General features: G+C 63.6%; 93 protein-coding genes, 2 tRNA genes and 1 pseudogene. 59 read left to right on the top strand and 37 right to left on the bottom strand.

Annotated features, from left to right (window positions below; all coding sequences use genetic code 11):
* Nucleotides 1-113 precede the first annotated feature (113 nt).
* Nucleotides 114-1,286, bottom strand: coding sequence for a lytic murein transglycosylase B (mltB, locus tag NCR38_RS09805; RefSeq protein WP_086961420.1), 1,173 nt, complete (start codon nucleotides 1,284-1,286; stop codon nucleotides 114-116).
* A 318-nt stretch (nucleotides 1,287-1,604) separates the two neighbouring features.
* Here mltB and NCR38_RS09800 point away from each other — a divergent pair, with 318 nt between their 5' ends.
* Nucleotides 1,605-2,528, top strand: a complete 924-nt coding sequence (locus NCR38_RS09800) for a histone deacetylase family protein (RefSeq protein ID WP_250476923.1) — start codon at nucleotides 1,605-1,607, stop codon at nucleotides 2,526-2,528.
* On the opposite strand, the gene NCR38_RS09795 is transcribed toward NCR38_RS09800, so the two are convergent.
* Entirely contained in the window at nucleotides 2,525-3,409 is an 885-nt protein-coding gene (locus NCR38_RS09795; protein WP_250476922.1) for an alpha/beta hydrolase, read from the bottom strand. The two genes, NCR38_RS09800 and NCR38_RS09795, sit on opposite strands and share 4 nt — an antisense overlap.
* 167 nt (nucleotides 3,410-3,576) lie before the next feature.
* Here NCR38_RS09795 and NCR38_RS09790 point away from each other — a divergent pair, with 167 nt between their 5' ends.
* The 6 genes from NCR38_RS09790 to NCR38_RS09765 all read left to right on the top strand — a co-directional run bounded on the left by NCR38_RS09790 (nucleotide 3,577) and on the right by NCR38_RS09765 (nucleotide 9,847).
* Nucleotides 3,577-4,611: a methionine ABC transporter ATP-binding protein gene (locus tag NCR38_RS09790; protein WP_061120485.1), complete on the top strand. Its 1,035-nt coding sequence runs from the start codon at nucleotides 3,577-3,579 to the stop codon at nucleotides 4,609-4,611.
* Nucleotides 4,601-5,254 (top strand): methionine ABC transporter permease, encoded by a 654-nt coding sequence (locus tag NCR38_RS09785; protein ID WP_061120486.1) that lies wholly within the window; start codon nucleotides 4,601-4,603, stop codon nucleotides 5,252-5,254. Before NCR38_RS09790 ends, NCR38_RS09785 begins: the two co-directional genes overlap by 11 nt.
* 15 nt (nucleotides 5,255-5,269) lie before the next feature.
* Nucleotides 5,270-6,064 carry a MetQ/NlpA family ABC transporter substrate-binding protein gene (locus NCR38_RS09780; protein ID WP_250476921.1) on the top strand — a complete coding sequence of 265 codons (795 nt, stop codon included), beginning with the start codon at nucleotides 5,270-5,272 and terminating at the stop codon, nucleotides 6,062-6,064.
* A 175-nt stretch (nucleotides 6,065-6,239) separates the two neighbouring features.
* Nucleotides 6,240-6,989 (top strand): electron transfer flavoprotein subunit beta/FixA family protein, encoded by a 750-nt coding sequence (locus NCR38_RS09775; RefSeq protein ID WP_061120488.1) that lies wholly within the window; start codon nucleotides 6,240-6,242, stop codon nucleotides 6,987-6,989.
* Between the two features lie 22 nt (nucleotides 6,990-7,011).
* The gene (locus NCR38_RS09770; RefSeq protein ID WP_061120489.1) at nucleotides 7,012-7,947 is read left to right on the top strand and encodes an electron transfer flavoprotein subunit alpha/FixB family protein; all 936 of its coding nucleotides are present in this window, start codon (nucleotides 7,012-7,014) and stop codon (nucleotides 7,945-7,947) included.
* Nucleotides 7,948-8,056: 109 nt separating this feature from the next.
* On the top strand, nucleotides 8,057-9,847 hold the full coding sequence (locus NCR38_RS09765; protein WP_250476920.1) for an acyl-CoA dehydrogenase: 1,791 nt from the start codon (nucleotides 8,057-8,059) through the stop codon (nucleotides 9,845-9,847).
* 60 nt (nucleotides 9,848-9,907) lie between these two features.
* On the opposite strand, the gene NCR38_RS09760 is transcribed toward NCR38_RS09765, so the two are convergent.
* Entirely contained in the window at nucleotides 9,908-11,200 is a 1,293-nt protein-coding gene (locus NCR38_RS09760; protein ID WP_250476919.1) for a D-amino acid dehydrogenase, read from the bottom strand.
* Between the two features lie 151 nt (nucleotides 11,201-11,351).
* Between NCR38_RS09760 and NCR38_RS09755 the strand changes: the two genes are divergently transcribed.
* Together NCR38_RS09755 and NCR38_RS09750 are read left to right on the top strand one after the other, a co-directional pair.
* Nucleotides 11,352-11,840, top strand: coding sequence for an Lrp/AsnC ligand binding domain-containing protein (locus tag NCR38_RS09755; RefSeq protein WP_061120555.1), 489 nt, complete (start codon nucleotides 11,352-11,354; stop codon nucleotides 11,838-11,840).
* Between the two features lie 67 nt (nucleotides 11,841-11,907).
* Nucleotides 11,908-13,035 (top strand): PA0069 family radical SAM protein, encoded by a 1,128-nt coding sequence (locus tag NCR38_RS09750; RefSeq protein ID WP_061120556.1) that lies wholly within the window; start codon nucleotides 11,908-11,910, stop codon nucleotides 13,033-13,035.
* A gap of 4 nt (nucleotides 13,036-13,039) precedes the next feature.
* Here NCR38_RS09750 and NCR38_RS09745 read toward each other — a convergent pair whose 3' ends face one another.
* Nucleotides 13,040-13,543: a hypothetical protein gene (locus NCR38_RS09745; RefSeq protein ID WP_250476918.1), complete on the bottom strand. Its 504-nt coding sequence runs from the start codon at nucleotides 13,541-13,543 to the stop codon at nucleotides 13,040-13,042.
* A gap of 239 nt (nucleotides 13,544-13,782) precedes the next feature.
* Here NCR38_RS09745 and rpsP point away from each other — a divergent pair, with 239 nt between their 5' ends.
* From rpsP to NCR38_RS09715, 6 genes are all read left to right on the top strand, one after another.
* The gene (gene rpsP / locus NCR38_RS09740; RefSeq protein WP_008342343.1) at nucleotides 13,783-14,037 is read left to right on the top strand and encodes a 30S ribosomal protein S16; all 255 of its coding nucleotides are present in this window, start codon (nucleotides 13,783-13,785) and stop codon (nucleotides 14,035-14,037) included.
* 54 nt (nucleotides 14,038-14,091) lie between these two features.
* Nucleotides 14,092-14,814 (top strand): ribosome maturation factor RimM, encoded by a 723-nt coding sequence (gene rimM, locus NCR38_RS09735; protein WP_250476917.1) that lies wholly within the window; start codon nucleotides 14,092-14,094, stop codon nucleotides 14,812-14,814.
* Between the two features lie 25 nt (nucleotides 14,815-14,839).
* A complete protein-coding gene (gene trmD, locus NCR38_RS09730) occupies nucleotides 14,840-15,610 on the top strand; it encodes a tRNA (guanosine(37)-N1)-methyltransferase TrmD (protein WP_250476916.1) in 771 nt (256 codons plus the stop codon).
* Nucleotides 15,611-15,741: 131 nt separating this feature from the next.
* Nucleotides 15,742-16,131 (top strand): 50S ribosomal protein L19, encoded by a 390-nt coding sequence (gene rplS / locus NCR38_RS09725; protein ID WP_061120495.1) that lies wholly within the window; start codon nucleotides 15,742-15,744, stop codon nucleotides 16,129-16,131.
* A gap of 145 nt (nucleotides 16,132-16,276) precedes the next feature.
* On the top strand, nucleotides 16,277-16,936 hold the full coding sequence (locus NCR38_RS09720; RefSeq protein WP_250476915.1) for a CoA pyrophosphatase: 660 nt from the start codon (nucleotides 16,277-16,279) through the stop codon (nucleotides 16,934-16,936).
* A 120-nt stretch (nucleotides 16,937-17,056) separates the two neighbouring features.
* Complete coding sequence (locus NCR38_RS09715) at nucleotides 17,057-17,995, top strand: CobD/CbiB family protein (protein ID WP_250476914.1); 939 nt, start codon at nucleotides 17,057-17,059, stop codon at nucleotides 17,993-17,995.
* A gap of 6 nt (nucleotides 17,996-18,001) precedes the next feature.
* On the opposite strand, the gene NCR38_RS09710 is transcribed toward NCR38_RS09715, so the two are convergent.
* The 3 genes from NCR38_RS09710 to NCR38_RS09700 are packed head-to-tail and all read right to left on the bottom strand — an operon-like array spanning nucleotide 18,002 to nucleotide 20,513.
* Nucleotides 18,002-18,325, bottom strand: coding sequence for a DUF2007 domain-containing protein (locus tag NCR38_RS09710; RefSeq protein WP_061120498.1), 324 nt, complete (start codon nucleotides 18,323-18,325; stop codon nucleotides 18,002-18,004).
* Complete coding sequence (gene rsgA / locus NCR38_RS09705) at nucleotides 18,322-19,248, bottom strand: ribosome small subunit-dependent GTPase A (protein ID WP_250476913.1); 927 nt, start codon at nucleotides 19,246-19,248, stop codon at nucleotides 18,322-18,324. Before rsgA ends, NCR38_RS09710 begins: the two co-directional genes overlap by 4 nt.
* The gene (locus NCR38_RS09700; protein WP_061120500.1) at nucleotides 19,245-20,513 is read right to left on the bottom strand and encodes a M48 family metallopeptidase; all 1,269 of its coding nucleotides are present in this window, start codon (nucleotides 20,511-20,513) and stop codon (nucleotides 19,245-19,247) included. The genes rsgA and NCR38_RS09700 overlap by 4 nt, the downstream gene beginning before the upstream one ends.
* Nucleotides 20,514-20,645: 132 nt before the next feature.
* On the opposite strand from NCR38_RS09700, the gene orn reads away from it, so the two are divergent.
* Complete coding sequence (gene orn, locus NCR38_RS09695) at nucleotides 20,646-21,254, top strand: oligoribonuclease (protein WP_061120557.1); 609 nt, start codon at nucleotides 20,646-20,648, stop codon at nucleotides 21,252-21,254.
* Here the strand turns inward: orn and mog are convergent.
* Entirely contained in the window at nucleotides 21,251-21,886 is a 636-nt protein-coding gene (gene mog, locus NCR38_RS09690) for a molybdopterin adenylyltransferase (protein ID WP_250476912.1), read from the bottom strand. The genes orn and mog overlap by 4 nt on opposite strands.
* Nucleotides 21,855-22,466 (bottom strand): ribosome biogenesis factor YjgA, encoded by a 612-nt coding sequence (gene yjgA, locus NCR38_RS09685; RefSeq protein ID WP_061120502.1) that lies wholly within the window; start codon nucleotides 22,464-22,466, stop codon nucleotides 21,855-21,857. Before yjgA ends, mog begins: the two co-directional genes overlap by 32 nt.
* Nucleotides 22,467-22,680: 214 nt before the next feature.
* Here yjgA and pmbA point away from each other — a divergent pair, with 214 nt between their 5' ends.
* Nucleotides 22,681-24,051 carry a metalloprotease PmbA gene (gene pmbA, locus NCR38_RS09680; RefSeq protein WP_061120503.1) on the top strand — a complete coding sequence of 457 codons (1,371 nt, stop codon included), beginning with the start codon at nucleotides 22,681-22,683 and terminating at the stop codon, nucleotides 24,049-24,051.
* A gap of 50 nt (nucleotides 24,052-24,101) precedes the next feature.
* Here pmbA and NCR38_RS09675 read toward each other — a convergent pair whose 3' ends face one another.
* Together NCR38_RS09675 and NCR38_RS09670 are read right to left on the bottom strand one after the other, a co-directional pair.
* The gene (locus NCR38_RS09675) at nucleotides 24,102-24,599 is read right to left on the bottom strand and encodes a dihydrofolate reductase (protein WP_061120504.1); all 498 of its coding nucleotides are present in this window, start codon (nucleotides 24,597-24,599) and stop codon (nucleotides 24,102-24,104) included.
* A gap of 99 nt (nucleotides 24,600-24,698) precedes the next feature.
* Nucleotides 24,699-24,896, bottom strand: coding sequence for a hypothetical protein (locus NCR38_RS09670; RefSeq protein WP_061120558.1), 198 nt, complete (start codon nucleotides 24,894-24,896; stop codon nucleotides 24,699-24,701).
* Between the two features lie 656 nt (nucleotides 24,897-25,552).
* Here NCR38_RS09670 and NCR38_RS09665 point away from each other — a divergent pair.
* Both NCR38_RS09665 and NCR38_RS09660 read left to right on the top strand, forming a co-directional pair.
* Entirely contained in the window at nucleotides 25,553-26,932 is a 1,380-nt protein-coding gene (locus NCR38_RS09665; RefSeq protein WP_250476911.1) for a sigma-54 dependent transcriptional regulator, read from the top strand.
* Nucleotides 26,933-27,084: 152 nt separating this feature from the next.
* Nucleotides 27,085-28,056: a thymidylate synthase gene (locus NCR38_RS09660; protein WP_061120505.1), complete on the top strand. Its 972-nt coding sequence runs from the start codon at nucleotides 27,085-27,087 to the stop codon at nucleotides 28,054-28,056.
* Between the two features lie 177 nt (nucleotides 28,057-28,233).
* On the opposite strand, the gene NCR38_RS09655 is transcribed toward NCR38_RS09660, so the two are convergent.
* Nucleotides 28,234-28,983 (bottom strand): helix-turn-helix transcriptional regulator, encoded by a 750-nt coding sequence (locus NCR38_RS09655; RefSeq protein ID WP_250476910.1) that lies wholly within the window; start codon nucleotides 28,981-28,983, stop codon nucleotides 28,234-28,236.
* Nucleotides 28,984-29,127: 144 nt separating this feature from the next.
* On the opposite strand from NCR38_RS09655, the gene NCR38_RS09650 reads away from it, so the two are divergent.
* Entirely contained in the window at nucleotides 29,128-29,268 is a 141-nt protein-coding gene (locus tag NCR38_RS09650; protein ID WP_250476909.1) for a hypothetical protein, read from the top strand.
* A 51-nt stretch (nucleotides 29,269-29,319) separates the two neighbouring features.
* A complete protein-coding gene (locus NCR38_RS09645) occupies nucleotides 29,320-29,841 on the top strand; it encodes an acyl-CoA thioesterase (RefSeq protein WP_061120508.1) in 522 nt (173 codons plus the stop codon).
* Between the two features lie 30 nt (nucleotides 29,842-29,871).
* On the opposite strand, the gene fumC is transcribed toward NCR38_RS09645, so the two are convergent.
* From fumC to NCR38_RS09625, 4 genes are all read right to left on the bottom strand, one after another.
* Nucleotides 29,872-31,278, bottom strand: coding sequence for a class II fumarate hydratase (fumC, locus tag NCR38_RS09640; protein WP_250476908.1), 1,407 nt, complete (start codon nucleotides 31,276-31,278; stop codon nucleotides 29,872-29,874).
* A gap of 25 nt (nucleotides 31,279-31,303) precedes the next feature.
* Nucleotides 31,304-32,902, bottom strand: a complete 1,599-nt coding sequence (locus NCR38_RS09635; protein WP_250476907.1) for a phospholipase D family protein — start codon at nucleotides 32,900-32,902, stop codon at nucleotides 31,304-31,306.
* A gap of 416 nt (nucleotides 32,903-33,318) precedes the next feature.
* Nucleotides 33,319-34,767 (bottom strand): MATE family efflux transporter, encoded by a 1,449-nt coding sequence (locus NCR38_RS09630; protein WP_250476906.1) that lies wholly within the window; start codon nucleotides 34,765-34,767, stop codon nucleotides 33,319-33,321.
* A 251-nt stretch (nucleotides 34,768-35,018) separates the two neighbouring features.
* Entirely contained in the window at nucleotides 35,019-35,240 is a 222-nt protein-coding gene (locus NCR38_RS09625) for an RNA-binding S4 domain-containing protein (RefSeq protein WP_061120511.1), read from the bottom strand.
* Between the two features lie 294 nt (nucleotides 35,241-35,534).
* On the opposite strand from NCR38_RS09625, the gene NCR38_RS09620 reads away from it, so the two are divergent.
* From NCR38_RS09620 to NCR38_RS09610, 3 genes are all read left to right on the top strand, one after another.
* Nucleotides 35,535-35,993, top strand: coding sequence for a hypothetical protein (locus NCR38_RS09620; RefSeq protein WP_250476905.1), 459 nt, complete (start codon nucleotides 35,535-35,537; stop codon nucleotides 35,991-35,993).
* Between the two features lie 60 nt (nucleotides 35,994-36,053).
* Complete coding sequence (locus NCR38_RS09615; protein WP_061120513.1) at nucleotides 36,054-36,311, top strand: hypothetical protein; 258 nt, start codon at nucleotides 36,054-36,056, stop codon at nucleotides 36,309-36,311.
* 150 nt (nucleotides 36,312-36,461) lie between these two features.
* Nucleotides 36,462-38,585 (top strand): ATP-dependent helicase, encoded by a 2,124-nt coding sequence (locus NCR38_RS09610; RefSeq protein WP_409241426.1) that lies wholly within the window; start codon nucleotides 36,462-36,464, stop codon nucleotides 38,583-38,585.
* A gap of 12 nt (nucleotides 38,586-38,597) precedes the next feature.
* On the opposite strand, the gene NCR38_RS09605 is transcribed toward NCR38_RS09610, so the two are convergent.
* The 6 genes from NCR38_RS09605 to NCR38_RS09580 form a co-directional block, all read right to left on the bottom strand.
* Nucleotides 38,598-39,362, bottom strand: a complete 765-nt coding sequence (locus NCR38_RS09605) for a DUF4088 family protein (RefSeq protein ID WP_061120515.1) — start codon at nucleotides 39,360-39,362, stop codon at nucleotides 38,598-38,600.
* A 177-nt stretch (nucleotides 39,363-39,539) separates the two neighbouring features.
* A complete protein-coding gene (locus NCR38_RS09600; RefSeq protein ID WP_250476903.1) occupies nucleotides 39,540-39,863 on the bottom strand; it encodes an AzlD domain-containing protein in 324 nt (107 codons plus the stop codon).
* Nucleotides 39,860-40,549 (bottom strand): AzlC family ABC transporter permease, encoded by a 690-nt coding sequence (locus NCR38_RS09595; RefSeq protein WP_250476925.1) that lies wholly within the window; start codon nucleotides 40,547-40,549, stop codon nucleotides 39,860-39,862. The genes NCR38_RS09600 and NCR38_RS09595 overlap by 4 nt, the downstream gene beginning before the upstream one ends.
* Nucleotides 40,550-40,720: 171 nt before the next feature.
* The gene (locus tag NCR38_RS09590; RefSeq protein ID WP_250476902.1) at nucleotides 40,721-41,542 is read right to left on the bottom strand and encodes an AraC family transcriptional regulator; all 822 of its coding nucleotides are present in this window, start codon (nucleotides 41,540-41,542) and stop codon (nucleotides 40,721-40,723) included.
* A gap of 74 nt (nucleotides 41,543-41,616) precedes the next feature.
* Complete coding sequence (locus NCR38_RS09585; RefSeq protein ID WP_250476901.1) at nucleotides 41,617-42,093, bottom strand: CreA family protein; 477 nt, start codon at nucleotides 42,091-42,093, stop codon at nucleotides 41,617-41,619.
* Between the two features lie 299 nt (nucleotides 42,094-42,392).
* Nucleotides 42,393-43,136, bottom strand: a complete 744-nt coding sequence (locus tag NCR38_RS09580) for a FadR/GntR family transcriptional regulator (RefSeq protein WP_250476900.1) — start codon at nucleotides 43,134-43,136, stop codon at nucleotides 42,393-42,395.
* A gap of 124 nt (nucleotides 43,137-43,260) precedes the next feature.
* Between NCR38_RS09580 and NCR38_RS09575 the strand changes: the two genes are divergently transcribed.
* The 3 genes from NCR38_RS09575 to NCR38_RS09565 are packed head-to-tail and all read left to right on the top strand — an operon-like array spanning nucleotide 43,261 to nucleotide 45,970.
* Entirely contained in the window at nucleotides 43,261-44,004 is a 744-nt protein-coding gene (locus NCR38_RS09575) for a (Fe-S)-binding protein (protein ID WP_250476899.1), read from the top strand.
* Nucleotides 44,001-45,392, top strand: coding sequence for a lactate utilization protein B (locus NCR38_RS09570; RefSeq protein ID WP_250476898.1), 1,392 nt, complete (start codon nucleotides 44,001-44,003; stop codon nucleotides 45,390-45,392). Before NCR38_RS09575 ends, NCR38_RS09570 begins: the two co-directional genes overlap by 4 nt.
* Nucleotides 45,389-45,970 (top strand): LUD domain-containing protein, encoded by a 582-nt coding sequence (locus NCR38_RS09565; RefSeq protein WP_061120522.1) that lies wholly within the window; start codon nucleotides 45,389-45,391, stop codon nucleotides 45,968-45,970. Before NCR38_RS09570 ends, NCR38_RS09565 begins: the two co-directional genes overlap by 4 nt.
* Before the next feature lie 4 nt (nucleotides 45,971-45,974).
* Here the strand turns inward: NCR38_RS09565 and NCR38_RS09560 are convergent.
* From NCR38_RS09560 to fdxA, 4 genes and pseudogenes are all read right to left on the bottom strand, one after another.
* Nucleotides 45,975-46,473, bottom strand: a pseudogene (locus NCR38_RS09560) (hypothetical protein).
* 130 nt (nucleotides 46,474-46,603) lie between these two features.
* Nucleotides 46,604-46,679 (bottom strand) — tRNA-Asn (locus NCR38_RS09555).
* Between the two features lie 79 nt (nucleotides 46,680-46,758).
* Nucleotides 46,759-46,834: transfer RNA gene (locus NCR38_RS09550), tRNA-Asn, on the bottom strand.
* 116 nt (nucleotides 46,835-46,950) lie between these two features.
* On the bottom strand, nucleotides 46,951-47,274 hold the full coding sequence (fdxA, locus tag NCR38_RS09545) for a ferredoxin FdxA (protein ID WP_061120523.1): 324 nt from the start codon (nucleotides 47,272-47,274) through the stop codon (nucleotides 46,951-46,953).
* Between the two features lie 288 nt (nucleotides 47,275-47,562).
* On the opposite strand from fdxA, the gene pncB reads away from it, so the two are divergent.
* The 5 genes from pncB to NCR38_RS09520 all read left to right on the top strand — a co-directional run bounded on the left by pncB (nucleotide 47,563) and on the right by NCR38_RS09520 (nucleotide 53,413).
* Complete coding sequence (gene pncB / locus NCR38_RS09540) at nucleotides 47,563-48,753, top strand: nicotinate phosphoribosyltransferase (RefSeq protein ID WP_250476924.1); 1,191 nt, start codon at nucleotides 47,563-47,565, stop codon at nucleotides 48,751-48,753.
* A gap of 136 nt (nucleotides 48,754-48,889) precedes the next feature.
* Nucleotides 48,890-49,561, top strand: a complete 672-nt coding sequence (locus NCR38_RS09535) for a lactate utilization protein C (RefSeq protein WP_061120525.1) — start codon at nucleotides 48,890-48,892, stop codon at nucleotides 49,559-49,561.
* Nucleotides 49,562-49,565: 4 nt separating this feature from the next.
* On the top strand, nucleotides 49,566-50,978 hold the full coding sequence (locus NCR38_RS09530) for a sodium:proton antiporter (protein ID WP_061120526.1): 1,413 nt from the start codon (nucleotides 49,566-49,568) through the stop codon (nucleotides 50,976-50,978).
* A 9-nt stretch (nucleotides 50,979-50,987) separates the two neighbouring features.
* The gene (locus NCR38_RS09525) at nucleotides 50,988-51,968 is read left to right on the top strand and encodes a D-glycerate dehydrogenase (RefSeq protein ID WP_250476897.1); all 981 of its coding nucleotides are present in this window, start codon (nucleotides 50,988-50,990) and stop codon (nucleotides 51,966-51,968) included.
* Nucleotides 51,965-53,413, top strand: coding sequence for a DNA recombination protein RmuC (locus tag NCR38_RS09520; protein ID WP_061120528.1), 1,449 nt, complete (start codon nucleotides 51,965-51,967; stop codon nucleotides 53,411-53,413). The genes NCR38_RS09525 and NCR38_RS09520 overlap by 4 nt, the downstream gene beginning before the upstream one ends.
* 1 nt (nucleotide 53,414) lies before the next feature.
* Here NCR38_RS09520 and NCR38_RS09515 read toward each other — a convergent pair whose 3' ends face one another.
* From NCR38_RS09515 to NCR38_RS09490, 6 genes are all read right to left on the bottom strand, one after another.
* Nucleotides 53,415-53,834 (bottom strand): GNAT family N-acetyltransferase, encoded by a 420-nt coding sequence (locus NCR38_RS09515; protein ID WP_061120561.1) that lies wholly within the window; start codon nucleotides 53,832-53,834, stop codon nucleotides 53,415-53,417.
* 68 nt (nucleotides 53,835-53,902) lie between these two features.
* A complete protein-coding gene (locus NCR38_RS09510; RefSeq protein WP_008342276.1) occupies nucleotides 53,903-54,178 on the bottom strand; it encodes a hypothetical protein in 276 nt (91 codons plus the stop codon).
* A gap of 64 nt (nucleotides 54,179-54,242) precedes the next feature.
* Nucleotides 54,243-55,547, bottom strand: a complete 1,305-nt coding sequence (gene glp, locus NCR38_RS09505; RefSeq protein ID WP_250476896.1) for a gephyrin-like molybdotransferase Glp — start codon at nucleotides 55,545-55,547, stop codon at nucleotides 54,243-54,245.
* Between the two features lie 101 nt (nucleotides 55,548-55,648).
* A complete protein-coding gene (gene mobA, locus NCR38_RS09500) occupies nucleotides 55,649-56,269 on the bottom strand; it encodes a molybdenum cofactor guanylyltransferase MobA (protein WP_250476895.1) in 621 nt (206 codons plus the stop codon).
* A gap of 13 nt (nucleotides 56,270-56,282) precedes the next feature.
* Nucleotides 56,283-57,389, bottom strand: a complete 1,107-nt coding sequence (gene moaA, locus NCR38_RS09495; RefSeq protein ID WP_250476894.1) for a GTP 3',8-cyclase MoaA — start codon at nucleotides 57,387-57,389, stop codon at nucleotides 56,283-56,285.
* 212 nt (nucleotides 57,390-57,601) lie between these two features.
* The gene (locus tag NCR38_RS09490) at nucleotides 57,602-60,895 is read right to left on the bottom strand and encodes an Rne/Rng family ribonuclease (protein WP_250476893.1); all 3,294 of its coding nucleotides are present in this window, start codon (nucleotides 60,893-60,895) and stop codon (nucleotides 57,602-57,604) included.
* 387 nt (nucleotides 60,896-61,282) lie between these two features.
* Between NCR38_RS09490 and NCR38_RS09485 the strand changes: the two genes are divergently transcribed.
* From NCR38_RS09485 to NCR38_RS09465, 5 genes are read left to right on the top strand one after another with little or no spacing between them, the layout of a single operon-like run.
* Entirely contained in the window at nucleotides 61,283-61,795 is a 513-nt protein-coding gene (locus NCR38_RS09485) for a hypothetical protein (RefSeq protein WP_143756391.1), read from the top strand.
* Complete coding sequence (locus NCR38_RS09480; protein WP_250476892.1) at nucleotides 61,788-62,786, top strand: RluA family pseudouridine synthase; 999 nt, start codon at nucleotides 61,788-61,790, stop codon at nucleotides 62,784-62,786. Before NCR38_RS09485 ends, NCR38_RS09480 begins: the two co-directional genes overlap by 8 nt.
* Complete coding sequence (locus NCR38_RS09475) at nucleotides 62,787-63,446, top strand: HAD-IA family hydrolase (protein WP_061120532.1); 660 nt, start codon at nucleotides 62,787-62,789, stop codon at nucleotides 63,444-63,446. It abuts the gene before it with no gap.
* Complete coding sequence (locus NCR38_RS09470) at nucleotides 63,443-63,829, top strand: Rieske 2Fe-2S domain-containing protein (RefSeq protein WP_061120533.1); 387 nt, start codon at nucleotides 63,443-63,445, stop codon at nucleotides 63,827-63,829. The genes NCR38_RS09475 and NCR38_RS09470 overlap by 4 nt, the downstream gene beginning before the upstream one ends.
* Nucleotides 63,830-63,855: 26 nt before the next feature.
* Entirely contained in the window at nucleotides 63,856-64,818 is a 963-nt protein-coding gene (locus tag NCR38_RS09465) for a S49 family peptidase (protein ID WP_250476891.1), read from the top strand.
* Here NCR38_RS09465 and NCR38_RS09460 read toward each other — a convergent pair whose 3' ends face one another.
* On the bottom strand, nucleotides 64,819-65,538 hold the full coding sequence (locus NCR38_RS09460; RefSeq protein ID WP_061120535.1) for an SAM-dependent methyltransferase: 720 nt from the start codon (nucleotides 65,536-65,538) through the stop codon (nucleotides 64,819-64,821). It abuts the gene before it with no gap.
* On the bottom strand, nucleotides 65,535-66,155 hold the full coding sequence (locus NCR38_RS09455; protein WP_250476890.1) for a Maf-like protein: 621 nt from the start codon (nucleotides 66,153-66,155) through the stop codon (nucleotides 65,535-65,537). The genes NCR38_RS09460 and NCR38_RS09455 overlap by 4 nt, the downstream gene beginning before the upstream one ends.
* Before the next feature lie 353 nt (nucleotides 66,156-66,508).
* Between NCR38_RS09455 and NCR38_RS09450 the strand changes: the two genes are divergently transcribed.
* The 22 genes from NCR38_RS09450 to nagZ all read left to right on the top strand — a co-directional run bounded on the left by NCR38_RS09450 (nucleotide 66,509) and on the right by nagZ (nucleotide 86,449).
* Nucleotides 66,509-67,132, top strand: a complete 624-nt coding sequence (locus NCR38_RS09450; RefSeq protein ID WP_250476889.1) for a DUF177 domain-containing protein — start codon at nucleotides 66,509-66,511, stop codon at nucleotides 67,130-67,132.
* A gap of 119 nt (nucleotides 67,133-67,251) precedes the next feature.
* Nucleotides 67,252-67,431 carry a 50S ribosomal protein L32 gene (gene rpmF, locus NCR38_RS09445; protein ID WP_035501683.1) on the top strand — a complete coding sequence of 60 codons (180 nt, stop codon included), beginning with the start codon at nucleotides 67,252-67,254 and terminating at the stop codon, nucleotides 67,429-67,431.
* A 138-nt stretch (nucleotides 67,432-67,569) separates the two neighbouring features.
* On the top strand, nucleotides 67,570-68,742 hold the full coding sequence (plsX, locus tag NCR38_RS09440) for a phosphate acyltransferase PlsX (RefSeq protein WP_250476888.1): 1,173 nt from the start codon (nucleotides 67,570-67,572) through the stop codon (nucleotides 68,740-68,742).
* Entirely contained in the window at nucleotides 68,742-69,731 is a 990-nt protein-coding gene (locus NCR38_RS09435) for a beta-ketoacyl-ACP synthase III (RefSeq protein WP_061120539.1), read from the top strand. Before plsX ends, NCR38_RS09435 begins: the two co-directional genes overlap by 1 nt.
* A 131-nt stretch (nucleotides 69,732-69,862) precedes the next feature.
* Nucleotides 69,863-70,795, top strand: coding sequence for an ACP S-malonyltransferase (fabD, locus tag NCR38_RS09430; RefSeq protein WP_061120564.1), 933 nt, complete (start codon nucleotides 69,863-69,865; stop codon nucleotides 70,793-70,795).
* Between the two features lie 11 nt (nucleotides 70,796-70,806).
* Nucleotides 70,807-71,547 (top strand): 3-oxoacyl-ACP reductase FabG, encoded by a 741-nt coding sequence (gene fabG / locus NCR38_RS09425; protein ID WP_061120540.1) that lies wholly within the window; start codon nucleotides 70,807-70,809, stop codon nucleotides 71,545-71,547.
* 248 nt (nucleotides 71,548-71,795) lie between these two features.
* Nucleotides 71,796-72,035 (top strand): acyl carrier protein, encoded by a 240-nt coding sequence (acpP, locus tag NCR38_RS09420; RefSeq protein ID WP_004197638.1) that lies wholly within the window; start codon nucleotides 71,796-71,798, stop codon nucleotides 72,033-72,035.
* 142 nt (nucleotides 72,036-72,177) lie between these two features.
* Nucleotides 72,178-73,416 (top strand): beta-ketoacyl-ACP synthase II, encoded by a 1,239-nt coding sequence (fabF, locus tag NCR38_RS09415; protein WP_061120541.1) that lies wholly within the window; start codon nucleotides 72,178-72,180, stop codon nucleotides 73,414-73,416.
* A 31-nt stretch (nucleotides 73,417-73,447) separates the two neighbouring features.
* Entirely contained in the window at nucleotides 73,448-73,915 is a 468-nt protein-coding gene (locus NCR38_RS09410; RefSeq protein WP_250476887.1) for a protein YgfX, read from the top strand.
* Between the two features lie 95 nt (nucleotides 73,916-74,010).
* Nucleotides 74,011-74,610 carry an RNA polymerase sigma factor RpoE gene (gene rpoE / locus NCR38_RS09405; RefSeq protein WP_035501673.1) on the top strand — a complete coding sequence of 200 codons (600 nt, stop codon included), beginning with the start codon at nucleotides 74,011-74,013 and terminating at the stop codon, nucleotides 74,608-74,610.
* A gap of 81 nt (nucleotides 74,611-74,691) precedes the next feature.
* Nucleotides 74,692-75,315 carry a sigma-E factor negative regulatory protein gene (locus tag NCR38_RS09400; RefSeq protein WP_250476886.1) on the top strand — a complete coding sequence of 208 codons (624 nt, stop codon included), beginning with the start codon at nucleotides 74,692-74,694 and terminating at the stop codon, nucleotides 75,313-75,315.
* Between the two features lie 4 nt (nucleotides 75,316-75,319).
* Complete coding sequence (locus NCR38_RS09395) at nucleotides 75,320-76,363, top strand: MucB/RseB C-terminal domain-containing protein (protein ID WP_250476885.1); 1,044 nt, start codon at nucleotides 75,320-75,322, stop codon at nucleotides 76,361-76,363.
* A 20-nt stretch (nucleotides 76,364-76,383) separates the two neighbouring features.
* Nucleotides 76,384-77,919, top strand: a complete 1,536-nt coding sequence (locus tag NCR38_RS09390) for a DegQ family serine endoprotease (RefSeq protein ID WP_250476884.1) — start codon at nucleotides 76,384-76,386, stop codon at nucleotides 77,917-77,919.
* 4 nt (nucleotides 77,920-77,923) lie between these two features.
* Nucleotides 77,924-78,184: a glutaredoxin family protein gene (locus NCR38_RS09385; RefSeq protein ID WP_061120544.1), complete on the top strand. Its 261-nt coding sequence runs from the start codon at nucleotides 77,924-77,926 to the stop codon at nucleotides 78,182-78,184.
* A 134-nt stretch (nucleotides 78,185-78,318) separates the two neighbouring features.
* Nucleotides 78,319-80,109: a translation elongation factor 4 gene (gene lepA, locus NCR38_RS09380; RefSeq protein ID WP_250476883.1), complete on the top strand. Its 1,791-nt coding sequence runs from the start codon at nucleotides 78,319-78,321 to the stop codon at nucleotides 80,107-80,109.
* A 45-nt stretch (nucleotides 80,110-80,154) separates the two neighbouring features.
* The gene (lepB, locus tag NCR38_RS09375) at nucleotides 80,155-81,048 is read left to right on the top strand and encodes a signal peptidase I (protein ID WP_250476882.1); all 894 of its coding nucleotides are present in this window, start codon (nucleotides 80,155-80,157) and stop codon (nucleotides 81,046-81,048) included.
* Nucleotides 81,049-81,211: 163 nt separating this feature from the next.
* Nucleotides 81,212-82,336: a ribonuclease III gene (gene rnc, locus NCR38_RS09370; protein ID WP_086961426.1), complete on the top strand. Its 1,125-nt coding sequence runs from the start codon at nucleotides 81,212-81,214 to the stop codon at nucleotides 82,334-82,336.
* Between the two features lie 59 nt (nucleotides 82,337-82,395).
* The gene (gene era, locus NCR38_RS09365) at nucleotides 82,396-83,295 is read left to right on the top strand and encodes a GTPase Era (protein ID WP_061120547.1); all 900 of its coding nucleotides are present in this window, start codon (nucleotides 82,396-82,398) and stop codon (nucleotides 83,293-83,295) included.
* Between the two features lie 3 nt (nucleotides 83,296-83,298).
* Complete coding sequence (recO, locus tag NCR38_RS09360) at nucleotides 83,299-84,195, top strand: DNA repair protein RecO (RefSeq protein ID WP_061120548.1); 897 nt, start codon at nucleotides 83,299-83,301, stop codon at nucleotides 84,193-84,195.
* The gene (gene pdxJ / locus NCR38_RS09355; RefSeq protein WP_061120549.1) at nucleotides 84,192-84,965 is read left to right on the top strand and encodes a pyridoxine 5'-phosphate synthase; all 774 of its coding nucleotides are present in this window, start codon (nucleotides 84,192-84,194) and stop codon (nucleotides 84,963-84,965) included. Before recO ends, pdxJ begins: the two co-directional genes overlap by 4 nt.
* Before the next feature lie 11 nt (nucleotides 84,966-84,976).
* Entirely contained in the window at nucleotides 84,977-85,381 is a 405-nt protein-coding gene (acpS, locus tag NCR38_RS09350; protein ID WP_061120550.1) for a holo-ACP synthase, read from the top strand.
* A gap of 39 nt (nucleotides 85,382-85,420) precedes the next feature.
* Nucleotides 85,421-86,449, top strand: coding sequence for a beta-N-acetylhexosaminidase (nagZ, locus tag NCR38_RS09345; protein ID WP_250476881.1), 1,029 nt, complete (start codon nucleotides 85,421-85,423; stop codon nucleotides 86,447-86,449).
* 54 nt (nucleotides 86,450-86,503) lie between these two features.
* Here nagZ and NCR38_RS09340 read toward each other — a convergent pair whose 3' ends face one another.
* From NCR38_RS09340 to NCR38_RS09330, 3 genes are all read right to left on the bottom strand, one after another.
* A complete protein-coding gene (locus NCR38_RS09340; protein ID WP_061120552.1) occupies nucleotides 86,504-87,898 on the bottom strand; it encodes a sigma-54 dependent transcriptional regulator in 1,395 nt (464 codons plus the stop codon).
* Between the two features lie 157 nt (nucleotides 87,899-88,055).
* Nucleotides 88,056-88,406 carry a BON domain-containing protein gene (locus tag NCR38_RS09335; RefSeq protein WP_061120553.1) on the bottom strand — a complete coding sequence of 117 codons (351 nt, stop codon included), beginning with the start codon at nucleotides 88,404-88,406 and terminating at the stop codon, nucleotides 88,056-88,058.
* Between the two features lie 99 nt (nucleotides 88,407-88,505).
* Nucleotides 88,506-88,712 (bottom strand): hypothetical protein (locus NCR38_RS09330; RefSeq protein WP_250476880.1); only part of this gene is annotated, 207 nt, incomplete at its 5' end.

The raw sequence follows: 88,712 nt of genomic DNA, 5'->3' as shown, positions 1-88,712 counted from the left end.
TAAATTGCGCGCTGTGCTTGCTCATAAAAAACACCCCAAGTCGTTGGACGGTTGTCCAACTTTTGGGGTGCAGTTCACTTGCCGGGGTTTTGTTTTTCAGCGCGGACAGGACGTCACTGCGGGTTCGTACCCGTATCGCCCGCCATCATGCGCGCCTTTACCGCCTCGCCCAGTTGATACACCGCGAGCGCGTAGAAGAAGCTGCGGTTGTAACGCGTGAGCACGTAGAAGTTTTTCAGTCCGAGCGTGTATTCGGTCGCGCGGCCGGGCGTGGGCAGATCGACCACGGTGAGCGGCGTCGGCGCTTCAGCCTCGATGTTGAGTCGCGGCTCGTCGAGCAGCATGCCGGCCTTCGTCAGTTGCGCGAGCGACCACTTCGGCTCCGGCGAACCATCGGCGGCGGCCTGCGCGATGCCCTGACTGCCGACGTCGCCGGCGATACGCCACACGACCGGCCGCCCCGGCTCCCAGCCGTTTTGCTTCAGATAATTCGCCACGCTGCCGATGGCATCCGCCGGACTCGTGCGCAGATCGATACGGCGGTTGCCGTCGTAATCGACCGCGTATTGCACGATGCTGCTCGGCAGGAACTGCGGAATGCCGATCGCGCCGGTGTACGAACCGAGCACGGTCGTCGGATCGATCTGCGAATCGCGCGTCCATACGAGCAGGTCTTCCAGATTCTTGCGGAAGGTCGCCATGCGCTCGGTGCGGTTCGGCGTGTTCGGATAATCGAAAGTGAGCGTGGTCAGCGCGTCGAGCGCGCGGAAGTTGCCCATGTATTTCCCATAGATCGTCTCCACGCCGATGATCCCGACGATCACCTCAGGCGGCACGCCGAATTGCTCCGCGGCGCGCTGCAACGTCGCCTGATTCGCACGCCAGAATTTCACACCCGCATTGATGCGCACCGGCTCGATGAAACGCCCCTGATACGCGCGCCAGTTTTTGGCTTGCGGCGTCGGGGACGGCAGGACCAGCTTCGCCGCCGTCGCCGAATAACTCACGCGGGAGAACAGGTCATGCAGCGCCGACGAATCGAAGTCGTAGCGCGCGACCATGTCGTTGATGAACGCATCGACATTCGGATTGTTCGCGTAACGCTGCGGCACGATCTCTTCTTCGAACACCTGCCCTTGCGGCGTCGCGGCCTGCGGCTGCTGCGACTGCGCAAAGGCACTGTTGCCGGAGAGAAAGCCGAGCGCGCAGACGAGGGAAGCAATGAGTGCGCGCTTTGCCGGCGTGAACGAAGCCGTGAAGTCGAACGGAGCAAACTGGAAAGTCATAGTGTGCGTGGTTGGGGGCGGTAGGGGCGATGCCTGATGCGCGAGCGGCCAGAACGTCTGTGAGGGTGAATCCATGCGAAACGCTCTGCAACGATTCTTAACGGAACGCAACGGCCTGCAACATGCTGCGCGCAAGCGCTCGCCCGGCAAGGCGTCGGGGCAGTATAACCGACGCTTCGCGCCCGGACTGCCCGTATGCCCGGGCGACGGCGGACGCGCCAAACGGTGTGGTAACTTAACGTCAAATGCGCGGCACGTGGTCGCGTATGACGAAAAAACACGAGACAAGAGCCGACGAAAGCGGCATTGCGAGACATCATGGCCACCGGCTTCTACTCCCACCCCGACTGCCTCCGGCACGACAACGGCCAATGGCATCCCGAATGTCCGGCGCGGTTGCAGGCGATCGAGGATCAACTGATCGCGAGCCGGATCGATTCGCTCATCGAGCGCGAGGAAGCGCCGCTCGCCGAGGAAACCGAACTCGCACGCGTGCACACGCAGGCGCACATCGACTACATCAAGAGCCGCACGCCGGAGTCGGGGAGAAGCGAACTCGATCCGGATACGTCGATGTGCCCCGAGTCCTATCGTGCCGCGTTGCGCGCTGCGGGCGCGGCGATCGCGGCCACCGATGCCGTAATCGAAGGACGTTACGACAACGCGTTCTGCAGCGTGCGCCCGCCGGGCCATCACGCGGAGCCCGCGCGCGCGATGGGCTTCTGCCTCTTCAACAACGTCGCGGTCGCCGCGCGTCATGCGCTCGAAGTGCACGGACTGCAGCGGGTCGCGATCGTCGATTTCGACGTGCATCACGGCAACGGCACCGAGGCCGCGTTCAGCGGCGACTCGCGCGTGCTCATGTGCAGCTTCTTCCAGCACCCGTTCTATCCGTTCAGCGGCGCCGATAATCACGCGCCGAACATGGTCAACGTGCCGCTGCCCGCGCGCACGAAGGGCATGGAGGTGCGTGAAGTCGTCGACCTGTTGTGGCTGCCGCGGCTCGAGGATTTCAAGCCGCAGATGATCTTCTTCTCCGCCGGCTTCGACGCGCATCGCGAAGACGACATGGGCAACATGGGTCTTGTCGAGGACGATTACGCGTGGATCACCGAGCAGATTCGCGCGGTGGCGAAGCGTCACGCGCAGGGGCGCATCGTGAGCTGTCTCGAAGGCGGCTACAACCTGTCGGCGCTCGGACGCAGCGTCGTCGCGCATCTGCGAGTACTCGCGGAAATCTAGCCGGGTGCGTGCGTGCGCGCGTAGTCGGCGCGCACCAGAATCCAGTCGATGAGCTCGCGGATCACGCGCTCGCGGTCGAGATCGTTGAGCGTTTCGTGGGCGCTGCCTTGGTGGATCGCGAGCGTGCTGTCCGTCGATCCCGCGTTCGCTTCGAATTCGCGGCTGCCGGCAGGATCGCAGATCGCGTCGGCGCTGCCGTGGAAGACGAGAAGCGGCAGTGTGATGTCGCGGCGTTTCGTCGCCAGGCGCTCCATCGCGGCGAGAATCTGCGCGGCGGTGCGCGCCGGGACCGCGCCGTGAAGCACGAGCGGATCGCGCTTGTACGCTTCGACGACGCCCGGCGCACGCGAAAGCAGCGCCGGGTCAATGCTGAACGCGGCAAGGCGCGGCGCCACGGTCCCGACGATGCGGGACAATTTCGCCCTCCAGCGAGGCGTGCCTGCGCCAATCTTCAATGCCGGACTCGACAGAATCAATCCGGCCAGTTTTCTCTCCCGCGCGCGTTCTGCGGCATAGAGCGCCGCGACCGTGCCGCCCATGCTGTGGCCCATCAGAAAAAGGGGCGTGGCGACGGGCGGCGTCGCGGCGCACGCTTCGAGCAACACGTCGGCATCGCGCAGATAGTCAGTGAATACGCGCACCCACGCCCGATCGCCTGACGACTTCCCATGCCCACGCAGATCGATTGCGATCAGTTCGATGCCCGCCGCGTTCAACGCGATCGCGAGCGCGTCGTAGCGTCCCGCGTGCTCGCCGAGGCCGTGAACGAGCGCGACGCGCGCCCTGAGTTCGACCTCCGGCGCGGGCTGCCAGCGATGCAGGAACAGTTCCACGCCGTTGCGCGTCGTGACGGCGCTCGTCGAATAAACGTTCCGGGACATGGGCTGTAAATATCTCCGCGTTATTAGCCGATCTGAAATCATTATTAAACAGAATGTAACGCGTCCGGTAAAATCTCGGGCGACTACACAGCTACGAGTACGAACAGGCGGCGGCCGGCGGCGCGGGTGCGTTTCACCCGGCGAGCCTTCCGCCGTTTGCATTTTTCATGATCGAAATACGCAATCTCTCGCAACGCTTCGCGGGGCCCCGGGGCTGGGTCGAAGCGCTGCACAACGTCAATCTGACGATTCCCGCCGGCGAAGTGTTCGGCATCATCGGGCGCAGCGGCGCGGGCAAGAGCACGCTGGTGCGCACCATCAATCTGCTGACGCGGCCGAGCGAAGGCAACGTGATCGTCGACGGACGCGATCTCACGACGCTCGGCAAGGACGATCTGCGTGCGGCGCGCCGCGATATCGGCATGATTTTTCAGCACTTCAATTTGCTGAGCTCGCGCACGGTGTACGACAACGTCGCGTTGCCGCTCGAGCTTGCCGGCAAGAAGCGCGCGGAGATCGAGGCGGCCGTTTTGCCGCTGCTCGATCTCGTCGGCCTCACGACGCACAAGGACAAATACCCCGCGCAGATCAGCGGCGGGCAGAAGCAGCGCGTGGGCATCGCGCGGGCGCTCGCGAGCAAGCCGCAAGTGCTGCTGTCGGACGAAGCCACGTCCGCGCTCGATCCGGAAACCACGCGCGCGATTCTCGATCTGCTGCGCAAGATCAATCGCGAGCTGGGTCTCACGATCGTGCTCATCACGCATCAGATGGAAGTGATCAAGCAGGTGTGCGATCGCGTCGCGGTGCTCGACGCGGGCCGCGTGGTGGAAGAAGGCAAGGTCGTCGATGTCTTCATGCAGCCGCACCACGAAGTCACGCGCGCGCTGATCGGCGATGTAATCGCGCACGAGTTGCCGCCCGCGTTGAAGGCGCGCGTCATCGAACGTCTTAAGACGGGTAGCGGCCATTTGCTGCGGCTCGCGTTCACCGGCTCGGGCGTCGATCAGCCGATTCTCTCGGAAACGATCCGCCGCTACGAGCTCGATTTCAACATCCTGCACGGCCAGATCGATGAGATTCAGGGGCAGGCGTTCGGCTCGCTCGCGGTGCTCGCGGGCGGCCAGCCGGTGAAGATCGCGGAGGCGATCGAGTATTTGCGTTCTCAAGGTGTCGTCGTGGAGGAGTTGTCCCATGTTGAGTGAAATGTTCGACATGTTCGTGCAGTCGTTCTGGGAAACGCTGATCATGGTCGGCATCTCGGGACTCGTGGGCGCGGCCGTTGGCCTGCCGCTCGGCGTGCTGCTCTATCTGACCGATCGCGATGGCGTGTTGCAGAACATCGGCGTGAATCGCGTGCTCGGCGGCGTCGTCAATGCGGTGCGCTCGACGCCCTTCATCATCCTGCTCGTTGCGGTGATTCCGTTCACGCGCCTCGTCGTCGGCTCGTCGATCGGCACCGCGGCCGCTGTCGTGCCGTTGACCATCGCCGCTGCGCCATTCATCGCACGGCTCGTCGAGACCGCGCTGCGCGAAGTGGATCGCGGTCTCATCGAAGCCGCCCAGGCGATGGGTGCGACCACCCGCCAGATCGTCTTCAAGGTGCTGTTGCCGGAGTCGCTGCCGGGTGTCGTCGCGGGGCTCACCATCACGTTCGTGTCGCTCGTCGGCTATTCGGCGATGGCGGGCGCGATCGGCGGCGGGGGTCTCGGCGATCTCGGCATCCGCTACGGCTATCAGCGCTTCCTGCCCGAAGTGATGATCACCGTCGTCGTTATCCTCATCGTGTTCGTGCAACTCGTGCAATCGTTCGGCGACTGGCTCGTTCGCCGTCTCAGCCATAAATAATCACTCAAGAAAATCATGCAACGTCGATTCGTTTTGAAGTTCGCCGCCGCGCTTCTGGGCGCAACGCTGTTCAACGGTGTCGCGCACGCCGAGGACGCCATCAAGATGGGCGTGACCGGCGGCCCGCACGCGCAGATCATGGACGTGGTGAAGCAGGTCGCCGCGAAGAACGGGCTCAAGATCACCGTCGTCGAATTCTCCGACTACGTGCAGCCGAACGCCGCGCTCGCCGCCGGCGACCTCGATGCGAACAGCTATCAGCATCTGCCGTATCTCGACGCGCAGGTGAAGGATCGCGGCTACAAGCTCATCAGGGTCGCCGATACCGTGACGTTCCCGATGGGCATCTACTCGAAGAAGCTGAAATCGCTGCCGGCGCTCGGCAATGGCGCGCGCATCGCGGTGCCGAACGATCCGACCAACGGCGGGCGTGCATTGTTGCTGCTGCAGAAGCAAGGCCTGATCAAGCTGCGCGCGGACGCAGGCCTGAAGGCGACGCCGCTCGATATCGTCGAGAATCCGAAGAAGCTGAAGATCGTCGAACTCGACGCGGCTCAGATTCCGCGCTCGCTCGACGACGTCGACGCCGCCGCCATCAACACGAATTTCGCGATGGAAGCCGGGCTGAAGCCGAAGTCGGACGCGATCGCCATCGAAGATTCGCATGGGCCGTACGTGAACATCATCGCGATCCGCGCGGCCGACAAGGACAAGCCGTGGGTCGCCAAGCTGATCGCCGCTTATCATTCGCCGGAGGTGAAGCAGTTCGTTGAAGGCAAGTACGCAGGGGCGGTAATCACGGCCTGGTAATCGTTTTCATGGCGATCTTCGGGTTTTTGTGGATAGAAATAGAACGATCGTTCGATAAAATTCAGCCCATACCTATTGCATGACGACTCAACCCACCCGATTCCGCGGGGGCTAGCCAGCGCGTCGCTCGTATAATGACGCTGGGTTGACGTAATCGTAACTTTGGAGCGTGTGCATGAAAATTCTGGTGCCAGTCAAGCGCGTGGTCGACTACAACGTGAAGGTCCGGGTGAAGTCGGATAACACGGGCGTCGATATCGCCAACGTGAAGATGTCGATGAACCCCTTCGACGAGATCGCCGTTGAGGAAGCGGTGCGTCTGAAGGAAGCGGGTGTCGCGACGGAAGTGATCGCCGTATCGTGCGGCGTGACGCAGTGTCAGGAGACGCTGCGTACGGCGCTGGCCATCGGCGCGGATCGCGCGATTCTCGTCGAATCCGCTGATGAACTGCAGCCGCTGGCGGTGGCGAAGATCCTGAAGGCGCTGGTCGATCAGGAGAAGCCCGAGCTCGTCATTCTCGGCAAGCAGGCAATCGATGACGATTCAAACCAGACCGGTCAGATGCTGGCCGCGCTCGCGGGTCTGCCGCAGGCGACGTTCGCATCGAAAGTCGTAGTCGCGGATGGCAAGGCAACGGTGTCGCGTGAAGTCGATGGCGGTGCTGAGACGCTTTCGCTGAAGCTGCCCGCTGTAGTCACGACCGATCTGCGTCTGAACGAGCCGCGCTATGTGACGCTGCCGAACATCATGAAGGCGAAGAAGAAGCCGCTGACGACGGTGAAGCCCGCTGATCTGGGCGTCGATGTCGCGCCGCGTCTGAAGACGCTGAAGGTCGTCGAGCCGCCCAAGCGCAGCGCAGGCATCACGGTGCCCGACGTGAAGACGCTGGTCGAGAAGCTCAAGACCGAAGCCAAGGTGCTTTGATCGACACACACGCGGAGAAAACATGACGATTCTGGTAATTGCGGAACACGATAACGCGTCGATCAAGGCAGCGACGCTGAACACCGTTGCGGCGGCGGCGAAGATTGGCGGCGATGTGCATGTGCTGGTTGCAGGCTCGAATGCGCAAGGCGCGGCGGATGCAGCGGCAAAGATCGCGGGCGTCAGCAAAGTGCTGCTCGCCGATGCGCCTCAACTCGCCGAAGGCCTGGCAGAAAACGTCGAAGCGACGGTGCTGAATATCGCGAAGGACTATTCGCACATTCTGGCGCCCGCGACGGCTTACGGTAAGAACATCGCGCCGCGCATCGCTGCGCATCTGGATGTCGCGCAAATCAGCGATATCACCGCGGTCGATAGCGCCGACACCTTCGAGCGTCCGATCTATGCGGGCAATGCGATTGCAACGGTGCAATCGGGCGATCCGATCAAGGTGATCACGGTGCGCGCGACGGGTTTCGATCCGGTCGCGGCAGAAGGCGGCAATGCCGCGGTTGAAAAGATCGAAGCCGCAGCCGATGCGGGCATCTCGCAGTTCGTGAGCCGCGAAGTGACGAAGCTCGACCGTCCGGAACTGACGAGCGCGCACATCATCGTGTCGGGCGGACGTGGTCTGGGCAGCGGCGAGAACTACACGAAGACGCTGGAGCCGCTCGCCGACAAGCTCAACGCGGCGCTGGGCGCATCGCGCGCGGCCGTCGATGCTGGCTATGTGCCGAACGACTATCAAGTGGGCCAGACCGGCAAGATCGTCGCGCCGCAACTGTATGTGGCCGTCGGCATCTCGGGCGCGATTCAGCATCTCGCGGGCATGAAGGACTCGAAGGTCATCGTTGCGATCAACAAAGACCCCGAAGCGCCGATCTTCAGCGTGGCCGACTACGGTCTCGTCGGCGATCTGTTTTCGGTCGTGCCGGAACTGGTGAAAGAGCTCGGCTAAACCGCGCCGTGTGAGTCGAACACTCGCCACAGAGAAAAAGAAAGGGCGCGACAAAACGTTGCGCCCTTTTTTTCGCACCGAAGTATTTGTAAAAAAAGGAGACAAGACGATGAGCTACAGCGCCCCGGTCAAGGACATGCTGTTCGTCATGAAGGAACTGGCGGGTATAGACAGCATCGCCGCGCTGCCTGGTCACGAGGACGCGGGCTTCGACACGGCACAGGCCGTCGTCGAGGAAGCCGCGCGTTTTTGCAGCGAAGTCCTCGCGCCGCTGAACGTCGCCGGTGACCGCACGCCGAGCGCATGGGCGAACGGCGAAGTCACGACGACGCCCGGCTTCAAGGGCGCGTTCCGTCAGTTCGCGGAAGGCGGCTGGCAAGGTGTCGTCCATCCGGCGGAGTTCGGGGGCCAGGGCTTGCCGAAGCTCATCGCGACGCCGTGCATCGAGGCGCTCAACTCGGCCAATCTCTCCTTCGCGCTCTGTCCGCTGCTCACCGACGGCGCGATCGAAGCGGTCCTCACGGCAGGCAGCGACGAACAGAAGGCGCGCTTCCTGCCGAAGTTCATCTCCGGCGAATGGACCGGCACGATGAACCTCACGGAGCCGCAAGCGGGCTCCGATCTCGCGCTCGTGCGCACGCGCGCCGAGCCGCAGGGCGACGGCACGTACAAGGTCTTCGGCACGAAGATCTTCATAACTTACGGCGAGCACGATATGGCGAAGAACATCGTGCACCTCGTGCTCGCGCGCACGCCCGACGCGCCCGAAGGCGTGAAAGGCATTTCGCTCTTTCTCGTGCCGAAATTTCTCGTCAACGACGACGGCTCGCTCGGCGCGCGCAACGACGTGCATTGCGTGTCGATCGAACACAAGCTCGGCATCAAGGCCAGCCCGACCGCCGTGCTGCAATACGGCGATCACGGCGGCGCGACCGGCTATCTGATCGGCGACGAGAATCGCGGTCTCGAATACATGTTCATCATGATGAACGCGGCGCGTTTCGCCGTCGGCATGCAAGGCGTCGCGATCGCCGAGCGCGCGTATCAGCAGGCGGTCGCGTACGCGAAAGAGCGGGTGCAGAGCCGTCCCGTCGATGGCAGCGCGAAGGAGTCCGTGACGATCATCCATCATCCCGATGTGCGCCGCATGCTCTCGACCATGCGCGCCTACACCGAAGGCGCCCGGGCGCTCGCGTATGTCGCGGCGGCGCATAGCGATCTCGCGCACGGTTACACCGACGACGACGCGAAGAAGAGCCACCAGGCGATCTACGAATATCTCGTGCCGATTGTGAAGGGCTTCAGTACGGAGATGTCCGTCGAGGTCGCGAGCCTCGGCGTGCAGGTGCACGGCGGCATGGGCTTCATCGAGGAGACGGGCGCGGCGCAGCATTATCGCGATGCGCGCATCCTGCCGATCTATGAAGGCACGACGGCGATTCAGGCGAACGATCTCGTCGGCCGCAAGACCGTGCGCGACGGCGGCGCGACGGCGCAGGCGCTGCTCGCGCAGATCGATCAGACCATCGCGGCGCTCGCCGAGCTGGACGGACAGCCGTTCAGGTCGATGCATCGGCATTTGAGCGCGGGAAGTCTGTCGCTCGCGCGCGCAATCGAGTTCATCATCGCAAAGTTCAAGAGCGATCCGAATGCCGTCTTCGCGGGCAGCGTGCCGTATCTGCGGCTCGCGGGCATCGTGCTGGCGGGATGGCAGATGGCGCGAGCGATGCTCGTCGCTCATGCGAAGCGCGCGGAGGACGAGCGTTTCCATGGCGCGAAGATCGCGACGGCGGAATTCTTCGCCGAGCACATTCTGTCGCTCGCGCCGGGGATCGAGGCGTCGATCATCAGCGCGAACGGCAGTGAAGGCGTGCTCGCGCTGAGCGAAGATCAGTTCTGAAAACGAGAAGGGCGCCTTCGTCGAAACGAAGGCGCCCTTGATTTTCCTGCGATAGAAGAATTACGCGTTCGCGTATCCCGGACGCGTTTTCACGCCGACATCGCCGAAATAACGATGCACGGAGAGATCGTCGGCACGGATGGCGGGCTGCTTGCCCGACATCAGATCCGCCAGCAACTGGCCCGAGCCGCACGACATCGTCCAGCCGAGCGTGCCGTGACCGGTATTGAGGAACAGGTTCGGCACCGGCGTGCGGCCGACGATCGGCGTGCCGTCCGGCGTCATCGGGCGCAGGCCGGTCCAGAAGGTGGCGCTCGCGGTGTCGCCGCCGCCCGGGAAGAGGTCGTTCACGCACATTTCGAGTGTTTCGCGACGCGCCTGCTTCAGCTTCTTGTCATAGCCGACGATTTCCGCCATGCCGCCCACGCGGATGCGGTCGTCGAAACGCGTGATCGCGATCTTGTACGTTTCGTCCAGCACCGTCGAGACCGGCGCGCGTTCGGCATCGACGATGGGCGCGGTGATCGAGTAGCCCTTCAACGGATAGACCGGGATCTTCACGAGATCGCCGAGCAGCTTCGGCGAATAGGAGCCGAGCGCGACGACATATGAATCTGCCGTCACCAGTTCCTTGCCGCACTGCACGCCGGCGATACGGCCGTTGCTGACGGTAAGCGCGTCGATCGACGTGTTGTAGCGGAACTTGACGCCGAGCGCTTCGGCCATCGCGGCGAGGCGCGTCGTGAACATCTGGCAGTCGCCCGTCTCGTCGTTCGGCAGGCGCAGGCCGCCAGTCAACTTGTGCGAAACCGCCGCGAGAGCGGGTTCCGCCTTCTTGAGCTCATCTGCCGTAAGCAGTTCGAACGGCACGTTCGCGTCCTTCAGCACAGAGATGTCCTTGCCCGCGCCATCGAATTGCTGTTGCGTGCGGAACAGTTGCAACGTGCCGCCGGTGCGGCCTTCGTAGTGAATGCCGGTGTCGGCGCGCAGCGCCTGGAGGCAGTCGCGACTGTATTCGGCGAGACGCACCATCCGGCCCTTGTTGACCGTGTAGCGATCTTGCGTGCAGTTGCGCAGCATTTGCCACATCCACTGCAACTGGTTCATCGTGCCGTCGAGGCGAATCGCGAGCGGCGCGTGCTTTTCGAACATCCACTTGACGGCTTTGAGCGGGACGCCCGGCGCGGCCCACGGCGATGCGTACCCCGGGGAGATCTGACCTGCGTTCGCGAAACTCGTTTCGAGCGCGGGTCCGGCTTCGCGGTCGATGACCGTGACTTCGTGGCCGGCGCGAGCAAGGTAGTAGGCGCTCGTGACACCGACGACGCCGCTTCCGAGAATAACGATTCGCATGTGATCTCCATCCAGATTCGATGAACTTCCGCATGCGCGTGCTTTAAGGCGATCGACGCGACAAACCGAAGCTCGTATAGTGTTATCGACTATGGTATGGACTTCGAGGCAGTTTTAGTTATTGTATTTGGTAGATTTTCAGGAAAAACCAATGCGCACACAGCGAAATCCCGTCCGCGCCCTCGACAAGCTCGATCACAAGATTTTGAACATCCTTCAGGAGGACGGCCGCATCGCGATGAAGGACCTGGCGGAACGCGTCGGGCTGTCGGTGACGCCTTGCATCGAGCGTGTGAAGCGCATGGAGCGTGATGGCGTGATCATGGGCTACTACGCGCGCGTGAATCCGACCGAGTTGGGCGCGGCGCTGCTCGTATTCGTCGAGATCACGCTCGATCACAAGAGCGGCAACATGTTCGAGCAATTCCGCCGCGAAGTTCAGAAGATTCCCGAAGTGCTCGAGTGCCACCTCGTGTCAGGCGATTTCGACTATCTGATCAAGGCGCGCATCGGCGAGATGGCCGACTATCGCAAGCTGCTCGGCGACATCCTGTTGCAGTTGCCGGGCGCGGTGCAGTCAAAAAGTTACGTGGTGATGGAGGAAATCAAGGAGACGCTGAAGATCCTGGTCGAAACGTGATTTTTTGCTTGCGACGATGACTCGATACTGTATATTTATACAGTATCAATGGATGGACTTCGTCGCAATGTCATCGCCCGATCGTGAGTATCCCGTCGCGCCGCCCGCTCCGCTCAAGGGGCGCGGGGCGGTCACGAACGTTCAGGGGCGTTTCGAGAAGGACGAGCGCGAACGCGTAGACGACGGCTGGGCGCACACCGCCGATCCAGAGGACCAAGGCGCACCACCGCTGCGCACCCAGATTTTTGAAGAGCGCGCGAAAAGCATTCTCACGCGCAACAGCTCGCCGGACATCCCGTTCTCCGTTTCGCTCAATCCCTATCGCGGCTGCGAGCACGGCTGTATCTATTGTTTTGCGCGCCCTACGCACAGCTATCTTGGTTTATCGCCGGGGCTCGATTTCGAAAGCAGGATCTACGCGAAGGTCAACGCGCCCGAATTGCTCGAGCGCGAACTGGCGAAGCCGACCTACGAAGCCGAGCCAATAGCGCTGGGCGTCAACACGGACGCGTATCAACCCGTCGAGCGCGATCTGCAGCTCACGCGGCGGGTCATCCAGGTGCTGCACGATTGCGGGCATCCTTTCGCGGCGATCACGAAGAATTCGCTGATCGAACGCGACATCGACCTGCTCGCGCCCATGGCCGTGCGCGGTCAGGTCATGGCGGCGATCACCATTACGACCCTCGACGCCGATATCGCGCGAACGCTCGAACCACGCGCCGCGACGCCAGCACGGCGTCTTCGCACGATCCGGACGCTCGCCGAGGCGGGCATTCCGGTAGGCGTGAGCATCGCACCAGTCATCCCGTTCGTGACTGAGCCGGACATGGAGCGTGTTTTGGAGGCGTGCGCCGAGGCGGGGGCGACGAGCGCGAGTTACATCGTGCTGCGTCTGCCGTGGGAAGTTGCGCCGCTTTTCAAGGACTGGCTCGCCGCGCATTTCCCCGATCGCGCGGATCGCGTGATGAGCCGCGTGCGCGATATGCGCGGCGGCAAGGACTACGACTCGAACTTTTCGACGCGAATGAAAGGCGAGGGCCTGTGGGCCGACATGCTCAAGCAGCGTTTTCAAAAGGCGACGAAGCGACTCGGCCTGAACGCGCGGCAGCGCGGCATTCTCGACATGTCCGAGTTCCAGCGGCCCGCGAAGAAAGCAGCGGCGCCGTCCAGCCCGCAGCTCGACTTGTTCTGACGTTTTATTGCGACAGCGTTTTCGCCGCCTCGACCTGACTTTCGAAGTACGTCTGGAACGTGAGCGCGAGACCGGTCATCAGCAGGAACGCGCCGATCAGGAGCGAAAAAATCACGACGAAGATGACCGTCCAGCCGGAGCGGCTACTGCGGCCGGTGTGCGCGTTGAACTGCGCATCCCATTTGGCGTCGGGGCGCAGGCCGTAGACGATCGCGGAGAGAAAGGCGGCGAGCAGCGATATCGCGCCCGGGAACGCCAGCACCCAGCCGAGAAGCGAAGTGCGGTCCGTCTGCGCGAGCAGCAGGTAGCCGAACGCACCCAGAATAATGCCGGCGATATGCGCCCAGCCGTACTTGTCGCGCATTCCATACAGATAGAAGCGGTGCAGGCCGATGGAACCGAACAGAAACGCGAGCGCGGCGGTCAGCGTCTTCGAACGAAAATACGATGGAACCTGCTTGCTGGCCGGCTGCGAGCCGGCTTGCGTGGCGACGGACGAGGAAGTCATCAGCGAAAGCGGTGATAGAAAGAATCGGACGTCGCTTCAAGCGGACGCGGTCAGCCATTTTACGCCGACGCGTGTCCGCGCCACCAATCGCACGTCGCCGCGTCAATGTAAGACTCGCTGGAACGGTCCCCAATCCGCCGTGCATCCAAAAAATGCGTTAAGTGTTTGTTGGCGCTCCGGATTACAGCTATAATCGCCTGTTCTCGTTGTTCCGAACCCCGGTTTTCAAGGATTTCAGCATGGTCATCATCCGCTTGGCTCGTGGCGGCTCGAAGAAGCGCCCGTTCTACAACATCGTTGCAACTGACTCGCGTAGCCGCCGTGACGGCCGCTTCATCGAGCGCGTTGGTTTCTACAACCCGGTCGCGACCAAGGGCGAATCGCTGCGCATCGCTCAGGATCGCCTGACGTACTGGCAAGGCGTTGGCGCACAACTGTCGCCGACCGTCGAGCGTCTCGTCAAGCAAGCTCAGCAAGCCCAGCCGGCTGCTTAAGCTCGCTTGGTCGACGCTGTAACAGCCGCTCGAAACCTGCCCAAGGATTCGTCGATGCCCATGCGCGATTCTGAATCCGGCCGCGGGTCGGAAGGTATCGGTCGAGCCAAGCCGGGGCAAGATGAAGGTTCCGCCACGTTTGGCGCGTTCGTCCGCAAGCCGGGCGCGCGCCGCGTGGCGGTCGATCTTTCGAGCGCGAAGGTGCCGGAAGGCGGAATCGAGCCGGTCGAAGCTTTGCCTGAGGACGCCGTCGAACTCGGTTTCATCGCCGATGCATACGGTCTCAAAGGCTGGGTCAAGATCGTGCCGCACGCGAACGGCAAGCAGGGCGGCGACGCGCTGCTGAGCGCCAGGCGCTGGTGGCTCGCAAAAGGCCGCGATTACAAGTCCGCCCGTTGTCTGCAGTCGAAAGTGCACGCCGATACGATCGTCGCGCGCTTCGCCGGCTGTGATGACCGCGATACGGCACTTGCGCTGAAAGGTCACACGGTGAATATCGCGCGCAGTGATTTCCCGAAGCTCGACAGCGAAGACGAATTTTACTGGGTCGATCTGATCGGCCTGGATGTCGAAAATGAAGCGGGCGTGGCTTTGGGCCGCGTTGCCGATCTGATCGACAACGGCGCGCATTCCATCCTGCGGATCGAGTATCCGGGCATCGACAAGGATGGCCAGCCCGTCACCGGCGAGCGGCTGATTCCGTTCGTCGGCGTGTATGTGAAGACGGTGGACCGGGCGGCGAAGCGCATCGTCGTCGACTGGGACGCCGACTATTGAACATCGTCACGTTACGGAGAGAGCGATGCAGTTCGATGTCGTGACGCTCTTTCCCGAGATGTTTCGCGCACTGACCGACTGGGGCATCACCAGCCGCGCGGTGAAGCAGGAGCGGTTCGGTCTGCGGACGTGGAATCCTCGCGATTTCACCACGGACAACTACCGCACCGTCGACGATCGCCCTTACGGCGGCGGCCCTGGCATGGTGATGCTGGCGCGCCCGCTGGAAGAAGCGATCCATGCGGCCAAGGCTGCGCAGCGCGAGCAGGGTATTGCGTCGACGCGCGTCGTGATGATGTCGCCGCAAGGTGCGAGGCTGGACCACGAACGCGTAATGCGGTTTGCGCAGGAGCCGGGTCTCGTGTTGCTGTGCGGCCGTTATGAAGCGATCGACCAGCGTTTGATCGATCGTGAAGTGGACGAAGAAGTGAGCCTCGGCGACTTCGTGCTGTCCGGCGGAGAGCTCCCCGCGATGGCGCTGATGGACGCCGTGGTGCGCCAGTTGCCCGGGGTGCTGAACGACGCGCAGTCGGCGGTGCAGGACAGTTTCGTAGACGTATTGCTCGACTGTCCACACTACACGCGTCCCGAAGAGTACGAAGGCGTGCGTGTTCCCGATGTGCTGCTCGGCGGTCATCACAAGGAAATCGACGCCTGGCGCAGGCGCGAAGCACTACGCAACACATTCAACAAGCGTCCCGATCTGATCGGGCGCGCGCGTGAAAGCAAGATGTTGAGCCGTGCCGACGAGGCATGGCTCGCAGAACTCGCAAAGGAAGCGTCGAAATCTGCATAGATTTCGGGCGGACGAGCGGGAAAATGGGGGCGCTGGCTAATAATCGGCGCCTGAAGCAAACCCATCCTCTACCGGGGCCTGACGCAAATACAAGGCACGCAACTTCGGCAAGATGGCACAAGGAGTCAGTAATGAATCTGATTGAACAACTCGAGAAAGAAGAGATCGCACGCGTTCTGGGCGAGAAGAGCATCCCCGACTTCGCGCCGGGCGATACCGTCGTCGTCAACGTGAACGTGGTCGAAGGCACGCGGAAGCGTGTCCAGGCTTACGAAGGCGTCGTCATCGCCAAGCGTAACCGTGGCCTGAACTCGAACTTCATCGTTCGCAAGATTTCGTCGGGCGAAGGCGTCGAGCGTACGTTCCAGACCTACTCGCCGCTGCTCGCGAGCATCGTCGTGAAGCGCCGTGGTGATGTTCGCCGCGCGAAGCTTTACTACCTGCGTGAGCGTTCGGGCAAGTCGGCTCGAATCAAGGAAAAGCTGGTCTTCAAAGACAAGACTGCTGCTTCCGCAGAGTAAGTCGCCGGCGAAGCGTAGTACGGAAAAAGCACCCCATGTGGGTGCTTTTTTCTTTGGTGTGTTCAAATTGAGGCTTCGACAGCCCAGTTCTCGACCCGTGTCCACCGGAAAGACTTCGACTCCCCGCATCCTCGAACCCGAAAAGATGCCCGTCGTCTCGACGGGTGAGACACTCCCGCCCATCCCGCCAGAGCGCCTCACGCCGGAAGGCTTGCGCGCGCGTTTCACGATGGATCTCGACTGGACGCAGGAAGAGCGCGAGCAGCGCATCAAGGCAATCGGCGGCGATCCGCGTGTGGCTTCCGTGCTGGTGCCGCTCGTCGTGCGCGACGGCGGCTTGACCGTGCTCCTGACGCAGCGGGCCGATCATCTGTCGGATCACGCCGGGCAGATCAGCTTTCCGGGCGGGCGCCGTGAGCCCGAAGACGCCGATGCCGCCGCCACGGCGCTGCGCGAAGCCCACGAAGAAGTCGGCTTGAGCGCGGAACATTGCGAGATCATCGGGGCGATGCCCGAGTATCTGACGGGCACGGGTTTCAAGGTGACGCCCGTCGTTGCGCTGGTGTATCCGCCGTTCTCGCTGAAGGCCGATACGCGCGAAGTCGCCGACATCTTCGAAGTGCCGCTCGCGTGGCTCATGAATCCGGCGAATCACGAAGTGCGTGTCTTTCGATGGGAAGGCGGCGAGCGTCGTTTTTTTGCCATGCCGTATACACCGGGTGAAAGAAAGGCTCCTCATTTCATCTGGGGCGCAACGGCCGGCATGTTGCGCAATTTTTATCGCTTCCTCGCGGCTCGCGCGTGATGGCGCACGAAGTCCGCGCGCCGGCCGTGCCTCGCGCAATTACTCGGCGCGCTAAAGCGGTCAGACGCTGTGCTATCGTTACGCGAAACTCGAACTAATCCGACTGTTTCGGCGCTGCGCATGACTTTTTTCTCCGTATTGCTGGCCCTCATCATTGAGCAAGTGCGCGCTTTATCGCCGCACAATCCGATTTCGGCGTTGCTCCAATATCATGCGGAATCCACCGCGCACGGCTTCGATGCCGGCAAGGAGAAGCACGGCATCGTCGCGTGGCTGGTCGTCGTGTTGCCGTGGACGCTCGTCGTCGGGCTCGTTTATTACGTGCTGTACCGGATCAACTTCGTTCTGGCGTTTCTGTGGAACGTGGTCATCGTGTACTTCACGCTCGGCTTCCGGCAGTTCAGCCACTATTTCACCGATATCCACCTCGCGCTCAACAACGACGACGTGCCGCGCGCGCGCGAAGTACTGAAGGAATGGACCGGCCTCGACACGATCGACATGCCCGTCAGCGAAATCGTGCGGCATACGCTGGTTCACGCGGTGGTGGCGTCGCATCGGCATGTGTTCGGCGTGTTCTTCTGGTTTCTGATTCCGCTCGGCCCGGCGGGCGCGGTGCTGTATCGCATCGCCGAATATCTGGCGCGCGCGTGGTCGAAGCCGAATCCGGAGCGCACCGCCGAGTTTTCGTCGTTCGCGCAGCGCGCGTTCTTTTTTATCGATTGGGTGCCCGCTCGTCTGACCGCGCTCGGCTTTGCGATCGTCGGAAATTTCGAGGATGCGATCTACGCCTGGCGCAATCACGCGCGGCAGTGGCCGGACGCGAACGAAGGTGTGTTGCTTGCGGCGGGCAGCGGCGCCCTGGGCGCGCGTCTCGCGGGTCCGCTGGCGGAGCCGCTTTCAGTCGAAGCGCTTGCCGTGGGCGATGCGAGCCCGCTGCCCGTCGGCGACGACTGCACCCCGCGCACGCTGCAATCGGCCGTCGGCCTGGTGTGGCGCGCGGTGATTCTGTGGATGCTCTTGCTGCTGATGCTTACCATCGCCGTGTGGCTGGCGTAACCCTATTCAGTCGTCGAGAGGATCGCGCGCCATCTGGCAATTCCAGCACACGGTGAATTGCGGCTCCAGCCATTCGCCGCACTGCTTGCATCTCCAGGGCCGGGCGTTCGCGTCCGGCCCTTTTCTTGCGCGCTCCAGAAGGCGCAAGGCCAATGCTTCGTCGCGATCGTCGACGATCCATATTTCCGGCGCGCACTGATCTGCCGGAATCTCTCCCATCGCGCCGTTGAGATAGCGGTTGTGCAACTCGCACGGCACGCCCGCGGTCGTCAGCACGTTCACCCAATGCTGCGCCGTGATCAGGTTGGGGGCGCGCGTGAGTCGCTTCATCGAACGATCTGGCTGGCTTCGTGGACGAGTTGTGCGTAGAGCGCGTGACGCTCGGGGCGGATCTTGCCGGCGTCGACAGCTTCGAGCACCGCGCAGCCCGGCTCGTGCAGATGGTGGCAGTTGTAGAAGCGGCAATGCCCGAGATAGGGCCGGAAATCCGCGAAGGCGCGCTCGAGCTGGCCTTCGGACAGATGGTGCAGGCCGAACTCCTGAAAGCCCGGCGAATCGATGAGCGAGCCGCCGCCGGGCAACTCGTACAGACGCGTGAACGTGGTCGTGTGGCGGCCGCTGTTGAGCGCCGATGAAATCTCGCGCGTGGCGGCGTCGGCGTCGGGAACGAGCAGGTTCACGAGCGTCGATTTGCCCATGCCTGACTGGCCGAGCAGGATCGTCGAGCGGTCTTTCAGACGGGCGTCGAGTTGCGGATGGACGTCGCCGGGCGCCATCTTCGCCGACAGCTCGATGACGGCATAACCGAGTTCGCGATACGGCGCGAGCCGTTCGCGCGCGAGCGGGACCGCGTGTTCGACGTCGATCTTGTTGAGCACGATGAGCGACTCGAGTCCGTGCGCCTCAGCCGCGATCAACGCGCGTCCGAGCAGGTCCTCGCTGAAATGCGGCTCTGTCGCGAGCACGATCAGCAGTTGATCGAGATTCGCTGCGAAGAGCTTCGACTTGAACTGATCCGACCGGTAGAGCAGATTGCGCCGCTCGCCGATCTCGACGATCACGCCCTGATCCGCCGACGATTGCTCGTAGATCACGCGATCGCCGACCGCCACTTCGCTTTTCTTGCCGCGCGGAAAGCACTGAAGCATCGCGCCGCCGTCTTCCGGCGTCACCAGATAATGGCGTCCGTGCGCCGCGATCACCGTGCCTTCGAGGCGCGCGCCCACGCTCGGACGCTTGAACCCGCGCGTCATGCGGCGTGCTGCATCAGGCGGTCGATGCGCTGCGAGGCGGGCGGATGCGAGTAGTAGAACGCGGTGTAGATGGGGTCGGGCGTGAGTGTCGACGCGTTGTCCTCGTAGAGCTTCACGAGCGCGTTCACGAGATCCTTCGGATCGGTCTGGCTGGCGGCGAAGGCATCGGCTTCGAACTCGTTCTTGCGCGAAGTCAGGCTGCCGAGCGGCGTGATGAAGAACATGAACACCGGCAGCACGAGCATGAAGAGCACGAGCGCGAGGCCGTTGTTGCTGCCGACGAGCGATGGCCGCACACCCAGGCCCTCGTAGAACCACGTCGTCTGAATGAGCCAGCCGAGCAGCGCGAGCATCGCGAGGCTGATGCCGAACATGACGATCATCAGCTTCAGCACGTGACGGCGCTTGAAATGGCCGAGCTCGTGCGCGAGCACCGCTTCAATCTCGCTGCCGGAAAGGCGCGCGAGCAGGGTATCGAAGAAAACGATGCGCTTCGCCGCGCCGAAGCCGGTGAAGTACGCGTTGCCGTGCGCGGAACGGCGGCTGCCGTCCATCACGAACAGACCCTTCGCAGCGAAGCCCGTGCGCGACATCAGATTCGTGATGCGCGCGACGAGCGCCTCGTCCTTCAGCGGCTCGAACTTGTTGAAAAGCGGGGCGATGAAGGTCGGATAGATGATCATCGCGAGCAACTGAAACGCGACCCATACCATCCACGTCCACAGCCACCAGAACGTGCCGGCGCGGTCCATGAGCCAGAGCGTGAGCAGCAGAAGCGGCGCGCCGATCACGACCGCGAGCACCGTGCCCTTCACGAGATCGACGAAAAAGAGTTTCTTCGACATGCGGTTGAAGCCGAACTTTTCTTCGATCACGAAATGGCGGATGTAATCGAACGGCAAGTCGATGATGCTCGTGATCGCCACCACCGACGCCACCAGCGCGATCTGCCCGAGATAGCCGCGGCCGAGCCAGTCCGAAATCGCGAGATCGAGCGCCTGAACCCCGCCGAGCAGCGTAAGCGCGACGAGCACGACCGCGCTCGTGACGACCTCGATCATCGTGAGGCGCGTGCGCTCGACGGTGTAATCCGCGGCGCGCTGATGCGCGGCGAGCGGGATAGTGCCGGAGAATTGCGACGGGACGCCGTTGCGGTGCGCGGCGACGTGGCGAATCTGACGCGAGGCGAGCCAGAGCTTGGTCGAGACCATCGCGACCAGGGCGACGACGAAGATCGTCGAGAAAGCGAGAGTGAGGTTGGTCATCCGGGACTTCCGATTGAACTATGCGAGAATTATAGGTTCTAGGCCGTGCCGACGCGCAGTGTTCGAACTCGACATCCCGCAATGGATCAGATAGCGCGCGGGCACGGCGTTTTCATCTCTCAGGCCGCTTTCATGACCGACATCTCCGCCACCCCCGAATCAGACAACAACGCTCTCGTGCGCAGCGACATGAACCTCGTGTGGCTCGACATGGAGATGACCGGTCTCGATCCGGACAACGATCGCATTATCGAGATCGCGGTGGTCGTCACGAATTCGACGCTCGACAGGCTGGTGGAAGGACCGGTGCTCGCGATTCATCAGACGGACGAGGCGCTCGGCCGCATGGACGAATGGAATCGCAACACGCACGGCCGCTCGGGGCTGACTGAACGAGTCAAGGTGTCGACCGTCGATGAAGCAGAAGCCACGCGCCAGATCCGCGATTTTCTCGGCCAGTACGTGCCGCCCGGCAAGTCGCCGATGTGCGGCAACTCGATTTGCCAGGACCGCCGCTTCATGGCGCGTTGGATGCCCGAGCTCGAGACGTTCTTCCACTACCGCAATCTCGATGTCAGCACCTTGAAGGAACTGTGCCGCCGCTGGCAGCCGGCGATCTACAAGGGCTTCCAGAAGCGCGCGATGCATACCGCGCTCGCCGATATCCACGAGTCCATCGACGAACTCAAGTACTACCGCGAGCATTTCCTGATTCCGTCGGCGCCTGCCGCCGCGTCTTAATTTTTCGGCGGGCGGATCGCGTTTTTCGGGCGGAACGCGGCAACCACGTCGGGCCGCGTTTCCATGTAGGGTCCGCCGATCAGGTCGATGCAGTACGGCACGGCCGCGAAAATGCCCGGCACTTTCTGCTTGCCGTCCGGGTCTTTCAATCCTTCGAGCGTTTCGCGGATCGACTTCGGCTGTCCCGGCAGATTGATGATCAGCGCGGCGTGATCTTCAGTCTCGCGGATCACCGCGACTTGCCGCGAAAGAATGGCCGTCGGCACGAAATTCAGGCTGATCTGGCGCATTTGCTCGCCGAAGCCGGGCATTGGCTTCGTGGCGACGGCGAGCGTCGCCTCGGGCGTCACATCGCGGCGCGAGGGGCCGGTGCCGCCCGTCGTGAGCACCAGGTCGCAGCCGTGTGTATCGACGAGTTCGACGAGCGTCGCGGAAATGGTCGCGGCATCGTCCTGGATCAGGCGCGTTTCGGCGCGAAAGGGCGTCGTGAGCGCCTCCGCGAGCCACGCCTGCAACGACGGCAAGCCCTTGTCCTCGTAGACGCCTTGCGACGCGCGATCGCTGATCGACACGAGCCCGACGATCAACTCGTCCGGGTGATTACGCTTCGGTTTCGTCACGATCGTCCTCATCGCCTTCGATGTCTTCGTCGTCTTCCGCCCCCGACGCGTTCTTGATCCACTGGAAGAGCTCGCGGTAATAGCGCGGCGGCTTTTGCTGCTCGCGCTCCTTGCGCGCGTTGCGGATCAGCGTACGGCCTTCCTGCGGATCGACGCCCGGATGATTGCGGATGAATTCGGTGAGCGCGGCGTCGTCGGCGAGTAGCTGTTCGCGCGTGCGCTCGATCCAGTGCAGCCGCGCGGTTTCGGACTTGTTCACGCCGCGGTGCGTATCGAGCGCCGTGCGCAGCGCGGCGACCTCGTCTTCGGTCAGCGAGCGCATGACCTTGCCGACGTACTGCAACTGGCGGCGCTTGCCTTCGTGGTCGGTGATGCGGCGCGCTTCGCGCACGGCGTCGTCGAGATGCTCGGGCATCGGCATGCGTTTGAGCGCGTCTTTGGGCAGTGCGATAAGCGCCTCGCCCAGCTCCTGCAGCGCGTGCATTTCGCGCTTGAGCTGGGATTTGCTCGGCCGGTCGTAGCCGTTTTCGTCGATCTCGCGCTCGTCGTCGCGGCCGGAATCGATCGGTTGAATGCGGGTTTTACGGTTCATCCCGACATTGTAGCTTGCGTGCGCACCATGCCTGAACCTCGCGTACGGCTCTGCGACAAAGCTCGGCGGGTGAATGCACGCCGTCCTTGCTATGATCGCGTGATAGGCCATTTCCGTCGCCCGATGCCCGATTGCGTGCGCATCCGGCCGGGAATTCCGAAGCAACCACGACATGCGCGGGCGCACGCCGCCCGACTTCCAAAGGCAACCAAAAATGGCAGCAGACATGGACGTCAAGCAACGCTACTTCCCGCATACGCAGGACGAACTGAAGGAGATCGCCTCCGACATCCTGCGTTACGCGAAGGAACTCGGCGCGAGCGATGCCGCCACCGAGATCTCCGAAGGCGACGGCCTGTCAGTGAGCGTGCGGCGCGGCGAAGTCGAGACGATCGAGCACAATCGCGACAAGATGGTCGGTGTGACCGTCTTCATCGGCAAGAAGCGCGGCAACGCGAGCACCGCCGACTTCACGCGCGACGCACTGCGCGACACGGTCGCCGCTGCATACAACATCGCGCGCTTCACGGCCGAGGACAGCGCGGCGGGGCTCGCCGAAGCCGAACTGCTCGAGAAGGCGCCGCAGGACCTCGATCTCTATCACCCGTGGGACATCGATGCGGAAGAAGCCGCCGAGATCGCGCGCCGCGCGGAAGCCGCCGCGTTCGCCGTCGACAAGCGCGTGACCAACTCGGAAGGCGCGAGCGTCTCCGCGCAGCATTCGCAGTTCGTGCTCGCGACCTCGCGCGGCTTCATGGCGGGCTATCCGTACTCGCGGCATTACATCGCGTGCGCGCCGATCGCGGCAGCGGGCCGCGACATGCAGCGCGACGACTGGTACACGTCGAGGCGCGACGCGGCCGGTCTCGCCGACCCCGAAGCGGTGGGACGTTACGCCGCCGAGCGCGCGCTCGCGCGCCTCGGCGCGAAGAGTCTCGACACGCGCAAGTGCCGCGTGCTCTTCGAGGCGCCGCTCGCGGCGGGCATCCTCGGCGCGTTCGTGCAGGCGGTCAGCGGCGGCGCGCTGTATCGCAAGACTACGTTCCTCGTCGACAGCCTCGGCAAGCCGGTGTTCGCGCCGCATATCCAGATCGTCGAGGATCCGCACCTGAAGGGCGGCATGGGCAGCGCGCCGTTCGACGAGGAAGGCGTGCGCACGCAGCGTCGCAGTGTGGTCGAAGATGGCGTCGTGCAGGGCTATTTCCTGTCGACGTACTCGGCGCGCAAGCTCGGCATGCAGACGACCGGCAATGCCGGCGGCTCGCACAATCTGACGATGAAGAGCACGCACACGAAACCCGAAGACGACTTCGAAGCGATGCTGAAGAAGCTCGGCACCGGTCTGCTGCTGACTGAGCTGATGGGCCAGGGCGTGAACTACGTGACGGGCGATTACTCGCGCGGCGCGTCGGGCTTCTGGGTCGAGAACGGCAAGATCGTGCACGCCGTGGAGGAAATCACCGTCGCGAGCACGTTGCAGGAGATGTTCCGTCACATCGAAGCGATCGGCGCGGACACCGTGGTGCGCGGCACGAAGGAAATCGGCTCGGTGCTGATCGAACGGATGACGATCGCGGGACAGTGAACCGCATTCGTCAAAAGACGAAGGCTCCGGAGAGCGTCCGGAGCCTTTTTTCATTCGGAAGCGGCGATGCGCTCGTAGGTCACGAACGCAAACGCGAAATCGTTCGGCGCCGCCGCGCGATGCGGCTCACGGGACACTTCGCGCCACAGTTCCGGATCGGGCGCGGGAAAGCGCGTGTCGCCGTCGAAATCGGCGTCGATCTCGGTGACGATCATCTTGTCCGCGCGCCCGATGGCATCGCGATACAACTGCGCGCCGCCGATCAGAAACGCTTCCTTCGCCGGCTCGAGCGCGAGCGCCGCTTCGAGGCTCGTCACGACGTCGCAACCCTCGTAGTGGCGCGTGGCATCGCGCGATATGACGATATTGCGCCGCCCCGGCAACGGCCGGCCGATCGATTCATGCGTCTTGCGGCCCATGATGATGGGCGCGCCCATCGTCGTGCGCTTGAAGAATGCGAGGTCCTCGGGCAGGCGCCAAGGCAGTTGGTTGTCGCGTCCGATCACGCCATTGCGCGCGCGGGCGACGATCAGGGTCAGCGTCGTCATGTGAAGGAGGTCGAGGCAAAGCGGCGCGGGCCGCGCCGTCGGGGCCTCGATTCTAACCGACACGTCCGGCCATATTCGGGATCGAAGCGTCGCGCGGACTCACGTCTCGGGCGAATCGTCGGCGAGCGATGGCACGTAAGCAGGAGCCGGCGCGATCTCGTCCCAGAGCGTCACGCTGACGCCTGAGCCCGGCGGGCGAATGGCGCACTGGCGCATGCCGTCCGATTCGTCCGCGTCTTCACGGTTTTGTTGCGCGTCGCTTGTTTCCTCGCGCCGGAATGAACTTTCGAGTGCCATCGTAACGACATAACCCAAGGTAACTATTTCCGGTATTGAATCATCCGGAAATAAAGTAATCGTCTGGCCGGTATAAACGATTAACCTGAAGTGAATGCAGGAGAAATATGGAACGCTCGTTCTGTAGACAGTATTTCTTACCTTCCGGCAGTGGGGAAGAGGAGCGAATTGCGTGCCATCGGTCAGAAAGCTTTGCCACGCAACGAACGGCGATAATGAGACGCAGACACATTGAGGAAACTTGGGTGAAAACGTTTCACGGCTGAAACATGAAGGCAGAAAAACATGAAGTTCTCGCGAAATCGGTATAAGATTTTGTCGTATTAAATTGTGCGCAAAGTTTTTAATAATCGTGTGAGAAATTCTTGTGAGGCCCGTCCTGTCAAGCTTTTGTGGCTAATCCGGCGGCTCTCGCGATATTTGTTTTCGGGGTTTCTGGGTTATAGTAGTCTCTCAAAAACGGCACAGAATCAGACATAAAGGGTTTCGTGGAAGAGTGCGTGGTGTGTCGCGCTATGGCCCGGGGGCGTCGTAACGAATGGCAAGTCCCTCCCCAGACGTTTGCGAGAAACGTGCGAGGGCAGCGAAGTCTGCGATGTAGTGCGAGCCTGAACTACGTGACCTTTTCAACGAATGTTGAACAAAGGATCTGAATAATGGACGTCGCTCGGCGGCAACTCATCTATGTGACTCGCAATCCAAGCGAGACGCTGTGTGCGCGATTCGAGGAGCGCGGCTGGCATATCGAAATCGTCGCGAGCGCGCGAGACACGCGCAAGGCACTGCGTAGCGATCTGGCGACCGGCGGGCTGCTGGATTTGTCGAGTCATTTCGAATCGCATGAACTGGCGGCGTTCGAATCGTCGCTGACGATGACCAACGTGGGCTGGGTCGCGGCCACCGTTGCCGGACAACTCGAAGACGCCGCCGTGCGGCGCCTGATTCGCGACTATTGCTTCGATTACGTGACGCTGCCGACGTCGAACGACCGCATCGTCGATTCCGTCGGTCACGCGTATGGCATGGTTTCGCTGCACGACGCCGCGTCGCACGATGCGCGCAGCGAGGGCCGCGCCGAGGGCGAAATGGTCGGTTCGTGCGACGCGATGCTCGCGCTCTTCCGTTCGATCCGAAAAGTCGCGATGACCGACGCGCCCGTCTTCATTTCGGGCGAATCCGGCACCGGCAAGGAGTTGACGGCCGTCGCCATTCACGAGCGTTCCGCGCGTCGCGATCAGCCGTTCGTCGCCATCAACTGCGGCGCGATTCCGGCGCATCTGCTGCAATCGGAGCTCTTCGGCTACGAACGCGGCGCGTTCACGGGCGCGAATCAGCGCAAGATCGGCCGTGTCGAAGCGGCCAACGGCGGCACGCTGTTCCTCGATGAAATCGGCGATCTGCCGCTCGAAAGTCAGGCGAGCCTGTTGCGCTTCCTGCAGGAACGCAAGGTGGAGCGCCTGGGGGGGCACGGCTCGACGCCGGTGGATGTGCGCATCATCTCGGCGACGCACGTCGACATGCAGACCGCGATGATCGAAGGGCGTTTCCGCGCGGACTTGTATCACCGCCTGTGCGTGCTGCAGATCGACGAGCCGCCGCTGCGCGCGCGCGGCAAGGACATCGAACTGCTCGCGAAGCATATGCTCGACCGATTCAAGAAGGACGCGAGCCGGCGCCTGCGCGGATTTTCGCCCGATGCGATCGCCGCGATTCACAACTACGGCTGGCCGGGCAACGTGCGCGAACTGATCAACCGCGTGCGGCGTGCGATCGTGATGTCGGAAGGGCGGCAGATCACCGCCCGCGATCTCGAACTCGGCGAGTACGTCGAAGTGGCGCCGGTTTCGCTCGCGCAGGCGCGTGAAGCGGCCGAGCGGCAGGCGATCGAACTCGCGCTCCTGCGCCATCGCGGACGCCTCGGCGACGCGGCGCACGAACTGGGGATCTCGCGCGTGACGTTGTATCGCCTGCTGAGCGCGCATGGGATGCGTCACATCGAGGTCGATGCGCCGTCAGAGCACGCTACGCGCGGCTGACGGCAAGTAGCCGCGATCCACCCCCGGACGGGCGCTTCCAGGCGCCCGTTTTTTCGTGCCGCTGCATTGAGCGCCGGCCCCCGTCGCTTGGTAAAATCCGTCTTTACGCCTTCCGTTCGCGAGGGCGCGCAGCATACCCCAGGGAACATCGAATGAAACAGTATCTCGAGCTCGTCCAGACGATCCTCGATACCGGCACTTGGCAGGAAAACCGCACGGGCATCCGCACGATCAGCATTCCCGGCGCGATGCTGCGGTTCGACTTGCAGCAAGGCTTTCCCGCCGTGACGACGAAGAAGCTCGCGTTCAAATCGGCGATCGGCGAGCTGGTGGGCTTTCTGCGGGCGTCGAAGAGCGCGGCGGACTTTCGCGCGCTCGGCTGCAAGGTCTGGGACGCCAACGCGAACGACAATCCGCAATGGCTCGAGAACCCGTACCGGCAGGGCCCGGACGATCTCGGCGACGTCTACGGCGTGCAATGGCGCAAATGGCCCGCGTACAAGCTCGTCGATGCCTGCGCGGGCGACCAGATCGCCGACGCCACCAATCGCGGATTCCAGGTCGTGACGAGCTTCGTCGAAAACGGGCGCGAACAGGTGCTGTTGTACAAGGCGATCGATCAATTGCGCCAGTGTCTCGATACGATCATCGAGCGCCCGACCGACCGGCGCATTCTGTTTCACGCATGGAATCCGGCGAAGCTCGACGAGATCGCGCTGCCCGCGTGCCATCTGCTGTATCAGTTCATCCCGAACGCGGTGACGCGCGAGATTTCGCTGTGTCTTTACATCCGCAGTAACGACGTCGGACTCGGCACGCCGTTCAATCTGGCGGAAGGCGCGGCGCTGCTGCATCTCGTGGGCCGGCTGACCGGATTCAAGCCGCGCTGGTTCACGTATTTCATCGGCGATGCGCACATCTACGAGAACCAGCTCGATATGCTGCATGAGCAACTGAAGCGCGAGCCATTGCCGTCGCCGCAGTTGATCATCTCCGATCGCGTGCCGGATTACGCGGTCACGAAGCGCTACGAGCCGGAATGGCTGGAGAAGATCGAGCCGAAGGATTTCGCGCTCGAAGGGTACAAGCATCACGATCCGCTCACGGCCCCGATGGCGGTCTGAGCGGGCGCTTCAGCGCTGCATGCGAGAACGCGCGGCTTCCGTCCGCGCGTTTTTCGTTTACCGGCTGCTCATCGCCTCAACTTCGATGATGCTTGTTGCCGCCGCCGTGTTGCGGCTGCTGGGCTTGTTGAGGCTGCTGGCGAGGCTCCTGATGCGGCTGGTGCGCGTAACAAAGCTCTACCGCGTGGATAGAAAACCTTCGAAATGCCGATGTCCCGCTGGCGTCACGCGCAAGACACGGCGCCTCGCCGTGTGCTCGATCCAGCCGTGCGACTCGCACGCTTCGAGAAATGCCGCGCCGAGCGCGCCGCCCAGATGCGGCCGGCGCTCGCTCCAGTCGATGCACGTGCACGCGAACCGCCGCCGCCGCGCGCGTTGCGCCTTCAGGTCGATGCCGAGTTCGGCAAACGCCTGCGCGCCTTCCGGCGTCGCGTCGAGCGCGGCGGGGCCATGCGCCTGTTCGTGATCGTCGGAGGCGGTGAGCCAGTTGCGCGCGAGCATCCGGTCGAAGATTTGCACGGCCAGTTCGCCCGCGAGATGGTCGTAGCAAGTGCGCGCGAAACGCATCTCGACCGGCACGGCGGAAGGCGGGCGTTCAGGCGCGCGCTGCGGCGCGCTCGCCCGCGCGAGATTGGCGAGCGCCTCGATGGCCGCGGCGATGTCCGGCGTCGCGATGCGGTAATAGCGATGCCGCCCGCTCACTTCGAGCGCGAGCAGCCCGCCTTCGGTCAGACGCGCGAGATGCCCGCTCGCAGCCGATGGCGACAGCCCCGCGATCATCGTCAGTTCGCCGGCGGGGCGCGCGGTGCCGTCCATCAGCGACCAGAGCATCGCGGCGCGGCCGGGATCGGCGATCAGCGCACCGATGCGCGACAGTCCGGGGAAATGGCGCACGCGGGATTCGGCTTCATCGAAAGCGGAGTTCATGGCGATGTCCCTGTCGGGCGTGGTAATCGACCTATCCACTCTATAGCGGCTCCGCATCCGATGTTTCACCGCGCGCCGAAATGTCGATGCACGAAGCGCGGCGCTAGAATGACCGCTGGCATCTCAGACAGCAGGAAAACTTCCATGTCCAGATTCTTTCTCGCGAGCGTGATGGGCGTTCTCATGCTCTGTGCGGGCTGCGCGGGGGCACCGTCGTCGGCGGGCGGTGGAGGCAGCATCACGATGTACGGCACCATCGATCAGGGCATCACCGTCCACGACTGAATATTGCCGACCCTATAATCGGCATTCATTTCCGCATCAGACGGGCACCCCATGAATACGCCGACCTCAACTCCCATTCCCGCAGTCCCCAAAAGCCGCGCCGAAACCACCTTTCGCTTTCTCGCCGAGCCGACCTCGGTGAACTTTGGCGGCAAGGTGCACGGCGGCGCGCTGATGAAATGGATCGACGAAACCGCGTATGCCTGCGCCGCGATGTGGTCCGGGCGCTACGCGGTGACGGTGAGCGTCGGCAATATCCGCTTTCGGCGGCCGATTCTCGTCGGCAACCTGGTGGAGTTGCGCGCGCGCGTCGTGACGACCGGACGCACCAGCATGCACATCCACATTTCCGTGCATGCGGGCGATCCGAAAGTCGGCGAGCTCGAGCAGACGACCGATTGCCTGATGGTCTTCGTCGCCGTCGATGAAAAAGGCCAGCCGACGCCCGTGCCTTCCTTCGTGCCGGAAACGGAAGAGGAAAAGCGCCTCGCGAAATACTCGATGGACGTAAAGGATGCGCTCGACGCGATCGTCGAACTGAAGCCGGAAGAGGTTGCGGCGGGCAAAGTCTGATCCCGCCGCTTTTTCGGAAAAAGAACGCGCCTACTTGTTGCCGACCATGTCGCCCGGCTTGACCCATTCGTCGAACTGCTGCTCGGTGACGTGACCGAGCGCGAGCGCGGCGGCTTTGAGCGTCGTGCCTTCCTTGTGCGCCTTCTTCGCGATCTGCGCGGCCTTGTCGTAGCCGATATGCGGATTGAGCGCCGTCACGAGCATCAGCGATTCGTTGAGCAAACTGTCGATGCGCTTCTCGTTCGGCTCGATGCCGACGGCGCAGTTGTCGTTGAAGCTCTGCGCGCCGTCCGCGAGCAGGCGCACGGACTGCAGCACGTTATGCGCGATCATCGGCCGGAACACGTTCAGCTCGAAGTTGCCGCTCGCGCCGCCGAAGTTCACCGCGACGTCGTTGCCGAACACCTGGCAGCACAACATGGTCACGGCTTCGGATTGCGTGGGATTCACCTTGCCCGGCATGATCGAGCTGCCCGGCTCGTTCTCCGGAATCGACAGTTCGCCGAGCCCGCAGCGCGGCCCGCTCGCGAGCCAGCGGATATCGTTCGCGATCTTCATCATGCCCGCGGCGACCGTCTTCAGCGCGCCGTGCGCGGCGACGAGCGCATCGGCGGCGGCCATCACCTCGAACTTGTTCGGGGCGGTCTCGAAGGGCAGGCCAGTGAGCTTGCCGATCGCCGCCGCGACCTTCACCGCGAACTCCGGATGCGCGTTCAGTCCCGTGCCGACCGCCGTGCCGCCTTGCGCGAGCTGATACAGATGCGGCAACGTCGCCTCGACATGCCGGATGCCCTGATCGAGTTGCGCGACGTATCCTGAAAACTCCTGTCCGAGCGTGAGCGGCGTCGCGTCCTGCAGATGCGTGCGGCCGATCTTCACGATCTTGTCGAAGGCCTTCGCCTTCTTGTCGAGCGTATCGCGCAGCGTCTTCAGCGACGGAATGAGATGCTTGTTGATCGCCATCGCGGCGGCGACGTGCATCGCCGTCGGAAACACGTCGTTCGACGACTGGCCGCGATTCACGTCGTCGTTCGGATGCACGAGGCGTTCTTCGCCGCGCGAGCCGCCCATGATCTCGCTCGCGCGATTGGCGATCACCTCGTTGAGGTTCATGTTGGTCTGCGTGCCCGAGCCGGTCTGCCACACGGCGAGCGGAAATTCGTCGGGATGCTTGCCGTCGATGATTTCCTCGGCGGCCTGAATGATCGCCTTCGCCTTTTTCGAATCGAGCACCTTCAGCCCTTCGTTCACCTCGGCGGCCGCGTGCTTGATGATCGCGAGCGCCGTGATCAGCTCGGGCGACTGCTTTTCCGTCGAAATCTTGAAGTTCTGCAGCGAGCGCTGCGTCTGCGCCCCCCAGAGCTTGTCGTTCGGCACCGCGATTTCGCCGAACGTGTCCTTCTCCATCCGTACGTCGCCCTTCGCATTCTGTGACATGGCCTGAGTTCCTTACGAAGTTGGATCAAAGCTGCTTGTCGACGGGCAGAAGCATGAAGAGGCCCGTCATCGCATTGCGATAAAACCCTGCCTCGGGATCGAAATTGTAGGTGACGAGACCGCCGTTCGCCTCGGTGGTCCAGACGAGGCCCGACTGCGGCGCGCCCGTGCGCCGCAGTTCCTCGGTGACCGCCGCGCTCGCCAGTTGCACCTGCCAGCTCGTCTTCGGCGAGACGCTGTTCGCGAACAGTCTCGCGGCTTCCTCCGCGACCGGCTTGCTGTGAATCACCAGCGCGAGCTCGGTATTCAGTTTGGCCGAGCGCGGGTCGAGATTCATGGAGCCGATCACGAGGATACTCCGATCGATCACATAGGCCTTCGCGTGCAGGCTCGCGCGCGACTGCGAGCCGAACAGACCGGCGCGCGGGCTGCTTTCGCCCTCGGCCTGAATCGGCTTGAATTCGTACAGCTCGACGCCGTTTTCCAACAGCGGAATGCGATACGGCGCGTAGCCCGCCTGCACGGCGACGGCGTCGGTTGCGGCGAGCGAATTGGTCAGCACCGCGACGCGCACATGGCGCTTCGTCAGATCGCCGAGCGCCTTCACGCCCGCGTCGTGCGGCACGAAGTAGGGCGAGAGAATGAGAAATTCGCTCTGCGCATCCTTCAACAGTTCGATGAGGCGCTGCATCGGCGGGCTCTTGTAGTCGTCGCTCGGATGCTCGATCTTCGATGGCGAATCGACCCGGAATTCCGTCGGCGCCCACACGAGGCCCATTTCCTCGCGCGCGATCTGCTGCGCGAGCGGCGTCGCGTTGAGGGGTTTCGCGTTCAGCGGATCGGCCTGCTGACGCCAGTGGGCGCGCAGGTCGTCGCGGGTCTTGTCGAGTTCGGCGGGATCGAACTTTTGCTTGTTCAGCACGCGCAGCGGGTAGGCGAGCGAGCTGTTCCAGTAGTCGTCGAAGCTCGCGGAGATTTCCTGCGTCACCGGACCGGCCGCGAAAACGTCGAGATCGCGGAATTGCAGCGTCGGGCTCGCGTTGAAGTATTCGTCGCCGAGATTGCGTCCGCCGACGATCGCGATCTGATTGTCCGCGATCATCGCCTTGTTATGCATGCGGCGCGTGAATTGGCCGAGATTCGTGAAGAAATTCTGCGTGCGCTCGGAAAAGCTGCGCTGCGCGCTTCCAAACGGGTTGAACACGCGGATCTCGATCTTGTCGTGCGAATTGAGCGCCGCCATGATCCGGTCGATGTCCTTGAAGTTCAGGTCGTCGACGAGCATGCGCACCCGCACGCCGCGATCCGCCGCATGCAGCGCCGCGCCCAGCAGCAGCTTGCCCGTGTTGTCTTCCTCGGCGATGTAGTACTGCATGTCGAGCGTCTTCGTCGCCGCGCGCGCGAGCGCGATGCGGGCCTGCAGCGCGTCGGTGCCGGTCGGCAGAAGGCGCACCGCGGACTGATCCGGATGCTGCCGTTCCAGCGGCGCGAGCGCGCTTGCGAGCGGCGTCGCTTCGCTCGACGCCAGCGCGTGGCTCACCGGCCGATCGAACGCCGTCGCGGGCGGGCGCGTCGCGCAGGCGGCGAGCGCCGTCGTCAAGAGGACGATGGCTACAGTGCGCACTGCGGCGCTGGATCTTCGTTTCCGCGTGACGCCCCGACCGATGTTTTCGTGATGTCCGTCACGCCCCGCAACTTCCCACTTCCCCCGGCTTTCCGACACTTCGATTCCTCGTTTTTGGTTTGTCGCGACTCCGCACGACTCGACACATTCGGCGGACGGCACGATGAAGCAAGGCGCGTTCTTGCGCCGCGCGTCTCGAAATTATTTTATGGGAAACCGGAAAAAGGTCGGACGGAATGCCCGCGAGTGAGGGATAGAGGACGCTGAAGACAAAAAAAAGCCCGCTGGCTGAAAGCGGGCTGACAACCCCTGTCACAGATGTCTCAAGGAGGAGACGGGTTCATCGTAGCAATGCACGCCGCGCGGCCCAACCAAGCATTCGTGCTATGCAAATCGGCGCGCGCGTCGTGTGCTTATCAGACGTGCCCGTGCGGCGCGGCGCTCGCGGCATCGGTGTCGTCCGGCCCGGGCGCGATGCCCGTCTCGATGAAGCGCCGGCTGATGCGATGAAACCGCAGCGTCATCAATGCGGCGACGCTCGCGAGCCCGGCGGCGAGTCCCCACCACAGGCCCTTTGCGCCCAGTTCGAAGTGGAAGGCGAGCACATAGCCGGTCGGGAAACCGACGCCCCAGTAGCCGAACGCGGCAGCGAGCATCGGGATGCGCGTGTCCTTCAATCCGCGCAGGCAGCCGGAGCCGACCGTCTGCATGCCGTCGACGATCTGAAACACGGCCGCGACGCCGAGCAGCGACGCCGCGAGCGCGACGGTATGCGCGTTGGCGGGATCGTCGAGATGCAGATACAGGCCGACGATCGCGCGCGGCACGGTGATGAGCACGAGTCCCGAGCACATCATGAAGCCGACGCCGAGCGCGAGCGCGACGAAGCCCGCGTGCCGCGCCGCCACCGGCACGCCCGCGCCGACCCAGTAACCGACGCGCACGTTCGCCGCCTGGCCGATCGCGAGCGGCACCATGAACGCCACCGACGCGACGTTGAGCGCGATCTGATGCGCGGCGAGCGGCGCCTCGCCAAGGAGGCCGACCATCATGCCGGTGGCGAGAAAGAGCGTCGATTCGACGCCGTAGGTGATCGCGACGGGCCAGCCGAGGCCGAAGAGTTCGCCCATCAGCGGCAGGCGCGGGCGCGCGCGCACGACGAAGTGTCTGTAGCGCGGCCGCAGATGCAGCACCGCGACGAGCGCGATCGCGATGCCCCAGACGGTGATCGCGGTCGCTGCGGCCGAACCGAGAAAGCCTTCGCGCGGCAGGCCGTACGCGCCGTGAATCAGCCCGTAGTTGAGAAAGCCGTTGACGAAAACTCCGCCGATGGAAATCCACAGGAGCCGGCGCGCCGCGCCGATCGCGGGCAGAAACGCGCGCATCATCCCGACGCCGATGAGACTGCCAGGCGTCCCCCAGCGCAGCACCGCGCAATATTCACCGACGTTCTTCGCGAGCGTCGCCGGTTCGTGGAATGCAAGCAGGATCGGCTCGGCGTAGCTCAGCAGCACGAACGCTGGCACGGCGAGCAGGACGGAAAGCATGAGCCCCGTCCAGTAGATGCCGGGCACCCGATCGTCGGCATTCGCGCCGCGCGCATGCGCGACCGATACGGAAACCGACGTCAGCACGCCCTGCAGCAGCGTCACGACGACGAAAAAGAGATTCGCACCGAGACCGCCGGCGGCGAGCGCGTCGGGGCCAAGCGAGCCGAGCAGGATGGTGTCGGTGACGCCCATCGCCATCTGCGAGAGCTGGGCGATGGCGAGCGGCGCGGCGAGACGCGCCGTGTCGACGGCGTGCCGCGAGAGGCTCGGCGGTCCTTGATGCGCGCGCGCGGCGGGCGTGACTTGCGGTTGCATGGCTGATCGGATGGAAACAAAGGCGGCGCATCAGTCAATGCACTGAGCGTCGCGGACTGGAATGCGGAAGGGCAACAAGCGGAGCGCACTGCGAAACGTGCGCTGACGGGAAAACCGACGCTACAGACCCGGCGCTGAAACCAGAACGAAAGACGACTAGCTTATTGCCTCGCGTGCGGCCTGTCGATGACGTGATCGCTTATGAGCCGGATTTCTCAAGCGCGTGGCGCGTGCGCGCAAGCGGCGCGGTGCTACTCGGGCGCGCGCACGTGGATCGTCTGGCCGTCGAGCTTCACCTTCTGGCCCGCGCGGATCTTGCAGGTCTTGCGCAGCTCCACTTTGCCGTCGACGGTGACATCGCCCATCGCGACGCGCGCCTTCGCCGAGCCGCCGCTATCCGCGAGGCCCATCAGCTTGAGCAGATTGTGGAGTTCGACGTACTCGCTCGTGAGGGTGAATTGGAGTGGCGGCATGGGACGGGTGAAGCGGGAAAGGCCTCCATGATAAACCACGAACATGCGTGCGCCGGGCATGCGCCGTGCTGTGCCATCGCGGGACCGGTAATCGGAACGCAAGTGAACGGGTTGGCAAATGTAGCCAGATGAAACCTTCGGTAACAATGACTGGTTTTCGCGAACTTGCCCGATCGTCGCCCGGTCCGACCGTTTGATCGATGCAGCTTCGGTCATCTTTCCAATCGACAAAAGTCGCGCGGTTCGCTCGCCATGATCAGAGCCGCCGACGCCAACTAAAGAGAGGACTAGCTCATGACTCGCGCACGAATCCTTTTGATCGGCTCCGCCATCGCCACGCTCGCCGCTTCGGGCGCTTATGCTCAGACCGCGCCCCAAGCCGCCCCGATGCAGCCTCAGACCGTGCAGCCGATGCAGGCTGCGCCCACGCAGGCGCCCGGCCAGATCGGTAATGCGATGCCCGCACAGGCCCAGCAGCCGATGACGCCGCCGCAGCAGAACGTCGTCGCGCCGGCGCCGACCGATCCGCTGGTCCAGCGCCGCAACGCGAACGCGCAGGCGAACGCCGAGTATCGCGCGTCGAAGAAGGCGTCGAAGGCCGAGTTGAAGGCGCAGAACCAGCAGGCGAAGGCGCAGTACAAGGAAGAAGTGCAGAACGCGAAGATCAATCGCAAGGCGGACAAGGACGCCGCGAAGGCGGAACTGAACGCGACGGAGCCGGGCACGCCGAAGGACACGGGCCTGCAGCACTGAGCGTGACGCGCCGCGAGTCCGCGCGGTGCGGCTCGCGGCATCTACAAAAGGGAGGACATCATGAATCGAAAAATCAATGCGCTACTGGCGGCGCTGATTGCCGGAACGTTCGCGAGCGTGAGTGCGGCATCGTTCGCGCAGACGACGTCCGACGCACCGACCGCCGCCGATCAAAAGGCCGCGAAGGAACAGACGAAGGCCGACAAGAAGGCGGCCGTCGCACAAGCCAAGGCCGACAAGAAGAAGACGGAGGCGCAGTCCGACGCCAACGAAGCCGCCGCCGACGCGAAGCTGAAGAACGCGAAGAAGGCGGAGTAGTACGCGCTTTCCGTACCAATGCGAGCCCGATTCCCCGCGAACCGGGCTCGCTGCTTTTTGGGGCCAAAACTCCAGTCGAGCCAAAGGCTTGCGTGCGCGGGTTGTATGGATATACAGTGTGCGTCACTCATTTCCGCCCCCTTCTTCCACGTGCTCACGCTTCCCGACACCGCCGACGCCGCGTCCGATTCCACCGCGAAACAGGTCGCCGACTATCTCGCGAAGCTCAACGAGGCGCAGCGTGAAGCTGTCGAATTCGGCGTCGACGAACCGGGGCGCGCGGGCGGGCCGCTGCTCGTGATCGCCGGCGCGGGCTCGGGCAAGACCAACACGCTCGCGCATCGCGTCGCGCATCTGCTGGTGAAGGGCGCCGATCCGCATCGCATTCTGCTGCTCACATTTTCGCGCCGCGCGGCGCTCGAAATGACGCGGCGCGTCTCGCGCATCGCGATAAACGCGCTCGGCAAGAAAAGCGCCATCGCGCAGGGGCTGACGTGGTCGGGCACGTTTCACAGCGTCGGCGCGCGGCTGTTGCGCGATTACGCCGATCTCGTCGGACTCGCGCCGTCTTTTACGATCAACGATCGCGAAGACTCCGCCGATCTCATGAATCTGATGCGGCACGAGCTTGGCTTGTCGTCGAAGGAGAAGCGCTTTCCCGCGAAATCGACCTGCTTCGCGATCTACTCGCGCGTCGTGAACACGGGCGCGTCGCTCAGCCACGTGCTCGATCAGTCGTATCCATGGTGCCGTGAGTGGGAAGCCGATCTGAAGCGTCTGTTCGCGGCCTACGTCAGCGCGAAACAGGCGCAAAGCGTGCTCGATTACGACGACCTCCTGCTGTACTGGTCGCATCTCGCGGCCGAGCCATCGGTGGCGGCGGATCTCGCGAGCCGTTTCGATCACGTGCTCGTCGACGAATATCAGGACACCAACCGCCTGCAGGCGTCCATCCTGCTCGCGATGAAGCCGGACGGGCGCGGCCTGACCGTCGTCGGCGACGACGCGCAATCCATCTATTCGTTTCGCGGCGCGACCGTGCGCAACATCCTCGATTTTCCGGGCCATTTCGATCCGCCCGCGGCGACCGTCACGCTCGATCGCAACTATCGCTCGACGCTGCCGATTCTCGAGGCATCGAATGCGGTGATCGGGCTCGCGTCGGAGCGCTATACGAAGAACCTGTGGACCGACAAGGCCTCGGCGCAGAAGCCGCGCGTCGTCTCCGTCGCCGATGAAGCCGACCAGGCGCGCTATGTCGTCGAGAAAGTGCTCGAGGCGCGCGAGGCGGGCATGAAGCTCAAGGCGCAAGCCGTGCTGTTCCGCGCCGCGCATCACAGTGCGACGCTCGAAATCGAACTCACGCGGCGGAACATTCCCTTCGTGAAGTTCGGCGGACTCAAGTTTCTCGATTCGGTCCACGTGAAGGATGTGCTGGCGGTGCTGCGCTGGGCGGAGAATCCGCGCGACCGCGTCGCGGGCTTTCGGGTCGCGCAGTTGCTGCCGGGCATCGGTCCGGCGATCGCGGGGCGCTTGCTCGACAGCGTTGCGCAAGACGAGGCGCCGGGTGCGATTGCCAGGTTTCAGGCGCCCGCACGCGCCAGCGAAGACTGGCCGCGCTTCGTCGGGCTGATGGCAAAGCTCTGCGGCCGCGAATCTGGCTGGCCGGCGGAGTTCGAAATGATCCGCCGCTGGTATGAGCCGCATCTGGAGCGCAATCACGAGGACGCGGCGATCCGCATCGGCGACGTGCTGCAGATGGAAAGCATCGCGTCGACGTATCCCACGCGCGAGCGCTTTCTCACCGAGCTCACGCTCAATCCGCCCGACGCGACGAGCGACGAATCCGGCGTGCCGATGCTCGACGAAGACTATCTGATTCTCTCGACCATCCACTCGGCGAAGGGCCAGGAATGGCGCAACGTGTTCGTGCTGAACGGCGTGGACGGCTGCATTCCATCCGATCTGGGCACGGGCAGCGAAGAGGAAATCGACGAGGAGCGGCGCCTGCTCTACGTGGCGATGACACGTGCGAAGGAAGATTTGCACATCATCACGCCGCAGCGGTTCTACGTGCACAACCAGACGCATCTGGGCGACAGGCACGTCTGGGCGCAGCGCACGCGCTTCATCCCGCCGCATCTGATGCAGAACTTCGAAGCGGCCGCGTGGCCGCCGGTGATCGCACCCGCCGCGCCGACGGCGGCGGGGCTGGCGGCCGCCGCGAAGGCGAAAATCGATATCGCGGCGCGCCTGAAGGGAATGTGGGAGTAGGGCGAAGCGCGTTCAGCGCGGCGCGCGCGAGGTTCGCGGCGCGCGTGGCGATGGCGCGAAGATGCTGCGCAGCCAAGCGGCGAAGCGCGTGAAGCCGTCGTAAGGCTCTTCGATGAACAGCTCGGGCCGCAGCGAGCGCAGGTACTCCAGCACCTGCTGCGCTTCCTGCTTCTGAATCGACCCATAGAAAATGCCGAGCCGCAGCAGGCAGCGCAGTTCGCCGAGCTTCTCGCGCGCGGTCGAGCCGATGCTCGTCTCCACGGCAATTTTCGTTTCGTACACGCGCTGGCGCAGCGAATCGGCAAGACGGAAGGCGGGCGTCTGCATCTTTTCCTCGACTTCGCGAATGTCCGCCGCCGCCGATTTGATCTGTGCCGCGAGCATGTCCACCTGCGACACGTCGCCCTTCGCCTCGGTGACGATCGCCGTCGCCCATTCACGCGACGCCTTGATGAGATCCTCGGCGGTCCAGTCGGCGCGGATCGCGAACGCGAAGCCGTGCTCGGCCGCCTGACGGATCAGGATTTCGACGACATCGGGAAACTCCTTGTCGAGCGCGCGCTTGGCCCACGCGTACTGGCCGTGCGTGAGCATGCGCTGCACCGCCTGTTCGGTGAGCGGGGTGTCGTTGTCGAGCAGCTTTGCGCGCAGGAAGTCCTCGAACGTCGGCGTGACGAATTGCGGATCCAGCTTCAGCGACAGACGCGTGAACGCTTCGAAATCGCGATGCAGCGAAGCGATCGTCTCGTCGCGAAACGAAAGGGTGATTTGACGCATGTTGGTTCCCGGTTCCGCTTCCGATTGATTCGGAGGCGGGCAGTGCCTTCGGCTCCGCCTCTCGGGGCGGAGTCCATTCGTTTCTGATATCGGCGCGCTTTCCGGGAACTTGAGGATTTTTCGAGGCTTTTTGAAAGCCGTTTAGCGGCTGATTGACGGTTGAGCGGCGGAAAACGTTTAGCGCAGCACGGCGAACTGCCAGACGAAGAACACCGCCAGCGACACGGCAATCGTTAAAAGCGGCCGTTTGGTGAGCGCGCAGACGATGACCGCCACGATCGCCGCCACGAGCTGCGGATTACGCCAGGTGATCTCGGCCTCGTTGCCGTGCGGCGAGACGGTCATCGGCACGATGATCGCCGTGAGCACCGTCACCGGCACGAACGAAAGCGCGGTGCGCACGATCGGCGGAAACGGCAGGCGCTCGCCCAGCACAAACACGGCGCCGCGGATCGCATACGTAACCAGCGCCATGCCGAGGATCAACGTGATGTAGTTCATTGCGTGCGCTCCTTGGCGTTCTTCAGGCGATGCTTCGCGTGCGGCCGGTTTTCCATCAGCGTGAGCACCATGCCGACCGCGACGCCCACGAACACCGCCGCGAGCAGCCCGAGCTTGTATGGCCAGCCCTGCCACGCGAACGACAACACGCCCGATGCGAGCGCCGCCGCGACGAAACGCACGGCGACCAGTTGCGGCACGATGATCGCGATGAACGTCGCGACCATCGCGAAGTCGAGGCCGAGCGATTTCAGACCGGGAAACGCCGCGCCGAACACCAGGCCGACGAGTGTCCACAACTGCCAGTTCAGATACATCGAGACGCCGGAGCCGAAGAAGTAATGCGGGCCGGTTTCGCCCGGCGCGCGCTTCTGATAGTGCGCGTAGGCGACGGCGAAGACTTCGTCGGTCAGGAAGCCCGCGAGCGCCCAGCGCCAGCGCCGCGGAAGATGCGCGACATACGGCGCGAGTGTCGCCGAATAGAGGACGTGACGCAGATTGACGACGAGCGTCGTCGCCCAGACGACGGCGAAGCTCGCGTGAGACGCGATCAGGCCGACCGCGATGAACTGCGCGGACCCCGCGAACACCGCGAGCGACATCAACTGGCCATGCCAGAGCGTGAGCGGACTTGCGGTGACGAGCGTGCCGAAGATCACGCCGAAGGGCGCGGCGCCGATCATCATCGGAATGGTGTCGCGCGCGCCGGCCGCGAATTCGCGCAGCGCATGGCCGGACGTTTGTGTGGAACGTTGAGCGGGTGTTGCTTTCAAGATTTCCTCCTATGGAAGCGAGGATACGCAAGACGCCGCTCGACATGCTTGTACGTTCTTGCGCTTTCCTGGCTGGCCGGAAGCTCAGCGCCAGCGGCCGGGCGGCACGCCGAAGGTGCGCTTGAAATGGCGCGTGAAATGACTCTGGTCGGTGAAGCCGCTCGCCGCTGCGACTTCGGTCACGGAGGCGCCCGCGCGCAACGCCGGCAACGCCCGCACGATACGCAACTGGTTGCGCCATGCGTGCGGCGCAAGACCGGTTTCGCGCGTGAAGAGACGCGCCGCGTGAAAGGTCGAGAGGCCGACCGTCTGCGCGAGTTCGGCGAGCGTGACCGGTTCGAGCAGATCGTCGGCGAGGCGGGATTTCATCGTCGTGACGCGATGCGCGTCGGCGGCGGGCGGCGCGATGGCCGGGCGCTCGCGGGCGTGGCGGCCGAGCAGCGTCGTCACGGCATCGACGAGCGCGAGTTCCGCGGCGAGCGGATCCGCGCCGGTTTCCAGCAGGCGATGCGCGACGACCAGGCGCCGCGCGAGATCGGGATCGCGGATGATGTCGTCGGAGAACCAGGGCGCCGATTCATGCCGCCCGGACATAGCCCGCGCGAGGCCTTCGACGAACGGCACCGGCAGATAGAACACCCGATAGCGCCAGCCGGCATCGACGGCCCGCGCGCCGGTATGCACTTCGCCGGGATTGATCACCGGCACCGAGCCGGCTTCGGCGACGTGATGCGTGCCGCGATAGTCGTAGCATTCCGCGCCGGCTTCGATGACGGGCACCGTGTAGGCGTCGTGCCAGTGCGGCGAGAATTCGTGATCGTAGTATTCGGCGGTCACCATGTCCGCGTCCGGCACGAGCGGAGATCGCCAGTAGCGTGCGGCATTGCGGAAATGGTCGGCGTTCATCGTTCGGGATTGCTGGGGCAGGCGGAATCGCTCAGTTTACAACCTTGCTTTCCGCCCGGCCGGACAGTTGCGCATCACTTCACCGGTATGGTCGTGCCCTCGGGCACCGGTACGGCCGTCACGCTGTTCTTCGGGCTGCCGGTCGCGATGCGGTCGCTATATGTCAGATAGACGAGCGTGTTGCGCTTCGCGTCGACGATGCGCACCACGTGCAGCGTCTTGAAGATGAAGGACATGCCGGCCGAGAAGACATCGGTTTTCTGCTTGAGCGGCTGGGCGAACCTGATCGGCCCGACCTGGCGGCAGGCGATCGATGCTTCGGTCGGATCTTCCGCGATGCCGAGCGTGCCCTTCACGCCGCCCGTGCGGGCGCGGGACACATAACAGGTCACGCCCTGAACGAGCGGATCGTCATAAGCCTCGACGCTCACGCGGTCCGAGCCGGTGAAACGGAAATTGGTGTTGACGCTCGCGATTTCCTCCGCGTGCGCGAGGCCCGCGCCGCAGAGAGTGGCGAGCGATGCGGCGAGCGCAACGACGGAGCGTTTCATCGTCATCCTTCGGAAAAGAGAAAGGGCGTCGTATTGTATCGACGCCCTTGGCTCTTCAATGCATATCGCGCTTGCATGCGGTCAATGAAAGATCAGATACAGGATCACCAGCACCACGACCGGTACGCCGAGCAACCATCCGAGTAGGTAAGGCATGTCGTTCTCCTTCGCATGTCGTTAATGACGATTCCAGTATCGCGAGGAAGGCCGGCGCACGTTAGCGGTGCATGTCCTATATACGTGTAGGTGCTGTCCTATCAGGACTTTCTCGATGCTTACAGATTCGTAAGGCGATTCGCTCAGGCGACGTGATTGCGTTTCGCCGCGAAGCCCGCGTAAAGCGTGCGCACGTAATCGAGATGCGCGCCCGCGCACTCGCGCGCCCGCGCCGGATCGCGTGCGACGATCGCATCGAAAATCGCGCGATGCTGCGTCATCAGGTTCGCTTCGACTTCGTCGTCGTAATCGACGAGGCGGTGCGAGGTCAGCATCGATTCGCGGACCAGTTCGTTGAGACCGTGCATCACGTGCGTCAGCGCCACGTTGTGCGTCGCATCGGCGATTGCGAGATGGAAGGCGGCGTCCTTTTCCGCGATGCGCGTGCTTTTGTCGGCGACGGCGGTCTGAAGCGCGTCGAACGCGGCAGCGATGCGCGCGATATCAGCGTCGGTGGCGCGCTCGGCGGCATAAGCGGTGGACAGCGTTTCGAGGCCGTGGCGCAGTTCCAGCACGTCGGCGCTCGCGTTCGGTTGCTGCTCGAGCAGCGCCGCGAGCGGATGCGACACGAGGGGCGCCGTCACGTCAGACACGACGAAGCCGCCGCGTCCCGCCGCGCGAATGAAGCCGTCCGATTCCAGCCGGATCAGCGCCTCGCGCAGCGACGGTCGTGAGACGTTCAACTGCTCCGCCAGATCGCGCTCCGCGGGCAGGCGCTGGCCGGGCAGGAGCGTACCGTTCGAGATCAGTTCGCGAATCTGGCCGGACACGACATCGGAGAGGCGCACACGGGCGTACGAATGCGTATGGACGGGCTGAAAACTCATCGTTGGATGTTTATGCCGGATGAAAGCTGGAGGAAGTCCGAGTTTGACACGAAAGAGGCATCTCATTAAAGTCTTGGTCAGACCAAGCTTACCAAAACGATTGTCCAACCCACGATCGGACCTCATGAAAGTTGCCCTGTTCGTCCCCTGTTTCATCGACGCGTTCTACCCGCAAGTCGGCATCGCCACGCTGGAACTGCTCGAGCGGCTCGGCGTGGACGTCGACTATCCGCCGGATCAGACGTGCTGCGGTCAGCCGATGGCCAATAGCGGCGCACACAAGGACGCCGCGGGCGCCGAGCGCGTCTTCGCGCGCAATTTCGCCGACTACGACTATGTGGTCGGGCCGTCGGCGAGCTGCGTGCATCATGTCCGCGAACATTTCACCGCGATCGAGCAGACGAGCGCGGTCGAAAAGGTTCGTCGCAACACGTACGAGCTCGTCGAATTCCTGCATGACGTGCTGAAGGTGCGCGAGTTTCCGTGGGCCGAGTTTCCGCACAAGGTCGGGCTGCACAACAGTTGCAGCGCGGTGCGGCATCTGCTTGAGACATCGAACTCGGAAGTCGCGGGCACGCCGTTTTCGAAGCCGCGCGCGCTGCTCGAAGGCGTGAAAGGCATCGAGTTCGTCACGCTCGCGCGTCCCGATGAATGCTGCGGGTTCGGCGGCACGTTCTCGGTCACCGAAGAGGCCGTGTCCGTGCGCATGGGTCAGGACAAGGTGCGCGATCACATCGGGGCGGGCGCGGAGTACATCGTTTCGGGCGACATGTCGTGTCTCATGCATCAGCAAGGCTGCGCGGAGCGCATGAAAGCCGATGCCAAATTCATTCATATCGCGCAGGTTCTGAACGGAGTCCGCGCATGAGCAAAACCGTTCGCATCGATCACGCGAAGGCGGCGGGCGCGTTCCTGCAAAAGCCGGATCACGTCGCGTTCCACGACAAGCGTCTGTGGGATTTGCGCAGCAAGCGCGACGCGCAGGCGCACGGCATCCCCGAATGGGAGACGATGCGCGATCTCGCGTCGCAGATCAAAGAGCACACGCTTTCCAATCTCGCCGATTACATCGCGCAGTTCGTCGATCAGGCCGGGAAGAACGGCGTCGTCGTGCATTTCGCGGCCGATGCGCAGGAGCACAACGAACTCGTCCACAAGCTGATGAGCGAGCGCGGCATGACCTCGCTCGTCAAGAGCAAGTCGATGCTCACCGACGAGTGCTACATGCGCGACTATCTCGAGCCGCGCGGCATCACGGTAATGGAAACCGATCTCGGCGAGCGTATCCAGCAGCTCGATCATCAGGACCCGAGCCATATGGTCGTGCCGGCGGTGCACAAGCTGCGCGCGGATGTGGCCGAGCTATTCGGCAAGACCATCGGCACCGATCCGAAGAACAGCGACATTCACTATCTCGCCGAAAGCCAGCGCATGAACACGCGGCCGTACTTCGTGCGCGAGAAGACGGCGGGCATGACCGGCTGCAACTTCGCGGTGGCGGAAACGGGCACCGTCGTCGTGTGCACGAACGAAGGCAACGCGGATTTGTCGGCGAACGTGCCGCCGCTGCATATCGCGTCGATCGGCATCGAGAAGATCATTCCGACGATCGCCGATCTCGGCGTGTTCGTGCGCATGCTGTCGCGCAGCGCGCTGGGTTCGCCGATCACCCAATACACGTCGCACTTTCGAGAGCCTCGTCCGGGCACGGAGATGCACTTCATCCTCGTCGACAACGGCCGCTCCGAGCGGCTCGCGATGAACGATTTCTGGTATTCGCTCAAATGCATCCGCTGCGGCGCGTGCATGAATACGTGTCCGGTGTATCGGCGCAGCGGCGGGCTTTCTTATGGCGGAACGTACTCCGGGCCGATCGGCGCGATCATCAATCCGACTCACGATCTGAAGCGCTATAGCGCGCTCCCGTTCGCCTCGACGATGAACGGCAGTTGCACCAACGTCTGCCCGGTGAAGGTGAATATTCATGAGCAGATCTACAAGTGGCGCGAGGTGATCGCGGAGAAACACGAAGTGCCATTCGTCAAGCAGGAAGTCCTGAAGATGGCGGGGCGCCTGCTCGCGAGTCCGACGCTCTATCGCGCGACGGTCGCATCGCTCGGCGGCGCGCTGAAGCGCCTGCCCAACTTCGTGCTCTACAACCCGCTCAACATCTGGGGACGTCAGCGCGATCTGCCCGAAGCGCCCGCCGAGACTTTTCATGAGTGGTACAAGAAGAACCGGAAGCTCGAAAAATGACGACTCGCGAAGCTTTTTTGTCGAAGATCCGCGCGGCGCAGCCTGCATCACGTCCGCGTCCCGATGTGCCGATTTTTCCGGCACCCGAAGGCGATCTCAAGGCGCGTTTCACGGCGGCGCTGACCGCGATGGGCGGCACGTGCGTCGACGCCGCCGAGTTGGGCGATGTGACTGCGCTGATCGCGTCTCGCTTTCCGAATGCGAAGGTGATCGCGTCGGCGGTGCCGGGCATCGACGGCACGCGACCGCTGTCGCCCGATACGCTGCCCGCGTCGCTCCAGGATGTCGATGTGGGCGTCGTGAGAGGGCGCTTCGGCGTCGCCGAAACAGGCTCGGTGTGGTTCAGCGAGCAAGAGTATGTCGTGAACTCGATCGGCTATCTTTCGCAGCATCTCGTCGTGCTGCTCGATCCCGCGCTGCTCGTCGAAGGCTTGCAGCAGGTGTATCGACGGCCCGATTTCAAATCGGCGCGCTATGCGGTGCTCGTCACGGGACCGTCGGCGACGGCGGATATCGAAGGCGTGCTGATTCGCGGCGCACAAGGCGTGCGCTCGCTGACCGTCGTGTGGCTTGCATGAAGCGTCAGCGCTTCCAGAAGTTCGCGACGGCGATCCCGCCGAAGGCCAGCCATTTCACGAGGTAATAGACGGTCCGGTTCCACGCTTTCAATCGCTTGGCCGACGAGCCGGATCGAATACAAATACTTGAACGCGCGGTTCAATCCGCCGGTGTGGTCGCTGACCTCGTTTCAAATAGAAGCGCCGCCAGCCGCGCCGGAAAAATGAATTGAAGCCAATATCGTTGTATTTGGCGGCCGCCTGGATCTTGCTCGCGTCGAGCAGTGCGATGGCCTCGGCGCGTATCGCTTTCCAATGCGCCCTGATCGGGCGAGTTCGGGAAAGAACGTGGATTGCAGGTAGTGCGACGACGGCACGCGCGAGATCAGATAGATGAAGCCGTTTAGCGCCGACATGAACGTCGAATGATCTGAAAGCTGTCGGAAGAACCCGTGCCGGACCTTGCAGCGCCCGTGTATGTAAGCCGCACAAGCAATAAAGATCGCCAACACCAGCCAGCGCATTTATTGCTCCTTCGCGCACAAACGGCTACACAAATCCTGCCTGGACGGGAGGCTGGCGTTGGGCGCGCGAAAGGCGGGGCCAAAAAGCAAAAAGCCCAGTTGCGTGACTGGGCTTTTTGGCTGAAGCGCTTGGCTCCCCGACCTGGGCTCGAACCAGGGACCTACGGATTAACAGTCCGGCGCTCTACCGACTGAGCTATCGGGGAACAACTTAAACATCTGCAACTGAGATAAAAAACCCAGCCGATTGACTGGGTTTTTTTGAAACCGACTTGCTGGAGTATTTGGCTCCCCGACCTGGGCTCGAACCAGGGACCTACGGATTAACAGTCCGGCGCTCTACCGACTGAGCTATCGGGGAACATCTACAGCAGAGAAGCGAAAGTATAGGGGGCCAAGATTATCGTGTCAACGCCCAATCTTCACTCAATAACCAATTTTTTCAATTGGATCGAAACATTCGCTCTGGCGCGCGAATCAACGCTCGAGCAGATTCAGCTTGTCCTTGACGTCCTTGAACTCGTCCGCCTCGGGAAGCGATCCCTTCGTCTTGGTAATGCTCGGCCAGTTACGCGCCAGTTCAGCGTTCAGTTCTGTGAAGTGCTGCTGGTCCCCGGGCACGTCTTCTTCGGCGTAGATCGCGTTCACCGGGCACTCGGCCACGCACACGGCGCAGTCGATGCACTCGTCCGGATCGATCGCGAGAAAGTTGGGACCTTCGCGGAAGCAATCCACCGGGCACACGTCCACGCAATCGGTGTACTTGCACTTGATGCAGCTTTCGGTCACAACGTGAGTCATTCGGGCTCCTGCATGCGGAATTCGTGGGGGCCGCGCCTTGGGCGGCTACATGGGCCGGGCGGTGCGCGTGCCGAAACGCATATTGTAGCGTAACGGTAAAAACGGGCGCGAGCCGTACGCAGCGCCCTTTATATCGATTCGTGATGTATGTATGCGCCGCTTCGTAAAAGGACCGAGCACTGGCATGCCGTTGCGCGCATTCGGGTAACATGGCCCCAAAGGCACAAGGCCTGGCGTCGGCAGAAGGCCGTGCGCATGGCCAACCCGCGTGGATGTTCCATCAGAACCATGATCATCAATTCGCTGCTCGATACCGACCTCTACAAGTTCACGATGATGCAGGTCGTCCTGCATCACTTTCCCGCCGCGCATGTCGAATATCGCTTTCGCTGCCGCACGCCGAATGTGGATCTCGTGCCGTACATCGACGAGATTCGCGATGAAGTGCGCCAGCTCTGCAATCTGCGCTTCAAGGAAGAGGAACTGGATTATCTGCGGCGCATGCGCTTCATCAAAAGCGACTTCATCGATTTCCTCGCGCTCTTTCATCTGAACGAGAAGTCCATTCGCATCGCGCCGTCGCCGAAGAACAATGGCGAGATCGACATCGAGATCGAAGGGCCCTGGCTGCACACGATTCTCTTCGAAATTCCGGTGCTCGCGATCGTCAACGAGGTCTACTTCCGCAACACGCAGCGTAAGCCCGAGTACGAAACCGGCCGCGAGCGTCTGCGCGACAAAATCAAGCTGCTCGCCACGCCGCCTGAATATTCCGATTGCAAGATCGCCGATTACGGCACGCGCCGCCGCTTCTCGGGACAGTGGCACGAGGAAGTCGTGCTGACGTTGAAGGACAAGCTCGGCGCGCAGTTCGCCGGCACGAGCAACTGCTTCTATGCGATGAAGCACGGCCTGCGTCCCTTGGGCACGATGGCGCACGAATACTTGCAGGCGTGTCAGGCGCTGGGTCCGCGTCTGCGCGACTCGCAGATTTTCGGCTTCGAGATGTGGGCGAAGGAATATCGCGGCGATCTCGGCATCGCGCTGTCGGATGTCTACGGCATGAAGGCGTTCCTGCGTGACTTCGACATGTACTTCTGCAAGCTGTTCGACGGCGCGCGTCACGATTCGGGCGATCCCTTCGACTGGGGCGAGCGTCTTCTCAGGCATTACGAGGAGAACCGCTGCGACCCGCGCACCAAGGTGCTCGTGTTCTCCGACGCGCTCGACATCCCCAAGGTGCTGCAACTCTACGAGCGGTTCCGCGGGCGCTGCCAGCTCGCCTTCGGCGTCGGTACGAATCTCACCAACGATCTCGGCTATCAGCCGCTGCAGATCGTCATCAAGATGGTCCGCTGCAACGGCCAGCCGGTCGCCAAGCTGTCGGATTCGCCCGGCAAGAACATGTGCGACGACAAGGCGTATCTCGCCTATCTGCGTCAGGTGTTCGGCATTGCGCAGCCGGTGGGCGAAGACTGACGGCGCCGCATTCGTGCATTCGGCCTATGCCGTTCGGCCGAGGTTCGTGCGCGAATGTCGCTCGCTATAATTCGAACGCGTCGTCGATCAGTCCGGCGCGCACGAATCTCAAGCACGCCAGACAGAGGACGGCACCATGGATACATCGGCCGCGCGCCGCAATATTCTCATGCGCATTCGCAGCGCGCAGCGCCGTCGCGGCACGCCTACGGAAGCCGAGCGCGAGGCGGCGCAGGAGTATGTCGAGCGGCATCCTGCGGGTCCGCGTCCTCCGCTGCCTCAGAACCGTGACGAGCTGATCGCGCGCTTCAGGCTCGAAGCCGAGCGTCTTTCCACGACGGTCGCCAACGTCGAATCGCTCGCGGATGCGCCCGCCGAGGCCGCGCGCTATCTGCAATCGCTGAATCTTCCCGTCGATGTCGTCGCGTGGCCCGCGCTAGGCGCTCTGCCTTGGGCGCAAGCGGGCATTCAAGCGGCGCTGCGCAAGCCAGCCGACGCCGATCTCGTCGGCATCACCGGCTGTTTTTGCGCAACGGCCGAAACCGGTTCGCTCGTGCTGCTTTCGGGCGCCGATACCCCCGCATCGGGCGCGCTTCTGCCTCAGACGCATATCGCGATCGTGCCGGCGTCGCGCATCGTGGCGGCGCACGAAGACGCGTTCGCGTTGATGCGCGCCGAAAGGGGCGAGTTGCCGCGGGCAGTGAACTTCGTGTCGGGGCCGTCGCGCACGGGGGATATCGAACAGACCATCGTGCTCGGTGCGCATGGGCCGTATCGCGTGCATGTGATCATCGTGCGCGGAGCCTGATCCGATGCGGCATTTTCTTTCCGGCGCGGTCTGCGCCGGGCTGGCGTTGACCGCGGCGCCAGCCTTCGCGGCAGCGCCCGATGGCGCAACGCTTCCTGCAACGTGGGGCATCCCGTTCATCGGCATCCTGCTTTCCATCGCGGTGTTTCCGCTTGTCGCACCGAAACTCTGGCATCACCACTTCGGCAAGATCGCGGCCGCGTGGACCGTCGCGTTTCTCGCGCCGTTCGCGCTCGCCTTCGGTCCCGGCACGGCGGGGAGCGTACTGGTTCACGCCCTGCTCGAAGAATACGTGCCGTTCATCGTCCTGCTGGCGTCGCTTTATACGGTGGCGGGCGGCATCTGCGTGCGCGGCAATCTGCACGGCTCGGCGCGTCTCAATACCGGGCTGCTCGCGCTCGGCGCCGCGCTTGCGAGCATCATGGGCACGACCGGCGCGGCCATGCTGCTGATCCGCCCGCTCTTGCGCGCGAACGACAATCGCAAGCACGTCGTGCATGTCGTCGTGTTCTTCATTTTTCTCGTCGCGAATGCGGGCGGCTCGCTCACGCCGCTCGGCGATCCGCCGCTCTTCCTCGGCTTTCTGAACGGCGTCGGCTTCTTCTGGACGACAGTGCATCTCGCGCTGCCGATGCTCTTCGTCTGCGGCGTGCTGCTCGTCGTGTTCCATGTGCTCGACAGCTACTACTGGCGCCGGCACGACGCGCGGCCTGCGTTTCTGGATCCGACGCCCGATACCCCGCCGCTCGGCATCGACGGCAAAGTCAACTTCGCGCTGCTCGCGGTGATCGTTGCGCTCGTGTTGATGAGCGGCTTATGGAAACCCGGCATCGCGTTCGACGTGTTCGGCACCGAAGTGAAATTGCAAAATCTCGTGCGCGACGTGCTGCTCATGGCCGTACTGCTGGCCTCGCTCGCGCTCACGCCCAAGCGCGCGCGCGCGGGCAACGCATTCGACTGGGCGCCCATCGAGGAGGTCGCGAAGCTGTTCGCGGCCATCTTCATCACGATCGCGCCCGTCATCACGATCCTGCGCGCGGGCGAGGCGGGCGCATTCGCGGGCATCGTGCACGCGGTGTCGGATGCGCACGGCAAGCCGATCGACATCGCCTATTTCTGGGCGACGGGGCTGCTGTCCTCGTTTCTCGACAACGCGCCGACCTACCTCGTGTTCTTCAATCTCGCGGGTGGTGACGCACGCACGCTCATGACCACCGACGCCACCACGCTCGCCGCCATCTCCGCGGGCGCTGTCTTCATGGGTGCGAACACGTATATCGGCAACGCGCCGAATTTCATGGTGAAGGCGATCGCCGAATCGCGCGGCGTGCGCATGCCGAGTTTCTTCGGCTATATCGCATGGTCGGGCGCGGTCCTCCTGCCGATTTTTGCCGTTCTGGGTTGGCTATTTTTCTAGGAGCAATCGATGAAGAAGGTACTTGTCGCGCGTCCCACCTTTCCTGATGTGATCGAGCGCCTGAAACAGTATTTCGATGTCGACGTGAACCTCGGCGACGTGCTCCCGCAGGAAGAGTTTGCGCGCCGTATTGCCGACAAGGACGGCGCATTCACCGCGGGCGAATGGGTGGGCGAGAAGGAACTGGCGGGTGCACCGAACCTGAAAGTCGTCTCGAACATGGCGGTCGGCTACAACAATTTCGACATGAAGGCGTTCGACGCGCACAAGGTTCTCGGCACCAATACACCGAACGTGCTGAACGAGACCACCGCCGATTTCGGCTGGGCGCTGATGATGGCGGCTGCCCGCCGTGTCACCGAATCCGAGCACTATCTGCGCGCGGGCAAGTGGCAGAAGTGGTCGTTCGACTCGTTTCTCGGCGCCGATGTGTACGGATCGACGCTCGGCGTGATCGGCATGGGACGGATCGGCCAGGCGCTCGCGCGGCGGGCGCGCGGCTTCGACATGCGCGTGATCTATCACAACCGTTCGCGCGTCGCGCCCGACATCGAGGCGCAGCTGAACGCCGAATATGCGTCGAAGGAAGACCTGCTCAGGCGCGCAGATCATGTCGTACTTGTCTTGCCGTACACGAAGGAGAGCCATCACACGATCGGTGCGGCCGAGCTCGCGCTGATGAAGCCCACGGCGACCCTCACGAATATCGCGCGCGGCGGCATCGTCGACGATGCGGCGTTGATCGTCGCATTGCGCGACAAGCGCATCGCGGCGGCGGGCATCGACGTGTTCGAGGGAGAGCCGGACTTCAACCCGGATTTCCTGCTGCTCGATAACGTGGTGCTCACGCCGCACATCGCGAGCGCGACCGAGGGCACGCGCCGCGCGATGGCCAATCTCGCGGCGGACAATCTCATTGCCGCGCTCGGCGAAGGGCCGCAAGCCGGAAATCCGCCCAACCCGATCAATCCGGACGTGCTGAAGAAATGACGGAATTGTTGTATGGCGCTGTCGCTTCGCTGGCGATCGCGCTGGTCGTGTCGCTCATCGCGCTCATCGTCGCGATGCGGCGTAATTCCAATGCGCACATTTACGATGAGTTCGAGGCGCTCACCGATCGTGTAAACGATATGGGCGAGGCGCATGCGCGCGCGCAAGAACGGCTCGAACGTGGTCTGCGAGGCGACATTGCCGAGAGCGCGCGCGTGTCGCGTATGGAATCGCAAAGCGGCTTCACGCAATTCCATCAGACGCTCGCGACGCAACTGGCGAGCACGTCGAGCGTGCAGAACGCGCAGTTCGACGCGCTCGCGCAGCAACTCGCGCAACAAAGCCAGCAGGCGCGCGAGGATCAGGGCAACGCGCTGAAGCGCTTCGCCGATTCGATGTCGCTGCATCTCTCGCAGCTATCGGAGGCAAACGAGCGGCGACTCGGCGAAGTGCGTGCGACCCTCGAAGCGCGTCTGAAGGACATCGAGGCCAACAACGCGACGAAGCTCGACGAGATGCGCCGAACGGTCGACGAAAAGCTGCACGCAACGCTCGAACAGCGCCTCGGCGAATCGTTCAAGCTCGTGTCGGACAGGCTGGAGCAGGTGCATCGCGGCCTCGGCGAAATGCAGACGCTCGCCGCCGGTGTCGGGGATCTCAAGAAGGTGCTCACCAACGTCAAGACGCGCGGCATCTGGGGCGAAGTGCAGCTCGAATCGCTGCTGGAGCAATTGCTGACGCCGGACCAGTACGCGAAGAACGTCGCGACGATTCCGACGAGCAACGAGCGCGTCGAGTTCGCGATCAGACTGCCGGGCCGTCACGATGCGCCTGGCGCCCCGGGCGATGCCGCGACGCCCGTGTGGTTGCCCATCGACGCGAAGTTTCCCCGTGAGGATTACGAGCGTCTGATCGACGCGCAGGAACGGGCGGACCTGGCCGGCGTCGAGGACGCGTCGCGCGCGCTCGAAGGCCGTTTGCGCGCGGAAGCGAAGTCGATCGCGCAAAAGTACGTCGCGCCGCCGCACACCACGGACTTCGCGCTGCTCTTTTTGCCGACCGAAGGACTCTACGCTGAAGTGTTGCGGCGCCCGGGCCTGAGCGATTCGCTGCAGCGCGATTATCGGGTGACCATCGCTGGACCGACTACGTTGACCGCGCTTCTCAATAGTTTGCAGATGGGATTTCGCACGCTCGCCATCGAGAAGCGTTCGAGCGAAGTGTGGCAGGTGCTCGGGGCGGTGAAGACGGAATTCGGCAAGTTCGGCGAAGTGCTGGCAAGAACGAAGTCGCAACTCGAAACCGTCACGCGCTCGATCGAAGCGGCGCAGACGCGCACACGGCAGATGGGCAAGCGCCTGCGCGATGTCGAGGCGTTGCCGGGAGAACAGGCGGCGGGGCTGTTGGGTGATGCGTCATCGCCCGAAAGCGACGACGACATGTGACCTACTGGGCGAGGCGTTCGAGCGGCTCGCCCGTCACACGCACGATGCGCCAGTCGGGCAGCACCGTCGCGCCCATCTTCTCGTAGAAGTCGATGGCGTTTTGGTTCCAGTCGAGCACCGACCACTCGAAGCGGCCGCATTGGCGCTCGACAGCGAGCGCGGCGAGCTTCTTCAGCATCAGCGTACCGAGACCGCTGCCGCGCATCGACGGGCGCACGTACAGGTCTTCGAGATAGAGGCCGCGTTTGCCGAGGAACGTGGAGAAGTTCTGGAAGAAGAGCGCGTAACTCACGACTTCACCTTCCTGCTCCGCGACGAGCGCTTCGGCAGCGGGACGCGCGCCGAAGAGGGCCTCGTGAACGCCTTCCTTGGTTGCGATGAACAGATGCGTGAGCTTCTCGAACTCCGCGAGCTCGTACATCAAGCCGAAGATCGCGGCGACGTCGGCGGGCGTGGCCGCGCGGATCGTGACATTCCCGTTCGCGGTACTCACGCTTCCTCCGGCGCATCGGACAGCACGATCTCGATGCCGCCGAAACGCGACGCCACCCAGTTGTACGCGTGGCAGGCGATCCACAGCAGGATGAAGCCGAGAATCGCGTTGAGCAGCAGCGCGCTCGTGACGGTGCTCACTTCCACCGAGCCGTATCGCACGAACGCGACCACGACGCCGAGCAGCACGATCGGCACGCTGAAGGTCAGGTACACGAGGATCAGCGCCTTGGCGGTCTGTCCGGGTGCAATGAATGAGATCTGCTTTTTCATGGAAGGAAAGCCCCGTCTATCGATGTAGGAATGTTTGTGCTGGCGACGTTCGTTGCGGCGTGCGTCAGATCAGACCGTCAAATGGCACGATCTCGACTTCGTCGCCGATGTCGATGTCGCCGCGCGCGTGCTCCAGCACGATGAAGCAGTTGGCTTCGCTCATCGAGCTGAGCACGCCGGAACCCTGCGGGCCCGTGGTGACGGCGCGAAAGCGGCCGTCGTCGCCACGCGTTGCGATGCCGCGCTGGAACTCCGTGCGGCCCGCGCGTTTCTTCATCGGCTCGGCGGCGATCGCGCGGATGACCGTGAGCGGCTGGCGCGTCGCGCCCGACATTGCAAGCAACGCTTCGCGCACGATGAAGTAGAACGTCGCCATCACGGCGACCGGATTGCCCGGCAGGCCGAAGAAGAGCGCCGACTTGCCCGTGCCCGCGCGCTCGCCCGACCACAGGCGACCGAACGCGAGCGGCCGGCCGGGGCGCATCGCGATCTTCCAGAAGGCGACGTCGCCGAGCGAGTTCATCAGTTCGCGCGTGAAGTCCGCGTCACCGACGGACACGCCGCCCGAACTGATGACGACATCCGCGCTTTCGGTCGCATGGCGCAGCGCCTTCTCGAGCGATGCCCGATCGTCGCGCACGATGCCGAGATCGACCGTTTCTACGCCGAGTCGCTTGAGCATCGCGAAGAGCGTGTAGCGGTTGCTGTCGTAGAGGCTGCCCAGGCTCAGCGTTTCGCCGACCGAGCGCAATTCGTCGCCCGTCGAAAAGAAGGCGGCGGTGAGACGCTTGCGCACGGACACTTCGCCGATGCCGAGCGACGCGAGCAGGCCGAGATCCGATGCGCGCACGATGCGGCCCGCGAGCAGTGCCGGTTCGCCCTTCGCGAGATCCTCGCCCGAGAGGCGCCGGTTCTGGCCCGCGCGGATTTTTGCGGTGGAGAAGCGGATCGCGTCGCCCTCGCGCGTGACGAGCTCCTGTGGCACGACGGTGTCGCAGCCCGGCGGAATGAGCGCGCCCGTCATGATGCGCACGCATTGGTCCGCAACCGGCGTGCTTTCGAAAGGCCGTCCGGCGAACGCCGTGCCCGCGACGGACAAATCGAGCGTGTCGCTGCCGCGCAAGAGCGCCTCGCTCGCGAACGCATAGCCGTCCATCGCGGAATTGTCGAACGCAGGTACGTCGATGGGCGAAACCACGTCATGGGCGAGCACGCGTCCGAGCGCGTCATAGAGACCAACGCGTTCGACCTGCGCGTCGCGCATGCGCGGCATGGCCCATTGACGCACGATTTCCTGCGCGGCTTCGACGGGAAGCGCGTCTGGATCGTACTGGGCGACGCAGGCGGAGAGTTCCTTGGACGTGGTCATGAATCGCGTGGATCGCGCCGGAACCCGGCGAAGAAGCAGCCACGAGGCCGCGCGGTGATTGAACGCCCGAACGCGGATTGCCGCAATGGCGGACGTGAGAGTCAGCGGCGTTCCAGCTCGGCCAGCTGCTGTAAATCGTTGATATTGTAAAACGCGCGTTCATCGTGAAATCGGACTTCCATCGCCTTGTGGCGCGCGTACCACGCGCGGACCTTGCGCTCTCCCTGGTCGAGCGAGGCGTCGAGATCGTCGGCGAGCGAGGTGCGCAGCAGTGCGAAAACCGGGTGCGCCATGACTTGTCCGGATCCATCGACCGTTGCGGCGTACGCGATGTCGCCGCCGTGCGTTTCGAGCGCCTGCATCAACGCGACGCCGATATGTTCATCGACGAAAGGCGCGTCGCAAGGCGCGGTCAAGACGTATTCGGTGGTCGCGCCGCGTAGTGCGGCGGCGATGCCGGCGAGCGGACCGGGATATTCCGCCCGCGCGTCCGGAATGACGCGCGCGCCGAACGCCGCCCCCAGGCGCTCGTAGTCTTCGATGGAACGGTTTGCGCTGATCAGCAGCGCGCCCGCCTGAGGCGCGATACGGCGCATGACATGCAGTGCGAGCGGTTCGCCGCGAAACGGCTGCATGCCTTTGTCGACGCCGCCCATGCGCGAGCCGCGTCCGCCCGCGAGGACGAGCGCGGTGACATTCGATGAGGAGTGAGCGTTCAGCACGAGCGAGCGCCGCTCAGCCGCCGATGTACGACATCTCGACGCGACGCGCATCCTCGCGCGACGGTGCCGACGTGCTGCCGCGCAATTGCGAATAGCGGTCGCCGCGCGCTTCCCAGATGCGCGCGATGGCCGTCGCCACTTCCTCGTCGCTCGCGCCGCCGCGGATGAGCCCACGCAGGTCGTGGCCCGACACCGCGAAAAGACAAAGGTAGAGCTTGCCTTCGGTCGAGAGCCGCGCGCGCGTGCAGGAGTCGCAAAAGGCTCGCGTGACGCTGGAAATCACGCCGATTTCGCCGCTGCCGTCGCGATAGCCCCAGCGCTGCGCCGTTTCGGCGGCCGTATGCGCTTCGAGCGGTTCGAGCGGGAAATGCGCGTCGATGCGCTCGACCACTTGCGCCGACGGCAGCACTTCGCTCATGTTCCAGCCGTTCGACGCACCGACATCCATGTATTCGATGAAGCGCAGAACCGTGCCGCTGTTTTTGAAATGACGCGCCATCGGCACGATTTCCTGATCGTTCGTGCCCCGCTTCACGACCATGTTCACCTTGATCGGATCAAGCCCGGCGGCCTGCGCCGCTTCGATGCCGTTCAGCACGTCGGCGACCGCGAAATCGGCGTCGTTCATGCGGCGAAAGAGTGCATCGTCCAGAGCGTCCAGACTCACCGTGACGCGCGCCAAGCCCGCGTCGTTCAGAGACCGGGCCTTGCGCGCGAGCAGCGAGCCGTTCGTGGTGAGGGTCAGGTCGAGCGGGCGGCCTTCCGGCGTGCGCAGGAGCGCGAGCCGCTCGATCAGGAATTCGATGTTCTTGCGCAGGAGCGGCTCGCCGCCCGTCAGGCGAATCTTCTCGACGCCGTGCGCGACGAACACGCGAGCGAGGCGCTCGATCTCCTCGAACGAGAGCAGGGCGGCGTGGGGAAGGAACTGGTAGTCCTTGTCGAACACATCGCGCGGCATGCAGTACACGCAGCGGAAGTTGCAGCGGTCCGTCACCGAAATGCGCAGGTCGCGCAGCGGGCGCGCGAGCGTGTCCGTGAGCAGTCCGGCCGGCGACGTCGCTGCTCCGGAGAAATCCGGAATCGCGCTGATATCGGCGAGAGGAATGATGCGTCGGGACATGATGACTCGGCTCGGATCGGCCACTGCGGCCTTGTTCGAATGACGGTTGTAACGTCTCATTTTAGCGGAACCGGGCGTTCACACGCACCGACCCGAGGTCGCGGTTTTCCCGCGGTCCGGCTTTTGGCGGGGCGAAAAAAAACGCCATCGACGGAATCGATGGCGTTTTTCTGCTTTTGCCGGTTCGCCGAAGCAAACCGGCTCACGCGCGCTTAGTGGACGTGCTTGCTGGTTTCCACTTGCTGCATCGGCGTGGTGTCGGCAGGCGGGAGCGCCTTGCGCTCGCGCGGCACGCGCACCGCAGCCGGCTCGCGTGCGGCAGCGGCGTTCGCCTCGCGCAGCTTGCCTTCGTCGGTGTTGACCCAGACGAGACCCGCGCGCTCCAGCATCGGCTGGAGCGTTTCGACCGCGATCGGCGTCGACGTCGCGGGCGCGGCCGGCGCGGCGGACTTCACCGGCTCCGCAACGACGGCGACGGGCGCCTGCTCGGCCACGGGGGCTTGCGCTTGCGTGCTCTCGACCGGCTTCACCGGCTCGACGATCGTTGCCTCCGGCGTCGGCGCGACCGCGGCGGTTTTCGCCGGCTCGGCTGCCTCGGCGGATTCAGCCGCTACCGGTTCGGCAGGCTCCGGCGCCGTTTCGACCCGCTGGGCCGCTTCGACAGGCTTCGACTCTTCCGTCGCGGCAGACGCGAACGGATCGGCCGTCGTCGTCTCGGCAACCTTGGATGTCGGTCCGAACGGGTTCTCGATCGCCGCGGAAGCGGGTTTGGCGAAGAGATCGAACGTGGCCGGCTCGGGCGTCTGCGCCTTCAGTTCGAAGGGCTCCGCTTCGATGGTCCGGGCAACCGGCGCTTCTTCTGCTGCGGCGGGCGCGTGCTCTTGCGGTTTCGCCTTGGCTTCGACCGGCTGAGCGACGGGCTGCTCGATCGCCTGCTCGACCGGCTGAGCTGCGGCGGGCCGGCTTTCGCGACGCGCGGCCGCTTCCTGCGCGGCTTCGGCGTCGAATACGCCGGCTTGCGCGGAGACGCTTTCGGCCGAACCTTCCGCCTCGGCGACGTCGGCTGCGTGATTCACCGTCATGCCATCCTCTTCGCGCTCGCGGCGGCCGCCACGGCGGCCACGGCGACGGCGGCGGCGCTCTTCACCTTCACGCGCGGCTGCCTGCTCGGCGGCGGCATCGATGCCGGCCTGTTGCGCATCGACATTGACTTGCACCGCTTCGACGATCTCCGACGGCACCGTTTCGCCCTGCGTCAGCGCCTCGACGGCGGCTTCCGGTTGCGGCTTGCGGCGCTCGCCACGTTCCGCGCGATCAGGACGTTCACCGCGTTCGGTGCGTTCGGTGCGCTCACCGCGTTCAACACGCTCGCCACGGTCGGGACGCTCACGGCGCTCCTGGCGCTCGGTCGCTTCCGGACGAGCGGCGCGTTCCGCGTTGCGATCGCGGGCTTCGCGCGGCTCACGCGCTTCACGCGGCTCGCGGGTTTCGCGCGCCTCACGCGGTTCACGAGCCTCGCGCGGCTCGCGGACTTCCCGCAGTTCACGTCCTTCGCGGCCGCCACGCGCCTCGCGATCTTCACGACGCGCGCCCTGGCGGCCCGCACCGTTGCCACCCGTTGCAGCGCCTGCGGCTGCGCCTTCACGCCCGGCGCCGCTGCCGCCACGACGGTTGCGGTTGCGATCTCCGCCGCCCGCGCGCTCGCCGCGTTCGCGCGGAGCGCGCGTGGCCGGCTCAGCTTCGACGGGCGCCGGAGCGGGCTGCGCTTGCGGCTGAATACCGAACAGATTCTTGATCCACGCGATGAAACCGCCGCTCGCCGGCACCGCGGCCTGCACGGGCGCGGCTTCGACGGGCGCGGGCTTGACCGGTGCGCTCGGCGCCGGCTTTTCGGGCGTGATGCCCTTTACGGCCGCTTCCTGCTTCGGTTTCACTTCTTCGGTGCGCTTGCTGTAGCCGGTTTCCGACTCCAGTTCGCTCGCTGCTTCGACGGCCATCTTCCACGACGCGCGCGGCTCGTCGAGGCGAGCATCGTCATGACGCAGACGTTCCAGCTTGTAGTGCGGCGTCTCGAGATGCTTGTTCGGGATCAGGACGACGTTGACCTTGAAGCGCGACTCGATCTTGTTGATTTCCGAGCGCTTCTCGTTGAGCAGGAAGGCGGTCACCTCGACCGGCACCTGGCAATGGATCGCCGCGGTGTTTTCCTTCATCGCTTCTTCCTGAATGATCCGCAGCACTTGCAGCGCGGACGATTCGGTGTCGCGGATATGACCCGTGCCGTTACAGCGCGGGCAGGTCACGTGGCTGCCTTCGGACAGCGCCGGGCGCAGACGCTGGCGCGACAGCTCCATCAGGCCGAAACGCGAGATCTTGCCCATCTGTACGCGTGCGCGGTCGTGCTTGAGCGCGTCTTTCAGGCGTTGCTCGACTTCGCGCTGGCTCTTTGCCGACTCCATGTCGATGAAGTCGATCACGATCAGGCCGCCCAGATCGCGCAGACGCAACTGACGTGCGACTTCATCGGCGGCTTCGAGGTTGGTGCGCGTGGCGGTTTCCTCGATGTCCGCGCCCTTGGTCGCCCGCGCCGAGTTCACGTCGATGGCGACGAGCGCCTCGGTGTGATCGATCACGATCGCGCCGCCCGAGGGCAGCGGCACCGTGCGCGAGTACGCCGTTTCGATCTGGTGCTCGATCTGGAAGCGCGAGAAGAGCGGTACGTCGTCGTGATAGCGCTTCACCTTTTGCAGGTTGTCGGGCATCACGATATCCATGAAGGCGCGCGCCTGATCATGAATTTCGGTCGTGTCGATGAGAATTTCGCCGATGTCCGGCTGGAAGTAGTCGCGGATCGCGCGGATCACGAGGCTCGATTCGAGATAAATGAGCATCGGCTGGCCGGCGACGCCGCTCTGCGACGCGGCTTCGATCGCGCGCCACAGTTGCATCAGGTAGTTCAGGTCCCACTGGAGCTCTTCGGCCGAACGGCCGATGCCGGCGGTCCGCGCGATGATGCTCATGCCTTCCGGCAATTCGAGCTGCGCCATGGTTTCGCGCAGTTCCTGCCGTTCGTCGCCCTCGATCCGGCGCGACACGCCGCCGCCGCGCGGGTTGTTCGGCATCAGGACGAGATAGCGGCCGGCCAGCGAAATGAACGTGGTCAGGGCCGCGCCCTTGTTGCCGCGTTCTTCCTTCTCGACCTGAACGATGAGTTCCTGGCCTTCGCGCAGCGCGTCCTGGATGCGCGCGGAGCGCATCTCGACGCCATCGCGGAAATACTGGCGGGCGACTTCCTTGAACGGCAGAAAACCGTGGCGGTCCTCGCCGTAGTTGACGAAGCAGGCTTCGAGCGACGGCTCGATGCGAGTGACGACTCCCTTGTAGATATTGCCTTTGCGCTGTTCGCGCCCGGCAGTTTCGATGTCGATGTCGATGAGCTTCTGCCCATCAACGATGGCGACGCGCAATTCTTCTTGCTGCGTCGCGTTAAACAGCATGCGTTTCATGAAACGGCTCCAGAGCGGCTCCGTCCTTCCTCGTCGTGCGAATCGGCGTCAGTGACGTCAAACATCACGCGCGCGAAGCGGGAGGGTGGGCGTGCCACGCTTTTTGTGTGTTGTCACAAAGCACGCTGGAGCGGGACTTCTGGCGGGAGAATTGCCGAAAGCAGGCTGCGGCGCCCGAATGGGGCGGCCGCGCCGTGGGGCTCATTGCGAAGCGACTGCGAGGCGTTCGATGCGTCGCGCGGCGCGTGGCGAGGATGAACGGCGGCGCTGCGGTTCCGCGTCTCAAAATGGACGCGCCGAACCAACCCGCGCTCTTGCGAAGAGCCTGATTCCTCCCAACGGCGGCTGCGGGGCCGAACGGTCTCGCGCAAACCAGCGCGATGCTTCGTGACCGATCTTCCTTGCTGCCATGCCGCGCCGTCGCGGCCGCGGGCCCGATTGCTCCCGTCGGCGCGCGGCCGTGTGTCTCGCCTCATTTGCGGCGTTACCGCGCTTCGCAGAAATCAGCGCAGCAGCGGTTTTCGCCGGCAGTTGTTCGCAAAACCGGCGAGCTTCGATTTGTCTGTTTCGCCCGCTCGATGGCAGGGTCGATCCAGGCTGGCATCCGGATTTGCTTGCCGGGCGCCGTCGCTTCTCGCCGATAAAATTCTTTTTGACCAAAAATCCGTTACCGTCGGCGATCGACCCGACCGAACGCGCCTGTGGGCTCCGTCCCTGCCGGTGATATCGCCGTGCGTGCAACTCGTCGCTCTCGATTTTCCGGGTGAGCAACCGACCTTGGGCGCAAGTAAAATGATGGTTTATCGCTTGCACCTGTACAGTCTGATTAATTCCGGCCGCTGCTTGATCCTAAGCGTCGACTTTTTCAGGCTGCTCGCAAATTATATTCAGAATGAATGAGTTAGGCAAAACATCCCATAAACAGGTCGCAAGCGAACAGGTCTCGATGATTGAAGTCGACGAAACCGCCGCGGGTCAGCGAATCGACAATTTTTTGCTGCGCGTGTGCAAGGGCGTCCCCAAGAGCCATATCTACCGCATTCTTCGTAGTGGCGAAGTGCGCGTGAACAAGGGGCGCATCGACGCGGCGTACCGGCTCGAACTAGGCGACCTCGTGCGCGTGCCGCCGATCCGCACGGCGCAGCCGGACGAGGCGCCGGTTTCGTCGAACGCGCCGGCCGCCGAGTTTCCGATCCTGTTCGAGGATGACCATTTGGTCGTCATCGACAAGCCGTGCGGCGTCGCGGTGCATGGCGGCAGCGGTGTCGCGTTCGGCGTGATTGAGCAACTGCGCAACGCACGGCCGCACGCGAAATTCCTCGAACTGGTGCATCGGCTGGATCGGGAAACTTCCGGCGTGCTCATGCTCGCGAAGAAACGTGGCGCGCTCGTGAACCTGCACGAGCAGATCCGCGAGAATCGCATCGACAAGCGCTATTACGCGCTCGGTCATGGCGACTGGCAGAGCGATTGGGGCCGCAGACGCATCGTGAAGGCGCCGCTGCACAAGTACGTCGCGGCCGATGGCGAACGGCGCGTGCGTGTCCAGGAGAACGGGCTGCCGTCGCACACGGTATTCAATCTGATCGAACGCTGGCGCGACTACGCGTGGGTCGAGGCGGAACTGAAGACGGGCCGCACGCATCAGATTCGCGTGCATATGGCGAGCATCGGCCTGCCGATTGCGGGCGACGCCAAGTACGGCGATTTCGCGTTGAACAAGGAACTGGCCCGTCCGAGCGCCAAGCCGTCGCTCAAACGCATGTTCCTGCATGCCTATCGCCTGAAAATTACCCATCCGGCAACGGGCGAGCCTTTGCAGTTCGAAGCGCCGCTGCCCGCCGAATGCAAGCGCTTCATCGAGCAACTCAAAAACGGAGAACCAGCTTAAATGGCGCGGCAGCAATTCGATCTGATCGTTTTCGACTGGGACGGCACGCTGATGGATTCGACCGCCCATATCACGCGCAGCATTCAGGCGGCGTGCCGCGATCTCGGCCTGCCGGTTCCCGCCGACGAGTCCGCGAGCTACGTAATCGGTCTGGGCCTGAAGGACGCGTTGCAGATTTGCGCGCCGACGCTCGATCCGTCCGACTACCCGCGCCTCGCCGAGCGTTACCGCTTCCATTTCCTGACGATGGGCCAGAAGACCGAGCTCTTCGACGGCGTGCGCGAGTTGTTGCAGGAATTGCGCGACCTCGGCTATTTTCTCGGCGTCGCGACGGGCAAGAGCCGCGTCGGACTGAATCGCGCGCTCGACGAATCGCGGCTCACGAGTCTCTTCGACGGCACGCGCTGCGCCGACGAGACATTCTCGAAACCGCATCCCGCAATGCTTCACGAACTCACGCGCGAACTCGGCCAGGATCTCGCGCGCACGGTGATGATCGGCGACACCACGCACGACCTGCAGATGGCGATCAACGCGGGCGCCGCGGGCATCGGCGTCGGGTACGGCGCGCATCCGGCGGACTCGCTTGCGGTGCTCAAGCCGCAGTTTTGCGCCGACAGCGTTGCGTCCCTGGCCGGCTGGCTGCGGGAGCACGCATGACGGCGCCCGCGCAGGATGCGGTGCGCGTGTGCGCTGCGGAAGAACTCGTCGATGGCGGCGCGGGCGTGCGCGTTCCGGCAACGGAGGCGAGCGGCGACGCCGTCGTCTTCTTCGTGCGCTACGACGGCAAGCCGCACGGCTATCTGAACCGCTGCGCACATGTGCCGATGGAGCTCGACTGGAACGAGGGCCAGTTCTTCGAAAGCTCGGGCCTATACTTGATGTGCGCGACGCACGGGGCGATCTACGAACCCGACACCGGAAAATGCGTCGGCGGTCCGTGCCGCGGCGCGCGCCTTCGGCCCGTGACGGTCGAGGAACGCGATACGCCGGAGGGCCGCGCGGTCTTCTGGCTCCCTGACGACGCGTTGCGTCCCGCCTGATTCCCTTCTCAACACGTTCATCACGCATGTCCGACAACCTTCCGCCGCGCGGCAACGACAATTGGGAGCGCGACGCGCTCGAACGCATCGCGCTTGCCGCCATCCGCGAGCAGCGCGCCGCGCGGCGCTGGCGTATCTTCTTTCGCTTCGTGTTTCTTGGCGTGATCGCGCTGATCGCGTGGGGCGTGTTCGATTTCACCGGCGAGCGCGTCGCGAAGGCGGGCAAGCACACGGCGCTCATCGACCTGCAAGGCGAAATCTCCGCGAACAGCAATGCGAGCGCCGACAACATCGACGGGGCGCTTCAGAGCGCGTTCGAGGACGAAAACACGGCGGGGGTGATCCTGCGCATCAACAGCCCGGGCGGCAGTCCGGTACAGGCGGGCATCATCAACGGTGAGATCCGGCGGCTGCGTACGAAGTACCCGAAGACGCCGCTGTACGTGGTCGTCGACGACATGTGCGCCTCGGGCGGCTATTACGTCGCGGCGGCGGCCGACAAGATTTACGTCGATCGCGCGAGCATCGTCGGCTCGATCGGCGTGCTGATGGACGGATTCGGCTTCACCGGCCTGATGGACAAGCTGGGCATCCAGCGCCGCATGCACACATCGGGCGCGAACAAGGGTGCGTTCGATCCGTTCTCGCCCGAATCGCCCGCCATGAACGCGCACGCACAGGAGATGCTCGATCAGATCCACACGCAATTCATCGACGCGGTGAAGCTGGGACGCGGGAAACGTCTGAAGGACGACCCGGAGCTCTTCTCCGGGATGTTCTGGACGGGCGAGAAAAGCGTCGAGCTCGGTCTCGCGGATGGTTTCGGCGATGCCAGCTACGTGGCGCGCGAGATCATCAAGCAGCCGGATATCGTCGATTACACGCAGAAGGAGAGCATCAGCGAGCGTGTCGTGAAGCGCTTCGGCGCCTCGGTCGGCGATGCCGCCGTGCGCGCGCTCACGCTCGGCGGCAAGCCACAGTTGCGCTGATTACGACGCGAGCAACAGAAAAATCGCCGGACGCTTGTGCAGGTCCGGCGCGGTTTGTTTCTTCCAGTCGGCTGCGGTGCGCGTGACGATGGTTTCGCCCGGGAGCGTCAAATCGACGGCGACGCAAATCAGCGTCGACGGCGCGCAGGTCGCGATCAGCGTGTCGAGCATCGCGCGGTTCCGATAGGGCGTCTCGATGAAGATTTGCGTCTGATTGGCCTTGCGCGATAGCTGTTCCAGCTCGCGCAGCCGCTTGCCGCGCTCGCCGGCATCGACGGGCAGATAGCCGTTGAACGCAAAGCTCTGGCCGTTCATGCCCGACGCCATCAACGCAAGCAGAATCGAACTCGGACCGACGAACGGCACGACTTTCACGCCGCGCTGATGCGCGCGCCGCACGAGCAGCGCGCCGGGATCGGCTACGGCAGGGCAGCCGGCTTCGGAGACGAGACCTGCGTCGGTGCCGGCCAGAATCGGCGCCAGAAGCTTGTCGATGTCGGCGGGCGGCGTGTTGACATTAAGCTCGCGCACGTCGATTTCCTGAATCGGCCGCTGCGTGCCCACTTTTTTCAGAAAAGCGCGCGTCGTTTTCGCGTTCTCTCCGATGTAATACGCGAGCGCAGCCGCCTGCGCGCGCACCGGTTCGGGCAGGACGTGCGCGAGCGCGTCGGCGTCGCCTTCGCCGAGCGTATTCGGGATCAGATACAGAACGCCGCTCATGCCGCCTCCAGAACCGGATATCCGGCGTTCACCAGCATGCCGGTCAGCGCGATCAGCGGCAAACCGATCAGCGCGGTCGGATCGTTCGATTCGATGGCTTCGAGAAGCGCGATGCCGAGGCCTTCGGCCTTCGCGCTGCCGGCGCAGTCGTATGGCGTTTCTGCGCGCAAGTACGTCTCTATCTGCGCGTCTGAATAGCGGCGAAACCGCACGCGTGTGATGACGTCGGCGGATTGCACGTTGCCCGTGCGGCTGTCGAACAGGCATAGCGCACTATGAAATTCCACGCTGCGGCCGCGCATCGCCTGTAGCTGTGCGACGGCTTTTTCGTGCGTGCCGGGCTTGCCGATCTGCTTGCCGTCGAAGGTCGCCACCTGGTCGGAGCCGATCACGAGCGCGCCGCCCCCGTGGCCATCGATGCGCTCGGCCGCGGCACGCGCCTTGGCGATCGACAGCCGCACGGCGGTCGCCTCGGGGGTCTCGCCGGCGAGCGGCATCTCGTCGATATTCGGCGAGACGACATCGAAAGGAATGCGCAGGCGCTCGAGCAACTCGCGCCGATAAGGTGAACTGGACGCCAGAATGAGGCGCAGCGGCGTTTTCAAAGCTTCGGACATGGAGCGGATCCGGCAAAAAGGGGTGGAAAAACGACGGACGGCAGGTCCGCCCTTAAGTATTTGACTCGAAAGAATAAAGCCGATATGATTTTGGGCTTTTCATCGGTACTTGCGCGGCGAACTTGCCTGCTCGGGCCGATGAGCCCGGTAGAAGAAGCAGGGGCAGAGGCAGAAGCAGAGGCAAGCAGAAGCAGAAGCGCTTTCAGCTGAAAATGCCTGGCAGCACGCCAAGAAGCACGAATGTCGGCCCGATGCAAATTCGGGCAAGCCACGCGTGGTCCGGTGTAGCATCGCGGTGCATACTGAGCACTCACCGGAAGCACTAACCCAGCAAGGCCCAAGCAGGAGCGCACATGACTCAGAATCCTGGCAAACCTGTGAGCCCCGCCGATCTGCGCGCGCTCGACATTTACGACTTCGCCAAAAGCGGCAGGCAAGCGGCCGGCGCGCTGCGCTTGTCGCAGATGCCGCGCATGTTAGCCGAAGTGCCGGCGGAAGCGCCAGACCGCGACACCGTGTTCACCTGGCAGGGCGAGGGCTCGACCCAGCCGGAACTGCAGGACGACGGCACGGAGGCGCCGCAGCCGTATCTGCGCCTTGCGGTGCACGGCTCGGTGTGGCTCATGTGTCAGCGCTGTCTTCAGCCGTATTCGCAACATCTCGATGTCGACGCAACGTATCGGATCGTGGCGACGGAAGAAGAAGCGGACGAATTTCCGCTCGACGACGATGAAGTCGAAGTGATCGTAGGCTCGCGCCAGTTCGATCTCGTCGACTTGATCGAAGAGGAATTGTTGTTGTCCTTGCCGCTCGTGCCCAAGCACAACGTGTGTCCCGAGATCCACGAAAGCTTGCTTCCGGGCGCTGCGGACGACGAGCCGGATGAAGGCGGTGCGCAGGAAGCGGACGAAAAACCGAATCCTTTTGCCGTGCTGGAGAAGCTGAAGCAGGGCGGATCCGACGACAAGAAGCACTGAAATGGTTTTGTAGCACGCAACAAACTGGTAGCGCGATGTGCGCACCCGATGGCCGAACGGCCGAGGGCTGTCGGCGGATCGGGCTGTGTTAGAATTCGCAAAATTTTTCTGGAGTAATCATGGCAGTTCAGCAAAACAAGAAGTCGCCGTCGAAGCGCGGCATGCACCGTTCCCACGACTTCCTCACGACGGCTCCGCTGGCTGTCGAGCCGAGCACGGGTGAAGTGCATCTGCGCCACCACGTGAGCCCGAACGGCTACTATCGTGGCAAGAAAGTCATCAAGACGAAGAACGACTAAGCGTTCGTCGACGCCTGATGCGCCCGTCGTAACCGTTTTGCGGGCACGCGGGCGCAACTCGCTCTTGACACTTTCCCGGTACGACGAGAAGGCGGCATTTCACTGCCGCTTTTTTGTGCCCGAAATTCGTCGCATTCCATGACTGTAAAGATAACCATCGACTGCATGGGAGGCGACCACGGTCCGGCCGTGACCGTTCCCGCTGCCGTCAATTTCGTGCGCTCGCATCCCGACGCGCACCTGATGCTCGTCGGTCTCGAGCAGCCCATTCGCGCTCAGCTGAAAAAGTCGAAGGCCGTCGATGAGCCGCGCCTGACCGTCGTTCCCGCAAGCGAAGTCGTCGCGATGGACGACCCCGTCGAAGTGGCGCTGCGCAAGAAAAAAGATTCGTCGATGCGCGTCGCGCTCAACCTCGTGAAGGAAGGGGAGGCGCAGACCTGCATTTCCGCCGGAAACACCGGGGCGCTCATGGCGGTTTCCCGCTATGTGCTGAAGACGCTCGCCGGTATCGAGCGTCCCGCCATCGCGTTCGCGATGCCGAGCCAGAAGGGTTACACCACCGTGCTCGACCTCGGCGCCAACGTCGATTGCGAACCCGAACATCTGCTTCAGTTCGCGGAAATGGGCCACGCGCTCGTATCGGCGATCGAAGGCCGCGAGCGGCCCACCATCGGCCTGCTCAACATCGGCGAAGAAGTCATCAAGGGCAACGAAACGATCAAGCGCGCGGGCGAGCTCCTGCGCGCGAGCACGCTCAACTTCTACGGCAACGTCGAAGGCAACGACATCTATAAAGGTACGACCGATGTCGTCGTGTGCGACGGTTTCGTCGGCAATGTCGCGCTGAAGACTTCCGAAGGTCTCGCGAAGATGCTCGCCGACATCATCAAGGAAGAGTTCAGCCGCTCGTTCGCTTCGAGGGCGATGGCGCTCGTCGCGCTGCCCGTGCTCAAGCGATTCAAGAAGCGTGTCGATCCCGCGCAATATAACGGCGCGGCATTGCTCGGCCTGCGCGGGCTCGTCATTAAAAGCCACGGTTCGGCCGAGGCCTTCGGGTTTGAGTGGGCTATCAAACGCGGGTATGATGCCGTCAAAAATGGCGTGCTCGAACGCCTGGTGCGCGCGATGGAAGAGAATGCGCCCGCCGCGCGCGAGGCCGACGCGACCGTTTTCGCGGCGAGTGCGCCGGCTGCGGCGGATCAATCGATCCAGCAGCCCGCTTCACAGCCCGCTTCACAGCCCGCTTCCCAGCCCAACTCGCAGCCGAACCCGCCGGGCGAGTCCGGTACTGCTCTACACTCGAAGGCATAATGGCTCAATCCAATCTTTACTCTCGCGTGCTGGGCACCGGCAGTTACCTGCCGTCCGAGCGCGTCACGAATCAGGACTTGGCGGACCGTCTCGCGAAGCAGGGCGTCGAGACGAACGACGAATGGATCGTCGCGCGCACCGGGATTCACGCGCGTCATTTTGCGGCTCCGAATCAAACTACCAGCGATCTCGCGCTCATCGCGTCGCAGAAAGCGATCGAGGCAGCCGGCATCGATCCTCAATCGATCGATCTGATCATCGTCGCTACATCCACGCCGGACTTCGTGTTTCCGAGCACCGCCTGCCTGCTGCAGAACAAGCTCGGCATCAAGAACAACGGCGCGGCGTTCGACGTACAAGCCGTGTGCTCAGGTTTCGCGTACGGCGTCGCGACGGCGGACAGTTTCATTCGCAGCGGCCTTAACCGCACCGCGCTCGTCGTCGGCGCCGAGACGTTCTCGCGCATCCTCGATTTCAACGATCGCACCACGTGCGTGCTGTTCGGCGACGGCGCCGGCGCGGTCGTGATGCAGGCGTCCGAAGAGCCGGGCGTGCTGTCGAGCGCCCTGCACGCGGACGGTAGCTATTCCGACATTCTCTGCACGCCGGGCAACGTGAACGGCGGGGTGATCGAAGGCAGTGCGTTCCTGCACATGGATGGTCAGGCCGTGTTCAAGCTTGCGGTCAACGTGCTGGAAAAGGTGGCGCTCGAAGCGCTCGACAAGGCGAAGCTCGCACCGGAAGACATCGACTGGCTGATCCCGCATCAGGCCAATATCCGCATCATGCAGAGCACCTGCCGCAAGCTGCATCTGCCGCCGGAACGCATGGTCGTGACGGTCGGCGAGCACGGGAACACGTCGGCGGCATCGATTCCGCTCGCGTTCGACGTCGCAGTGCGCGACGGCCGCATCAAGCGCGGCGACAACGTGCTCATCGAAGGCGTGGGCGGCGGCTTCACGTGGGGCGCGTCGGTCATCCGTTACTGATCGTTCATCGATTCCCTCTACTCATTCGCAACTGATCCCTTCGTCACGATAGCCGCCGCGCGCCGCATGCGCGCGTGGCGCGTGCACAGACACCGACGACATCGCGGATCATTCCAATCAACGAGGACGATATGAAATTTGCGTTCGTTTTCCCCGGACAGGGCTCGCAATCGGTCGGCATGCTCAACGCCTTTGCCGATCACGCCATCGTGCGCGAAACGGTGCAGCAGGCATCCGACGCGCTCGGCCAGGATCTCGGCAAGCTGATCGCCGAAGGCCCCGCCGAAGAATTGAATCTGACGACGAACACGCAGCCCGTCATGCTGACCGCGGCCTACGCAATCTACCGCGTATGGGAAAAGGAAACGGGTCTGAAGCCGGCGCTCGTCGCGGGTCACAGTCTCGGCGAATATACGGCGCTCGTCGCGGCCGGCGCGCTCGCATTCACGGACGCCGTGCCGCTCGTGCGTTTCCGCGCGCAGGCGATGCAAAGCGCCGTGCCGGTGGGCGAAGGCGGCATGGCCGCGATTCTCGGCCTCGACGACGACACCGTGCGCGCCGTGTGCGCGGAGGCGTCGTCGGCGGGTGTCGTCGAAGCGGTGAACTTCAACGCGCCCGCGCAAGTGGTGATCGCGGGTTCGAAGGCGGCGGTCGAGAAGGCGTGCGAAGTGGCCAAGGCAAAGGGCGCGAAGCGCGCGCTGCCGCTGCCGGTGTCGGCGCCGTTCCATTCGTCCCTGCTGAAGCCTGCATCGGACCAGTTGCGCGCCTATCTTGCGAAGGTCGAGATCAAGGTGCCGCAGATTCCGCTGATCAATAACGTCGATGTCGCGATCGTCTCCGATCCGGTCGCGATCAAGGACGCGCTCGTGCGCCAGGCCGCCGGTCCGGTGCGCTGGGTGGAATGCGTCCAGGCGATGGCGAAAGAGGGCGTCACGCACGTCATCGAATGCGGTCCGGGCAAGGTGCTCGCGGGTCTGACCAAGCGTATCGACGGCAATCTCGTCGGCGGCTCGGTCTTCGACCCGGCATCGCTCGAGGAAACGCGCAAACTGATCGCTGGCTGAGGAACAACGACATGAGTCTGCAGAATCAAGTAGCAATCGTCACGGGCGCGTCGCGCGGCATCGGACGCGCGATCGCACTCGAACTCGCGAAGCAGGGCGCGACGGTCATCGGCACGGCAACGAGCGAAAGCGGCGCGGCCGGCATCAGCGAAGCGTTGCAGCAAGCCGGCGGCAAGGGCCGCGGCGCGGTGCTGAACGTGAACGACGCGGCCGCGGCGGATGCGTTCATCGACGGCATCGTGAAGGAATTCGGCGCGCTGAACGTGCTCGTCAATAACGCGGGCATCACGAAGGATCAGCTCGCGATGCGCATGAAGGACGACGAATTCGACGCCGTCATCGACACGAACCTGCGCGCGGTCTTCCGTCTGTCGCGGGCCGTGCTGCGCCCGATGATGAAGGCGCGCGGCGGGCGGATCATCAACATCACGTCCGTGGTCGGTTCGTCGGGTAATCCGGGTCAGGCCAATTACGCCGCGGCGAAGGCCGGCGTCGCGGGCATGACGCGCGCGCTCGCGCGTGAAATCGGCAGCCGCGGCATCACCGTGAACTGCATCGCACCGGGTTTCATCGACACGGACATGACCAAGGTGCTGCCGGAAGAGCAGCGCACCGCGCTGACCGCGCAGATACCACTTGGCCGACTGGGCGCGCCGGAAGATATCGCGCATGCTGTGGCGTTCCTGGCATCGCCTTTTGCCGGCTACATCACGGGCACCACGCTGCACGTGAACGGCGGCATGTACATGTAACGCCTTAATAGGCATTTCGCTGAATTTCGCTTAATATCCGCGCCGGGACGGGCGCGCGAAATGCTCAAGAAGCTTCGTGCGCACCGCTTCAGCGCGGCAGTGACAAATTGATGCGACTGCGGCGACAGCCCTCTTGATGAAGGGCGTCGGACGACGGAGCATGGAACTGACGCGCCGTATTTTGCGGGTCCAAACCTGATAAAATGCGCGCACTCGTATTTTTGAACTTTTTTCCCTCGGAGGGCTGCATGGACAACATCGAACAGCGCGTGAAGAAGATCGTCGCCGAACAACTGGGCGTGGCGGAAGCCGAAATCAAGAACGAAGCATCGTTCGTGAACGATCTGGGCGCTGACTCGCTCGATACGGTCGAACTCGTGATGGCGCTGGAAGACGAATTCGGCATGGAAATTCCCGATGAAGAGGCCGAAAAGATCACCACGGTTCAGCAAGCGATCGATTACGCTCGCGCGAACGTCAAGGCCTGAGGCCGGACGCGCCAGCGACTCATCGCTCAACCAGTTGATGCATCGTCGCTGCAAACCGATTTGACAGCCACAGGGCACACAGGGCGTTTCCTGTGGCCGCTGTGGCTTTTGTTTTTCGTCATTCTATGGATAAGGGGTTACCGTGAGCCGTCGTCGAGTTGTTGTTACAGGCCTGGGGCTCGTTTCGCCTGTCGGCAATACTGTTGCCGACGGCTGGGCCAATCTGGTCGCGGGCAAGTCGGGCATCGCCAATATCACGAAGTTCGATGCGACGAACTTCTCCACGCGTTTCGCCGGCGAGGTGAAGGGCTTCAACATCGAAGACTACATGCCCGCCAAAGAGGCGCGCCATATGGATACCTTCATCCATTACGGCTTTGCCGCGGGCGTCCAGGCCGTGCAGGACAGCGGCCTCGAGATCACCGATGAGAACTCGGAGCGCGTGGGCGTCGTGGTCGGCTCGGGCATCGGCGGTCTGCCGATGATCGAAATCACGCAGACCGAGCTGCTCAATCGCGGCCCGCGCCGCATTTCGCCGTTCTTCGTGCCGGCATCGATCATCAACATGATCTCCGGCCATCTGTCGATCCGCTTCGGCCTGAAGGGCCCGAACCTGTCGATGGTCACGGCCTGCACCACCGGCCTGCATTGCATCGGCGAGGCGTCGCGCCTGATCGAATACGGCGATGCGGATGTCATGATCGCCGGGGGCGCGGAAGCGACGGTTTCCCCGCTCGGCATCGGCGGCTTCGCGGCGGCGCGCGCGCTTTCGCAACGCAACGACGATCCCGCGACGGCGAGCCGCCCGTGGGATACCGACCGCGACGGCTTCGTGCTCGGTGAAGGCGCGGGCGTGATGGTGCTCGAAGAGTACGAGCACGCGAAAAAGCGCGGCGCGAAGATCTATGCCGAGGTGCTCGGTTACGGCATGAGCGGCGACGCGTACCACATGACCGCGCCGCCGGAAGACGGTGACGGTGGCCGCCGCGCGATGGTCAACGCGATGAAGAACGCGCGCATCAATGCGGACGAGGTGAACTACGTCAACGCGCACGGCACGTCGACGCCGCTCGGCGACATCGCCGAGACGATCGGCATCACGCGCGCGCTCGGCGATCAGGCAAAGAAGGTCGTCGTGAACTCCACGAAGTCGATGACGGGTCACCTGCTGGGCGGCGCGGGCGGTCTGGAGTCGGTGTTCACTGTGCTTGCGATCCACAATCAGGTGTCGCCGCCGACCATCAACATCTTCAACCAGGATCCGAAGTGCGACCTGGACTACTGCGCGAACACGGCGCGGGAAATGAAGATCGACGTAGCGGTGAAGAACTCGTTCGGCTTCGGCGGCACGAACGGCTCCCTCGTCTTCAAGCGCCACTGAGCACGGCGCGCTCGTCATCAAGGGAATCGATATGGCGGGCGCGCGGGAAGATCGGCCGCATCGGGAAATCGGCACTACGCCGGGCGTCGCGATGCGGCCGTCGCGTTTTCTGCTGGGCGCGATGCTCGGATTCGCGGGTGTCGTGGGCGCGTCGGTGTTTCAGTGTGTCCTCGCGCACGCCGAACACGCCGGGCATGCATCGGTGGCCTGCGCGGCGACGTTGGCGGTGCTTGCGCTCGCGTCGTATCGGTGGATGCGGGCTCAGCCTTCGGCCATCGGCCTTCTGTCGGACGGCCTCACGATCCGGAGCCGGACCGGGGCGGTGCGGTACACGCGCATCGCGGGATGCGCGCAATGGAGTGGACAACTCCTCGTCCTGACGGTTCTGGACGCGCGTGAGCGGCGCGAAACGCTCGTCGTCGCTGCCGATTCCGTCGATTCCGATACCTTTCGGCAACTCTCGGTGCAGGCCCGCCGCGCCGCAGCTTCCCACCTGTAACGACTGTAACGGCACATGAGCGTACCGGTTGCCTTAAAGGCGGTAACGCTACAATAGCCCTCCGCGCAACACCCAAAGTTAAACGGATTTCACAGGTGAGCGAAAAAGAAATCGACCAATTGCTGGTCGAGCGTGTCCAGAAAGGTGACAAGGCCGCGTTCGAACTGCTGGTCGCCAAATACCACCGCAAGATCATTCGACTGATCTCGCGCCTCGTGCGCGACCCCGCCGAGGTCGAGGACGTCGCCCAGGACGCCTTCATCAAGGCCTACCGTGCGCTGCCGCAATTTCGGGGTGAATCGGCGTTCTATACCTGGCTCTACCGGATTGCCGTCAACACGGCGAAGAACTACCTTGCGACACAGGGCCGCCGCGCTCCCACTTCTACCGAGGCCGATGCTGAAGAAGCGGAAACTTTCTCCGACGCGGACCAACTAAGGGATATCAACACGCCTGAGTCGATGTTGATGAGCAAGCAGATCGCCGAAACGGTCAATGCTGCGATGGCGCTGTTGCCGGAGGAATTGCGCACTGCCATCACGCTCAGGGAAATTGAAGGTCTGAGTTACGAGGAAATCGCTGAAATGATGGATTGCCCGATCGGCACCGTCAGATCGAGAATTTTTCGTGCTCGCGAAGCCATTGCGGCAAAATTGCGTCCGTTGTTGGACACTCCCGAAGGCAAGCGCTGGTAGGCAGCGGAAATCCTAGGGGCAGGGACGCGATATCTGGGTTGGTGGTGTCACAACGGGGTGTGGTCAAGGATGGGGAGCATCATGGGGTCGGTCTCGATGCAGAATCAAACACAGGCGGGTTTGCGCGGCGAGCGCATGTCGGCGTTCGTCGACGGTGAATCGCTCGAAGAAATGGGCGGTGTCAGCCAGTTTCTCGCGGACCTGAAAAGCGACGAACGTGCAGCGTGGTCGGCCTATCACCTGATCGGCGACGCCCTGCGTTCCGACGATCTCGCGGTCAGCCCGGCGCGCAGCAGTGCGTTCATGGCCGCATTCTCCGAGCGCTTCGAGGCCGAAGCGCATGTGCTTGCTCCAGCCGCGGCGGCGAAAGCGCGGGGCGGCGTGCTGCGCCGTCGCGTGATGCCGGCCTTTGCGGTGGCCGCGGCCGCCGCCACACTGACGTGGATCGTCGTGCCGCAACTGCAAGGCGTGGGCGGCCGAGCCGGCACGCAGGTGGCGAGCGTCGCACCGGCGGATTCGATGCAGCGCGTCGCGCTCGCGTCGGTGCCCGCGGCAACCACGCGCACGCCGATCGTGGAAGCGAACATCATCCGCGACGCGGATCTCGATCAATACCTCGAAGCGCATCAGCAATTCTCCCAGCAGCCTTCGATGCCCGGTTCCATGCCTTTGATTCGCGCGGCGGCTACGTCGCAGGGCCAATAATTTGATGCTGAATGTGCGGTTGAATAAAACAAGATACTGGGGGCGGCTGCCGGCGTTGATGCTCTGCGCAGCCGCGTTGTTGACGGCGGCATCAGGTTCCTACGCCCAGGGAGACGATCCCGCCGCTGTTCGCAAGACAGCCGCCAGCCTGCTCAACCGCATTCATGAAGCGGCACAGCAGCAGAATTACGAAGGGACGTTTGTCTATCAACGCGGCGCGACGGTTCAATCGTCGCGTATCACGCATGTCGCGACGCGCGGCGACGGCGAATACGAATCGCTCGAAAGTCTCGATGGCGCGCCGCGCAAGATGCTGCGTCACGACGACGACATGTTCACGTTCGTGCCGGAACGGCATCTTCTCGTCGTCGAGCATCGGCAGAACCGGGATTCTTTCCCCGCGCTGCTCGCAACCAGCGGCGACCAGGTGCTCGCGGTCTACGAGCCGAAGCTTCTGGGCAGCGATCGTGTCGCGGGCGTGGACAGCCAGGTGCTGGAACTCGATCCGAAAGATTCCTGGCGATTCGCCTACAAGCTCTGGGCCGACGCGAAAACCGGCTTGCTGCTGCGCGCGCAGACGCTCGATCCGGACGGTCAGGTGCTCGAACAGCTTTCATTCTCGCAAGTGCGCATCGGCGGGCCGATCGACAAGGCGCCGATCGCGAACGGCATCCGCGGCACGTCGGGCTGGACCATCGTGCGGCCGCCCGTTCAGCCGGTCGACATGGAAGCGCAAGGCTGGCAACTGACGCCGAATATCGCGGGTTTTCGCAAGATTCGCGAGCTTCGCCGTCCGATGGCGTCGAGCCAGCAGGGCCAACCGCCGATTCCGGTCGATCAGGCCGTGTTTTCGGATGGCCTCGCGACGATCTCCGTTTTCGTCGAGCCGGTCGAAAAAAATACGCGCAAGGAAGGCGCGGGCAATAGCGGCGCCACGCATGTTTTGGTGAAGCGCCGCGGGGATTTCTGGATCACCTTGCTGGGCGAAGTGCCGCAAGCCACATTGCAGCAATTTGCTTCTACCATAGAATACAAGCCTTCCAAGTAATCCAGATCCCGGCCTTACATATGAGCAACTTCTCGCTGCGCAAGTTCATCGCGGCCGCGGCGCTCGCCGTGTGCCTGCCGTTCGTATCGCAATCTGCGTCAGCGGCGCCCACGGTGAACCTGCCGGACTTCACGACGCTCGTCGACAAGGTGGGGCCCTCGGTCGTGAACATTCGCACGACCTCGCGCGTTGGTTCGAGCAGCGACCTGCGCGGTCTGCCGCCGGGCCTCGATGAAGGCGATATGTCCGAGTTCTTTCGCCGCTTCTTTGGCATTCCGATGCCCGGTCAGCCTCCGCGTGGCGGCGGTGGCGGCAACAACGGCGGCGGTGGCAGCGGCGGCGACCAGGGCAAGGGCGGTAGCCGCAACGCGCCCGACGACAACCAGGACAACTCCGAGCAAAGCAGCGGTGTCGGCTCGGGCTTCATCCTGTCCACCGATGGTTACGTGATGACCAACGCGCACGTCGTCGACGATGCCGACACCATCTACGTCACGCTCACCGACAAACGCGAATTCAAGGCGCGGCTCGTCGGCGTGGACGAGCGCACGGACGTGGCCGTCGTGAAGATCAGCGCGACGAATCTGCCGGCGATCACCATCGGCGATTCGAACAAGGTGCGCGTCGGCGAGTGGGTGCTCGCAATTGGTTCGCCGTTCGGCCTGGACAACACGGTGACCGCGGGCATCGTCAGCGCGAAGGGCCGTGACACGGGCGATTACTTGCCGTTCATTCAGACCGATGTCGCCGTGAATCCGGGCAACTCAGGCGGTCCGCTCATCAACATGGCGGGCGAGGTGATCGGTATCAATTCTCAAATCTACAGCCGCACGGGCGGCTTCATGGGCATCTCGTTCGCGATTCCGATCGACGAAGCGATGCGCGTGGCGGATCAGCTGAAGGCGTCGGGCAAAGTCGTGCGTGGGCGCATCGCGGTGGCGATTGGCGAAGTGACAAAGGATGTCGCGGATTCGCTCGGGCTGCCGAAGGCGCAGGGCGCACTCGTATCTAGCGTCGAATCGGGCGGTCCGGCCGACCGGGCGGGCGTGCAGCCGGGCGACATCATCCTGAAGTTCAACGGCCAGAACGTCGAGACCGCGACCGATCTGCCGCGCATGGTCGGCGACACCAAGCCCGGTACCAAGACCACGCTGACGGTCTGGCGCAAGGGCCAGACGCGCGATCTGTCTGTCGTCGTGGCCGAGATGCAGCCGGACAAGGTCGCGAAGACCGAGCAGAAGAAGGCGCCGCAACCGAAGGAGCGCGCGAGTAATTCGCTCGGGATGGCGGTAAGCGACATTCCGGCCGACCAGAAGAAGGCGCTCAAGCTGTCGAGCGGCGTTCAGATCGATGCCGTCGAAGGGCCGGCGGCCCGCGCAGGCTTCCAGAAGGGCGACATCATCATGCGCATCGGCGATACGGATATCACGAGCGCGAAGCAGTTCCAGGAAGTCGCTCAAGGTCTGGACGCCAGCAAGATGGTCGCCATACTCGTGCGTCGCGGCGACAACACGCAGTTCGTGCCGCTGCGCCCGCGCGTGCCGGCGCAGAAGTAAGCGCATGACGTCGTCTTCGGGCGCGCCTTTTGTGCTGTACGGGCGCGCCTGGTGTCATCTCTGCGAGGAGATGCGGGCCGAACTGGAGCCGATCGCCGCGCGACACGGTATGGCGATCGAATGGATCGATATCGACGAAGATCCGCTGCTGGAGGCGCGCTACGACGAGCGCGTGCCCGTGCTCACGCTCGACGGCGTCGAGTTGTGCCAGTACCGGCTCGATCTTCGCGCCGTGTACGCGGTGCTCGGCGCGCGTGAGCCGTAAGTGCGGCAAAGGCGAAATCCGCCGGGCCACCCCCGTTTTCGGCTAAAATGCAGAAGTTTTCCCCCAAATTTTCAAGGCGTGCTCCGCGTTGGTGAGGGCGCGCCTTTTTCGCTTTTTTTGGCTTGCGGCACTGAATGGATCATATTCGAAACTTCTCGATCATCGCGCACATCGACCACGGCAAGTCGACGCTCGCTGACCGCATCATCCAGTTGTGCGGCGGCTTGTCCGACCGTGAGATGGAAGCGCAGGTGCTCGATTCGATGGACCTCGAGCGCGAGCGCGGCATCACGATCAAGGCGCAGACCGCGGCGCTCACCTACAAGGCGCGTGACGGCAAGGTCTACAACCTGAACCTGATCGACACGCCCGGGCACGTCGACTTCTCGTACGAAGTCAGCCGCTCGCTGTCCGCGTGCGAAGGCGCGCTCCTCGTGGTCGACGCGAGTCAGGGCGTCGAGGCGCAGACGGTCGCCAACTGCTACACCGCGATCGAGCTGGGCGTCGAAGTCGTTCCGGTGCTCAACAAGATCGACCTGCCGGCGGCAAATCCCGAAAACGCGATCGCCGAAATCGAGGACGTGATCGGCATCGACGCGACAGACGCCGTGCATTGCAGCGCGAAGACCGGTCTGGGCGTCGAGGACGTGCTCGAATCGCTGATCGCGAAAGTGCCGCCGCCGAAGGGCAATGTGGACGCGCCGCTGCAGGCGCTCATCATCGATTCGTGGTTCGACAACTACGTCGGCGTGGTGATGCTGGTGCGCATCGTCAACGGCACGCTGAAGCCGAAAGACAAGATCAAGATGATGGCGACCGGTGCGCAATACCCGGTCGAGCACGTCGGCGTATTCGCGCCGAAGTCGACGAACCTCGCGCAACTGTCGGCGGGGCAGGTGGGCTTCGTGATCGCGGGCATCAAGGAGCTGACGGCCGCAAAAGTGGGCGATACCGTCACCCTCTCGAATCGCGCCGCCGAAGCGCCGCTGCCGGGCTTCAAGGAAGTGAAGCCGCAGGTTTTCGCCGGTCTCTATCCGGTCGAGGCGAACCAGTACGACGCGCTGCGCGAATCGCTCGAAAAGCTGAAGTTGAACGACGCCTCGCTGCAATACGAGCCGGAAGTGTCGCAGGCGCTCGGCTTCGGTTTCCGCTGCGGCTTTCTCGGCCTGCTTCATATGGAAATCGTGCAGGAGCGGCTCGAGCGCGAGTTCGACATGGACCTCATCACCACGGCGCCGACGGTGATCTACGAGGTCGTGCAGCGCGACGGCACGACCATCTCCGTCGAGAACCCGGCGAAAATGCCGGAGCCGCCGAAGATCGAGGAAGTGCGCGAGCCGATCGTCACGGTGAACCTTTACATGCCGCAGGAATATGTCGGCTCGGTCATCACCCTGTGCACGGCCAAGCGCGGTTCGCAGATCAACATGCAGTATCACGGCCGTCAGGTCCAACTGACGTACGAAATCCCGATGGCGGAAATCGTGCTGGACTTCTTCGACCGCCTGAAGTCGACATCGCGCGGCTATGCCTCGATGGATTACGAGTTCAAGGAGTATCGCGCGGCCGATGTCGTCAAGGTCGATATGCTCATCAACGGCGACAAGGTCGATGCGCTGTCGGTCATCGTGCACCGCTCGCAAAGCCAGCATCGCGGCCGCGAAGTGGCGTCGAAGATGCGCGAACTGATTCCGCGTCAGATGTACGACGTGGCGATTCAGGCGACCATCGGCTCGAACATCATCGCGCGCGAAAACATCAAAGCGCTGCGCAAGAACGTGCTCGCGAAGTGCTACGGCGGCGACATCACGCGCAAGAAGAAGCTGCTCGAAAAGCAGAAGGCCGGCAAGAAGCGCATGAAGCAGGTCGGCTCGGTCGAAATCCCGCAAGAGGCTTTCCTCGCGATTCTGCGCGTCGATGAATGATGCTGGCGCCGCGAGGCAAACAACGATAACAACCGGAAGCGATTGATGAATTTCGCATTGATTCTTTTGATGCTCGTCGTCTTGACGGGTATTGCATGGGTGCTCGACAAACTGGTGTTTCTGCCGCAACGGCGGCGCGCCGCCGAGGCCACAGTGGCGGAGTTCGACCGCCAGCAGGAGCGCGTAGGGGAACGGTTCGCTGATGAAAACGCCGCGCAGACGCGCGCCCGCCTGCGCGACGACAAGCTGCGTCAGCCGTGGTGGCTCGAATACACGGCGAGCTTCTTTCCGGTGATTCTTGCGGTGTTCGTGGTGCGCTCGTTCATCGTCGAGCCGTTCAAGATTCCGTCGGGCTCGATGGTTCCGACCTTGCTCGTCGGGGACTTCATCCTCGTGAACAAGTACGAGTACGGTCTGCGCATGCCGATCACCAACACCAAGCTGACGAACGGCAGCCCGTTGAAGCGCGGCGATGTCGTGGTGTTCCGCTATCCGAAGGACGAATCGGTCGACTACATCAAGCGTGTCATCGGTCTGCCCGGCGACACGGTCGCGTATGAAGACAAGAAGCTCACGATCAACGGCAAGCCGGTGCCCGAAACGCCGCTGCCGGACTATTTCGATGACGAGCGCATCGGATACGCGAAGCAGTTCGAGGAAGACCTCGACGGCCGCAAGAACGCGATCCTGAACAATCCGCAAGTGCCGCCGTTTGTCGTCGGCGCGGACGACTTCCCGTTTCGCGACAACTGCAACTACAACGCGCAGGGCGTCACGTGCAAGGTGCCCCCGGGCAATTACTTCATGATGGGCGATAACCGCGACAACAGCGCGGACAGCCGCTACTGGGGATTCGTGCCGGACAACAACATCGTCGGGCGCGCGTTCTTCATCTGGATGAACTTCAGCAATCTGAAGCGCATCGGTTCGTTCCAGTGAAGCAAGTAACGCCGGTTGGTCTCCATCAGACGACCGGCGTTCGTCACGATTAAAACAAGCTTCGAAACGGCGTGAAGAAGCGCGGCTAACACCGTCTCGCCACGCGTTTTCCGGCGTCGGCCGGCGGAATCGTCCGCCCCCGCGCCCGCGTTATACTCTCTCCATGCCATCTTCTCCGTTGGAAAGCCGGCTGCGGTACGAATTTCGCAATGCGGAATTGCTGCGCCAGGCGATGACCCACCGCAGTCACAGCGCCACGCACAATGAACGGCTCGAATTTCTCGGCGATTCCGTTCTAAATTGCGTGGTGGCGGCGCTTTTGTTCCAACGATTCAGCAAACTCGATGAAGGCGACCTGTCGCGCGTGCGCGCGAATCTGGTCAAACAGCAGTCGCTTTACGAGATCGCGCAGGCGCTCAACGTGTCCGAAGGCCTGAGGCTCGGCGAAGGGGAACTGCGCAGTGGCGGTTTCCGCCGTCCGTCGATTCTGGCCGATACCCTCGAAGCCATCTTCGGCGCGATCTTCCTCGATGGCGGTTTCGACGCCGCATACACGGTCATCAAGCGGCTCTACACGCCGGTGCTCGATCACATCGATCCGCGCACCATTGGCAAGGATGCGAAGACGCTGCTGCAGGAGTATCTCCAGGGTCACAAGATCGCGCTGCCGACTTATACCGTGATCGCGACTCACGGCGCCGCGCACAATCAGCAGTTCGAAGTCGAATGTACGGTGCCGAAGCTCGACGTTAAGGTGTCGGGTTCCGGCGCGAGCCGCCGCGCCGCCGAACAGGCCGCCGCTAAAAAGGCGCTCGACGAAGTGGTGGCCGCCGCGCCGACGCTCGGCGTCAAGCCAAAGCGCAAGGGCGCGCGCGCCGCGAAGCAGGTCGAACCCGAAGTGGTCCCCGGCGTCACCGGCATTCAGACGGCACTCGATCTGCGTTCTCCCGACCGACGCGAGCGCCATCATGCTCAGCACGGCGCGCAAGCAGGCGCGCCGGAACGTCCGGCCACCGCGCCGCTCGCCGTGATCCGTGCGACGCATGTCGAGCCGTCCGCGGGCGCCTATGCCGCCGCCGACAAGCCCGACCGCGCCGTGATCCACAAGCCGGAGAAAGCGGCGAAAGGCGACACGATGCAGGCGTCCGAGCGAAGCGCCAACGCAGACAAGCCCGCGCCATCCGACGATCGCGACGACGAGCCCGCAGCCGACACCGAGACGCGCAACACCACGAGCCCGGATGTGATCGCGGGCCGCATCGTGCGTGCCGCCGACGCCGGCCACTGACGCGTGCCGCCGCGCACATCGCGCACACGCGCCCCAACGATTTCTTGCCGCACACATCTATGAACGCTCCTACTTCTTCCGGTTTCCGCTGCGGCATGGTCGCGATCGTCGGCCGTCCCAACGTCGGCAAGTCGACGCTGATGAACGCGCTCGTCGGTCAGAAGGTGAGCATCACCTCGCGCAAGGCGCAGACGACTCGTCATCGCATCACGGGCATCAATACGCTCGACGACGCGCAGTACATCTTCGTCGATACGCCCGGCTTCCAGACACGCCATAGCACCGCGCTCAACCGCTCGCTGAACCGTGCGGTGACGTCGACGCTGACTTCCGTCGATGCGATTCTTTTCGTGATCGAAGCGGGCCGCTTCGGTCCCGACGACCAGAAAGTGCTCGACCTGATCCCGGCCGGCACTCCCACGCTGCTGATCGCCAACAAGCTCGATCGCGTCGGCGACAAGGATTCGCTTTTTCCCTTCATGCAGCAGATGTCGGCGCTGCGCGAATTTCGCGAGATCGTGCCGCTGTCGGCCAAGCATCCTGAGGACATCAAGCGGCTTTTGTCCGTCGTGAAGCCCTATTTGCCGGAAGGCGAGCCGATCTACGGCGAGGACGATCTGACCGATCGCAGCGAGCGCTTCCTCGCGGCCGAAATCCTGCGCGAGAAAGTCTTTCGCTGGACCGGCGACGAGTTGCCGTACACGAGCACGGTGCTCATCGAAAAATTCGAGACCGAAGGGCGCCTGCGCCGCGTCTTCGCGACGATTCTCGTCGACCGCGACGGTCACAAGGCGATGATCATCGGCCAGAAGGGCGCGAAGCTGAAGCAGATCAGTACCGAAGCGCGACTCGACATGGAGAAGCTCTTCGATGGCCCCGTGTATCTCGAAACCTTCGTCAAGGTGAAGAGCGGCTGGGCGGACAACGAAGCCGGCCTGCGCGCATACGGCTACGAGTGATGCATGGACGACGGCTCGAACGACGCCCGGATGATTCCGCCCGCCGATGATCGTCCCGACGACGATTTCGACGCGGACGAGCGCCCGGCCACGCGCGCCGTGCCGAAGCGCAAGCGGGCGTCGCCGTCATCGTCGTCGTCCGTTACCGGGAGCGGCGAGAAGCGGCCACGCGCCGCGCCGCGCTCCGACTTTCGTATCGCCGAGCAGCCGGGCTTCGTGCTGCACAGTTATCCGTATCGCGAGACGAGCCTCATCATCGACGTGTTTTCGCGCGATTTCGGCCGTGTCGCGCTCGTCGCGAAGGGCGCGAAGCGTCCCCATTCCGCGTTGCGCGGCGTGCTGCAGACGTTTCAGCCGTTGGGCCTGTCGTGGTCCGGCAAGGGCGAAGTCCGCACGCTGACGACCGCCGAATGGGTGGGCGGCATGCTGCCACTGACCGGCGACGCGCTGCTCTGCGGCTTCTACGTGAACGAACTGCTCGTCAAGTTCTGCGCGCGCGAAGACGCGCATCCGGCGCTCTTCAACCACTACGTGCTGACGCTCTCGCGCCTCGCTCACGACGAGCCCGCCGTGCAGGTGTTGCGCTCGTTCGAGCGCGTGCTGCTGCGCGAAACCGGCTACGCGATGAATCTCACGCGCACCGTCACGCGCCAGCCGGTCGAGGCTGAAGGCCGCTACGTCTTCGATCCCGACCGCGGCGTGCGCGAAGCGTCGGACGACCTTCCCGCGCCCTGGCCGGTGATCTCGGGACAGACGCTCATCGACATGGAGCGCGACGATTACACCAGCCCGCAGACGGCCGCGCAGAGCAAAACACTGATGCGCTTCCTGCTGAACCACTACCTGGGCGGCGCGCCGCTCGCCACCCGTCAGATATTGATCGACCTGCAAAAACTATGAGCTTCTTTCTCTCATCGCCGGCGAGCGTGATCGATCTGGGCGTGAACATCGATCACGTCGCCACGTTGCGCAATGCGCGCGGCACGTCGTATCCCGATCCCATCCGCGCGGCGCTCGCCGCCGAAGAAGCGGGCGCGGACGCCATCACGCTGCACTTGCGCGAGGACCGTCGCCATATCGTCGATGCCGATGTGCGCACGCTGCGCCCGCTTTTGAAAACACGCATGAATCTCGAGTGCGCGGTGACGCGCGAGATGCTCGACATCGCGTGCGAGATCAAGCCGCACGATGTCTGCCTCGTGCCGGAAAAGCGCCAGGAAGTGACGACCGAAGGCGGCCTCGATGTCGCGGGCCGGTTCGAAGAAGTGAAGGCCGCGTGCAGGCAGCTCGCCGATGCGGGTGCGCGCGTATCGCTTTTCATCGATCCGGACGAGACGCAGATTCGCGCGGCACAGGAAGCGGGCGCGCCCGTGATCGAGTTGCACACGGGCCGTTACGCCGAGGCGCACGACGAAGCCGAACAGCAGCGCGAGTTCGAACGCGTCGCGTCGAGCGTCGATTTCGGCAACTCGCTCGGGCTCAAGGTGAACGCGGGCCACGGACTGCACTACACGAATGTCCAGGCGATCGCCGCGCTGCCGGGCATCGTCGAGTTGAATATCGGGCACGCGATCGTCGCGCACTCGATTTTCGCGGGCTGGGAGAACGCCGTGCGCGAGATGAAGGCGATCATGGTCGCGTCGCGCCTCGCGTCGATCCACACTCGCTGAGCGCGCACGTCATGGCCATCTACGGAATCGGCACGGACGTCGTGCAGGTGAGCCGCGTCGCGGCGGTGATGAAGCGCACGAAGGGGCGGTTTGCCGAAAAGGTGCTCGGCCCCGACGAGTTGCGCATCTATCACGCGCGCAACGCGCGCTCGGAAGTGCGCGGGCTCGCGTTTCTCGCGACGCGCTTTTCGGCGAAGGAAGCGTTCTCGAAGGCGATCGGCCTCGGCATGCGCTGGCCGATGACCTGGCGCGCGCTGCAGACGCTCAACGAGCCGAGCGGCAAGCCGATGATCGCCGCCTCCGGCGAACTGGCCGAGTGGCTCGCGCAACGCGGCATCACGGCGAAGATCACGGTCAGCGACGAGCGCGATTACGCGGTGTCGTTCGTCATTGCGGAAGTGCCCGATCAGGTCTGAGTTCAATCCAACCAACACACAACAATCCAATTGAATCCGATGAAACGCACTCCCGGGCCCGTCATGTTCGACGTCGCCGGCACGACGCTGAACGACGCGGATATCGAGCGCCTCACGCATCCGATGACGGGCGGCATCATTCTGTTCGCGCGACATTTCGAAAACCGCGCGCAGCTCGTCGCGCTGACGGATGCGATCCGCGCGGTACGCGACGATATCCTGATCGCTGTCGATCACGAGGGCGGGCGCGTGCAGCGCTTTCGCACGGACGGCTTCACAGCGCTGCCCGCGCCGGGCAAACTCGGCGAGCTTTGGGACCGCGACGTACTGGCCGCGACGAAAACCGCGACCGCGTTCGGCTACGTGCTCGCGGCGGAGTTGCGCGCGTGCGGCATCGACATGAGCTTTACGCCGGTGCTCGATCTGAATTACGGACAGTCCAAAGTCATCGGCGATCGTGCGCTGCATAGCGACCCGCGCGTCGTGACGATGCTCGCGAAGAGCCTGAATCACGGCCTCGCGCTCGCCGGCATGGCGAATTGCGGCAAGCACTTTCCGGGTCACGGTTTCGCTGAAGCCGATTCGCACGTCGCGCTGCCGACCGACGATCGCCCGCTCGAAGAAATCCTCGACACCGACGTGCGCCCGTATGACTGGCTCGGCATGTCGCTGTCATCGGTGATTCCGGCGCACGTGATCTACACGCAGGTCGACGATAAACCCGCTGGCTTCTCGCGCATCTGGCTGCAGGACATCCTGCGCGGCAAGCTTGGCTTCACCGGCGCGATCTTCAGCGACGATCTGTCGATGGAAGCCGCCCGCGCGGGCGGCACGCTCACCGAAGCGGCAACCGCCGCGCTGAGCGCGGGCTGCGACATGGTGCTGATCTGCAATCAGCCGGAGGAGGCGGGCAAGGTGCTGGAACAGTTGCGCTATACGCCGCCGAAGGCATCCGAACAGCGCCTGAGGCAGATGCGTCCGCGCGGCAAGGCGTTGCGCTGGAGCAAGCTGCAGGCGCAGGCCGACTATCAGGCAGCGCGCTCGCTCGTCAAAGAGACGCTCGGCTAAAACGAAAACGCCACGACCTGAATCGTGGCGCTTTGCTTCTGGAATCGTCGTGAATCACGACGATTCCAGCTTCATCCGCTGGAGCTTGTTGTAGAGCGTCTTCGGGCTGATGCCGAGCAGCGTCGCCGCGCGATGGCGCGTGCCGCCGACCGCTTCGAGCGTCGCGCGGATCAGCATGTCCTCGACGTCCGCGAGTGCCGTGCCGACCGTCACCTGCACGCTGCTGCCGTTCAGGCCGCGTCCGCCGAGACCGCCCGGCTCATCGACGCGCAGCGTTTCGATCGTCTCGCCTGACGCGTGATACGCGCGCCGCACGCGCTCGCGCATTTCGCGCACGTTGCCCGGCCATTCGCTCGCGATGCACTCTCGAATGAAAGCCGGACTGATCCGCTTCGGCGACCCGCTCGTGATCCCGGCGATGTGGTTCTCGCGGTTCAGTTCATCGACGAGCGTCTCCGCGATGAGTGCGATGTCGTCGTCGCGATCGCGCAACGGCGGCAGCACGATCGACGACGCCGACAGCCGCTGAAACAGATCCTCGCGCATTGCGCCGCTCGCGACCGCCTCGCGCATCGGCAAGCGGGAGGCGGCGATCAGCCGGAAGTCCGTCATGATGCGGTTGCTGCCGCCCACGCGCATGAACGTCTGCGAATCGAGCGCGCGCAAGAGCGCTTCCTGCTGCGCGGCCGGCAGCGAATCGATCTGATCGAGGAAAAGCGTGCCGCCGCCCGCCTGTTCGAGCAGGCCCGGCTCGCGGTTCTCCGCGCCGGCGAATGCGTTGCGTTCGTGGCCGAAGAGGACGCTTTCCATCGAACGCTGCGAGCCGTCGCCGTTGCGGCTCGCGGAGCAGTCGAAGGTGACGAACGGGCCTTTGCGCCGGCGGCTCAATTGATGGATCGTGCGTGCGGCGATCTTCTTGCCGGTGCCCGGCTCGCCGCAGATCAGCACGGCGGCTTCCGTCGGGGCAGTGTGCTCGATCAGATCGTAGACGTGCTGCATCGCGGCGCTGCGGCCGATCATGTCGCCGAAGTGGCCCAGCTCGCGCAGCGTCGAGCGCAGCGACTGGACTTCCTCGGTGAGCTCGTACGGCCTCGGAATGCGCGCGAGCAGGCTGCGCAAGCGCGGAATGTTCACCGGTTTCAGCAGGTAGTCCCAGATGCCGTGCCGCAGGCCTTCGATTGCGCTTTCGACCGTCGCGTTGCCGGTCATCACGATGACGGGCAGTGCGCCATCGGGCGGTTGCGACGGCAAGCTCGGCAGGAGGTCGAGGCCGGAGCCGTCCGGAAGATTCAGGTCGATCAGCACGACATCCGGGATGAAGCGGGTCAGCGCGGAGCGCGCTTCGGCGAGCGTCGTGGCGGTATCGACGGAAAAGCCGTCTGCCGTGAGGATCGCGGACAGGCCGGAGAGGCTATTGGGATCGTCTTCGACAATCAGTGCGTGTGGCATGGCGAACCAACGTATCAAAGTGGACTGTAGTGCGCCGTCTCCGCGTAGGATCCGGCGAGTCGTGGGCGGGCAACGGCGCCTCGTTCCGGCGTCTGGCGCGTAGCCCGCTGCGGTTTTCGTCCTGCGTTACTCGTTCTTCATCTCGTGTGCGAGCGCGTCATTGCGACCTGAGATGCAATTCGTTGCTGACGGATTGCACGCCCGGTACGCCTCGCGTCACGGCGAGCGCTTTCTGAATCTGTACCTCCGAATCCACATACCCCGACAACTGCACGACGCCGCGATACGTCGCGACGCTCATCGGCAAGACTTTCAGTTCCGGGTCCGCGACGAGCGCGGCTTTCACACGAGCGGCAAGCGCAGCGTCGTCGGTGATGATCTCGCTGGCCCCGTTCGTGTTCGCTGATGTCGCCGGGCTGGACTTGCAGCCGGCGGTGAAAGCGAACGCGGGCAATGCGAGCGCCGCGACGACCAGAAACCGGCTTCGGATGAAAGGCGTGCTTGGCATGTCGGTTCTGAAATCTGGATTTGCACGTTCGAGCAGAAATCGTGCCACGCAGTTATTTTTTCCGATGGAAGCGCTTCCCGCAGACCTTTCGCGGATACTTCATTTGATCGCAATCGAGCCTAAAGGGGGCGCGACCGGTAAAGTTTGCCTGAATTTGTCAAAAAATTCATGCAAAAGAAAAAGCGCCCGCGATGGGTAATGCCGTTCAGTTAGCGCTGCACGGCATTTTTGTTTATGGGGTGAGAAGTGGTTGTAAACGGAGCGCCGGGCTGTTAACTTTCCGGTGCGATGCTTGCCGACCACCTC

Source organism: Caballeronia sp. INML1, assembly GCF_023631085.1.
GTDB classification, from domain to species: domain Bacteria; phylum Pseudomonadota; class Gammaproteobacteria; order Burkholderiales; family Burkholderiaceae; genus Caballeronia; species Caballeronia turbans.
Note: the sequence above shows the minus strand (reverse complement) of the source record. Positions and strands in the feature narration are given on the sequence as shown.

Coding starts and splice junctions, on each gene's coding strand:
- NCR38_RS09670 (WP_061120558.1), bottom strand. CDS start 24,896: ATGGCACTCGAAAGTTCATTCCGGCGCGAGGAAACAAGCGACGCGCAA.
- mltB (WP_086961420.1), bottom strand. CDS start 1,286: ATGACTTTCCAGTTTGCTCCGTTCGACTTCACGGCTTCGTTCACGCCG.
- NCR38_RS09630 (WP_250476906.1), bottom strand. CDS start 34,767: ATGCAACCGCAAGTCACGCCCGCCGCGCGCGCGCATCAAGGACCGCCG.
- NCR38_RS09790 (WP_061120485.1), top strand. CDS start 3,577: ATGATCGAAATACGCAATCTCTCGCAACGCTTCGCGGGGCCCCGGGGC.
- plsX (WP_250476888.1), top strand. CDS start 67,570: ATGACTGTAAAGATAACCATCGACTGCATGGGAGGCGACCACGGTCCG.
- NCR38_RS09615 (WP_061120513.1), top strand. CDS start 36,054: ATGAATCGAAAAATCAATGCGCTACTGGCGGCGCTGATTGCCGGAACG.
- NCR38_RS09570 (WP_250476898.1), top strand. CDS start 44,001: ATGAGCAAAACCGTTCGCATCGATCACGCGAAGGCGGCGGGCGCGTTC.
- NCR38_RS09520 (WP_061120528.1), top strand. CDS start 51,965: ATGACGGAATTGTTGTATGGCGCTGTCGCTTCGCTGGCGATCGCGCTG.
- NCR38_RS09335 (WP_061120553.1), bottom strand. CDS start 88,406: ATGCCAAGCACGCCTTTCATCCGAAGCCGGTTTCTGGTCGTCGCGGCG.
- lepA (WP_250476883.1), top strand. CDS start 78,319: ATGGATCATATTCGAAACTTCTCGATCATCGCGCACATCGACCACGGC.
- NCR38_RS09575 (WP_250476899.1), top strand. CDS start 43,261: ATGAAAGTTGCCCTGTTCGTCCCCTGTTTCATCGACGCGTTCTACCCG.
- NCR38_RS09435 (WP_061120539.1), top strand. CDS start 68,742: ATGGCTCAATCCAATCTTTACTCTCGCGTGCTGGGCACCGGCAGTTAC.
- rplS (WP_061120495.1), top strand. CDS start 15,742: ATGAATCTGATTGAACAACTCGAGAAAGAAGAGATCGCACGCGTTCTG.
- NCR38_RS09595 (WP_250476925.1), bottom strand. CDS start 40,549: ATGATGATCGGCGCCGCGCCCTTCGGCGTGATCTTCGGCACGCTCGTC.
- NCR38_RS09590 (WP_250476902.1), bottom strand. CDS start 41,542: ATGAACGCCGACCATTTCCGCAATGCCGCACGCTACTGGCGATCTCCG.
- trmD (WP_250476916.1), top strand. CDS start 14,840: ATGCAGTTCGATGTCGTGACGCTCTTTCCCGAGATGTTTCGCGCACTG.
- NCR38_RS09745 (WP_250476918.1), bottom strand. CDS start 13,543: ATGACTTCCTCGTCCGTCGCCACGCAAGCCGGCTCGCAGCCGGCCAGC.
- NCR38_RS09470 (WP_061120533.1), top strand. CDS start 63,443: ATGACGGCGCCCGCGCAGGATGCGGTGCGCGTGTGCGCTGCGGAAGAA.
- fdxA (WP_061120523.1), bottom strand. CDS start 47,274: ATGACTCACGTTGTGACCGAAAGCTGCATCAAGTGCAAGTACACCGAT.
- NCR38_RS09710 (WP_061120498.1), bottom strand. CDS start 18,325: ATGAAGCGACTCACGCGCGCCCCCAACCTGATCACGGCGCAGCATTGG.
- NCR38_RS09530 (WP_061120526.1), top strand. CDS start 49,566: ATGCGGCATTTTCTTTCCGGCGCGGTCTGCGCCGGGCTGGCGTTGACC.
- NCR38_RS09585 (WP_250476901.1), bottom strand. CDS start 42,093: ATGAAACGCTCCGTCGTTGCGCTCGCCGCATCGCTCGCCACTCTCTGC.
- NCR38_RS09475 (WP_061120532.1), top strand. CDS start 62,787: ATGGCGCGGCAGCAATTCGATCTGATCGTTTTCGACTGGGACGGCACG.
- NCR38_RS09395 (WP_250476885.1), top strand. CDS start 75,320: ATGCTGAATGTGCGGTTGAATAAAACAAGATACTGGGGGCGGCTGCCG.
- NCR38_RS09795 (WP_250476922.1), bottom strand. CDS start 3,409: ATGTCCCGGAACGTTTATTCGACGAGCGCCGTCACGACGCGCAACGGC.
- rimM (WP_250476917.1), top strand. CDS start 14,092: ATGCCCATGCGCGATTCTGAATCCGGCCGCGGGTCGGAAGGTATCGGT.
- NCR38_RS09565 (WP_061120522.1), top strand. CDS start 45,389: ATGACGACTCGCGAAGCTTTTTTGTCGAAGATCCGCGCGGCGCAGCCT.
- pdxJ (WP_061120549.1), top strand. CDS start 84,192: ATGAGCTTCTTTCTCTCATCGCCGGCGAGCGTGATCGATCTGGGCGTG.
- NCR38_RS09410 (WP_250476887.1), top strand. CDS start 73,448: ATGGCGGGCGCGCGGGAAGATCGGCCGCATCGGGAAATCGGCACTACG.
- NCR38_RS09450 (WP_250476889.1), top strand. CDS start 66,509: ATGACTCAGAATCCTGGCAAACCTGTGAGCCCCGCCGATCTGCGCGCG.
- fabG (WP_061120540.1), top strand. CDS start 70,807: ATGAGTCTGCAGAATCAAGTAGCAATCGTCACGGGCGCGTCGCGCGGC.
- nagZ (WP_250476881.1), top strand. CDS start 85,421: ATGAAACGCACTCCCGGGCCCGTCATGTTCGACGTCGCCGGCACGACG.
- NCR38_RS09490 (WP_250476893.1), bottom strand. CDS start 60,895: ATGAAACGCATGCTGTTTAACGCGACGCAGCAAGAAGAATTGCGCGTC.
- NCR38_RS09650 (WP_250476909.1), top strand. CDS start 29,128: ATGTCCAGATTCTTTCTCGCGAGCGTGATGGGCGTTCTCATGCTCTGT.
- NCR38_RS09785 (WP_061120486.1), top strand. CDS start 4,601: ATGTTGAGTGAAATGTTCGACATGTTCGTGCAGTCGTTCTGGGAAACG.
- NCR38_RS09580 (WP_250476900.1), bottom strand. CDS start 43,136: ATGAGTTTTCAGCCCGTCCATACGCATTCGTACGCCCGTGTGCGCCTC.
- NCR38_RS09780 (WP_250476921.1), top strand. CDS start 5,270: ATGCAACGTCGATTCGTTTTGAAGTTCGCCGCCGCGCTTCTGGGCGCA.
- rsgA (WP_250476913.1), bottom strand. CDS start 19,248: ATGACGCGCGGGTTCAAGCGTCCGAGCGTGGGCGCGCGCCTCGAAGGC.
- NCR38_RS09760 (WP_250476919.1), bottom strand. CDS start 11,200: ATGCGAATCGTTATTCTCGGAAGCGGCGTCGTCGGTGTCACGAGCGCC.
- fabD (WP_061120564.1), top strand. CDS start 69,863: ATGAAATTTGCGTTCGTTTTCCCCGGACAGGGCTCGCAATCGGTCGGC.
- lepB (WP_250476882.1), top strand. CDS start 80,155: ATGAATTTCGCATTGATTCTTTTGATGCTCGTCGTCTTGACGGGTATT.
- NCR38_RS09775 (WP_061120488.1), top strand. CDS start 6,240: ATGAAAATTCTGGTGCCAGTCAAGCGCGTGGTCGACTACAACGTGAAG.
- NCR38_RS09665 (WP_250476911.1), top strand. CDS start 25,553: ATGGACGTCGCTCGGCGGCAACTCATCTATGTGACTCGCAATCCAAGC.
- NCR38_RS09720 (WP_250476915.1), top strand. CDS start 16,277: ATGCCCGTCGTCTCGACGGGTGAGACACTCCCGCCCATCCCGCCAGAG.
- moaA (WP_250476894.1), bottom strand. CDS start 57,389: ATGTCCCGACGCATCATTCCTCTCGCCGATATCAGCGCGATTCCGGAT.
- pncB (WP_250476924.1), top strand. CDS start 47,563: ATGATCATCAATTCGCTGCTCGATACCGACCTCTACAAGTTCACGATG.
- yjgA (WP_061120502.1), bottom strand. CDS start 22,466: ATGAACCGTAAAACCCGCATTCAACCGATCGATTCCGGCCGCGACGAC.
- NCR38_RS09620 (WP_250476905.1), top strand. CDS start 35,535: ATGACTCGCGCACGAATCCTTTTGATCGGCTCCGCCATCGCCACGCTC.
- NCR38_RS09525 (WP_250476897.1), top strand. CDS start 50,988: ATGAAGAAGGTACTTGTCGCGCGTCCCACCTTTCCTGATGTGATCGAG.
- NCR38_RS09750 (WP_061120556.1), top strand. CDS start 11,908: ATGTCATCGCCCGATCGTGAGTATCCCGTCGCGCCGCCCGCTCCGCTC.
- NCR38_RS09715 (WP_250476914.1), top strand. CDS start 17,057: ATGACTTTTTTCTCCGTATTGCTGGCCCTCATCATTGAGCAAGTGCGC.
- NCR38_RS09455 (WP_250476890.1), bottom strand. CDS start 66,155: ATGTCCGAAGCTTTGAAAACGCCGCTGCGCCTCATTCTGGCGTCCAGT.
- recO (WP_061120548.1), top strand. CDS start 83,299: ATGGACGACGGCTCGAACGACGCCCGGATGATTCCGCCCGCCGATGAT.
- NCR38_RS09510 (WP_008342276.1), bottom strand. CDS start 54,178: ATGAAAAAGCAGATCTCATTCATTGCACCCGGACAGACCGCCAAGGCG.
- NCR38_RS09480 (WP_250476892.1), top strand. CDS start 61,788: ATGAATGAGTTAGGCAAAACATCCCATAAACAGGTCGCAAGCGAACAG.
- NCR38_RS09600 (WP_250476903.1), bottom strand. CDS start 39,863: ATGAACTACATCACGTTGATCCTCGGCATGGCGCTGGTTACGTATGCG.
- NCR38_RS09800 (WP_250476923.1), top strand. CDS start 1,605: ATGGCCACCGGCTTCTACTCCCACCCCGACTGCCTCCGGCACGACAAC.
- acpP (WP_004197638.1), top strand. CDS start 71,796: ATGGACAACATCGAACAGCGCGTGAAGAAGATCGTCGCCGAACAACTG.
- NCR38_RS09515 (WP_061120561.1), bottom strand. CDS start 53,834: ATGTACGAGCTCGCGGAGTTCGAGAAGCTCACGCATCTGTTCATCGCA.
- era (WP_061120547.1), top strand. CDS start 82,396: ATGAACGCTCCTACTTCTTCCGGTTTCCGCTGCGGCATGGTCGCGATC.
- NCR38_RS09765 (WP_250476920.1), top strand. CDS start 8,057: ATGAGCTACAGCGCCCCGGTCAAGGACATGCTGTTCGTCATGAAGGAA.
- NCR38_RS09675 (WP_061120504.1), bottom strand. CDS start 24,599: ATGACGACGCTGACCCTGATCGTCGCCCGCGCGCGCAATGGCGTGATC.
- fumC (WP_250476908.1), bottom strand. CDS start 31,278: ATGTCACAGAATGCGAAGGGCGACGTACGGATGGAGAAGGACACGTTC.
- NCR38_RS09390 (WP_250476884.1), top strand. CDS start 76,384: ATGAGCAACTTCTCGCTGCGCAAGTTCATCGCGGCCGCGGCGCTCGCC.
- NCR38_RS09645 (WP_061120508.1), top strand. CDS start 29,320: ATGAATACGCCGACCTCAACTCCCATTCCCGCAGTCCCCAAAAGCCGC.
- NCR38_RS09770 (WP_061120489.1), top strand. CDS start 7,012: ATGACGATTCTGGTAATTGCGGAACACGATAACGCGTCGATCAAGGCA.
- NCR38_RS09625 (WP_061120511.1), bottom strand. CDS start 35,240: ATGCCGCCACTCCAATTCACCCTCACGAGCGAGTACGTCGAACTCCAC.
- orn (WP_061120557.1), top strand. CDS start 20,646: ATGACCGACATCTCCGCCACCCCCGAATCAGACAACAACGCTCTCGTG.
- acpS (WP_061120550.1), top strand. CDS start 84,977: ATGGCCATCTACGGAATCGGCACGGACGTCGTGCAGGTGAGCCGCGTC.
- NCR38_RS09385 (WP_061120544.1), top strand. CDS start 77,924: ATGACGTCGTCTTCGGGCGCGCCTTTTGTGCTGTACGGGCGCGCCTGG.
- rnc (WP_086961426.1), top strand. CDS start 81,212: ATGCCATCTTCTCCGTTGGAAAGCCGGCTGCGGTACGAATTTCGCAAT.
- glp (WP_250476896.1), bottom strand. CDS start 55,547: ATGACCACGTCCAAGGAACTCTCCGCCTGCGTCGCCCAGTACGATCCA.
- NCR38_RS09465 (WP_250476891.1), top strand. CDS start 63,856: ATGTCCGACAACCTTCCGCCGCGCGGCAACGACAATTGGGAGCGCGAC.
- NCR38_RS09535 (WP_061120525.1), top strand. CDS start 48,890: ATGGATACATCGGCCGCGCGCCGCAATATTCTCATGCGCATTCGCAGC.
- rpsP (WP_008342343.1), top strand. CDS start 13,783: ATGGTCATCATCCGCTTGGCTCGTGGCGGCTCGAAGAAGCGCCCGTTC.
- NCR38_RS09755 (WP_061120555.1), top strand. CDS start 11,352: ATGCGCACACAGCGAAATCCCGTCCGCGCCCTCGACAAGCTCGATCAC.
- NCR38_RS09400 (WP_250476886.1), top strand. CDS start 74,692: ATGGGGTCGGTCTCGATGCAGAATCAAACACAGGCGGGTTTGCGCGGC.
- NCR38_RS09700 (WP_061120500.1), bottom strand. CDS start 20,513: ATGACCAACCTCACTCTCGCTTTCTCGACGATCTTCGTCGTCGCCCTG.
- NCR38_RS09340 (WP_061120552.1), bottom strand. CDS start 87,898: ATGCCACACGCACTGATTGTCGAAGACGATCCCAATAGCCTCTCCGGC.
- pmbA (WP_061120503.1), top strand. CDS start 22,681: ATGGCAGCAGACATGGACGTCAAGCAACGCTACTTCCCGCATACGCAG.
- NCR38_RS09460 (WP_061120535.1), bottom strand. CDS start 65,538: ATGAGCGGCGTTCTGTATCTGATCCCGAATACGCTCGGCGAAGGCGAC.
- rpmF (WP_035501683.1), top strand. CDS start 67,252: ATGGCAGTTCAGCAAAACAAGAAGTCGCCGTCGAAGCGCGGCATGCAC.
- mog (WP_250476912.1), bottom strand. CDS start 21,886: ATGAGGACGATCGTGACGAAACCGAAGCGTAATCACCCGGACGAGTTG.
- NCR38_RS09660 (WP_061120505.1), top strand. CDS start 27,085: ATGAAACAGTATCTCGAGCTCGTCCAGACGATCCTCGATACCGGCACT.
- NCR38_RS09605 (WP_061120515.1), bottom strand. CDS start 39,362: ATGCGTCAAATCACCCTTTCGTTTCGCGACGAGACGATCGCTTCGCTG.
- NCR38_RS09655 (WP_250476910.1), bottom strand. CDS start 28,983: ATGAACTCCGCTTTCGATGAAGCCGAATCCCGCGTGCGCCATTTCCCC.